Here is a 114,131-nt window from a genome sequence, read left to right as displayed (position 1 = left end):
TGCAATAGCTGGAAGCGGCTCACTGGTTGTCACGAGAGGCCACCAGCAAACACATAGGGGCACTCTTCTCAGCCGTTGCGCTTGGCAAAGCCATCCATAAAGCTCACCAGGGCCTTCACTCCCTCCAGCGGCATGGCGTTGTAGATGCTGGCGCGCATGCCACCGACGATGCGGTGCCCTTTGAGGGCCAGCAAGCCAGCGGCTTCCGATTCGGCCAGGAACTGCTTGTCCAGCTCGGCATTTTTCAGCTGGAACGGGATGTTCATCCGCGAACGGCAGCTGACATCCACCTGATTGCCGTAGAAGCTCGACTGATCGAGATAGTCATACAGGAAGTCTGCCTTCTCCTTGTTGCGCGCTTCCATCGCCTCGAGGCCACCCTGTTCTTTCAGCCACTCGAACACCAGACCGGCCAGATACCAGGCGTAGGTGGGCGGCGTGTTGAACATGGAGTCGTTCTTGGCAGTCAGCTTGTAGTCGAAAATCGAGGGCACATCGGCTCTCGCCTGATCCAGCAGATCATCGCGCACGATGGCAATGGCAAGCCCGGACGGCCCGATATTTTTCTGGGCACCGGCATAGATGATGCCAAAGCGGCTCACCTCGAGAGGACGGGAGAGAATGGTGGAGGAGAGATCCGCCACCAGCGGCACCTCGCCGGTAGCCGGGATGTCAAACATCTCGATGCCGTCAATGGTTTCGTTCGGACAGAAGTGAACATAAGCCGCATCGGCGCGAAACGCCGGGGTCGGCAGCAGGTGAGAGATCCCCTGCTCGTTCTTGGCAACCCCCTGGAAGGTCTGGATATCGCCATACTTTTTGGCTTCATCCACCGCGCTCTGGGACCAGACGCCGGTCAGCAGGAAGTCCGCCTTCTTGTTGGCGCCGCCCAGCAGGTTCATGGGCACGGCGGAGAACTGACCGCGGCCGCCACCATGCATGAAGAGCACCTTGTAGTTGTCCGGCACCGCCAGCAGCTCGCGCAGATCCGCTTCGGCCTTCTCGGCCACCGCCATGTAGGGCTTGCCGCGATGGGAAAGCTCCATGACCGAGGCTCCCAGCCCCTGAAAATTACAAAATTCGCGCTGGGCGCGCTCCATGACTTCAACCGGCAGCATGGCGGGGCCGGCGCAGAAGTTGTAAATCTGTTTGCTCATGACGCTTTCCGTGAGTGGATGAGAGTAATCGATGACTTGTCAGGTTTTACACAAGAGCAGCCAGCGGATCAAAGGCTTTTTGGGAGCTGGCTCAACCTTTTACCGTCACTCTGCGTCCCCCTTACAGTAGAAAAAGCCCTGAACGGGTCAGGGCTTGCAGGGAACATGCACAGAAATGGCGGGCAGAGCGCATAAACGACCACAGCCCAGCCATTTCTGACAAATTTACAGTTTGGCGGTGAGCTCAGGCAGCAGGGTGAAGAGATCCCCCACCAACCCGTAGTCCGCCACCTGAAAGATGGGGGCGTCGCTGTCCTTGTTGATGGCCACGATCACTTTCGACTCCTTCATCCCCGCCAGATGCTGGATGGCGCCCGAAATACCGACCGCGATATAGAGCTCGGGCGCCACCACCTTGCCGGTCTGTCCCACTTGCAGATCGTTGGCGACATATCCCGCATCAACGGCGGCTCGCGATGCCCCCACGGCACCGCCCAGCTTGTCGGCCAGCGCCTCAATCAGGGCAAACTGCGCCTTGGAACCAAGGGCTCGGCCACCGGAGACCACCACCCGAGCGGCGGTCAGTTCGGGCCTGCTTGAGCGCACCGCGCGGCGCTCGACCAGCCGGGTACGACCAGCGAATTCGGGCACGGCCAAGTGCTCGATGGGAGCCTGCCCGCCTGTCGACGCCTTGGCAAACGCGGTGGCACGCACCGTCATCACTTTGACGGGTGCCGAGCTTGCCACTCTGGCAATGGCATTGCCCGCATAGATGGGGCGCAGGAAGATGTCGCTGCTCTCGATAGCCGTCACCTCGGAGAGCATCTCCACCCCGAGCCGGGCCGCCACCTGTGGCAGCAACGCCTTGCCCATGGCACTCGCCGCCATCAGGCAGTGGCTGTAACCTTCGCACCAGCTGGCCAGCAGCTTGTCCACCCCATCCAGCAGCCCGTCAGCCAAGCGGGGATGTTCGGCAAGCAACACCTTGTCGACGCCGCCGAGAGCTGCCGCCTGTTCACCCGCCTCGGTCAGTCCCTGCCCGAGCAACAGCAGGTCAACCTGACCGCCGATGGAGACGGCAGCGGTCACCAGTTGTGCCACGTTGTCGGCCAGATGGCCCTGATGATGTTCGGCAATGATCAGCACGCTCATGGCAGCACCTTCGCTTCGTGTTTGAGTTTGTCCACCAGCTCGTCCACCGAGCCCACCTTGATCCCTGCGCTGCGGGCTGGCGGCGCCATCACCCCGAGCAAACGGGTCTGGTTGGCCACCTCAACGGCGAGTGTCGAAAACGGAGCGCTATCAAGCGGCTTGCGCTTGGCCTTCATGATGTTGGGTAGCGAGGCAAAACGCGGTTCATTCAAACGCAGATCGGTGCTCACCACAGCAGGCAACGGCATGCCCAGGGTCTCTAGGCCACCGTCAATTTCGCGAGTCACCAGCAATTCTCCCGCTTCCACCTTGAGGGCGGACGCGCAGGTCGCCAGCGGCCAATCATTGAGGGCAGCCAGCATCTGGGCCACCTGATTGTTGTCTGAATCGATGGACTGCTTGCCGAGCAGCACCAGATCCGGCTGCTCCTGCTCGCACACCTTGTGCAAGGCGCGGGCGACAGTCAGCGGGGCGAGCGTCTGATCGGTGACATAATGCAGCGCCCGATCCGCCCCCAGCGCCAGCCCATGGCGCAGTTGCTCGGCGGCAGCGTCAGGGCCAAAGGTCACCACCACCAGCTCGCTGGCAACCCCGGCTTCCCGCAGCCTGACCCCCTCCTCCACCGCAATTTCACAAAAGGGGTTGATCCCCATCTTCACATTGGCGAGCTCCACGTCGGAGCCGTCTCCCTTCACCCGGATCTTGACGTTGTAGTCGACTACCCGTTTGATTGCGACCAGCAGCTTCATGGGGTCATGCCTCGTCTCTTTGGATTGAATTCATTAGTGTGCCTCTGCGTTTGTTGCAGTACGCCCTTCCCTGATTTTTTGCTTTTTCTTGCTCAGTTTTGCTTACAACTGCTTTACGTTTACGTAAACTACCAGCATTACCCTAGGCCAACCAGAGCGCAGAGGCAAGATGGAACGGGAAGCAATGGAATTTGATGTCGTCATCGTCGGCGGCGGTCCGGCGGGGCTCAGTGCAGCCATCGCCCTGAAACAGCAGGATGCCACTCTCTCTGTCTGTCTGCTGGAGAAGGGGGCGGAAATTGGCGCCCATCTGCTCTCCGGCGCCCTGTTTGATCCCGTCGCCTTGCAAGAGCTGCTGCCGGATTGCTGGCAGCAAGCACCGCTCGGCGTGCAGGTCAGCGACGATCAGGTTCATCTGCTGCAAAGCGAGCAACGCTCCCTGCAACTCCCCGCCTGGGCGGTGCCACCCCGGATGCACAATCAGGGTTGCCATGTGGTCAGTCTGGGCAATCTCTGCCGCTGGCTTGGCCAGCAGGCGGAAAAACTGGGAGTCGAAATATACCCGGGATTTACCGCCAGCGAACTTATCATGGAAGCGGGCCGGGTCAAGGGGGTCATCACCGGCGATCTGGGGCTGGATCGGGCGGGCAATCCAAAAGCTGATCATGTGCCCGGCATGGCGCTGCTCGGCCGCTACACCCTCTTTGCCGAGGGGGCCCGCGGTCATCTCGGCAAACAGCTGATCGCCGCATTCAATCTGGCAAGCCCTGCCCAGCCCCAGCACTATGCCATCGGCTTCAAGGAGCTGTGGCAACTGCCTGCTGGCCAAGGCAAAGCGGGACAGGTACTGCACGGCAGTGGCTGGCCCCTCGGCAAGCAGGGGGGCGGCAATAGTCACGGCGGTTTCTATCTCTATCACATGGAGGGGGATCAGGTCGCGGTCGGGCTGATTGTCGATCTCAACTACCAGAATCCCTGGCTCAGCCCGTTCGACGAATTCCAGCGCCTCAAACATCACCCGCTTATCGCTGGCGTGTTGCAAGGAGGTGAGCGCATCAGCTATGGCGCCCGCGCCATCACCAAGGGGGGCTGGCACGCCCTGCCCCGCATGCACTTCCCGGGCGGCCTGCTGATCGGTTGTAATGCGGGCACTCTCGACTTTTCCCGCATCAAGGGGATCCACACCGCCATGAAGTCCGGCATGCTGGCGGCAAAAACCGTCGCGATGGCCCTGCGGGGGGGCGATGAAGGGGGCCGGGATCTGGCCCAGTATGGTGACGAGCTGCACCAGAGCTGGCTGGCCCGCGAACTCAAGGCGGCGCGCAACTTCGGCGCGGCGCTTCACCGCTATGGTCCCTGGTTAGGCGGTGCCTTCAACTGGCTGGAGCAACGGCTGTTTGGCGCAAACTCGCCCTTCAAGCTGCTCGATAAGGCTCACGATTACCGTCAGCTGCGCGTTGCCAGCCGCTGCGAGCCCATCCATTATCCCAAACCCGATGGCAAGCTGAGCTTTGACAAGCTCTCGTCTGTGTATCTGGCCAACACCAGTCACGACGAGGATCAGCCTTGCCACCTCAAGCTGCAGGACGAGCGCATTCCGGTCGAGGTCAATCTGCCCACCTGGGCCGAACCCGCCCAACGCTACTGTCCGGCCGGGGTGTTTGAGGTACTGGAAATGGAAGGCGCGGCCAAACTGCAGATCAACTCCGCCAACTGCATCCACTGCAAGACCTGTGACATTAAAGATCCCAGTCAAAATATCGTCTGGACACCGCCACAGGGAGGCTCCGGGCCCAATTATCCCAATATGTGATGAAGCGGGGCAGCGGCAACAAGCAGCCCCAGCTAGCCCTCCTCCAGCCAAAGGCTGGGTTCTACCCCGCATAGCCGCTCAGGTGATCCGACCTCGCTGTTTTTTTGAACAAACAAGCTGAATCCCTGATGAATAGCCCCTGACAAGCGCGGCCCGCCCCTGTATAGTTCGCCGCATTCAGGTTTTCCATCGGCCCGATCTGCTTATCCACGGGATCGCCTTCTGCAGCGATCTAAGGCCGCATGACCTGTGCAACCATCCCTGATTACCCATGACTTTTTAAGGGGGGACAGATGATCACCGCCTACATTCTCAACAACAAGGTGCTGGACATAGTCACGCTCGGGCCTGACGACATAGTACCTGACAACACGGTCTGGCTGGATGCCTACAAGCCGGACACGGCAGAGCGAGAATGGTTGACGGGCCTGTTCCTGGAAGAGGTCCCCGACAAGGAAGAGCTCGACGACATCGAAGCATCCGCCCGTTTTTACTGGGATACCGATGGTCTGCACATTCACTCCCTGTTTCCCCAGCGGATCGGTCGTGACACCAAGGGTGTCCACGTCTCCTTCACCCTGCGCAACAACCTGCTGATCAGCATTCGCGAAGATGACATCGGGCTGGTGCGCCTGCTGCGCCACTATATGCGCCAGGATCGGCTGGAGGTGGAGGATGCCCTCGACATCCTGCTGGAGGTGCAGAACCTCAAGGTGGAGTACCTCTCCGACCTTATCGAAGATGGTTACAAGACCTTGGAAAACACCGCCGATCAGATCTTCGAGCCGGATCAGATCAACCCCATGCTAAAAGAGTTGATGGCACAGGAAGAGGCCAACGGCCAGATCCGTCTCTCTCTGCACGATACCCGCCGCGCCCTGCGTTTCCTCAAACGCAGCCTGCGCCAACGCATGAGCCTTGAGCAGAACAAGTGGATCGACGAGATGCTGCACGACGTGGAGTCTCTCTTGCCCCACACCCAGTTCCTGTTCGACAAGATCAACTTCCAGCTGGAGGCCTCCATGGGAGTGACCAATCTGGAGCAGAACAAGGTGATCAAGATCTTCTCGGTAGCCGCCGTGATCTTCCTGCCGCCGACCCTGATCGCCAGTATCTACGGCATGAACTTCGGCCGCATGCCGGAGCTCGCCTGGGAGTATGGTTATCCCATGTCACTGGTGCTGATGGTGATGTCATCGCTCGGCACCGGCCTATTCTTCAAACGCAAAGGCTGGCTGTAACGCCGCCGACGCGCGCTGCGATATCTGAAGAAACGGATTGGGGGGCATGGCCCCCCGATTAATTTGCGCCACCCCCAACGCCTTGCAAAGGGCGCTTCGTCGCCCCATATCCCCTTCATCACTCAATTCAAGTGGATAACGGGCAACCATGACCCTCTACCCCGAACACCGATATGACGATCACGGCCAGTTGCGCCCGCCTCTCTGGTTCTGGCCCATCGCCCTGTTGCTGACCCGCTCGGTCTGGCTCTTTCTGATGGCGGGAGTGACCCGCGAGAGCGGCAGCGAGATCCTTACCCTCTTTTATCCGGACAAGATCACCCTCTACATCAGCCTGCTGACCGACGTCCCCGCCATGCTGGCGTTGCTCGCCTGCGGGGGCACCTATCAGCAGACCCAGAGTATTCGCGCCAGACTCCGGCGCCACAGCCCGCTGCTGCTGCTCTGCTCTGCCGTCAGCGGTCTGCTGATGCAACTGCACAGCCTCAATCTGCAGAAATGGTCATTCAGCTGGCCCACCGCACTGGTGCTGGTCGCCAGCCTCTGGGCGCTCTGGTATCTGCTGCGCAGTCGCCAGCTACGGGAATATGCCGCAGATCAGCCCCACTGACGGGGCTGACACCTATTGGCGAGTGACCCGGATCTGCAGGGTCTGGCGCTCGCTCTGGCTGCCTCGCCCCCCCTGTAGCTGGGTGCCGAGGCTACTCCCCTGATCCGCTGAGCTGGTCGAGAGCTCTCCCACCGTCAGCCACTGGCCCGGGGCCCCGCTCACCTCGGTGGCACTCTGACCACGATTGATGGTGCCCTGATCCAGCCGCGCCTGTTCGCTGCTCAGCGCAATCTGCACCCGATCCCCAATCAAGGTGGCCGTGGCATAGAGGCCGTTCACCAGCGGCATCATCCCCACCACGGCGCCCCCGTTCCACTGATAGAAGGTGACCGGCTGATAGGAGCCCATCTGCAGCAGCACGGGACGGCCCGACAGCCCGCGCACCTGCCAGCTGTCGTTCTGGCTGCGCTGGTACTGCTGTGCGCTGCCATCGAGCAACCACTGCCGCTTGACCTCGTCGCGACTGATTGAGCCCCCCAGTTGCTGACCGCTGGCGGCCCCCTCCACCCGCCACTCGATAAGCAGGCTTTGCGGTGGCTGGTTGATCTGTGCCAGTGTGGCTTCGGCCTCCTGCAGCTGGGCTGGCGTCCCGCTCAGCACCAGCTGATTACCCATGGCACTCACCCCTAGCTGGGGATAGATCTCCTTGAGGGTCTGCACCGCCGCCTGCGCCTCGAAGACCGGGATCACTTTCACCTCGGCCCACAGCGACGGGCTCCACAGTCCCATCATGCAGCCAAGCCACAGCAGCGCCCTGCGGCCAACCTTGCCCATCCGAACCATTACGCTCTCCTCGTTCTCTGTGCTCTTCTCGCTCTCTGTTCTCTTCTCTCTGCTTAAGGCGTAGACCTACGCCCGCAGCCAACAGCTCAGCCCTATTTCGTTCACCCGTCGATGATGAACCCGGCGGTTGCCAAAAAACAGTCGGGAATGCAGCAACTCCGTGATTTCCCACGGTATGAGGCTCTCATTACACGCCCGTTATCGCGTAAGATAGCGCCATCATAGTTGCCCAAGCGGAATCCATCATGTTGAAACAGCTGTTGTTACTCCCCCTCGCCCTGCTGCTGGGGGCCTGCTCGCTGACCCAATACAACGTCAGCGAGGCCGAAATCAACCAGTACCTCAAAGATCAGGTCTCTTTTGAAAAACAGCTGGGGATCCCCGGTATCATGTCGAGCAAGATCCGTCTGGATGAGATGCAGAGCCGTATCGGCCGCAAACAAGCAGATCGCATCGAGCTGGACGCCGCTGGCGACCTGCAGGTGAGCAGCCCCCTTGGCAGCCAGCAGATGAAGATCCGATTTGCCCTGAGCGCACGCCCGGACTATGTGGCCGATCAGGGTGCCATCTATCTGCGCGACCTTGAGCTGCTCTCGGTCAAGACCGAGCCGGCCGATATCGGGGCCGCCCTCACCCCGCTGCTGCCCACCTTCAATCAGTCGCTCTCCCTGTTCCTGTCGCAGACGCCGGTCTACCGCCTCGACAGCAGCCGCAAGAACGAAGCCAGGATCAAGGAGAAGGTAGAAGCCCTCAAGGTAGAGCCGGGCCGTCTGGTCATCCCGTTCAAGCTGCTCTGATCGCCGTCGCACCGGCACTTTCATCGCAATAAACAGATAACCGTCCTCTTCGACAGCACACATCCGGTTTAACGTGCAGCCGAATGGGGCGGTTTTTTACTTCTCAAGTCCCCTGCAACACAGCATAATGCAGACCATTCTCATTTAGATTCGTTATGAGAAGCGTCAATAATAAAACCAATGGTGAGAAGGGACATGAGAAAAACCGTACTGGTTCAGGCGATTGCCTGCGCACTGATCAGCGGCGCCGCACACGCTGCCGTCAAAGTCGAAGACAAGACATTCAATACCGCCGCCAACATGCTGGCCTATACCGAATTCGAGCTCTCCGGTGAGCCGCTGGCCGAAGCGCTGGGGCTGGATCTGGATGTGCTGGATGCCAACCGTGCCGATGAGCCGACCCCGTTCGACTTCGCTGCCGGCATCGAATCCTACGAATACTCCGAAGAGGCGATGTACGCCCTCAACTACCAATCCGGCATGGGCCCGCATCTGGTGAACGGGCCGCAAAACCTGGCCCGTGGCGGCACCATGGCATCTCTGGGGCAACGGGTGTTGGCCATGGCCGATGCCGTTGGCTTCCCGGCTGATGAAGTGCCGCAGGGCATGTATCCCCTCTCCCTGCCCTACGCCTCCGCCAATCCGGAGTTTGCCCAGGCCGTCAACGCCACCCCGGTCAATGGCGACCAGATCACCATCAAGACCGCCAAAGGGACCGAGAAAACCGTCAAGACCCAGGTCCCCGCCTACTTCCGTGACTACAGCACCCTGCGCTGGAGTGGCAGTGACAACCTGCTGGTGCCCGCAGCCGTGGGCGGTATCCTGCTCAAAGAGGTGATGTGGTCGCAAGACTTCCTCGGCGGCATGCACGTGGCCGAGACCGATGAAGAGGTAGAAGCCGCCTCCGCCACCATGGATCAGGATGGCAAGCACAAGCTGGGCGTCTCTGCCGCCGATGGCTTCAACGGCATGATGCTGACCGAGCAATCCATCGACAAGCTGGCCATCATGCAGAACCAGCTCGGCTTCGATGGCAAGCAACTGGGCGCCAAAATCACCCCGCAGTACGATCCGGCCAAGGGCGTGATTTACTTCCCCCATCAGGTGAAAGTGACCGAAACCAGCAACAACGATGCCGGTGCCATCGGCAAGCTGGAGGTGGTGGATGGTTCCGCCCAGCTGCGCGATGCCTGGATGATGCTGTGGCCGCTCTCCGAGTTCTATGCCTTCAGCGATCAGCGCAGCGCCAACACCAACCAGAACCCGGCCTTCCACGCCGTGTTTGACGGTGCGCCGTTTGCCGCCGCACCGGCTGCCAACCAGGCCAATGACCTGGGCAAGGCCGTCGCGGGCAGCGATGCCTTCTCGCTGGCGATCAATCTCTCCAACCTCACCTTCAAGAACCTGGCAGCCCTGCACTTTGATGCCAAGGCTGGCACCCTGGTCGACAGCTGGCAGGCAGGCAAACAGGGCAAGCACGTCACCACCTTTGACGCCGCTTACGCACTGGTCGCCCTGCAGATCTTCCAGCGCGCTCAGGACGCGCTGCCGGTCGGTTACGCCGCCGGTGACAATGGCGAGCTGAACCTCAAGACCAAGCAGGGTCAGCAAGCGCTTGAGCTTATCCGCAAGCAGGCCGATTTCATCCTTGCCAACCTCAAGGGCAAAAATGGTCTGGTGCATGACGGCATCACGCTGGGTGGCAAGCTCGATGCCGGCCACTCCATCGATGCACAGTTCGCCGCCATCCGTGGTCTGACCGCTGCGTTCCTCGCTACCTCCGATGCCAAGTACCGCACTGCCGCCCGCGAGCTGTTTATCGCTGCCGACAAGGCCTACTTCAATGCCAAAGCGGGCACCTGGCTGGCGGGTAAACAGGGTGAATACACCCCCTGGACCCAGGCCGCCATCTCCGGCGCCCTGCGCTCTGCCATGCTGAACCTGCGCAACGAAGGGGCCGAGAAGGCGCCCGAGCTGGAGCTAGCCAAGCTGACCGGTCAGTACGTCAGCTGGTTCCGTGGCACCGTCAACGGTGGCATGCAGATGGCTGAGTGGATCGGTGACTCCGGCGAAAACATCATCGAAGGTGCCGGCAGCGATACCGACGAAGATGGCGTACCGCAAGTGACCGCCGCCGGTGGCAAGCACGGCACCGCCATGGTGATGGCCGCCAAAGCAGTGGTTAGCGAATAATCCTCGCCATTCACCAGCATGAAAAAGGGAGCCAAGTTGGCTCCCTTTGCATTACAGCGTCTGACACAGTTTCAAGGGCCTTCCTCAAGCCAGCTTGTCCAGCATCTCCTTGGTCACCAGCACAATCCCCTGCTCGGAGCGGTAGAAGCGGCGGCTATCCTCATCGGCATTCTCGCCCACCACCAGCCCATCGGGTAGCACACACCCTTTATCCACCACCACCCGGCGCAGACGGCAACCGGCACCAATCTCTACCCCGGGGAAGATGATGGCCTGATCCAAGGTGCAGAAGGAGTGCACCCGCACATTGGTAAAGAGCACCGAGTTGAGCACAAATGACCCACTGACGATGGTACCGCCCGAGAACATGGAGTTGATGGTCATGCCGTGCTGACCATTGCGGTCCTGCACAAACTTGGCCGGTGGCGTCAGGGTCTGGCTGGTCCAGATGGGCCAGTTCTGATCGTAGATATCGAGCTCGGGCAGCACGGAGGCGAGATCCATGTTCGCTTCCCAGAAGGAGTCCAGCGTTCCCACGTCACGCCAGTAGGGCTTTTGCCCCTCGCGCGCCCCGACACAGGACATGTTGAAGGGGTGAGCAAATGCCATCCCCTCCTCCACGATGCGGGGGATCACATCCATCCCGAAGTCGTGTTTGGAGTCCTGATTGTGAATATCCTCCTCCAGCAGTTGATAGAGGTACTCCGCCTCGAAGATATAGATCCCCATGGAGGCCAGCGAGCGATCTTCGCAACCTGGCATGGCGGGCGGATTGGCCGGTTTTTCGACGAAGGCGCGGATCTTGCGCTGCTCGTCGATATCCATGATCCCGAAGGCGGATGCCTCAGCCCGCGGCACCTCGATACAAGCCACAGTCACCTTGGCGCCAAGGCGCACATGGTCGAGCAGCATGGCAGCGTAATCCATCTTGTAGATGTGATCCCCCGCCAGCACCACCAGGTATTTGGGGCCGTAGTCACGGATGATATCGACGTTCTGATAGATGGCATCGGCGGTGCCGCGATACCAGTGCACCTCGTCCACCCGTTGCTGGGCAGGGAGCAGGTCGATGAATTCGTTCATCTGGTAACGCAGGAAGGACCAGCCCGATTGCAGGTGACGCAGCAGACTGTGAGACTTGTATTGGGTGACTACACCAACGCGGCGGATCCCCGAGTTGATACAGTTGGAGAGCACAAAATCAATGATCCGGAATTTGCCACCGAAATGGACGGCAGGCTTGGCGCGGTTGTCAGTCAACTGCTTCAGGCGACTACCACGTCCACCCGCCAGCACCAGTGCCATACTCTGGTTCAATAATTGTCGTGCTTTGGCACTATTTTCGGGCTCTAACAACATGATTTACCTCTGCCTTGTTTGATCTATTTTCAACTCATCTTCGCCTGTTTCGGCACCTGTGAAAGTGGTTTCACTCACATTTAACCGATCTCAATTGACCCTTTTCACCGAGTTGCGAGGAATAGCATGCTTTGCTCCGCCAGCTTGGTTAAAATTCCCCCACAAAGCAGCCACTTCAAGGATGACAAGATGGTTCACAAGCTCGGACGTACCCTCTTTCTGATCGCCACCATAGTGACCATACCCCTGCTGCTCCTGCAAGCAGTTTGGTTGGCCCTTCAGAGCACACCGCTCACTTTGGCCATTATTCTGACCACCACACTGCTTGGCATGATCCTGCTGTTGATGCTGGCCATCCGCACCATGGATGGCATGCTCCAGCATCAGGAGCTCACCTGGGTCAAGGCGATCAGAGGGCGGGATCCCTTACAACTCGATGAGCCCGCCTCCCAGGAGGTGCTGCAACAGCTGCTGGAACAGTTCGAAAGTGCCGAGCAGAGCGCTCATCGCCAGCTGACCGAGCTCAGCAATCTGGCCACCACCGACGAGCTGACCCAGCTACTCAACCGCCACGCGTTTCGCCGCGACATGACCGAGTTGCTGCAGAGGGATCAGGACACCCAGACCGCGACCCTGGTGCTGATCCGTGCCACCGAGCTTGGCAAGATCAACGCCCAGCGCGGCTTCCAATCTGGTGATGCCTACATCAAGGACATGGCAGCCCTTATCAAGCGGGTGGTAAGCCGCTTCCCGGGCAATCAGGTCTACCGCATTTCGGGGGCCGATTTCGCCGTGCTGGTGCAACCGGTGGCCAATATTCCTCCCCATCTGCTGGGGCAGGATTTGAAGGTGGCCTTCGATCACTATCAGGATCAGCACGAGCTGGAAAGCACCGGTTACTCGGGTCTGACCAAGCTCAGCAGCGGCCAGAAAATTGAAGCCGTGCTGGCCAGAGCGGATCTGGCGCTGGCTCGCGCCCAGACCGAAACCATCAACGGCTGGGCCATCCAGCAGGATGACAGCGCCTCCGAGCTACAGGGGCAACACCACTGGCGCGACGTGCTGACCGAAGTGCTGGCGCAGGAGCGCCTCAGCTTTACCTACCAGCCGATCCAGCCCCTGCACCGTAGCATGCTGGCTTACAACGAGATCTACACCCGCTTCAGCGGCAATGACGGCACCGCCCTGCCCACCGACACCCTGTTTGCCATGGCCCAGCGGCTGGATATGGTGATGCGGCTGGAGCAGCTGGTCATTACCCACATCATGCGCCAGTATCGGGCCTTTGGTGCCAACCAGAGTCGCTGGGGAATCAACCTCTCCCCCAACCTGCTGCAAAACAGCGCCTTCCTGATCTGGCTTGACCGCCAGCTGCTCAAAGATCCCAATACCAGCGCCAATCTGGTGTTCGAACTGGATGAAGAGCATCTGGAACGCAACCTGACAGGCGCCAAGCGGGTGTTTGAACTGCTGCGTCGCAACGGCAGTCGCTCGGCCATCGCCAATTTCGGCAAGGGGATCGGCTCCTTTACCCTGTTTCGCGAGCTCAAGCCCGACTACATCAAGCTGGACCCTGCCCTGATCACCGGACTGGAGCAGGATCAGACCAACCAGCAGTTCGTGCGGATGATCGTCGATGTATCGCATCGGATGGGGTGTCAGGTGATTGCAGAGGGGGTAGAACAGCTTGGTCAGAAACAGCTGCTGCAGGGGATGTACGTCGATGGCTTGCAGGGCTATCTGATCGCCCGGCCGCAACCGCTGCGACCGGATATCAGCCAGCTGGGGCTCTTTACTGAGGATGCTTCAGCTTTAAAAGGGTTAGAATGATGTCATTGAGCTGGCGATAGCGCTCCAGCTCTTTCTGATCGTAACGGGTCGCCAGCGTGGTGGGGTTGTGGCGGTTCTTGAGGTAACGGTTGATTTGCAGGCGATTGAACCCCGCCACCTGATAGACCTGGCCAAGCAGGGTATTGAGCTCATCGTGCTCCAGACCGGCTCTGGCCAGATAGTCCCCATCGGCGGGACTCTCGGTCTGGTGACTCCACTTGCCAATGCGACCACTCTCCTGCAGATAGCTGAGCCACTGTTCGATATAGAGAGGTTTACACCCCGCCAACAGGTTGAAAAAGCCCACCGCGTCGCAACGACAACCGCTCAGAAGCACGACCGCCAGCTGATCATCATCGCACTGGAAGGTCACAGGTCCGGCTTGCGCCCAATCCAGCGCCTGCACCCGAATGCTGGCCTTCTCACCCGCAGCTCCCGTTACGTCGAATACAAACATGGCGCTCCTCCCTTGGCAAAAGGTTGATGATGGACCATCCCCCTGACAGGTGCAAAGGCAAATCGGCTTTTAACTCATCAATCGGGCCATTCGACCATAAAAAAGACCGGCACCCTCACGGATGCCGGTCTTTGTCCCGATGGCCTGTGCGTTCAGGCCATCAATGGAGGCGCTTTCAGGCGTCCAGTTCAACCAGTGCCTTGGCCAGCTCGATGGGTTCGAGCTCCTGGCCTTCCAGGTCGGCGTTCCAGTTCGGGCCGACCAGTACATCGTCTTCATCCAGATCGTTGATCCAGATATCGAGAAACTCTTCCAGATCGATCACTTCCGGCTCGTAATCGGCCCACTCGTCAACACAGTGCAGACGGGCGTCCTCTTCGGCAGACCAGAGCGGCATCACGTCGGCATCTTCAAATTCGGCGGAGCGGCAGACGACCCAGTCTTCCCCATAGCGCAGACCCCACACCTGACCGGACTCGCGGACTTGTTCGATAAACAGTTGGAAATTGGCGTCAAGGTTGTCGTTAAGCATGCTCATGGGGTTCTCTCTTTCTTTCGGGTGCTGCGGCATTGTCGGGCGACAATACGATGGCCAAATGGTGTCGTAAAAGTGACATGGACTCAAGCATATTGGGGTTATTCCGGGAAAAAAGCCGGGATAACTCATATTTGCCTGCAAAAACGCCTCCCGATGGAGGCGTCTTGCAGATTCAGGAGATCAACGCTCCCAGTAAACCTCTTCCAGACTGTCCTCTTTCTCCGGCAAACCGCGGGAGAGACGGGGACTGCTCTGGGCCAACACCTCGTAGCTGACGCGGTTGGCGTATTTGCACACCTGGGCCAGTGAGGAGTAGGTCAGGAACTCGGAGATGTGCTTGGCGGAGTTGGGCACATTCATCCGGTGATAGGAGTTGGCCACCATGTCGTGCAGCACGGCGGAAAGGGCGCCATCCCCTGCCCCGTTGGTGTTCTTGATCTTCTCCGGGCCACCCATATACGGGGAGATGTGGAGTAGATACGGGCCGGTTTGCGGCACTTGACCCGGGCCATCGGGCGGCTGAACTCATACATGTTGAACTCGGGGATAACGCCGGGCAACAGGGTATGGGTGGTCTCGCGCTTGTAGTCCTCATCGGTATAACTCGCCATGTAAAGGCCGATGGGGCCAGCAGTACAGAGCACCATGTCGGCCCAGTCGAGCGCCTTGTCGGCAGCACCGAGCGGATCTGCGATGCCGGTCAGGGCTTCACCTTCGTCTTCGTTCATCGCCAGCACAGTCACGTTCTCGGCAATGAAGTCGCGCCACCACTGGGGGTTTTCGTCGATGACGAAACGGGTCCCCAGGGTCAGCACCACGGGAATACCGGCCTCACGGGCATAACGCACCGCGGTCATGGCCGCCTCTTTCATCGGATCACCATCGTCACCGCGTACCAGATAGGCGGTGATCACCAGGGCAGACGCCCCTTTGATCACATCCTCCGGAATATGCTGCACATCCAGCTGGTTCATCTTGCCGGCGTTGATGCCGAAGCTGCGCTCGCCGCACTCGGTAATGAAGGTGAAGCAACGGCCGATGGGGCCATCCACCGGCTGCAGATAGTCCAGATTGACGCGGGAAGAGGTGTTGCACAGATAACGGTAGGCGTAGCAGCCGATGCGAATATCCTGACTCATCACACCCAGCAGGATGGAGTGGGAATCGGCCAGTACCGAGTAGTTGTGTACCGTGTTGCCAATGGTGCCACCGGCAAACTCGCTCACTACCATGTTGTTGGCCTTGAGCTCGTCATAAATCCGTTCGGCTACATCGTCATTGATAACGACGGAGTGCCCCTTGCTCAGACCATAGCGGGTCAGAAAGTCTTCATCCACATGGGCTTCGATATCAACCAGGGTCTGATCAATCCCGACGACGTAGGCTTTACCCAGCTCGGTTAACAGGGGATTTTGCGGAACCAGGGGATCGCGTCTGTCGACAGGGAAGTAGTGTTTGGACTTGCGCTGACCGGGAAATTTCATGGCAATGTTCTGTGCTCTGGGGGAAAGAGGGGCGGGATTTTAACACAATCCGCCGCCCCGAAAAGTCGCCCTGTTTAAATAATGGAGTCAGTATAGACAAGGCTTGCAAGGAAAAACGTTTGCCTTTTCACCATAAAAAAACCACCCCGTCCGGGGTGGTTCCCTAGCATAAAAAAGCGCCTGTTTTCAGGCGGCTGCCATGCCCTGCAACAGTGCCAGTACCGAAAAGAGGCCGAGGGCGAGCCAGAACAGCAAGGTGCCCAGAAAACGGGGCACATTGGGGGCTTTGGGGATCTGGATGCCGATGGCATGCAGGATGCGGCCGACCAACAGCATTGCGCCACCGGCATGCAGCCAGAGCGCACCGGCACCGGATAGCTCGCACAGCGCCATCAGCAGCAGGGTCAGCGGCACATACTCGGCAAAATTGCCGTGGGCCCGGATCGCCGCCAGCAGCTCGGGGGCCTCCCCCTGCCCTATCATCACCCCGAACTGGGCGCGGCGTTTGACCACCCAGAAGGAGAGCCCCAGAAACAGCAGCCCCAGCAGGCCTGCGTAGATCAGCGTGATATGTACCATGACTCGACTCCTTGTTTGACTGACTGCCGGTCACTCATGCCAATTCGCGGCAGATGAGAGAGACCATCATCCTGATGTGGGCCTGATCGCTGTTGAGGGCCGGAATATATTCAAACCGCTCGCCACCGGCCTCCATGAAGATCTCCCGATTCTGTACCTGAATTTCCTCAAGGGTTTCGAGGCAATCGGCCGCAAAGGCAGGACAAATTACATCGAGCCGCTTGATGCCCGCAGCAGGCATACCGGCGATGGTCACGTCTGTGTAGGGCTTGAGCCACTCCTCCTTGCCAAAGCGAGACTGGAAACTGGCCGTCCACTGCCCGGACTCCAGCCCGAGCGCCTCGGCCAGCAAGCTGGCGGTATGGCGACACTGGTGACCATAGGGGTCCCCTTCGTTCTCATAGCGCTCGGGAATACCGTGGAACGACATCAGCAGGTGATCACCCTGGCCCTGCTGCTCCCAGTGACGGCGCACGCTCATGGCCAGCGCCTGAATGTATTCGGGGTGGGCGTGATAATCACGAATGAGCCGTACCACCGGCAGATTGCGTTCTCTCTTCATCGCCTTGCCCCAGGCATCGAAGACCGAGGCGGTGGTACTGACCGAATATTGCGGATAGAGCGGCAACAGGATCACCCGGGTGACCCCTTTGGCCTTGAGCGCCTGCCAGCCATCATTCACTGACGGGGAACCATAGGTCATCGCCAGCTCCACCGGCACATCGACCCCCTCCCGCTTGAGCTCCTGCTCCAGCGCAGCACGCTGCTGCTTGCTTATCACCATCAGCGGCGAGCCCTGCTCGGTCCACACCTGCTGATAGAGCTTGGCCACTTTGGGCGAGCGCGTCGGCAAGATGATGAAGTGGAGCAGCGGGCACCAGAGGTAACGGGGCAGGTCCACCACACGGGGATCGTGCAGGAACTGGCTGAGGAACGCTTTGACGGCAGCGGTGGTCGGTGCGGCTGGGGTACCCAGATTGACCAGCAATATTCCGGTTTTCGTGGTCACGTTGGCTTCCTGTCTATCTGTCATTATGCAAAAAGGGCCCGACAGGGCCCTTCTCTTTATTTATCTGATGGCACGGGAAACTGTGCCGGCAGCAAAGATCAGCCCAGAATGGTGGCAAGCTGCTTGCTGACCAGATCAACCGGCTGGGTGCCGTCGATCTTGACATAACGGGTGTGGCCCGCTTCCGCCTCTTTGCCGTAGAAACCGATCAGCGGCGCGGTCTGCTGATGATATACATCCAGACGCTTGCGTACTGTGGTCTCTTCGTCGTCGGCGCGGATCACCAGATCTTCACCGGTCACGTCATCCTTGCCTTCCACTTTCGGCGGGTTGAACACAACATGGTAGGTACGGCCGGAGCCGGAGTGAACGCGACGGCCGCTCATGCGCTTGACGATCTCTTCGTCCGGCACATCGAACTCCAGCACGAAATCAACCACGACACCGGCGTCCTTCATGGCTTGCGCCTGGGGAATGGTGCGCGGGAAACCGTCCAACAGGAAGCCTTTGGCGCAGTCCGGCTGAGCGATGCGCTCTTTGACCAGACCGATGATGATGTCGTCAGAGACCAGCTGACCTGCGTCCATCACAGCTTTGGCTTTCAGACCGAGCTCGGTGCCCGCTTTGATCGCCGCACGCAGCATGTCGCCGGTGGAGATCTGGGGAATACCGTATTTTTCCATGATGAACTGAGCCTGGGTACCTTTGCCGGCGCCCGGAGCCCCCAACAGAACAATGCGCATACACGCTCCTATTGATTGGTTATTCAAATCTTGCGAAGGCAAAAAAGTACACGGTTTCGCCCGTTTCTACAAGGGTGAGCCACTTGAATGAGCACTTTATCACCACAATAACCGGCTGATCGAACAGGATTTCATCGCAAGGGGAAGACGCAAAAATAGCCAAGGATTCAGCATAGAGCGCCAAATGCAGGAAGGAGGTACGGCAGAAAAAAAGATCCCGGCTCAGGGCCGGGAATTGTGCTCAAAAGTAACTACTTGTCGCTCGTAGTAGGAACAGGGCAATAGTAGTTTGCCCCCTGTGCGTCAACAACTGTCAGATGTAACAGGCAGGCCGCTATGGAACCGGAACTGCGGATCCGGCGAGCAGATTAGCTCGGCTTCCAGCTTGCCAAAGAAGGCCACCCGCTCGCTGATATCCTCCCCTGCGTACTGTTCGGCCAGGCTCAGGTAATCCTGATAGTGACGCGCCTCGGAACGCAGCAAAGAGACATAGAAGCGGCTCAGCTCCTCGTCCAGATGGGGCGCCAGCTTGGCAAACCGCTCGCAGGAGCGGGCCTCGATATAGGCGCCGATGATCATCTTGTCGACTATGGTGGCCGGCTCATGGGTGCGCACATGCTGCATCAATTGGCGGGCATAGCGGGAGGCCGTCACCGGCCGTATTCGATGCCGCGGGCCTGCATGATCTCCAGCACCTGTTCGAAGTGATGCAGCTCCTCCTGAATGAGTCTCACCATGGGAAACAGCAGCGGATTGCGTTCCAGCTCGGCAAAGACGGTGCGATCAGACTCCCCCATGCTGCGTTTGCCCAGGATCTCGGCCTTCTCCGGAATGGCATCCAGCTCGCGATAAAACTCCAGCTTGGGCAACAGATGGCGCTTGCCCTTGGGCAGGCAGTAGCGGCGCACCAGACTGTGGGCAGTGAGTGCGGCCTTGGTCTCGCAGTTGGCGTGATCGATGAGCAGGGTCGGTAAACGGGCCGGATCCCGCGCCATCTCTACCCACTCATCCGGGGTCTCGCACTGCAAAAACTGGCGCACTGGGGCTAGCAGATCATCCATCTGAACTCTCGTCTCTTAAAAGCGTATCGGTCATATATGTTGCCGCCTATGCTAGCGGATCCCGCTGGCCATGCCCATATCCGGCAAGATAAGCGGATATTTTTCAAACAGATATCTCCTCCCCCTTCTGCCGGTGTGAGGCAAAAACGACAATGGGGGCCACTGGCCCCCATCTCGCTATCCCATCCGGCAAAACCGCAAACGTTTAACTGCCTTCGTTAAAAATTTCCAGATTGCTGGTGCCTTCCTGCCATTCACGCACCGCTTTGGTGTCATCGTTGCGCAGGGCGTTGAGGTGATCCAGGTAGGACTGGTCCACGTCGGAGGTGACGTAGTGACCATTGAAGACCGAGGTCTCGAAGTGACGCAGATCCGGGTTGATCTCCCGCACGGCGGCTTCCAGATCTTCCAGATCCTGGAAAATCAGACCGTCAGCGCCAATCAGCTTGCACACCTCTTCCACTTCACGGCCGTGGGCGATCAGCTCGTTGGCGGTGGGCATGTCGATGCCATAGACGTTGGGGAAGCGAATTTCCGGCGCCGCCGAGGCGAAGTAGACCTTGGCTGCCCCCGCTTCACGGGCCATTTGGATGATCTGCTCGGACGTGGTACCACGCACGATGGAATCGTCCACCAGCAACACCTTCTTGCCCTTGAATTCGGAACTGATGGCGTTGAGCTTGCGACGCACCGACTTCTTGCGCTGGGTCTGGCCCGGCATGATGAAGGTACGACCGATGTAGCGGTTCTTCACGAAGCCCTGACGGTATGGCAGGTCGAGGGTGTGAGCAATCTCCAGCGCCACGTCACAGGAGGTCTCGGGGATGGGAATGACCACATCGACGTCGAGATCTTCCCACTCGCGGGCAATCTTCTGACCCAGCTTGCGACCCATGTTGAGGCGGGCGGCGTAGACCGAGACCTTGTCGATGCACGAATCGGGACGAGCGAAGTAGACATATTCGAAGATGCAGGAGCTCATCTGCGGGTTCTCCGCACACTGCTCGGAGAAGAGCTGGCCCTGCTCGGTGATGTAGATGGCTTCACCCGGCGCAATATCCCGCACCGTCTCGAAACCGATGGCGTCGAGCGCCACGCTCTCGGAGGCGAGCATGTACTCCACCTGGCCCTGCTCGTCCTGACGACGACCGAGGATCAGCGGGCGAATGCCGTTGGGATCGCGAAAACCGATGAGACCATGACCAATCACCAGCGAGACCACCGCATAAGCGCCGCGGATCTGCTGATGGGTTCTGCGCACCGCGGCGAAGATATCTTCGGGGCGCAGGGCCATCTTGTCACAACGATCCAACTCGTGGGCCAGCACGTTCAGCAGCACTTCCGAGTCGGAGGTGGTGTTGATGTGACGGCGGGCGACCTTGAACTGCTGCTCCTTGAGCTCCTTGGCGTTGGTGAGGTTGCCGTTATGGGCCAGCACCATGCCGTAGGGCGAGTTCACATAAAAAGGTTGGGCTTCAGCGGCACTTGAGCTACCTGCGGTGGGATATCTGACATGACCTATGCCGATGTTCCCTTGCAAACGCTGCATGTGGCGCACTTCAAACACGTCCTTCACCAGGCCATTGGCCTTGCGTTGCCGGAAGTTTCCACTATCAATGGTCACGATCCCGGCGGCATCCTGTCCCCTGTGCTGCAACACCGTCAAGGCGTCGTAGAGGGCCTGATTGACGGGGGTGGTGCCAACTATACCGACAATACCACACATGTCTTTGCTACCTCGAAGTCACTATACCTGTTTAAGAAAACTGGATGAGTTCAACATGAACCCGAAAAACCACTGGATCACCGGCTTGAACTCCGGCACCAGCTTGGACGCCACCCACCAGTCGCTCTGGGAGAGGTTGGTGAAGGTATCCATGAAAAAAAGCAGGGCACTGACGATCAGCACCCCGCGAATTGCACCGAAGCAGACCCCCAGCACCCGATCGGTACCGGAGAGACCCGTCTTGTCCACCAACAGGCCCACCACATAGTTGACCACGCTGCCGAGGATCAGGGTTGCCACAAACAGCGCCGCGATGGCCAGACCGTTGCGAACCAGCGCGTCGGAGAAGGAGGTGAAATAGACGGCGAGATCGGGATAGAAATGGCTGGCAATAAAGAAGGCGACGAACCAGGTGACAAGAGACATGGCCTCCTTGACGAAGCCGCGCACCAGGCTGATGAGAGCAGAGAAACCGACGATGCCGATGATGGCGTAATCAATCCAGACCATAGAAAAAGATGTCCTGCGAAATTGCGGCGCAGTCTAACAAAAACGATTGCGCATTGCTTGATAAAAATGTGTTAACTGTTCAAAGCGACGCCGAAAAGCCGCATTTTTTCAGCACTAAAACGGTTGATCGGCGCCAGAATGCACAACGCCATGGCAATGCCATGGCGTTGTGGTCTGCGGTGTGAGCTTACCCGATGTGGGTCAGGCCACCCATGTAGGATTGCAGCGCAGCCGGGATGGCGATGCGGCCATCTTCCTGCTGGTAGTTCTCCATCACGGCAACCAGGGTACGACCCACCGCCAGACCGGAGCCGTTCAGGGTGTGCAGCAGCTGCGGCTTGCCGTCGATACGCACCCGAGCCTGCATGCGGCGCGCCTGGAAGTCGGTGCAGTTGGAGACAGAGGAGATCTCGCGGTAAGTGTTCTGGGCCGGCAGCCACACTTCCAGATCGTAGGTCTTGGAAGCGCAGAAGCCCATGTCACCGGTAGAGAGCGCCATCACGCGATACGGCAGCTCCAGCAGTTGCAGCACCTTCTCGGCGTGACCCACCATCTCTTCCAGTGCATCCCAGGATTTCTCCGGGTGAACCAGCTGAACCATTTCAACCTTGTCGAACTGGTGCATACGGATGAGGCCACGGGTATCACGACCGTAGGAACCGGCTTCAGAGCGGAAGCAGGGGCTGTGAGCGGTCATCTTGATTGGCAGCTCTTGGGCGTCAAAGATCTCGTCACGGGCCATATTGGTGAGCGGCACTTCGGAGGTCGGGATCAGGGAGAACTTGCGCACCTTGCCCTCTTCTTCCCCTTCACCTTCGATACCGGTATTGAACAGGTCCTGGGCAAATTTCGGCAACTGACCGGTGCCATAGAGGCTGTCCGGGTTCACCAGATAGGGTACATAGCACTCGGTGTAACCGTGCTGCTGGGTGTGCAGATCCAGCATGAACTGAGCCAGGGCACGGTGCAGACGGGCAATCTGACCCTTCATCACTACGAAACGGGTACCGGATAGTTTGACGCCGTTCTTGAAGTCAACGCCCTTGGCCGCTTCGCCCAGATCGATGTGATCGCGTACCGGGAAGCTGAACTCGCGCGGGGTACCCCAGCGGCGCACTTCCACGTTGTCGTTCTCGTCACGGCCCACCGGCGTGGTCTCGCTCGGCAGGTTGGGGATGGCGTCGGCAATGGCTTTCAGCTGGGCCAGCAGGGCATCCAGCTCGACCTTGCTGGTTTCCAGCTCGTCGTTGATCTTGGTCACTTCGGCCTTGAGCGGGGCAACATCTTCACCACGACGGGCAGCTTCACCGATGGATTTGGAGCGGGCGTTGCGCTCGGCCTGCAGCTCCTGGGTACGGGACTGCAGATCCTTGCGTTTCTCTTCCAGAGCGTTGACAGCCGCTACGTCCAGAACGTAGCCACGTGTCGCCAGACGAGCGGCAGCCTCTTCGATATCGCTGCGCAGATATTTGGGATCCAGCATGGTTTACCTACTTTTTTAAAATGGGATCTGGGCCTGAGTCGTCATGACGGGCTGGGAAACAGATCCGGAAGTTAACATCGGTTGGCGCACCCCAATCGTCTTCAGAATCGGGCCTTAACTATCAGGCCTTCGAGATCAAGAAGATGGCGCAAGGCCAAGACAAGCGGGGTCAGACGGGCAGTGTAGCAGACCGCCCCCCCGCCCGAACAGGGACTATTTGTGTCGTTTTTACCGACTTTGGCACGCAAGCCGTCCTGCATATTCAAACGCCTGACCAATTTTCAGCCACGCGGGGTAACAAAGGGGCTATTTGCCCCGTTGCTGCGGACTTTGCCTGTCCAGTTCATGGAGGTAATCGAGCTTCTGACCAATCTGCTTTTCAAGGCCGCGATCGGTGGGCTGGTAGTACTGCTTGCCGGCAAGCTCGGGCGGGAAATACTGCTCGCCCGCAGCATAGGCGCCCGGCTCGTCATGGGCATAGCGATACTCGGCGCCATAGCCCAGATCGCTCATCAGTTTGGTCGGCGCATTGCGCAGGTGCACCGGCACCTCGAAGTCAGGGAGGTTTTTGGCATCATGGAGCGCTGCCTTCCAGGCGGTATAGACCGCATTGCTTTTCGGGGCACAGGCGAGATAGACGATCGCCTGGGCGATGGCCCGCTCCCCTTCCGCCGGCCCGATCCGATGGAAACAATCCCAGGCCGACAGGGCGACCTGCATGGCGCGGGGATCGGCATTGCCCACATCTTCCGAGGCAATCGCCAGCAAGCGGCGGGCTATATAGAGGGGATCGCAACCGGCGCTTACCATACGGGCATACCAGTAGAGCGCCGCATCCGGCGCCGAGCCGCGAATGGATTTGTGCACCGCCGAGATGAGGTCGTAGAAGTGATCGCCCCCCTTGTCGAAGCGGGCCACGTGCTCCCCCACCACGGCAGCGAGCAGGGCACTGTCGATCACCCGCGCCCCTGTGCTGTCGGTTTCGGCCATGTCGGCCAACAGCTCCAGATAGTTGAGGGATTTACGCCCGTCTCCATCCACCGCCTTGGCCAACGCCTCTTTGACGCCCGGGGCAAAGGTGAGTGCCGGATCATTGAGACCACGGGGATCAGTCATCGCCTGATCGAGCATGGCGAGAATATCGCTCTCCTCCAGTCGCTTGAGCAGATAGACTCGGGCCCTGGAGAGCAGTGCGTTGTTGAGTTCGAACGAGGGGTTTTCAGTGGTGGCACCGATAAAGGTGATGGTGCCATCCTCGATGTGAGGCAGGAACACATCCTGCTGACTCTTGTTGAAGCGGTGCACCTCATCCACAAACAGGATGGTGCGCACTCCGCGCCAGCTGTTCTCCTTCGCCTTGTCGATGGCGGCGCGGATCTCCTTGATACCGGAGGTGACCGCAGAGAGTCGCTCCACTTCCGCCTGACAGTAGTGAGCCATCAACTCCGCCAGCGTGGTCTTGCCGGTACCGGGCGGCCCCCACAGGATCATCGAGTGGCAGTGACCCGCCAGAATCGCTTTGCGCAGGGGCTTGTCAGCCCCCAGGATATGTTGCTGACCGATATACTGGTCGAGGTTTTGCGGCCGCATCCGGGCCGCCAGCGGACGAAAGTCCGATGAAAAATCCAGCGACAAGTTACTCATCTGTATTGACCACCCAGCGTCACGCCACTCGCCTTTGACTGGCGTAGTGGCGAGCAATCCAACGACCGCTTGCTCATTAGCGCTGGTCGTCCAGCTCGACCCCCTTCGGGATCTTGAAAACAAATTCGTTGCCCTTGAGCACCGGCTTGCGGTTGAAGCTGCTCAGGGTGAATTCACTCCACTGCCCTTGCGCCTCTTTCACATCGAAACGACTGATGTTGTCTTGTCTGTCGAAGGTGACACGGAAGGAGGCGATCAGCTCATCCTTGTTACGGCTGGTGACGGTGTAGACATCACCCTGCTGGGTCACGTCATAGTTCTTCCAGAACTTGTCGTCATTGCCGGCGATCAGAATAAAGGGGGTGTTGAGCACCGCATCTTTCAGCTTGAGGGCGGTCACCTGCTCGACGAAGGGATCATAGACCCAGACATCCTGACCATCGGCCACGATCAGGCTCTCGTCCGGCGAGGTGGTGTGCCAGTTGAAACGGTTTGGCCGCTGCACCAGCAGGTCGCCGCTGGCCTTTTGCAGCTCCTTGCCCTTGCTGTCATAGACGGTCTGGGCAAATTTGGCGGAGAAGAGGCTCACCCCCGCCAGCTTCTGTTTGAGATCGCTGGCCGCATCGGCCCACACCTGGCTGCTGGCCATCAGCAGCACGGTACCTATCAACAGTTGTTTTTTCATCACGCTCTTCATAAAGACGCTCTCGATAAAAGGCCACGCCCGCGGAGGGCATGGCCAGGGATAGTATGAAACGGTGAGGCTTAGTCCCGCACCGGCGGCGGTGCCAGCACGTCGCGCTGACCATTGCCACCCGGTGAGCTGACGATACCCTGATTCTCCATCTGCTCAATGAGACGGGCTGCCCGGTTGTAACCAATCTTGAACTTGCGCTGGACGCTGGAGGTCGAGCCACGGCGGGACTCCACCACGAAAGCGACCGCTTCGTCGAACAAGGGGTCGAGCTCTTCATCGCCACCACCGCCATATTCGCCGCTGCCACCTTCGCCACCCGACTCACCGGAGAGGATCTCCTCGATGTAGTTCGGCTCGCCGCGCAGTTTCCAGTCCGCCACCACCTTGTGCACTTCGTGGTCATCGACAAAGGCACCGTGTACCCGGGTCGGGTTGGAGGTACCGGCCGGCATGTAGAGCATGTCGCCCATACCGAGCAGAGATTCGGCGCCGCCCTGATCAATGATGGTGCGCGAGTCGATCTTGCTCGACACCTGGAATGAGATCCGGGTCGGGATGTTGGCCTTGATAAGACCGGTAATGACATCCACCGACGGACGCTGGGTCGCCAGAATAAGGTGAATACCGGCGGCCCGCGCCTTCTGGGCGATACGGGCGATCAGCTCTTCCACCTTCTTGCCAACGATCATCATCATGTCGGCAAATTCATCCACCACCACCACGATGTGGGGCAGTTTCTCCAGCTCTGGCGGCATCTGATCCATGGAGTCACCCGGGCGCCACAACGGATCCAGCAGGGGTTCCCCCTCCTCGATGGCGGCCAGTACCTTGTCGTTGTAGCCCTTGAGGTTGCGCACCCCGACTGCCGACATCAGCTTGTAACGGCGTTCCATCTCGCCCACACACCAGCGCAGGGCGTTGGCGGCATCCTTCATGTCGGTCACCACCTCGGTCAGCAGGTGCGGGATCCCTTCGTAGACCGAGAGTTCCAGCATCTTGGGGTCGATCATGATAAAGCGCAGATCATCGGGGGAGGACTTGTAGAGCATCGAGATGATCATGGTGTTGACCCCCACCGACTTACCGGAACCTGTGGTACCGGCCACCAGCAGGTGCGGCATCTTGGCCAGGTTCACCACCACCGGCTCGCCGGCGATGTCCTGACCCAGGCCCATGGTGAGCGGGTTGCGGCTATCGCGGAAAGCATCGCAGTCGAGGGTTTCACGCAGGTAAACGGTCTGGCGCACCCGGTTGGGCAGCTCGATACCGACATAGGTTTTCCCCGGGATCACTTCCACCACCCGCACGCTGCTGGCAGAGAGGGAACGGGCCAGATCACGCGAGAGGTTGGTGATCTTGCTCGCCTTCATGCCCGGAGCCAGATCCAGTTCAAAACGGGTAATGACCGGACCCGGATAGACACCGACCACCTTGGCCTGCACGTTGTAGTCGGCAAGTTTGGCCTCCACCAGACGGCCCATGCGATCCAGCTCATCCTTGCTCATCATCTGAGTCTTGGCTGGCGGTCTGTCGAGCAGTTCGATACTCGGCAACGGCGGCATTGTTGACTGCGGACGACGCTTGGGCTTGGTCGGTGCGACGGCTACCGGCGCGGCGACCTCGTCGTCCCCTTCGGCCCAGGGCAGATCCAGATCGTCCTCATCATCGTCATCGGCCACAGCCAGTACCGGCTGGCGGCGACCATTGGCGGCCGCCACCGCACGTTTAGGATTGGCAGCCGGAGCCGGCTCATCATCTTCATCATCAAACTGGGGATCGAACTCGAAGGTATCGTCGTCGAGTTCCGGCAGCCACTCTTCGGCGGCAGCCTTCTGATTCTTGGCCTTGGGCTTGCGCGTCCAGCTGGTGTGTGGCTCATCTTCCTCATCATCAAACGCGATGGCCCCTACCCCGCCTTCCAGCAAGGGATCCGGCCCCTCGTTGCGGGGTTGACGCCAGCCACCGGTCAGCCAGCGGCCGAGGGTGGTCGGAAAGTGGTAAACAGCGCTGACCGAACCGGTGCAGGCCGCGCCGATCTGCTCGACGATGGTGAGCCAGGACCAGCCGGTAAACAGGGTGATGCCGGTTGCCACGAAGCAGAGCAGCATCAGGTTGGCCCCGACGCCGCCAAACAGCGGCACCACTGCAGAAGCGATCACATCCCCCACCAGACCACCGGCGGAGAAGTTTTGCATATCGTTGAAGTTCATGCTGGCAATGGCCGACATGCCGAGCACAGTCAGGATAAAGCCGATGATCCGCACCCCCAGGGTGAGGTAATCCACATCGAGCAGACGGCTCGGGCGCCAGAACAGACTCCAGCCCAGCAGTACCACCAGCGGCGGCACCAGATAGGAGAAAGCACCAAAGGTAAACATGGTGATATCGGCGAGCCAGGCACCGGCACTACCGGCGAGGTTCTTCACCTCCCCTTGCCAGGAGGTCTGGGACCAGCCGGGATCAGCGGGATGATAGGACAACAGGGCAAGCAGAAGATAAGCAGCCATCAGGGTGATGGCGATCAAGACGGCTTCGAAGATCCGTTGTGTACCTGATAAAGGAGTAAACAGCTTTTTATCGGCCAAACTCCGGCTCCTTTCTGAAAACATGTAATGCAGGAAATAAGGGGGCCTAGTATCCCCGAAAAGCCCATCGATTGTCAGCCAGAGCCTGATGGGACGGGGCCATATTTGCAATTATCTTTACAAGAAGAAACGAGCGGACCGGCCGCTCGTTTCTGACTGTCATGGTGTCTCATATGGAAAAGACACCACGGCATAACCTGCTTTATCGGGTGCTGATCACCAGACGACTGCTCTGCTTGACCTCTTCCATCACCACGTAGGTGCGGGTGTCATTGACACCGGGCAGACGCAACAGGGTTTCCCCCAACAGACGGCGGTAAGCCGACATGTCGCTGACTCGGGTCTTGAGCAGATAGTCGAAGTCACCGGAAACCAGATGACACTCCTGGATCTCTTCGAGCACCTGAACAGCCTTGTTGAACTGTTCAAACACATCAGGCGCCCCGCGATTGAGGGTTATCTCTACAAACACCAGCAGAGATGCGTCCAGATAATGAGGGTTCAGAATAGCGGCATATCCTTCGATATAACCTTGTCGCTCGAGGCGACGAACCCGTTCCAGACACGGTGTAGGACTCAGGCCAACTCGCTTGGACAACTCAACATTCGAAATCCTGCCATCCTTTTGCAGTTCATTAAGAATGTTGCGGTCAATCCTGTCCAAATCCTTTAGCCGACTCTTAGCTTCCATCATTTTATTCCATCCTTTGGCTATTTTTTGGTAAGAATCACCAGTCATTTTATAATTATGGTCACAAATCCTGTCAATACCTGAATATACTAGGCGCAAATGTTGGTTAACATTTTGGCAACATGAAACACCAATCTATAGACGAGGGATAGCATGATTATCGGTGTACCTAAAGAGATAAAAAACCATGAATACCGCGTAGGCATGGTTCCGGCCAGTGTACGTGAACTGACAGCACGAAACCATACTGTTTTCGTCCAAAGCGGTGCCGGAAACGGCATTGGCTTCAGCGATGCAGATTATATCGCTGTTGGAGCCGAAATTTTGGCCTCTGCAGCAGAGGTTTTCGCCAAAGCCGAGATGATCGTCAAGGTCAAGGAACCTCAGCCTGTCGAATGTGCCATGCTGCGTCCGGGTCAGACCCTGTTCACCTATCTGCATCTGGCGCCAGACTTGCCCCAGACCGAAGCCCTGCTTAAAAGCGGCGCCATCTGTATCGCCTATGAAACCGTCACCGACGGCCGTGGCGGCCTGCCCCTGCTGGCCCCCATGTCGGAAGTGGCCGGACGCATGTCTATTCAGGCGGGTGCCCAAGCGCTGGAAAAATCGCGCGGTGGTAGCGGTGTGCTGCTCGGCGGCGTACCCGGTGTCGAACCGGCCAAGGTGGTGATCATCGGCGGCGGCGTGGTCGGCTCCAATGCAGCCCGCATGGCCATTGGCCTGCGCGCGGATGTCACCATCCTCGACAACAACATCGATACCTTGCGTCGTCTTGATAACGAGTTCCAGGGAGCAGCCAAGGTGGTTTACTCCAACAGCGAGACGCTGGAGCGACATCTGCTGGCGGCCGATCTGGTCATCGGCGGCGTACTGGTGCCGGGTGCCACTGCGCCAAAACTTGTCCGCCGTGACCACATTGCGCGCATGAAGCCGGGTTCTGCCATCGTCGATGTGGCCATCGATCAGGGCGGCTGTGTGGAAACCTCCCACGCCACCACCCATCAGGATCCGACCTATATCGTCGATGAGGTGGTGCACTACTGTGTCGCCAACATGCCGGGGGCGGTGGCCCGCACCTCGACCGTGGCGCTCAACAATGCCACCCTCCCCTTTATCATCAAGCTGGCCCAGCAAGGATATCGTCAGGCACTGCTGAACGATCCCAACCTGCTGCACGGGCTCAACGTGATGGAGGGCAAGCTCACCTGCAAGGAAGTGGCCGTGGCACATGGCCTTGCCTACACGGATCCCCTGACCCTGCTGAACTGATCTGCGCTGGCCTGCGCCAGTTGGAGATGAGTGAAAATCCGCCCGCGATGGGCGGTTTTTTTATTCCTTTATTTTGCATGTCACCCCTTGTGAACACGATTAGTGCAATCGACTCACCAGCCTTTGACCCCGGATCACGAATTACCTACAATCGCGCAAACTCATCACATCCCGGAAATGACATCATGAGCCAAGTCACGCACAGCAAATTGCTGATCTTAGGGTCAGGCCCGGCCGGTTACACCGCGGCCGTCTACGCCGCCCGCGCCAACCTCAATCCCCTGCTCATCACCGGCATGCAGCAAGGGGGTCAGCTGACCACCACCACCGAAGTGGAAAACTGGCCAGGTGATCCGGAAGGGCTGACCGGCCCTGCCCTGATGGAGCGCATGAAAGAGCATGCAGAGAAGTTCGATACCCGCATCCTGTTTGATCACATCAACAGTGTCGAACTGACTCAGCGCCCGTTCCGTCTCAAGGGCGACAACGGCGAGTACACCTGCGATGCCCTGATCATCGCGACCGGCGCCTCCGCCAAGTATCTGGGTCTGCCCTCCGAAGAGGCCTTCAAGGGTCGCGGCGTCTCCGCCTGTGCCACCTGTGACGGTTTCTTCTACCGCAATCAGGAAGTGGCGGTGATCGGCGGCGGCAACACCGCTGTTGAAGAAGCCTTGTATCTGGCCAACATCGCCAAGAAGGTGCACCTGATCCACCGCCGCGACGAATTCCGTGCCGAGAAGATCCTGATCAAGCGTCTGCACGACAAGGTCGCGAGCGGCAATATCGTGCTGCACACCCACCAGACTCTGGACGAAGTGCTGGGGGATCAGATGGGGGTCACCGGTGTGCGCCTGCGCAACACTCAGGACAACAGCACCAGCGAGCTGCCGCTGATGGGCGTCTTCATCGCCATCGGCCACCAGCCCAATACCCAGATCTTCGATGGCCAGCTGGAGATGCAAAACGGCTATCTGAAGGTACGTGGCGGCCTCGACGGTTTTGCCACCCAGACCAGCATTGAAGGTGTCTTCGCTGCCGGCGATGTGGCCGACCACAACTACCGTCAGGCGATCACCTCTGCTGGTACCGGCTGCATGGCAGCCCTCGATGCCGAACGCTACCTCGACGCGCAATAAACAAGCGCAGTGTCTAGTCCTGAAATAGGTTTACACATTTTCAACTAGCATTTCTCTACTCAGAACCCCCTATGGACCGCATCGGGGGTTCTGTATTTCAACGCATGATGCGGCCGCTCCGCGTTGTAAATATCCACTGCTTCACGCACCATTTCCCGCGCTTGCGTCAAATCCTGCGGGCTTTGCAACAACAACTCTCCTTTCAAAATCCCGTTCACCCGCTCCGCCAACGCATTCTGGTAACAGTCATACCCATCCGTCATCGAGCATTTCACCCCGTACCGTTCATGTAATGACTGATACAGCACAGAGCAATACTGCACGCCGCGGTCCGAGTGATGGATGAGTTCACCGCCGCCACGCCGTTGCTTCAGTGCTTTCTTAAACGCCATCGCCACCGATTCGGCGTGCATCCCTTCGTGCACGTGATGGCCCACTATCTTGCGTGAGTACGCATCCGTCACCAGGCTCAGGTACAGCGGTCCGCTCCTGGCTGGCAGATAGGTGATATCAGCAACCCAGACCTGCTCCGGAGCCACCGGTGTGACCTGCTCTGGCCCCGCCTTGAGCAAGTTGGGATGACGGTAGAAACGGTGAAAACTGTGGGTGGTCTTGTGATACGCCCGTCTGGGCTGCACCAGCAAGCGGTGCTCGGCCAATATCCGAAACAGCCTGTCCCGCCCGACCTTGAGCCCGCCATCATCCTGACCCTGCAGCAGATAATGTAGCTTGCGGGTGCCGACCCGAGGTTGTCGCAGTCGAACCTGACGCACGAAGCGCACCACCTGCAATCCTTGTGCATGGCGCTCGTCGGCGACCCGATTGCGCTTGTAGTAAGCCTGCCGGCTTATCCCTAGAAACAGGCAAGCCCTGACAATGGTCAGCCTCTCGACTTGCCGCTGCGAGAGGACTTGCCGGGTCGCTTTTTTACGATGGAGACGCCGTAGTCATTCTTCAGCACATCGACGACGGCCTCAAAGAACTGGGCTTTCTGGCTCATCAGCGCCAGCTGTTGCTCGAGTTCCTTGATGCGCTGTTCGGGCGTCTGGTTGTCGGGGTCAGGCATGGTGATGCTCCTGCCGGCACGAACAGAAGCCCCCTGGCTCCAATCTTGCCGACCATGTTTACGCAACCATACCAGAACGGTGGAGCGGCCCTGAATGCCATAACGCACCTGAGCCTGTTTGTAGGTGAGCTCGCCTTTTTCAATCTGCTCGACCAGCGCCAGTTTAAAAGTCAGCGAGTAATCGCGCTGTGTCCGTTTCACACCTTGTCCCATTGGGTTCTCCATTTATTGGGGGGAAAGGTGTAAACCATATTCAGGATGGGACACAGATGTGATATAAGGCATACCAGTCGGTATGCCTTTTTTATTTAAAGGAGTCTAATGAAACAGAAGATATTGATTGTCGAAGATAGCCTGACCATCCGCCGTATGCTGACTCAGGCCATTGCCCAGCAGACAGGCCTCGAGATTGACGCCTTTGATACCCTCGAAGGTGCCCGTCACTGCCGGGGCGAGGAGTATGTGGTCGCGCTGGTGGACCTGACCTTGCCGGATGCGCCCCGTGGCGAAGCGGTCAACGAGCTGCTGGCTCGAGGTTTGCCGGTGGTGATCCTCACTGCCGACATCAGCGAGGATAAACGTGCCGCCTGGCTGGAAACCGGCGTGCTGGACTATGTGATGAAGGATTCGCGCCACTCGCTGCAATATGCCGTCAGTCTGGTGCACCGCCTCTATCTCAACCAGTCGATCGAAGTGCTGGTAGTCGACGACTCACGCACCTCCCGTCACCGCACCATGGCCCAGTTGCGCAAGCAGTTGTTGCAGGTGCATGAGGCCAGTCATGCCCGTGAAGCGATGGCGATGCTGGAGCAACACCCGGACATCCGGCTGGCACTGGTCGACTACTATATGCCGGATATCGATGGCATCAGTCTGGTGCGGATGCTGAGAGAGCGATACAGCAAGCAGCAGCTCGCGATTATCGGGATCTCGGTCTCGGACAAGCGCGGTCTCTCTGCTCGCTACCTCAAGCAGGGCGCCAACGACTTTCTCAACCAGCCGTTCGAGCCGGAAGAACTGCAGTGTCGGGTCAGCCACAATCTGGAAGCGCTCGAGCAGTTCAACAGCATTCAGGAGTCAGCCAATCGTGATTACCTGACCGGTCTCTACAACCGGCGCTACTGGTTAAACGAAGGGCAAAAATGGTTTGAAGAGCATCAGCGCCTGCAGACGCCTCTTGCACTCTGTGTGCTCGATGTGGATCACTTCAAGCAGGTCAACGATCACTGGGGCCATGCCATCGGCGATCAACTGCTCTGCCATCTGACCCGGCTACTGACCCAGTTCTTCCCCGATGCCATGATCGCCCGCTTTGGCGGAGAGGAGTTTGCCATGATGGTGCCTCACTGTACCGTCCCCGTGTTGATCAAGCGTCTTGAAGGGCTGCGTCAGCAGCTGCGCCAGCAACCTTTGTCACCGGAAACCCCGCTCTTTGTTCGCGCCAGTTACGGCGTGATCAGCGTCGGGCGGATATCCATGGACGAGGCGCTGAGCGTAGCGGATCGGCTGCTCTATCAGGCAAAGAACACCGGTCGCGACAAGATAGTCTCTCAAGAGATAACTATCTGAATCCTCAGGGCATCAGTCCCGTGTATTACCGCCCGACAGACTTTCCGACAGGAGAGTCTGCGGGTTCCTTTCCTGCCACAGTCTCCCCATCACCATGACTATCGAAAGTCAGTAAGTCTTGTCGACCCGCACCCCATCATCGAAGTAGAGAATGCGCACCTTGTCTCCATTGGCAAAGACCATGGCGGGATCATAATCCTGGATCACGTTGATAAGGGCATTTTGCTCGTTGCGGATCAGCAGCTCCACCAACTTGTTTTCCACCACGGTTCCCCCGGACTGGTATTGTTGCGCAGCTGCAGCTCCCGCCAGCGCCCCGACGGCGGTGGCGATCTCACGACCATGACCGCCGCCAAACTGGTTGCCCAGCAGACCGCCCAACACGGCACCACCCAGCGTCTTCCAGCCAGAGTGCTCGGACTCCAGGATCTGGCGCTGGGTAATATTGCGCACCGTTTCGACCTGACCAAACACCACCTGATTGACGGGCCGCGCGGTATTGCGCTGGTAGACCTCCGCCCCGGCAGGCGCCGTGACAAAGCAGAGCAAGCTGGATACTATCAGGATAATGGCCTTCATCTATAAACCTCGTTGCCTTATGTCTCGCTATCTTACCCAACTGGATGATGAGCTTTGCTGGTTTCCCGACCCCAGCCATGCGCTGGAAGAGCCCAACGGCTTGCTGGCGATCGGCGGGGATCTCTCCCCTGCCAGATTGCTGGCAGCTTATCACAAGGGGATCTTCCCGTGGAATGAACCCCACCAGCCGACCCTGTGGTGGTCACCGGATCCCCGCGGAGTGATCCGCCCAGACCAACTCCATGTGGGACGGACACTGCAGAAGATTATCCGCCGTACCCCATTCGATATTTCCGTCAATCGCGCCTTTAATGAAGTCATTACCGCCTGCGCCGCCCCTCGTCGCACTGCCGATGGCACCTGGATCAGCCAACCCATGATCGAGGCCTACCAGCAGTTGCATCGGCTGGGTCATGCCCACTCTATCGAGATCTGGCAGGAGGGAGAGCTGCAAGCGGGACTGTATGGCCTCTCTATCGGCCGACTGTTTTGCGGTGAATCCATGTTCAGCCGGATTGATAACGGCGCCAAACTTGCCATGGTGGCACTCTGTCGCCACTTCGCCCGCCATCACGGCGCCCTCATCGATTGCCAGATGCAAAACCCGTTTCTGGCGACCCTGGGTATCGAGGAGTGGCCACGGGCCCGTTTTCTGGCTGAGCTGGCGCGCCTTGGCCATCAACCACTGTTGGCTTCCTGCTGGCAAGAGGGGGAGATCAGCTTATGACTGAAGAAGTGATCCTCAAAGTAGGGCTGACTCCCAAGCATCCCTGCAGTTATCTGGACCATGAACAGGAGCAGTTGCTGGTGCTGATGGAACACAATCTGCTCAACGCCAACGGTTACGAGCGATTGTTGACTGCCGGTTTTCGCCGCAGTGGCAACGACATCTATCGTCCCCACTGCCCGGCGTGCCATGCCTGCCAATCCCTTCGAATTCACAGCGAGCGCTTTCGTCCCAGCCGTGGCCAGAAGCGGATCCGCCAGCTCAACAAAGATATCGAGATCGTCCTGAGCTACGACGACAAGCCCGAGTATTACCTGCTCTACGAACGTTATATCCGCGAACGCCACCACGATGGCAGCATGTATCCCCCCAACCGCAGCCAGTATCGTGGGTTTCTCCATTGTGACTGGACCCGCCGCTCTACCTGGAGATGCGCAAAGAGGGCCGCCTTATCGGTGTAGCCACCACAGACCTGCTGCCCCACTCCTTGAGCGCCATGTACACCTTCTTCGATCCTGACTATGCCGATCGCTCCCTGGGCACCTTTGCAATCCTCTGCCAGCTCGATCTGGCCAGGCGAACAGGGCGAAGCTGGCTCTATCTTGGCTATCTGGTAGAGGCGTGCCGCAAGATGAATTACAAGCGCAATTATCTCCCTCACGAGCTGTTAATTCAGGGGGAATGGAAAAATATCGACACCAAGCCCGAGTAAACTTTACACATAGCCTTAAATCCGGCATGATCCAGCGGTTTTTTGTTGTGGCTTATCAAGAGGATTCAATGGCTAAAGAAGACAGTATTGAGATGCAGGGCACTATTCTCGAAACCCTGCCCAATACCATGTTCCGTGTGGAACTGGAGAATGGTCACGTGGTTATCGCTCATATTTCAGGCAAGATGCGCAAAAACTACATTCGTATCCTGACTGGAGACAAAGTAACGGTAGCACTGACTCCCTACGATCTCTCCAAGGGACGTATTGTTTTCCGCTCTCGCTAAGCCAGGAATTCAGCAAAAAACCCCAACCTTTCGGTTGGGGTTTTTTGTCGTTTTCTGATCACTGACGCTTAGTGGGAAACAGCTTCAACATTGACCTGAAAATCAAAGCTGAGGCTGTCATTTACCAACTCAACCTTCACAATTCCCCCGTCAACCAGTGAGCCGAACAGGATCTCATTGGCCAGGGGTTTCTTGAGGTGCTCTTGGATAACCCGACCCATCGGTCTGGCCCCCATGGCTCTGTCATATCCCTTCTCTGCCAACCAGTGGCGGGCACGCTCGGACACCTCGAGAGAGACTCCCTTCGCATCCAGTTGAACCTGCAATTCGACAATGAACTTGTCGACCACCTGATGGATCACCGTCATATCGAGATGGTTGAACCAGATGGTGTGATCAAGCCGGTTACGAAACTCCGGACTGAAGGTCTTGTTGATCACCGCCATGGCATCGTGGCTCAAATCCTGTTGCTGGAAGCCAATCGATTTGCGTTGGGTCTCCTGCACACCGGCGTTGGTAGTCATCACCAAAATGACGTTACGGAAATCCGCCTTGCGCCCGTTGTTATCGGTCAAGGTGCCGTTGTCCATCACCTGCAACAGCAGATTGAATACGTCCGGGTGAGCTTTCTCAATTTCGTCGAGCAACACAACGGAATGAGGATGCTTGATCACCGCATCGGTCAGCAACCCTCCCTGTTCAAAACCGACATAACCGGGAGGCGCGCCAATCAAGCGAGATACGGTATGGCGTTCCATGTACTCGGACATATCAAAGCGCAGCATCTCGACACCCAGCGCCTTGCCCAACTGCTGGGTCACCTCTGTTTTACCAACACCGGTAGGACCGGCAAACAGGAAGCAACCAACCGGGCGACGCTCATTGCCAAGTCCTGAACGAGAGAGGCGAATCGCATCGGTCAGTACCTCGATGGCTTTATCTTGACCAAAGACCACCATCTTCAGATTGCGCTCCAGGTTCTTCAGTACCTCTTTATCCGAGGAAGAAACTGATTTCTCCGGAATGCGGGCGATCTTGGCCACTATGGACTCAATTTCCTGCACATTGATCACTTTCTTGCGCTTGCTCGCGGGCAATAACCGTTGACCGGCGCCCGCCTCGTCTATCACATCGATCGCTTTGTCGGGTAGGTGACGATCATTGATGTACTTGGCAGAGAGCTCGGCAGCTGCACGGATCGCCTTGGCGGTATAGCGTACGCCGTGGTGGGCTTCGTAGCGACTCTTGAGTCCCATCAGGATGCGAGTGGTGTCATCGATAGTCGGCTCGACAATATCGATCTTCTGGAAGCGACGGGCCAACGCACGGTCTTTCTCGAAGATCTGGGCATACTCCTGATAAGTGGTGGATCCCACACAGCGGAGCAAACCATTGGAGAGCAGCGGCTTGATCAGGTTGGCTGCATCCAGCTGACCACCGGATGCCGCACCGGCACCGATGATGGTATGGATCTCGTCGATAAAGAGGATGGCCCCTTCCTGACGCTCAATTTGCTTGAGCAGTACCTTGAGGCGCTTCTCGAAATCCCCACGGTATTTGGTGCCCGCCAGCAGAGAACCCATATCCAGCGAATAGATGGTACTGCCCGCAATCACCTCGGGGACATCCCCCTTGACGATGCGATAGGCCAAGCCTTCTGCAATAGCGGTTTTGCCTACACCCGCTTCACCCACCAGCAGCGGGTTGTTCTTGCGACGACGGCAGAGCACCTGAATGGTACGATTGAGCTCCTGATCACGGCCAATCAGCGGATCGATGCGCCCTTCCAGCACCAGCTGGTTCAGGTTGGTGGCAAAGCTTTCGATCTGGGCGGCCGAAACATCATCATCAGACTCGGGATTGTTATTGCTACCGAGATCCGGCTTGTTATCCTTGCGCACCCCGTGGGAGAGGAAATTGACGACGTCGAGACGGCTGATCTCGGCTTTTTTCAGGAAATAGGCAGCTTGTGACTCCTGCTCACTGAAGATAGCGACCAGCACGTTGGCGCCGCTGACTTCGGTATTGCCGGAGGATTGCACATGGAAGACGGCACGCTGCAACACGCGCTGGAAGCCCAGTGTCGGCTGGGTTTCACGATCTTCATCGTCGCGCGGTATGAGCGGAGTAGTTTGGGTGATGAATGCGCGGATCTCCTTGCGCATCTGCTCGACATCGGCACCACAGGAGCTCAGCGCCTCATGGGCTGAACTGTTATCCAGAAGGGCTAACAACAGGTGCTCGACGGTCATGAATTCGTGGCGCTCGTCACGGGCCAGTTTGAAAGCCTCGTTCAGCGTCTTTTCTAGATCTTTATTCAACATAGGCACCTCCCCTAGTACAGCTACAATGTGGTGTCACACTCGCCATCACGTCATCAGATTCAAGCCTTTTCCATAGTACAGAGCAGTGGATGTTCGTTGTTACGTGCATAGGTGTTGACCTGGACAACCTTGGTTTCGGCGATCTCTGCGGTAAACATGCCGCAGACACCCTTACCACTATAATGCACACTCAGCATGACCTGAGTCGCCTTGTCCAAATCCATACCAAAGAACTTTTGCAGCACCTCCACCACAAACTCCATGGGCGTGTAGTCATCGTTGTTCAACACAACCTTATACATGGGTGGCGGCTGCAGCTTTGTTTTCTCTGCTTCTGCAATCTCTTCATTAGCAAAGAGTTCTTTCTGCTTGCTCATAATCGCGCTTTGGTACCTCTAGATTACTACCGTCTAACACAAGGTTGTCAATAGACTTGTTAACCAGATCACATCAGCTGTTAACAACTTCTTGACTCGCTCAAAAGTTAGACTAGATTGGTTACTTGCTAATCTGTGCCCGTCTGCTATGGGCCCATGTCCCTAGTTATAAAGGGCTGGCGCAGGTTACTCAACGACTTCTGGGTAATCAATAAAAGGATGTAGAAGTATGGCAACCGGCACAGTTAAGTGGTTTAACAACGCAAAAGGATTTGGGTTTATCTGTCCGGAAGGCGGCGGTGAGGATATCTTCGCTCACTACTCCACGATTCAAATGGAGGGCTACAAGACCCTGAAAGCGGGTCAGGCTGTCAATTTTGAACTGCAACAGGGGCCGAAAGGAAATCACGCCTCTGTGATTGTGCCAAACGAAGCACAAAATATGTAAATAACACCCGTTGGATAAATAAAAAACCGGTTCCTCTCTGAGCAACCGGTTTTTTATTGTCAGATTTCTGGCGAATCCTGCCTCCTCACGGGATCACAGGGTTATCACCAGCCATGATCAGTCGTGATATTCACTGCAGGCGATCAGGGTATTTTCCATCAGGCTGGCGACCGTCATCGGGCCCACACCACCGGGTACCGGAGTAATGAAGGAGGCATGGCTGCGCGCCGTCTCAAACTCTACATCCCCGACCAGCGAGCCATCAGCCAGGCGGTTGATGCCCACATCGATCACCAGTGCCCCCGGTTTGATCCACTCCCCAGGGATGAAGTTGGGCTTGCCGACCGCAACAACCAGCAGATCGGCACGGCGTACCTGCTCTTCCAGATCCCGGGTAAAACGGTGACAGGTCGTGGTCGTGCAGCCCGCCAGCAACAATTCGAGGGTCATGGGACGCCCGACGATGTTGGAAGCACCGACCACAACGGCGTGCAAACCATGGGTTTTGACACCGGTGGTCTCGATCAGCGTCATGATCCCTTTCGGAGTGCAGGGGCGCAGCGCCGGAATACGTTGGGCCAGACGGCCGACGTTATACGGGTGAAATCCATCTACATCCTTGTCAGGCTGGATCCGCTCCAGCACCTGAGTGGTATCAAAGTGATCCGGCAACGGCAGCTGAACCAGAATGCCATCTACGTGGCTATCCGCATTCAGCTGATCAATCAGCGCCAGCAGCTCTTCCTGACTGGCAGTGGCACTCAGGTCATAGGAGCGGGAGAGAAAACCCACCTCCTCGCACGCCCGGCGTTTGCTGCCGACATAGACCTGAGAGGCGGGATCCGCCCCCACCAGAATGACTGCCAGCCCTGGAGCCCGTTTCCCTGCCGCCAACCGCTGTTGGACTTGCGCCGCGACCTGGCTGCGAATCGTTTGCGCAACCTGTTTTCCATCTATGATTTTGGCAGACATCGTTCTCCACTCACCATGTGTTCAACTGCCGCGCATTGTCGCATTTTTTTAGCCGGGATGTTAGCGGCAGACGCACGCCAGACCTGTAGCGGGCAATAAGTAGGCACTTGAATTTACTGGGGGAAAAAGTCGTTGACGCTGGCCCTTACGCTTGGCTATGATGCCCGCCCGTTGCCCAGTACGACTCATGTCGATATGCTGGTCAGGGATTTTCGGTGATTAGCGCAGTCCGGTAGCGCATCTGGTTTGGGACCAGAGGGTCAAAGGTTCGAATCCTTTATCACCGACCATGTTCATCGATTCGTCCTTAAGACGTGTTGATACAAAGCGCCCTTAGCTCAGTTGGATAGAGCAACGGCCTTCTAAGCCGTGGGTCGCAGGTTCGAATCCTGCAGGGCGCGCCATTGATGTTCCCCAATCCTTCTGGATTGGCGAGCGTTGATGAAAATTTCAGTGGTGGCTGTAGCTCAGTTGGTAGAGTCCCGGATTGTGATTCCGGTTGTCGTGGGTTCGAGCCCCATCAGCCACCCCATTATTCTGTCGATAATCGCCGCAAGGTGATGTCCATCGACTTGGTGCAGTGACCTTCTGGTCTGCTCCGCGAAAAACCGGCCAAGGCCGGTTTTTTGTTTTGCACTCGACAGCGCCATGCCTTGTCGGCAAGGCATCCTCCAGCTCGATAAACGCGGCTCTGCCCATTTGTCACGATTCGCGCTCCCCGTCGATACACAGCCACACTCCCCCGCACATCAGTCTGCTCGGTTCTTTTTCTGTATTTCCCAAGCGCCATTGATATGCTGATCGCTCTTCCTCTCTCCTGCTTTCCGTTGGAGCTTTTCTATGCAACGCATTCTTTTTGTCGAAGATGATCCCGAGATTGGCCAGCTCATCAGCAGTTGGCTCGGTCGCCACGATATGGACGTGACCCTCGAGCCCAGAGGGGACATGGCACTGGCCCGGGTCGAGGCCGAACAGCCCGATCTGGTGCTGCTCGATATCATGTTGCCGGGGCAAGATGGCATGTCCCTCTGTCGGGATCTGCGGCCGCGCTTCGACGGCCCCATCGTAATGCTCACCTCGCTGGACAGCGACATGAACCAGATCCTGAGTCTGGAGCTGGGCGCCAACGACTACATTCTCAAAACGACGCCACCGCCGGTGCTGCTGGCCCGGTTGCGGGTGCAGTTTCGCCAGCACCAGCAAGCATCAACCCAACCGGCAGCCACCAGCAGCGTTCCACAGCAACTGCAATTTGGTCGGCTGCGGGTGGATGGCCCGGGGCGAGATGTGCGGCTCAATGGCGAGAGCGTTGCCCTCTCGACCGCTGACTTTGATCTGCTGTGGGAGCTCGCCTGTCACGCGGGCCAAATCTTGAGTCGGGAAGCCCTCTTTCGCAGCTTGCGCGGCCGGGAGTACGACGGCCAGGATCGCAGCATGGATGTGGCCATCTCCCGCCTGCGCCGAAAACTGGGTGATAACCCTGACAACCCGACCCGGATCAAGACGGTGCGCCAGAAAGGCTACCTCTTCGTCCCCCACGCCTGGGAATAACCCTCTTTCGGGAGCACCGCCATGCGCCGCCTCTTTATCCAGTTCTATCTGTTACTGATCGGCTGCTTCACCCTCGCCATCCTGCTGGTTGGTGTGGTCTATCAGGTGACCGCCGAACGGGCGAGTGATCGCTATCTCGAACGCATGATGCAGGGCTCTCTTGGCCTGTTGACCGGCGAGTTGGCAAGAACCCCGCCAGAGCGCTGGCCCGATCGGCTGGCCGAGCAGAGCAGTCAGTTTACCCTCCCCCTCAAGATCGGCGAGCTGGTGCGCCAGCCCCTGACCAGCGAGGATCAAGCCTTTCTGGCCGCCGGCAACATTGTCATCGTCGAGGAGGATGACACCTTCCTGCAGCGCATCCCCGATACCGATCGGGTGCTGATTGTCGGCCCTGTACCCTACCTCTCCTACCTGCACGAGCTGCACTGGGTCGATGTGGGGCTGCTGCTGGTGATCGGCCTCTCTCTCGGCCTGCCCATCCTTCTGTGGTTGCGTCCCCACTGGCGCGGCTTGCAACAGTTGGAGCAAACCGCACGTCGCGTAGGTGATGGGGATCTCTCCTGCCGAACCAATCTGCCACCGGGCAGCAGTCTGGCCCGGGTGGGACGCACCTTCGATCAAATGGCGACCCAATTGCAGGCCATGATTGCCAGCCGCAAGCAGCTGACCGATGCCATCGCCCACGAGTTGCGCACCCCGCTGGTCCGGTTGCGCTATCGGCTTGCCATGCTCGATCCTGCCCCTGCCGAGCAGGAGCAGCAGGCGCTGGAGCGAGATCTGGGAGCGCTGGACGCTCTGATCGAAGAGATGCTCACCTACGCCAAGCTGGATAGACCCGAGTTGCCGTTGCAACAGGACGAGCTTGAGCTCAGCCACTGGGCACAAGCGCATCTCGGCGACTGGCAAGCGCTGGCCCCCAAAAAGAAGCTCACCCTCGATCTGCCGCCACGTCACATGCCCTGGTGCGGCGATCAGCGTCTGCTGACGCGCGCGGTAGAGAACCTGATCGGCAATGCCCTGCGCTACGCCGAGAGCGAGGTTACCCTCTCCATCTCGCGGCTGCAGGAGAACTATCTGCTGGAGGTTAGCGATGATGGGCCGGGGATCGATCCCGCGCTGGCGCCCCAGATCTTCGAGCCGTTCGTACGCCTTGATCAGAGCCGGGATCGTCGCACCGGCGGCACCGGGTTGGGGCTGGCCATCGTGCGCAGCATTGCCCGTCATCACGGGGGGGATGTGGCGCTGCTTGCCAGTGACCACGGCGCCCGCTTCTGCCTCACCCTGCCTGTACATTTGGATACAAACCGTCACCAACCGCTCACTGAAGGGCCGCTGCAACCGTCATAGGATGACTGTCATGGAGAACGCTCCATAACATCAACCCGAATAAGGAAATTGAACATGAAAAAGATCATTCCCCTGACCTTGGCTGCCGTCTTCGCCCTCACTTCCGGTTTCACCATGGCGGCCACTCCGACCAAGACAGCCACGCCGCAGGCGACCCAGACCAAGGTGGTGAAAAAACACCATAAAACCACCCACGCCAAGACCCCTGCCGTCAAAGTCGCACCGAAAACCAAGTGATCCAACCGGTCACTGGATAACACAGAGGGAGGCTGACGCCTCCCTTTCCATCTCTTCCCGAAATTTTCCTGACGAGCGCCTCCCTCGTCCAACCGGATCCACGACCCGGCTCCCCCTTTGCGGGAAACGGTCAATGACCACAGGAACATGGCATGTGGCGTCATCTGCTTAAATGGCTCGGCCCCTTGTGTAGCTTGCTGCTGCTCGGCACCGCACTGACCGTGCTGTATCACCTGACTCAGGCATGGCACTGGCACGATATTCGTGTGGCCATCTGGTCCCAACCCCTGCCGCGACTGGCGGGCGCCCTGTTGCTGACCCTGCTCAGTTATGGTTGCCTCTGCAGCTATGACATGCTGGCGCTCCATGCGCTGGGCAAGCGCCTTCCCTGGCAACAGGTCAGCATCACCTCCTTTATCGCCTACACCTTCTCCAACACCCTGGGATTTGCCCTGCTGACCGGCACCTCGGTACGCTATCGGCTCTACTCAGCCCTCGGTCTGGCGACCGGTGAGGTAGCCCGCGTGGTGCTGTTCTGCTCCATCACCTTTTTCCTCGGCCTGCTGGCGTGGGGAGGTGGCGCCCTACTGACCTGCGATGTATCACAGTTGCTGCCTGACTGGCCGCAATGGGCAGATACCCTGCTCAGGCTGGCGGGCGTCATGGCTCTGCTGTTGGTGGCCTGCTACCTCTGCTGGCCCACACACCGTCTCTCCTGGCGCGAACACAGCCTGATCCTGCCCGGCTTCAAGGTTCGTCTGTTGCAGCTGTTGGTCGCGCTGGCCGACTGGATGGCCGCCGCCGCCGTGCTGTTTGTGCTGTTGCCTGCAGATAGCGTCCCCTACCCTGTGCTGCTCAGTGCCTTCGTGCTGGCCAGCTTCCTCGGGGTACTGGCCCACGTGCCGGGCGGGATTGGGGTGTTCGAAGCGAGCATGAGCCTGTTGTTAGCTAACTACCTGCCAACCGACAAGCTGCTCGCCTCGCTGCTGCTCTATCGCTGCATCTATTACCTGCTTCCCTTTCTCTGTGCCCTGCTGCTCTTTGCGAGTCAGGAGATGCTGCAACAAAAAGCACGCTGGCAACGGCTACAGGGGCTGATGAGCGTGGTGCGCGAATTTCTACCAGCCCTCATCAGCATGGGAACCTTCGCCGCCGGCAGCCTGCTGCTCTGCTCGGGGATGATCCCGACCATGCGCAGCCACATCGAAGTGTGGCTGCAGGTGTTACCGCTCCATCTGCTGGAGCTCTCCCACGTGCTCGGCAGCGTGAGTGGTATCCTCCTGATCCTGCTGGCGCGCAGCCTCTATCGCCGTCACGACGCCGCGTTTCGCATCACCCAGCTGCTGCTGGCTCTGGGTATCGCCTTCTCCCTGCTCAAGGGCGGTGACTGGGAGTCTGCCCTGCTGCTCGGCAGCATCCTGCTCATCATGACCCCCTGCCGCTCCCTCTTCTATCGCAAGGGGTCGCTGCTCTATCCCCAGTACACCCCGGGCTGGCTCATCTCGGTCGGCGCCGTGCTGCTGGGGGCGCTGTGGCTGCTGCTCTTCTCCTACCGTCAGGTGGAGTATGACCACGCCCTCTGGTTCCACTTCTCGCCCCACGGCGGGGCTGCCCGCGGCCTGCGCGCCATGGGGAGCGTGGTGGCCGTGCTGGCCGTGGCCGGGGTTGCCCAGCTGCTTGCGCCGCTGCGCGTAGTCGGTGAAAAGCCGGACAAAGAGACGCTGGCGCGCGCCCACGAGCTGGTGGTACGCGAAGGGGGGATCCACGGCTATCTGGCCCAGTTGCAGGACAAGTCCCTGCTGTTCCACTCCGCCGGCGACGCCTTCCTGATGTATGGCATCGAGGGCAACAGCTGGATTGTGATGGGGGATCCGGTCGGTCGCCCCGAGCAGATCGAAGAGCTGCTCTGGCAATTTCGCGAGCGGTGCGACGAGCACGACGCCAATCCGGTCTTTTATCAGGTCTCGGCCCGCTATCTTCCACTCTATCTGGAGCTGGGGCTGATCCCCTTCAAGCTTGGTGAAGAGGCGATGGTCGATCTGGCCACCTTCGATCTGGCGGGCAGCCGGCTGCGCAACCTGCGCCAGAGCCACGCCAAGGGCAAACGGGAAGGGTTGACCTTCGAGGTGGTCGAGGCAAGTGCCGTGGCCCCCCTGCTGCCCAGATTGCAGACCGTCTCCGATACCTGGCTGCAGAGCAAGATGGGCAAGGAGAAGGGCTTCTCGGTCGGCCGCTTCGAGCCTGACTACCTGACCTTGAGCCCGGCTGCGCTGGTGTGGCACGAGGGGCAGATCGTCGGCTTTGCCAACCTCTGGGTGAGCGAAAACAAGGAGACGCTCTCCATCGATCTGATGCGCTACAGCCTAGATACCGGCACAGCTCCCATCATGGATTTTCTCTTTGTCGAGCTGCTGTTGTGGGGCAAGGCGCAAGGGTACGCCAGCTTCAATCTGGGGATGGCCCCCATGTCCGGCTTCAACGATCACCCGCTCGGCAGCTACTGGGCCCGCCTTGGCAATACCTTGTTCGTCCGTGGCAGCCGCTTTTACAACTTCCAGGGGCTCAGACGCTACAAGGAGAAATTTTCGCCCCGCTGGGAACCCCGCTACCTGCTCTGCAGCAGCAAGCTGGTACTGCCCAGAACCCTGACTCACCTGATCACCCTGATTAGCCGCGGCCCGCTGGGGCTGATCAAGAAATAGGAGCATGGCCAATGAGAGCCCTGATATTGCTGTTACTCAGTCTCGTACTGCCCGTTTCGTCTTTTGCGGCGCACGCCGCCCCGGTCAAGGATGACCTGAGCCTGATTGAGCTGCCGGTCAAGCAGCCATCCGACGCCCCCATGGTGATCTTTCTCAGCGGCGATGGCGGCTGGGCAGCCCTCGACAAGGGGTTGAGCGCCCAGTTTCAGCTGCACGGCATACCGGTCGTGGGCTGGAGCTCCCTCACCTACTACTGGAAGAAGAAAACCCCGGAGCAGGTGACCGCCGATCTGGAGCGGATCCTCGACGATTATCAAGCCCGCTGGCAGCGCCCCCGCTGGCTGCTGGTCGGTTTCTCGTTTGGTGCAGAGATTGCCCCCTTCGTCATCAACCGGTTGCCGGAGCACTATCGTCAGGGACTGGTCGGGGCCGTGATGCTCTCCCCCTCTACCAGCTCGGATTTCGAGATCCACGTCAGCGACATGCTGACCCACAAGGCCCGCAGCTACCCGACCGAACCGCAGGTGAAGACCATCCGTGACCTGCCGATGCTCTGCCTGCAAGGAGCCGATGACGATGACGGCGACCGCCTCTGCCCCCGTCTCAACCAGCCCAACGTCACCACCGTCACTCTGCCGGGAGGACACCATTTTGACGATAACTACCCCCAGCTCTATCAGGCCATCACCAAGCTTCTGAACCTGCCCCCGGATCCGCTGACTGTGGAGCATTAATCGGTATCACCACGGAATGCCTTTCAAGTACCGATCAGGGCAAATCAGCGAGCAATGAAAAGGGCCTCTCTTGCGAGAGGCCCTTGTACTGAATTGGGCGGAAACTTTAAAAAGGATCGACCAATAGGTTGGCCGTGGCGTCAAAGTCACCGAGGCTTTTCACTACGATTGCCCAAGCGGTTCAGCCAGATGCTGGGCAATCAACAATGAGGATTTGCAGTCCTATGCTGACAACTGCTCGGGATTGCGCCATAAAACAAAAGCCCTGATGTTTCCATCAGGGCTTTGCAAGTTGGCGGTGAGGGAGGGATTCGAACCCTCACTTTTGTATATCACAGCACAAATATAACCTTTACATTCAATGACTTACGATACCAACATCGTTCATAAAAGCAGCGCGATTGACTCAAGCTATTGCCATGAGATTTTTACATCTTTTATAAAGAGAAATTCTGAAATGTCAAGCACATGCACATGATTTCTGACTATCGGAATCATGTTATCGTTTCCTCTGAATGGCGAATCGATTCACGTCCTCGCGAACTCCTGCTTTGCGGTAACGTTTGGTTAAGGGGCGGGCTTTAGCCCGTCCCAGTGAGCGCAGCGAACGGTTTGAACCAATTGTTACATACGCTGATCTGGTGATTTGTACCAGCCATCAATGGTGGCTTGAATCTGAGCCTTGATATGGGATTCAGTTGGTGGTGCGGTATCTCTAAAAGGAGTTAGGTTCAATGCAGCTCCATCCTCTAGGGCAATTGAGCTCATTTTATGCAACCTCTCCTCGCATGGGTCGCTTATGTGCGTCCAGCGTTCACGGTACAGCTCGCTAACTTTATAGTCGATTGTTATTGAGCAGCTATGGGCAAAGATTTTCCTCTGTTTTTCCCAAAAGTCAGAGTTCTTAAGTTCCGCCACTTCACGTGATGACCAACCCTCTTTTTTCTCTCTAGCCTTGAAGTGATAGTCAACGCACCCATCAACCATTGAATCGCCTAGTGCAAGCGCGCGACTAAACTCAGCTTGCCAGGATTCAAAATTAGGTTCTGGACACTGCAACATCGGAGCGCTGCTTTGGATGCCTTTTCTATATTCTTCTATAAGCCGTAGCTGGACATTTCTATATATTTTACTTGAGGCTGAATTTGCTTGAGTTGTTAGTTCTTCAAGTTTTTTATCTACAAATGTAATGGGCTGAACGAATGTATCATGTAGTTTTTCTGCTACTGCTTGCTGTGCGTCACGCCCAAAAATATTAAATGTGTCGCGACTTTTATTAATAAGAAAGATTGACTCTATAGGTATAGGGGTTTTTCCTAGCAAGGTGAGTCGCTGCTGCTCATAAAGTTGATTCTCAGCCTCACGCAACGCCTTGGCAGTGTCTGCAAGTTGCTCTCTAGAGGTTTGCTCTTTATTTGCCAAGATCTCTAGTGCTTTCTCTGCTTGTTCCTTTTCGTATTTAATGCTGTTTAATCTGTCTTCTAGTCCTTTGCTCTCTGTAGCCAGCTTTGATAAGTTAATTTTGCTCTCTTCAATATCTCGAGCATAGCTGTCCAGTTTTTCTTGCCAACTCGACCTTTCAATTTCCAAGCGTGCTAAATCTTCAGTGAGCTTCTCTTTTTGAAATACGGGCAATACAGTATAAAAATACCCCCATATGACAATCGCTAGCATAGCTACTTGTGAACAATTAGCTGCTATGGTGCTATATTTTGTAGCGCATGATGGGGGAGGTTCCTTTGTTTTTGTGGATTTCTGGAGGACATTAATAAGACGGTCTTCAAGGTCGTCTTTTGAGGTTGTTGCTTTCCCTTTCCGAATTCTTCTTTTAAACGTCATTGTTTTTCTCATAATCAGTTCTGAGACGCGGCTTTGCACGGCAGCCTATGTAACGATTAAGCTAAGGGGCCGGTTTTAGCCGGTCCGAGCGAACGAAGTGAGCGATTTGAGCGCATTGTTAAATGCCGGAAACGATAAGCTTTATGTCATGCCCATTAAATTTGTGTCCGTGCCAGAAATCTATAGCAACAGATACGGACTTGCTGCCATAGCTCTCGCAGTTCGGTTTTCCGGCGAGCAAAGCATTTTTTGTGGATTCGGTGATATTCATGTTTAAGCTTTTTTGAATCAGCGTTTCGGCGAGTGCTAAGAGTATTTCTATTGAAGAGTGGGATCTGCTTGAATCGTTAATGTTGAGTTTGATTTTTAAGATTTTTGCTATGCCTTCTATTCCCTCAACATAATAAGCAATGTTGTCAGGAATAATTTCGCTTCCAAGCTCCACCATTGGGGATGAAGCATGCCATTCATTGTCGAATCGCTTGTTGTAATGTCCGGTTGCAAGGCCTTCGTTAGAGAGGAAATCTTTTGCGATGTATGGTGACCACCCTTCTTCAAAGGGTACTTCATTTACGCTATTTTCGAGTTTTGTCACCTTGCGGATATGCTTAAATGAGTGGATTAGCTGTTTATGCGAAGTAATTTTCTCTCTAGATATGTGGTTCAGCCAGCGCTCAAGCAGAGCTAAGCGGAAATTAAAAAATATAATTGCATATATCTTCGCGGTAAGCCTGAGTTTATTTTCTTTTATCGCGAAAATTAGCCTAACGAACGCTTGCTCGTATGCCGAGTAAACCATCATCATAAAAATAAAAGGAAGATAAAATAGGGTTAGCAGCGGCGGTACGATAAAATCATATACAGTACTTTCTTGGCTAAATTCGTTAAAGTTAGTTATAAGCATGTAGACGGTATATGCAATCACCGTTATGCCAAAAAATATCATTAGCCCATCAAAAAGTTTCTTTACTTGATTGTATTTTTCGTCTGTCTCTGCAATGGCAGATATTCGACCTGTAAGTGCCAATGTAGGAACTAATAGTAGTTCGACCCACAATGGGAAAGCATAGACACTAACGAAAAACTGGATGATTGCGAGAATTTTTAGGTTATCAATGACTGAGTGTTTGAAAAAGCTTTTATCTTTTTTGATTGACTCCAGCTTAAAGAATGACATGAAGCCAACAGCTACAGCCCAAAATATGGTGTTTTTTATTTGTCCGCTGTTCCATAGGTCAGCCTCAAACATCAAATAGACGACCACTCCCATGTAGATGGTCATCAGTATCAGGACTAAAATCATTTTCCCGGAAAGTAAGCTTCTAAAAGATTTCCTAACATCCCTCATCTTTCTGGACGAGAAAATATAAATAGCGATAGCTACCCCCCATAACGCAATAGCTATCTCTCTATTGTTTAAGAAATCCACCGAGCCTCCTCAAGGTATTTAACACCGCATTCAGCGGCTTATCCGCTGCAATGCTTTGTTAGCAACTGATGACCAAAGAGCGCCCAGTAATTCGGACGACCACTCATAAATGTACGAATCATCATCAAGTGCTCTAAGCACCATTTCTGTAATACTGGTGTAGTTTTCCGAGTACCGTTGCTTACATAAATTTGTGAAGTCGAAAAGGTTTTGAATTTCAACTAACTCTCCGCCTTTGAAGTAATCTTCGAACTCACCCTCCATTACTGAAACACATGATGGTGGAGAAAAAATATCGTCCTCCGATAACAACTTAAATTCCAAAAGATACTTTTTTGCTTTTTCGAAGAATTCGGCATCATTGATGGCAGCGCCAAGATGGAGCAAGTAGATTGCGGAGTTCAAACCAACCCAACAAACACCAACTTTATCGAGTATTTCGTCAAGCACATTAATAAATTCTAAACACAAACCTTCATCAATAGAAGATGCTACAATACAAAATGTTATTAACTGTGGCGCACACCCCAAAATGAATTCGTCGTAATCCCTAGATAGTCCAAATGCAGGAGTAATCATTGGCATATATGTGTTTTCTCTTTGCCATTTGAGTAAAAGAGAAGACCAATGCTTAGACTCGCTAATATTTTTACTTAAGCCACATAACAGACTAGTAATAATAGGGATTGCCCATTGACTTCCAAGATATGATTCGAAAACTGTATTCGCAAAGTCCGCTTCAGAATCTTTTGACACCAACTCAACCAATTGGGGTAACATTGCAATATCATTTCGGCTAATTCTAACGAATGAAGATATTGTATTTTTCTTTGATAGTTCCAATGATGCTGCATGCATAAGAAGCTTGGCATGATCTACTCTATGCAACCATAGATCTGTTATTAGCAATTGATACAATGAAATATAATCAACATCATTTCTAACCCTGGCGTGTTGACTGAGAGCATCTTTAATGAGGTCGTTAGCTGAATCAGTACCAACAAGATAAATTCTATAGTTGTTTTTACCGTACTGAGACTCTAGATTTCTTGGGCGACTAGAATTACCACCACCTTGAGCAACAACATGAAAGAAAAATAGTGGCTTTTCAAATGACCTATTCTCTTGGGCATACACTTTCAAGGGGTTGTTAGTCATTCCATTGGTAGCTTTACTTTCAACCTCGAATATAAAAAGTGGAAAACGGTTTCCTTTTTGTGAAAACCAAGCGACATCAACAGCCGGAGATTCACCATATGTGGGCTCATCTACAGGGAATTCTTTCTCTACATGATAGCCAAGAACCGAACCTAATTGCGCTATTCCTTGAATTAGCTGCTTTCCTGCCGGAAGTTTATGATCTGCCATCTAGAGACTAAGTTCCTATTGGGTTGTAACGCCCGCAACACCGGAAAAATTGGAGCGCAGCGGAAATTTTATCCATGTGATTGCGTTTGTTATGCATTTTCATCACTCGGAAGTTTTACTTCCAACTGTGCATTAATGTCGGACACTTTACACTGCATTGTAATATCACTAATGTCACCAATGTTTAATATCAGAGGATCATTTCCTGCAACACCTGTATCAAAAAAAAATCTATATTCTTTTTGATGTTTGTATTCATCTCGCTTTCTAAAAATAGATTCCACTTCTGAGAAAGAGCCATTGAAGCTGGTAGGGTCATAATACTCAACCAACCCAGCATTAATCCCATAATTGTTGGAACTTACTGCTGCTTTAACTCGCTCAATAAATTTAGTTACATTGGTTACTATGACGGCGTACTCGCCAAGATTCTCACATTCTTCAGGGATAGAGATTTGCTTCTTGAAGTCTTCTATCGTTTCTTCAGAAATTTCTTCAAACTCACCACTATGAGCTGCATAAATACAAAAAACATTTAGGTGATCGTGCCAGTTCATCTGAGTCATTACTGGACCAGCAAGATCGGTAATGACTCTGCCATTGATTTCTAGCCGTATTTGATCTGGTTGATGCCAGTCAACAACACCTTCATGTTTATCACCTCGATTGGCTGATTCGTCTTCTTCATATTTTCTAAAAAAAGAAAGCCGATTCGAGAACAATTTTCCTTTTATGAAATCTTCAGCATATTCTTTCTTATCAAATACTTTCACGAAGAAAAATATAGTTCTACTCACCGTAACTCCTTATGATGCATAACGCCAGCGTCACAGGACTAGCGTCAGCGAGTTCCTGTGAACGCAATTGTTAGGCATTACATAAAAATACAGCATCAAGTTCACACTCCTTTCTTTTCATTTCATCCTTAAATTCTTCAGTAGGAGGCATACGTCTTTCTAATCTTGATTTCACCTTATCTTCTGAAAGTGCTCTTTTTATAATTTTATTGCATTCAACATTATCTATAACTTCACTTGCATCACGTACAGGTATCGTTACCATTTTTTTCTGAGAGTCATGAAACAATGCCGTTTTTATTGGATATATTTCATTTAACCCTGCCAACCGTTTATCAAAAGTAACAAAAAATGGAATGAAAAACTTTCCTCTAGAGGTGTCTGATGCCCATGTTTCCATCAGACGAAAAAAGAACATGTCCCAGCTAATGTTTCTTAAGGCTTCTGAAGAACTTCCTGCAAGCCTTATTGATTTTCTCAGGTTCGCAAGAATTGGCACCGCCCCATTGTTCTTAAAGTACAAATACGCAAAGATAGCTTCTCTTAAAGCTATTCCCGCCATCTCTTCATCTAATATTTTAATTATCTTTGTAAACTTTTCTTTGAGATTGCCATTATCACAGTGCTCAATGTGAACAATAGATAGCAATATATAATAAAAGCGCTGCCGTCTCAGTAATTGCTCCTCAAGAGCCTTAGATTCCACAGAGCCAAAATAGAAATTGTTTAGCCTCTCATCTGCAATGTTCAGTGCTTCAGACTGGCCAATTCTAATGTCTATATCATCAATACATTCAACTTTATCTTTTTTTGGTACGGCAGTTGAAAACCGTAGGAAATTTGAAAATGTTCGTCTTATATCGTCCCATCGGTCTTCGACATGTGCAGCGTTCTCAAATAAGTATGGTAAAGCGTCCGTATTTAAATTGTGACCGCGAATATGTTGAAGAGATGATAGAAATGCTCCACGATTATTACCTAAAGGCTTACCTTGAAAAAAAAGATCTATAGTTCCTACGTAGTTTGAGTCCAAAAGTAGCGAATAATCTAAAGGGACCTCAATTTTCGAAGAATCTAAGTGAGCACTAAGAATTTCATTACTAAAAACAAATATATTGGAGCTATCGTAGTATTCCTGAAGAAAAACCCTTGATTTATCCTCAAAGGTTTTCTTTTTTAAATGAAGAGGTAATAGCTTCGATTCGTAACCTTCAACATTTGTTAGAAGTCTAACACCATGCAATGAAGCTCTATGATATTCCCATTGTGAAAACATTCGGAATAGATCTTTCTCTGATATTATTTCTTTGATCAACTTAAATGTCGACTGATCAATAAACCTAGTCATTTCTATCCCTTTACCTAACGCCCTAATCAGCCGACGCGTCAGCGATCGGCTGAATTTGATTGTTAGCTGTTTCTGCCTCATCTGAGGTTGTCTTAATAGCATCACGATGAAAACCTTGGGCGGATACTGCAAAAACCGCGAGCCCACTGACAAAGATGTATATATCTATTCCGGAAATCATCTGCTTGGCTTCTGGCCAAAATATTCCAGCAACCAGAAATAAACCACACACAATGCCACTAGCTTGAAATACAGCATTTATCATTACGGCATGATTGAATTCATTCTTGGTTTTCCAACAACGCCAGCTATAAACCGCAATAAAAATTAGACCTAAAATTGCCGAAGGAATTAGCATCACTTTATCCACGACGCTGCCCCCCTTTAGGTGTGTTATTAGATGGAGGTTTTGACCCTCGCTTACTGTCATTCACAGATTCACCCAGAACAGCTCCGGCAATTCCCCCGATAATAGCGCCGACTGGACCTCCTATTGATGCACCAAGAATGGCTCCACCAACTGCCGCTCCGGTTGTTCGAGTATTTTCCTCTTCAGACCTTTTGTTTTTGTCAGTCATAAGTATTCCTATGATATACAGCTAACGCCCTGTTAAGGTGTGAGCAACGCAATACCGAAGTCGCCGCATACCACCTTAATCACTTAAAACAACGCATAGTGAAAATGCCACGCTTTGCGAATCCCTCTTGAATAGTTTGTTAGCCATTTAACTTGATGAAATACTTGTCACTGCTCAACGATTCGAAACAGTATTTCATTGATAGCTTTTCCCAAAATGAAAAACCGTCGATTATTTCAACAAACACTTTAGTAATGCCATCCTGTGTCAACTTTTTCTCGACGTGCGCGAATAGTGCCATTCCAACATTTTTCTGCCGGCAAGACTTACAAACATAAATTTTGTATATCTCAGGACTTTCATCACATCCAACAAGCGTTAGTACACCGACTGGTATATCGCCATTTAAAGCAACGTAATACTTCAGAGGTGACATCACAGACCAGATATCTGTAATGTTAGTTTCTTGATCTAAATTCAACTCACACTGAATTTGCTTGAGGAGTACATTTTTTGAATCTATTTCGACTACAGAAGTGCCTTCTATTTCAATTATATTCACTTAAACTTCCTTCTTAATGGCTAACGCTTGCAGCATGCGCGCCTACGGAATGGAGCCGAAGGCGAAATGTAGTAGGCGTCGCCGTGCCTGCACTTGTTAGAACTGTTGAATAACACTTTTTGCCCAATCTCTGACTGTGCTTTCGTACTGCTCTTTCGTTGGGCAGCCCATAGACTGACGAGATGTGTGTTTGACATAGGCGACGTTTCCCGAAAAGTTCAAAAATTCAACGCAAATGCGCACAGCAAGGTGTGCCAGTTCACCGCATGCTACGACATGGGAGAGCCCATCAATTTCAGAGAACAACCGCTGAATGTTCTGTTTCGACGTAACTTCAATACAATTTGGCACCGACCTTTTTGTACTTTTCTTATATTCGACTTGTGGCCATGCATTTGTGATCAGGTAATCGTACCGATTTCGAGAAGTAAAAAGGTCGCCTCGCATTTGTACGAGGTGACACAATCCGTCCTCCAGCACCCTTCCCGTCTGGCCAGCACAAGGCCGTCCTTCACTCTCCTCAAAGCGGCCGGGGCAGATAAATACGAAGCCAACTTGGCCGGAATCTTTGGGCCGTTGGATATGGCAGTGAGTACCTTGCTCAGTCATACGCTCGATCATAGTTCTAACAGTGATTAGATGGAAAGCGGTGCTAATCCGTTAACAGAGCCTTCCGTATAACTCCGCTCTGCCCTGATAGTAACCACACAAAAATAAAATTAAATCAAAACAAAACATTACCAATCTGTCTCTGATACTTGAGCGTATTCGCTTGACCTCCTCTTTTTGCTCTATCATTACTACTGTATATAAAAACAGAATAGGGGTCAGCCATGGAAGACGCCAGCAAGCCCCGCCTGCGTGAACAGGTCAGGACAGTGATGCGTTTACATCACTACAGCATCCGCACTGAAAAGCCCTACTTGTACTGGATCCTCAATTTCATACGCTTTCATCAACTGCGACACACGCAGGAACTCGATTCTGCTGAGGTCAATGCTTTTCTCACCCGGCTTGCCGCCGAACGAAATGTGTTGCCGATTGACAACCAAAAAATTAGTACAGCCACCATGTTGAGTAACGAATAGCCACTCGCTTACCTATCTCATCAGGCAAGGCTACCGCCCCTGAGTTACAGCCCTCAGCTCGCTGCTGTTAACCAACCTGGTGTCACGAATCGCTCCCATGACGCTTCCCTGAGAGATGGATTGTCGTTTGGCTATCTTAAGGGAGTAGTTCGAGACATGGAAAGAGGAAATGGATAAAAATATGAGCAGGCTCAATGAATTAGTGAGCGACTGCTTTGTTAAACTGGTAGTTTGGTTAGCAGAGGATACGGATATGTCCCTCACCCAGCCCCTTTGCTACAGGGTGAATCACCCCGACTTCTTTAGACACTTCGAAGCCGTTCAGGACTGATCCCGCGTCAGTAACTTGGCCGACGGGTCTCTCCTAACGGGTTCAAAGTGGATAGCTCACACTCTGAGATGAATTCTGATTGTGCCGTGCCCACCGGCCCTGCCTCCCTTGCTACGCCACGTCTTGACCTGCGTAGCTAAACTCTGGATCGTATATTCACATAGAACGCAGTTCTATGTGGAATTTATGAAAGTAAAGACGGCTTCCGATGAGACGCATTTTTACAAATGGCGATAAGGAGGATAACGCACTGAAAAAGAGGCAGCATGAAGTTCAATTCCAGCCAGTAAAATAAAAAACGTTTTTTGTTTTCATGAAAAAATTCCTTTTGGATTTGAAAACAAACGGGGGGGCTAGGCTTTTTAAAATTAATGTTTGATGCTTTCATACCTACTTATTTTCGAGATGTCAATCGATGAGGATAAGAGTAGATTTATCCTCATCGAGCCGGGGGATTGTTAAGGGGGTGCAATATATCACATGCAATACTTATATATATGTAGTTCATTGCACCATTGCATCCAATTAATTGGAGGATGTGGATGAATCTGCTAAATGTGCGATAGCAATGCCATCTGTTAATACATATTCAGTCCGTTCAGATGTCGCCCCCCTTGTCACCCAACCATTATCGACACATTTTTTTATGTAATTTTTTGCCTGCCGTTCTTTTACAGAGAAATACTGGCAAAACCTCTTGGTCAATGTGGTGGCAGAAATCGCCTCCTGGCCTTCCAGTGCCTCCAGCAGCCCATCCATCAGCTTGTCGCGCTCCTCCCCGATGGCACTGACTAATGTCAGCCCAATACGATTAAGGAGTATTTCGTCAGGTGTTTCAACCGCCCTCGCACTGAACGTCAGGCTGTAGCGAGCGCCCTGACCCTCTCGCGTCCCCAGTGAGATGACACCATCGGCCTCACCATGAATCGAAGAAGCTCCCCGCATGCTCATTACGCCAGCGTTAACCCCGCCTGCATTAGGCGAAGCCTTTCTTGCGTGATGAACGATGATGTGTGCAGCTGAGCCGCTGATTTTTCGAATGGCTCGCATCACCTGACCCATTTCGCCATTGTTGTTTTCCTCTGCATTATGCATCCGAGCGAGGACATCCCAGATGATCAAATCCGGTTGAATGTCGTTGACAATATCTATTATTGCCTGTGATGCCATAGGATCTAATACATCACTCGATTTATAATCGCCGCACCGCAAGAATGTTTTAATGTTTTTTGCATCTCCCAAGTTGGTCTGTGCCGACATGGTGTAGTACCGCTGCCAAAACAATCTGTCATTGACCTCAAAATCCATATACAATACGAGCGCTGGCCTTTTAATTTCCCAATTTAAAAATACACTACCGCTGGCTACAGCCAAGCCCAACTGCGTTGCAAGCAACGATTTACCCGTTTTGGGCGAGCCATTAATAATCCACTGTTCGCCTTTTTCAATCAGATTATCCACCACCCAATTAGGGCGTTGCTGGCTGGAAATTAATCCAGCAGCAGGACTGAAATTATAATGTTTTTCATTATTCATAAACATACCTATATTATTGTGGTGACTTAGTACTATGTTGATATGTCTCATCGTTTACATATATGCATAAGCTAATCATGCGTATATGTATAATTAACTACCCCGTGTTGTTGCAGATACAGTGTTTTTATGTCTGATATTGCGCTATCAGTATGAAGGGCATGGATAATCAGGTATAAAAATGCCACCAACAATGGTGGCATTGGTCGTCTGTCCTCGATCAGCAAATGAGCCCGAGCGCCCGAAGGCGTTGGAGCGCCCGATCCTGTGCATCGTTCGAATAATCGGCTTCCAGAGTGATCCGAGCAAGGCGCTCAACCAGCCGCCTGCCACTTTCATCGAGCCTCACAGACACATCGAGCAATGACACTGTGTATTGAGTGTTACATGCCGATGCCAACGCAGCAGCCAGCACCCTGCTAGATCCGGTGCGCGGGTGTTCTGAAATGATTGCCAAAATTTCGTTTAGAATTTTCATCTATTTCCTCTATGTTGTTAAACAATATGGTGCCTTTTCGGCTGTCATAAATTCTGCTGGTTAGATACTGGTTGTGATGTAAACGCCCTCGATTGATCAGCACCAAGCGATGTTATGGCTGCGTTTTGTGTAATAACAAATAATCATCTAAACATTTTTTATGTCTGGTATTTCGCCATCAATATGGATGACCGTCACCGATATATAGGCATCAAGGTAGTTCCTCCTCGTGCCTCGTCAGACTCCACCTTGACCCCTATATTCGGCTCCTTTGTCATGCCATATTAATCGCTTCATACCCTCCATAAAAATGGGTTCTCCACCCCACTCCGGTCGCTGCGCAACCTACGGGGGTTCCGGGTTCGCTACTCTCACCACACCCACATTCTTACGTTCGTAAGAATGTTTTACCCCGCGTTCTTACACTGTGTTGGCTCTGCGTTCTTACGGTTGCGACGAAGGCGTTCTTACGGTTGCGCCCCAGGGGGATTTGCCATGCTGTGATAGCAGCAAGGCAGTCCCCCTGTAGCCGCTCCCTTATCGGGATAAGTCGTCATCGGCATCGCGATGCCGATTGATGAATGCCGCCATGCCTCTCGGCGTTGTTGGGGCAGTTGAATCTGCGCTCGGCGAAGGCTCAGCCACTTTTGTGGGTGTAGCTTCCTGGCGATAAGTTTTGTTATCCACAGAAAGCTCGGCGTGCGTTGTCCTGATATGGCTCAGGTCAGCATCCGCTGGGCAAGTGGGTAACACGTTACCATTAGCGGATTTACGATTGCCGTATTTGTCCACAGAAGACGTTGCCTGATGACCCATGATGTAGGCAATGCGCTGCCGGTCGAGCCCAGACGCTTTGAGCTCAGAGCCCATCTGATGGCGCCAGCTGTAAAAGGTCGGCAGCGATTTTCGCGCCGGCCAGAGGTTTTTGCCCGCCGCACGCAGCTTGTCCTGCAATGAGCCAATTTTTGCTTTCTTTGCCTCGGTCACCATGAGTTGCAATTTCTCTGGCGACAGCGTGTCAAACTGTAAGACCCTATCTGCACCACGTTTGCCATCATGACTTTTTTTGGCTCCGATAACGGTGAGCCGATTACCCTGCGCAGTTATGGTGGCTAGTTCAGCAGGTCTTATCCCCGCGCGCATAAACAACAATATGGCCGCCAACATAGCGCTGTCATTACGCGCCTTAAAATACTGAATCAGTGCAACGAGATCATCATTATCGACCTTTTTAACTCTTTTTTGTTTTGCCTTAACCGGTATATCTGGCCTACTCAGGGCTTGAATTCGCTCGGCCGCGTCGGGAAAATTCAACAATTGTTGATGATATACCAGTGCACAGCGCAGTTTTCGCCAATAGCCAGGACTGCATTCTGAAGCGCGAGCCAACAATTCATCCGCAATGTTTTTTGCTGTGATATTGAGGCCCTTTTTCTTTAGGGTTTCATAATGATTTTTTGCCAGTCTTTCATATTCCTTTTCCGTTGCCTGTGTAGCCATTCGGTCATCTCCCAGAGCGCTTGAATAACGCCTTCTTTAGATAGTGGGCAGGATTTCCCCACCCACGACGTGGATCCCTTTATTAAAGGTGCGATTTAGTTTTAAATTAATGCTGAATGCGTGATGTAGACAGTGATTTACTGCGCCACAGAAATTCGCTGCATTAAAACACTCATCAATCTCTGCATGACAGCAGGAGTTGCCAGTAATGCGTCGACATCGAATTCGCTTTCTGTGTTTTTATCTTCAGTTTTTGGATTACAGCTCGGCACAGTAACTTGAGCCTGCTGACCAGCCATACAGGCATTAAATACCGTGTCAGCCCTACCCCTATAATCAGGGGCGTCCTCCATCAACCACTTGCCATAATGGCGTACCACCATTTCCGTACCGGTGTGCCCCATCTGACGGGCTATCCACTCGATGCTGATCCCCGCCGAGAGCAGTTGGCTTGCATAGGTGTGCCGAAATTGAGATGGCCCCCGATAACGCACCCCAGCAGCCTGACAGAACGGCCTGAAAAACCGCTCACGGAACTCATCAACCGAGGCATAACTGCGCCTTTTGGCGCTGTAGTAAGCCAGCAGGGTGCGTTGTTCACTCATCTGAGTGCGATTGTCCGACCTCGTGACCGTAATCTTCTTAGCCTTACGATGCTCCGCTAGCCTCATCAAGGTTTTGAGAGATCCAACAGCCTGTTCTGACAGCTCTATCGTGCGAATAGATCCCCTGGTTTTGGGCGTTTTGTACTGCCCATCAACCAACGCAAGGTCAACCAATAAGGTCTTCTTGTCGAGATTGACCGCCTCCGCACTGACCGCCATTAACTCACTGATGCGCAGACCCGTAGAGATACCGAGTTGGATGAGTGACACCTCCAGCAAATGGGTGCTTTTCAGGGCGAGAAATGCCTTAATTTCGTATTGATAAAATGGATCAGGTTCGTCCACCTCAAATTTACATTTTTTAATGCCATCCATTGGACTGGTATGAATAACACCATCGCTGACAGCTCGTGCAAAGACTTGTCTCAATATATCCAAATATTGGTTAATGGTATTTCCTTTATATTTTTTGTTGCAAAATTTCACTACGAGTAGTTCAATGTCACTCGCACGATATGACGTCAGCGGTTTATCACCAATCCATTTTATCAACTGTTCTGCTTTACGCTTCGAAATGTCATAGGTTGTCTGCGCATACTGGTATTTTTTGATTTCCAGGTGCTGACGAATGGCTGCCGCCAGTGAATGCTCATCAACAATGACTGAACGCACAGTGTTGTGTTTAGTTTTTTGTTTTTGAACGGTCCTTTTATTGGTTTGTTTGTTCATAATTACCCTCATTACAGTTATAAATACTCCTTCAATTACAAAAACAGCAATAGCAAAACGTGATGCTCACGCATCGATACCGAGAGGGTAATAGTGCACCTAAAAACAGCGATATAAATTACTCTGTGACGCTATAAACAGATAAGTTTCACCTCAAAATCCTGTTAATTTGTCAAATGCCAAGTATACATTAGCGATAGCTGATGTCATTTAATCGATATAATCAAATGTTCCCGTCAGATTTTTACTCAACATTGCATCAAGCAAATACCATGTGTTATTCACTTCACCCGAATTTGGGTAATAACAACCCGTTCAGCGTATCGAAGATAGCTGTGATATTGGTGGTATTTTTTAAATCTGAAGGGGTGATAACCCTTGTTTGAACGAGATAAACGTGTCGGTGTGTTCTACGCCATATTCATTTCGTTTCGATCCTTCGTGTTTACTGTCGTTGTTATGTCCTTGTTAGCAGCTTTATCAGCATACTACAACGATTGAGGCCCACCTGTCAATGTGAATAATTCACAAAGAAAAAGAAATGTCAACATGTTTTTATTAGGTTTTTTAAATATTTTCCAGTGCGCTTAAAATCATTATAAATCATGAGGATAGGGCGCTACTCGTCCCATTAAACCGCCGAGAAATGCTCTCATATTGGTTTTTTCATGGGGGGTAGACAGCCCTGTTACCCAAAAAATATGCGTCATCTTTACGGTGATTTTCCCCCTGACAGCAGGTGGTGGGGTATCAGGTCGGTAGGAAGGGATTGGATTTTCTCATTCAGCAGCCTAATGTTCACACGTTTGCCATAGCGGCCAAACGTCAGGCCGTTTTTACTGTGTCCCGCAAGTTCGGCTACAACATGCTCAGCGACATCCGCCTGCTGTAACTCATCGATGAAGGTATGCCGCAGCCCGTAAAGCGTGGGACGGCCCTGACCTACGATGCCAGCCTCATTGAGGTGGCGTTGGAAGCGACAGGTGATGTTATGCGCCCAGTCGTCGTCTTTGCCTGATGGTTGGTCATCGAACAAAAATACCTTCCCTTGGCTGCGACGACTCTCCACATAGTCCAGGAATTGATGTCCGATCAACGCACTGTGCAGTGGCACGGTACGGTACGCATTGGCAGTTTTGAGCTGCTGATCCGCTTCTCCCGCATCGACTACCAAACACCAAATCCCCTCGACCTGTTTGATATTTTGCGTTTTGAGCTGGCAAGCCTCGGAGGGTCGCAGCCCGGCATACAGGCACAGCAAGGGTACCCACCAGTCTTGGATCCTCAATTTTTTGCCTTTCTGAGATTGTTTGCTGCGCAGGCTGGCAAACAGCTGAGCCAGTTGAGGGCGATACCAACGCACTCGCTCCTCATCCGCCCGTTTGTTCGGCTTTTTACCTGCCGTCAGCCCATCGAATGGGTTACGACTGCAATAGTCCAGTGCCACGCACCAACGGAAGAACTGTTTCAGGGCAGCCAGATAATCGGTCTTAGTTTTGAAACTGATGTCGCTCTTGCGAAGCAAGATGTTGCGATACTCCTGTGCCAGCGCGGGCGTCACCTCATCGACTTTAACCCCTTTGGCCCAGGTGACGAAGGCGTTGATCCGAAGTTGGAGCTGGCCCATCGTCTTGTGCTGGATCCCCTCACTGGCTTTAGTCTCGATGAATCTCGCCAGTGCATGGCTGAGCGTGATCCCACTGCTAGGGCAAGCTGAGGCATTAACAGAAGGTTCACGAGGTGTGGAAGGTGTTTGAGGAGGGATGAACCCCGCAGCTTTGAACGCGTCTAGATCGGCGCGGATCCAGCGATAGAAACTGCGAGGGGAAGTATCAGCAGGGGTAGCCGCGATAAGTGCGCGAGTACGAGCTGCCACAGCCAGGTTTCGGTCTACTGCGAGCTGACGATCTTTGGTGCAAAGGGAAGTACGGATAGCGAAGGGCAAGCCACGGTCACGTAATGACTTAGGCAGCGGGAGACGAGTGTAGTAGGTGCCGGAGGCATTTTTACTCAGATACATGATTGTTCCACCCAGTTGATCCAGGAAAAAAATCACGTAAGTCTAGAAATGAAAAAACCCGTTGAAATTCAACGGGTTATATTTGGCGGTGAGGGAGGGATTCGAACCCTCGATACGTTGCCGTATACACACTTTCCAGGCGTGCTCCTTCAGCCACTCGGACACCTCACCAAATTTTGGTCTGTGGTTTAACGTGTTCAGCCAACACGGTGTTCGCTACGCTGTTGCGCTGGAACGGGGCGTAATTTAGGGGAAAGCCCCGCCCGCGTCAACGGCTTTTTTCACCTGGCGAACCGTTCGAACACTTAATGCACAGATTCCGGTGCGACCTGGATTTCCGGCAGATTGAGGAAGCCAGAACGTTCGCATTCGGCAACCAGTTCGTGGGTGGCAGCGATGGTGCTTTGCACGAACAGCAGGAACTGCTCGACGCTGAGTCCGGCCTTGGTAAAGACGGTGTGGCCGACCACCAGCCGCGGCAGGTTGTCATCGATGATATCGAGGAACACCTTGAGGGAGGGGTACTGCATATTGAGTCGGCCCAGTTCGGCAACCAGCGGCAGCATTGCGGAGGGGCGCACTTCCAGCTCGGAGGAGAACAGCAGGCCTTCCTCTTCCACGAAGATCCGGCTTTCCTGAATACCATCGACCGACTGCAAAGAGACAATGTGGATACCGTGACACTGGTCGCAGACATAGTGCTCGATACGAGCCTGTTGCAACCAACGCATTATCATTTCGGAGCTGGGGATATTCATCATTTCCACGACAAGATTGGGATCAAGGGGCGCAGTCTAAACCAATTTGCTATCAACAAAAAGCACGCCAACCCGATAACCCTGCGCCTCGCTTCTTTTTGGCAAGCGCTATGCATATACTCAGCCAAATCCACGATGACGCTTGCCCCACAGGGGGCCCCATGACTATCCAAGAAAAGTATCGCCTTCATCTGAAATCACTCTCGGATGAGCTGCTCACCCTGCAAAAACCCATCCGCATTCTGGATGCCATCAAATGGCCACGCCATCTGCAGGATCGCTTTCTGGCAAGCGGTGGCAGGGAGCTGCCCGCTATCGACAGGCACTTCTATGATGCCCTCCCCCTCGGCTTCGATCCGCGCAACAAGTATCTGGAGCTCAAGGAGCTGCGGGACCGGATCCGCAGAAAACTGGGGCCACAGGACGATCTTGGCCGGATCCTGCAAGAGACGGTCGATCAGTACATGGTGGTGATCGAGATGCTGCGCCAGCGCGGCCAACCCGATTTTCAGCGTTACAGCCAGCTGCTTTATGGCTCTGCCAGCGATCACCTGCGTGGGGATCGCAAGACTCTCAAGGAGCTGGGCTCCCGCCTGTGCGATATATTCTCCCTGCCCGGCGCCCGCCATCTGGTGCGCCCCTACCCCAAGGAGTTCGAAGGAGAAGCCGCGGTCGCCAAACTGCAGGGCAAGCTGTCGAGCTACTTCAGTGACGGCACTGTGCAGGTGAAGCTGAGCGATGGCATCGTCTCCGATGCCGCTGCCGGTGGCGACTACATCAAGCTCAACTCCCACGCCCGTTTCTCCGAGCTGGACTTGCAGGTGCTGGAGGTACACGAGGGGTGGGTCCATGTCGGCACCACCCTCAACGGTCGCCAGCAGCCCTATGCCACCTGGCTGAGCGCCGGTTCACCGCGGATCACCGCCTGTCAGGAGGGGCTGGCTGTCCTGATAGAGACCCTCACCTTCAGCTCCTTTCCGGATCGGGCCAAGCGCATCTCCGATCGGGTGATGGCCATCGACATGGCCGAGCGCGGCGCCGATTTTATCGAGGTGTTTCAGCATTTCGTGCAGCAGGGCACCAGCGAGCACGACGCCTACAAGATCACCCAGCGGGTCTTTCGTGGCGGCATGGTGGGCGGCGGTGCCTGCTTTACCAAGGATCTCTCCTACGTGCGTGGCTATGTGGAGACGGTCAACTTCATCCGCAGCGCCGTACTGGAAGGGGTGCCCGAAATCCTGCCGATGCTGTTTGTCGGCAAGGTGACACTGGATGACATTCCGGTGCTCTATCAGCACTATCTGGAGGGGCTGATTGCCGCTCCCCGCTATTTGCCGCCGATGTTTCGCGATCTCACCGGCCTCTATGTCTGGTTCGGTTTTGCCTCCGGCATGTCGCTGGTCGATATCGGCCGGGTACAGCACCATTTTCGCCAGCTATTTCAACGCCTGCCGGTGGCCGACCCCATCATTGCGCCGGTGGATATCGAGATAGACTGAACCACAGCGATACAAGTTGGGGAAAATAAAAAGGGCGCCAGATTGGCGCCCTTCTCGACGATTCAATTATCGCAGCCGACTTACTTGTAGGCCCGACCTTCGAGATAGTGTTTGCGACAGAGTGACACATAGCGATCGTTGCCGCCGATCTCCACCTGCTCGCCATCACGCATCACCTGCCCCGCTTCGTTGACCCGGGAGTTCATGTGAGCCTTGTTGCCACACCAGCAGATGCTCTTCAGCTCTTCAAACTTGTCGGCCAGACAGAGCAGATGGTAGGAACCGGGGAACAGCTCGCCGCGAAAATCGGTCTTGAGACCATAGGCCATCACCGGAATATCCTGCTCATCGACGATGCGAGCCAGCTGGTAGACCTGCTCACGGGTCAGGAACTGGGCCTCGTCCACGATGAAGACATCGATATGTTTCTTCGCATGGCGCGCTTTCACCATTTCAAACAGATCACAGCTGTCGCTGAACACGTCCACCTTCAGCTCAAGGCCAACCCGGGCACTGATCACCCCGACCCCAAAACGGTCATCAATGGCTGGCGTCATCGCCAGAGGATGCATGCCCCGCTCCAGATAGTTGAAGTGCGCCTGAATGAGCTGGGTAGATTTGCCTGAATTCATGGTGGCAAATTTGTAGTGCAGTGAAGCCATGATACTGTTCCGAAACTGAATTTATGGGGCGCATGCTAACCAAAGCCCCTGACAAAACCAAGGGGCCCGCGGGCCCCTTGCTCTATAAATGTTACGCGGTGGCCAGCACTGGCCGCGCTTTGGCCTTTTTCAGGTGATAACCGGTAAAGAGCACGAACCAGAGTGCGCTGACACTGAAACCGGCCAGGCTGGAGTGCATCAAGCCCATCGCCAGGTAACCGATGGCCGCACCGAAGGCGATGGCCAGTGCATAGGGCAGCTGGGTCATCACGTGATCGATGTGATGGCAACCGGCACCGGTAGCAGAGAGGATGCTGGTGCTGGAGATGGGTGAGCTGTGATCCCCGAACACCGAGCCAGCCAGTACCGCTGCCAGCATCGGCAGCATCAGGCTGATGTCGCTGGCGGCGGCCATGTCACCGGCCAGCGGCAGCATGATGCCGAAGGTACCCCAGCTGGTGCCGGTGGCAAACGCCATGGCACAGGAGAGGATAAAGACCACGGCAGGCAGCACTTCGATCGGCAGGTTGCCGTTAGCCAGCGAAGCCAGGTACTTGCCGGTCTCAACGTCGCGCACCACGGCACCGATAGTCCAGGCGAACAGCAGGATGTTGATGGCCGGCAGCATGGCCATGACGCCTTGCGGCGCGGCCTTGATCCAGTTCTTGGCACCCAGCTTCAGGCGCATCGCCAGACCGATGGAGACCACCAGACTGCACAGGGCACCGTAAACCAGCGAGGAACCGACGTTGGTGTTTTCGAACGAACCGAGCACGCTGAACGGCAGCCCTTTCTCGCTCAGCACCGCAGCACCGGAATCGATCATGAAATAGATGGTGGCGGCGGTCAGGGTCAGGATCGGCAGAACCATGTCAATCATGCCGCCGTTGCTCTCCTCCGGGCTTTCCATATCCAGACCGATGGGGCGGCCCTTGGACTCATCCCACAGCTTGCCTTCCAAGGCCCACGCTTCGTGTTGACGCATCGGGCCGATGTCGAGTTGGAATGCAATCACCACCAGCACCATGATCAGGGTGAAGACGGCGTAGAGGTTCATCGGGATCATCTCGACAAATGCCGCGATGGGGCTCTGCTCGGTCAGACCGTGGGCCGCCATGATGCCGCCAACCAGGGCGATGATATAAGCCCCCCAGGAGGAGATGGGCATCAGCACGCAGACCGGCGCCGCGGTGGAGTCCAGCAGATAGGCCAATTTGGCACGGGAGATCTGGAAGCGGTCGGTCACCGGACGGCAGATGGCACCCACCGACAGGCTGTGGAAGAAGTCATCGATAAAGAAGGCAAACACCATCATGCCGGTCAGCGCTTTGGCGCCCTTGCGGGTCTTGGCACGACGCTCGGCCCACTCGGCAAAGGCACGGGTCGCCCCGGAGACGCTCATCAGGCTGATGAGGCCACCCAGCAGCAGCATAAACAGGATCATGTTGACGTTGTCACGATTGAGCGCGCCATCGACCCAGAAGATCTTGAGCACGGTATTCAACATGTAATGCAGGGATTCGAGGGGTGAAAACTGATTGAGCAGCAAACTGCCGGTGACGATGCCCACACCAAGGGACAGCAGCACGCGGCGGGTCATGATCGCCAGCGCGACAGCCAACAGGGGGGGAAGAACGGACCAACCGGAGTCGGCGAAATGACTAATGTCCATGATCTCTTTGCACCTAAAGATTACAGGTGGAGATCTACCGAGAGGATCTAAAGAAACAAAACCTATGGGGAGGTCATACTCCTCAGCCCCTTCAGGTAGCGCTCCATAGTGGATGACTATGGCAGTCCTGCACCTATTAGATGCAGAACCAGCAGCCCGGTATGATGGCCTGGCCACTTCGGCGCTGACTCCTTTCCTTGTGCATCACAGGCATCACCCTCCGCACAAATACTCATAGGCAGCGCGCCTCTACTTAAAGGTATTCGCCGCACATTTTATCGAGATGGCAGCTTATAGCAAGTTTTTTGATTAAATAGTCACGATAAACATATCAAGGTCGTAAAATGGTAGTCAAATGATGCAACAACGCCTGTTTTGACGCTATTTTCACCTACTGCGGTTTCATTGGCATCCAATCACCAAGCCTATTGCTGGCCATATTAAATATCTGTATTGATGTTCCCCACGGATATAATATTTAACCCAGCTTGACTTATTTAAATCACCAAGCAAGAATCAGCTGGAACATAATATTTTTCTCTGACTCGACGTGGTAACTCCTATGAATGAATTTTTAAAGGTACTGCTTAATATCCGCAGTCTGCGTGCGACCTGCCGCGAGCTTTCTCTGGAACAACTGGAAGAGGCACTGGAAAAACTCTCTACTATCGTTGCTGAACGTCAGCAGGATGAAGCTGCCGAGCGTCAGGCCCGTGAAGAGCATCTGCGGAAAATTAACGAATATAGCGAAATGCTGAAAGCCGCCGGTATTGACCCGGCAGAATTGGTAAGCGCTGTCGCTACCAACCCCGGCAAATCAGAAAAAGCAAAGCGGGCGCCACGTCCTGCCAAATATCGCTATCAGGATAATGGCGTAGAGAAAACCTGGACCGGCCAGGGCCGTATGCCTTCGGCTATTGCCAGCGCAGTGGCAGCAGGCAAATCACTGGAAGACTTTGCTATCTGATCTCAATCTCGTTGCTAATAAAAAACCTCGCCAAGGCGAGGTTTTTTATTGCCGCTTAAATGTGACATATCAGATAGCCGATTGCGGGCGATCTGCTGCCTTGACCCACAGCACTTCACGATCCCCTGCTACGCAGATGAGATAGCGGGCAACGGTAAAGAACCAGTCACTCATCCGGTTCAGATAGGGCAGCACCTCGGGATTGACCCGCTCTTCCCGGCTCAATGTCAGCAGCAAGCGCTCGCAATGACGCACCAGAGTACGCACCACATGCGCTTGCGCCGCGGCACGGGAACCACCGGGCAATATAAATTGGCGCAGCGGTAGCAATGGCTCACTATAACGATCTATCTGCTGTTCAAGGCGAGTGGTCCAAGCGGCATTAACCTGCCAAATCGATTCATTCTGGGCGTCACTGGAGAATGCCAACTCCCCCCCAGATCAAACAACTCCTGTTGCAACAGCTGTAAATCAGCCAATAAACCGATCTCTTGCGACGGCACGTCACAAATCAGCAAGCCAATATGGGAGTTGAGCTCATCGATATAACCGTAGGTCTCGACCCGCAAATGATCCTTTGGCAACTGGATACCATCGGCCAGCCGGGTCATGCCCTTGTCGCCCTGCCTCGTATATATTCTCATACCGACATCCTGTTAATAATGGGAATAATCATGGATTCGAGTCCATTGAGTTTGATTTCGTAAGCCAACGCCAGCGTCTGGCCCAATTTACCCGCCGGAAAACCGCTGCGCGCCATCCACACCAGATAGGGCTCGGGAATATCGATGATACGCCGCCCCTGATATTTACCGTAAGGCATCTTGTTGGTCAGGGTCAGCAGCACCTGTTCGTCGGATAGCCAATCCATATTAATCGATATCCAGATATTTATGAGTCTGGATTGAGAGTCGCCAGTTACGCGCGATACAGGTATCCATCGCCAATTGGGTGGCCCTTGGCTTCTGGCTAATCGGCTGTAAGGCAATAACCACATCAGGGCGCAGGGTCGCGGTAGCGAGCAGCGCATCCAGCTCTTCAATATGGTGCTCGGTCGCCACCGGATGCTTGATCTCGTTGGCCCGCTCCAGCGCCGAGACCAGCACAGGCAGCCCCCCTTTCATACCAATTTTGGGGGAGACGGTTACCCAGGTCTGCTCATGGGTCTTGATCTCGCTGGTGCCACTGGTTTCAATCTGCACCTGATAACCCGCCGCCAGCAGGGCTGACGAGAGTTCGTGCAGATCGTAGAGGCAGGGCTCGCCACCGGTGATCACCACATGGCGCGCCTGATAACCCAGGTCGGTAAAGCTCTTGATAATCTGCGCGGTGCTGAGTTGGCTCCAGCAATCGGATTCGTTGGAGAGATCCAGCACCGCCGCCTTGCCCACTTCACGAGCCGGATCAACAACCCAGGTATGACGGGTATCGCACCAGGGGCAGCCCACCGGGCAACCCTGCAGGCGAACAAAGATGGCGGGCAGGCCGGTAAAGATACCCTCCCCCTGGATGGTCTGGAAAATCTCGTTGATTGGGTAGTGCATCTCGATCACGGCTTGTTGCAAAAGTCGCGGATTATACCCCAAGCCACGGCAAGACGCAGGCTCACTCTGCGCTTTTCTCACCCAGCCCGGTTTTCTCAAACAGTCTGGCCATGATGCCCGCCTTGTCGGCCAGATAGTTGTTCAGGCCGCGACTGCGCAGTTCACACGCAGGACACGTGCCGCAACCGTCACCGGCAATGCCGTTGTAGCAGGTCAGGGTCTGCTGGCGCACCGTGTCGAGGTGACCATAGTGATCCGCCAGAGCCCAGGTCTCGGCCTTGTCGAGCCACATCAAGGGAGTTTCAAAACGGATACCGCGATCCAGCCCGAGCGACACCGCCTGATTGAGGGCCTTGACGAACTCGTCACGGCAATCGGGATAGCCGGAGAAGTCCGTCTCGCACACACCGGTGATCACCGCTTCGGCACCCACCTGATAGGCATAGATGGAGGCCAGGGTCAGGAACAGGATATTGCGGCCCGGCACGAAGGTGTTGGGCAGCCCGTTATCCTGCAGCTCGCAGCTGACCGGGATGTCGTCACGGGTCAGGGCAGAGACCGCCAGCTCATTGAGCAGCGTCACATCCATCACCTTGTGGGCGGCAATCCCCAGTGCACTGCCCAGACGGCGCGCGGTGTCGATCTCTTCCCGATGGCGCTGGCCATAGTCAAAGGTGATGGCGTGCACTTCATCATACCGGGCCAATGCCTGCACCAGACAAGTAGTGCTGTCCTGACCACCGCTGAAAACCACGACTGCTTTTTTCATCTTGATAACTCCTTGAATTGTCACGCGCGGCGGCCTTCGGCAAAGTCCTGCCACTGGGTATTCAACCGATTGAACAGGGTCAGCAAGGGCACATAGTGCTCCGGCCTCCCCTCCCACCGGGACAAGAGGTGATAGCCCGCCTCTATGGTAGAGAGGGCATCGGGAAAGGGTTTCTTTCGAATGGCATATTGACCGGCAATGGCACCAATGCCGATGCGGGGCAAACGGGCCAGTGTCGGGTTGCTCTGCAACATGCGATAGGCTTTGCGCCAGGTGCCGTCAAGCAAGATAAAGGCGACGGATGCGGAGCTAGAGGATTCACTCTCCCACTGTTGGCGAAGATCGGTCAGCGAAATGGCATCCTCATCCGGCCAGAGCAAATAATAACGACGGGATTGGTCAGCCAGCAGCATATTGAGCCACTCATCGCGGGAAAAGTCCTCCCCCACATGGATCTCGCACTGTTGCAAAGAGGCCGTCAGCAGTGCCGCGGTCCCCTTGGGATGTGCCACCTCGTTGGGGTGCTGCAAGATGTAGAGGGGCGTGTGATTGTCAACCGGCACAATATAATCGCACAGGCAGGCTTTGAGGGCTCGGGTGCAACGTGTACAGTATCGACTGTTCTTGTCGTTGGACTGTTTCATGTTGTCAGACAAATCTGGATTGCTCTGGGTTATCACGCTCTCTCTCACCAGCTTGCTACTCTTCTTTACCGTTCCCAATCTTCAGCTCTCCTTCGATCGGCCCTTGATCGCCGGGGGCGAAGGGTGGCGGATCATAACAGGCAATCTGGCTCATACCAATCTGTGGCACCTGCTGCTCAATCTGGGCGGCCTCGCCATCCTCTATAGCCTGTTTCGCGACTATCTGGGTGGGGCTCGCCTGCCGCTGCTGATGTTGCTGCTCTGGTTGGCAGTGGGCTTGGGGATCTGGTGGTGGTGCCCGCAGACCCAATGGTACATGGGGCTATCAGGCTCGCTGCATGGCCTGTTTGTCTGGGGGGCAATGCAGGATATCCGCCACGGACGCCGCACGTCGGGCTGGCTGCTGCTAGCGGGGATGGGGCTCAAGCTGGTGATGGACTTCTACAACGCAGGAGAGAGCCCGATCGCTACCCTGATCAATGCCAGGATACACATCGGCTCTCATCTTATCGGGGCCGGTGCAGGCCTGTTGCTCGGCCTGCACCGTATATCACTGGGTGAGCCTGTTACGCGCCAGCCAACTCGGCATTGATGCTGGCCAGCATGGCGGCCGGATCGGCAGCCTGCGTAATGGGGCGACCGATAACCAGATAATCGGACCCCGCCTCGACCGCCGCTTTCGGTGTCATCACCCGGCGCTGATCCCCGGCCGCTGAACCGGTCGGGCGAATACCCGGGGTCACCAGCTTGAACTCATCACCCAGCAAGGCTTTCAACTCATGGGCCTCGTTGGCAGAGCAGACCACCCCATCCAGACCGGATGCTTTGGTCAAGGTAGCCAGCCGGATCACCTGCTCGGCCGGGCTCACATCCAACCCGAGGGGGATCATGTCGGACTGCTCCATGCTGGTCAACACGGTCACGCCGATAAGCAGGGGGGCCTTGTCGCCATAAGGCAGTAGCGCATCTTTGGCGGCACGCATCATCCGCTCACCACCACTGGCATGCACGTTGACCATCCAGACACCGAGCTCGGCACTGGCTGCCACGGCTTTGGCAACGGTATTGGGAATATCGTGAAACTTCAGATCCAGAAAGACATCGAATCCCTTGGCCACCAGCTGGCGTACAAACTGCGGGCCAAACAGGGTAAACATCTCCTTGCCTACCTTGAGACGGCACTGGGCCGGAGAGATACGTTCAACGAACGCTAAGGCATCTGCCTCGTGCTGATAATCCAGCGCTACCAGTACTTTGGGATCTTGCATCTCACATCCTATTGCTTGTTATTCACCGTCCAGACCACGGATCGGCTTGATGGAACCCCACTGGCGACAAGACGGGCACTGCCAGAACAGCGAGTGAGTGGCAAAGCCGCACTGCCGACACTTGTGGGTTGACTTGATTTTGATCTGCTCGCCGACCAGTTGTTGCAGCAGTTCGAGGCTCTCCTTGGCAGGCCCCTCTTCCGCACTGGCCAGCTGAAAACCCACCAGCTGGTAAAAACCTTTCATCGAGGGATGACGACGCAGCTGACGCAGCACCAGTGAACGGGCCTGGCTCAGGCCATCACGCTCTTCAACCAGCTTGGCAAGGGCCAGGGTCACGCTGACACCGGCGTGATCTTCCACTGCCTTCTCAAGCAGCGGGATCAACGCAGGCGTGCGCCCCAACTGCTGATAGCACTCGAGCAATTTGGGCATCGCCTCGGAGGCAAAGTCGATATCCTGCTCGAACACCCGCAGCAGCTCCTTGCTGGCCTGCTCATACTCCCCTTCCGCCATGGCAAGCTCAGCGAGGCGCAAACTGGCCCGGGCACATGCCGGATTGATACTGAGCGCCCGTTTGAGCTTGGCCAGCCCCTCCCCTTTATTGCCCTCACGCAGCGCGATCTCGGCTTGTTCGCAATAGAAATGGGAGATGGGGTCGGCCAGCTTCTTGCCCTGGAATTTTTGCAGACGCACCGCCACATCGATGGCCTTATCCCAATCCCGCAACTGCTGATGGATGATCAACAGCTGTGCCAGCGCCGTCTCTTCAAAATCGCTGTCGTCACACAGCTCATTCCAGAGCGCTTCCGCCCGGTCCAGCAGACCAGCAGCCAAAAAGTCGCGCGCAAGCTCCTGCAGGGCAAGCTGTCGCTGCTCCCGGGTCAGTTGGCGGGTTACCAGGTTCTGGTGGATCTTGATGGCACGATCGACCTCCCCACGCTGGCGAAACAGGTTGCCGAGGGAGAGGTGTGTTTCGATGGTTTCACTGTCCACCTCAAGCAGCTGGATAAAGAGATCCACCGCCTTGTCGGATTCATCGGACAGCAAATAGTTGAGGCCCGCCACATACTGGCGGGAAAACTGGTTACTCTGTTTTTGGGTGTCCTGGCGAACACTCCTGCGACCCATGTACCAGCCATAACCGGCGGCGATGGGTAACAGCAGGAAAAGCAGTTCAAGCATTGAGGAACATTATTCCTTACCCGGTGACCGGGCCAGCTCCAACTCGCGGGATTGACGACGCATGGTGCGGTTGAGGGTGCGGTTTTGCATTTTCAGGCGCAGGAACAGCAGGCCGAATACCAGCCAGCCCAGCAAAAAACCGCCAGCGAAGAAGAAGCCCAACAGCATGGCAAGTGAAAACTCACCCTGAGCGATCAAGTAATTGAACTGAACCAGCTGGCCATTTTGTGAGCCCAGCGCCAGGGTCAGAACAAACACCAGCACCAGCGGAATGAGGGCCAAAATACGCTTCATAAGAGCTCCCTGTCAGTATCTAATGAGAGGCTGATTATCCTTAAAATCGCAGGCAGACTCTAGAGTGAATGGGAAAAGAGTTTAAGAAACAAGACGATTGGCACAGGAATCGGTGCCAAAAAGAAAAAAGGCATACCCGAGGTATGCCCATTTCTGCATTATTCAATGATGTTGACGCGCTCGCGCAACTCTTTGCCAGGTTTGAAGTGCGGGACATATTTCCCGGTCAGTTCAACCTTGTCCCCAGTCTTGGGGTTGCGGCCCACACGGGGCGCACGATAGTGCAGTGAAAAACTGCCAAATCCGCGGATTTCAATCCGGTCGCCGTTTTGCAAGGTCGACGCCATCTGCTCAAGGATCTCCTTGATGGCGGCTTCGACATCCTTGGCCGGCATATGCATGCGGCTGGCTGCCAGTTGTTCGATGAGATCTGATTTGGTCATAACGTTAAATCTCCTTCCCCGATCACATGCAATATTCATTTTGCCAGGATAAAAAAGGGCGGCGCAATGCCGCCCTTTTCTTGCATCAAGGATTACTCACCCTTGGCGGCTTTGAACGCTTCCATCATAGCATTGCTGAACACAACTTCTTCTTGCTGGTTCAGGTTATCGATAGCAACACGCTCATCAGCCTCGTCCTTAGCACGGACAGACAGGCTTACGGTGCGGTTCTTACGATCAACGCCCATGAATTTAGCTTCAACTTCGTCACCAACAGACAGCACCAGAGTGGCGTCTTCTACACGGTCACGAGCAGCGTCGGAGGCACGCAGGTAGCCTTCTACGCCGTCAGCCAGTTCGATTACGGCACCCTTGGCATCAACCTCGGTAACCTTACCCTTCACAATAGCACCTTTCTTGTTGTCAGACAGGTACTTGTTGAACGGGTCTTCTTCGATCTGCTTGACACCCAGGGAGATGCGCTCACGCTCCGGGTCCACTTGCAGAACAACGGCTTCGATCTCGTCGCCTTTCTTGAATTCACGCACGGCTTCTTCGCCCTGGTTGTTCCAGGAGATGTCAGACAGGTGAACCAGGCCGTCGATGCCGCCATCCAGACCGATGAAGATACCGAAGTCAGTGATGGACTTGATCTTGCCGGAAACACGGTCGCCTTTGGCGTGAGTTTCGGCAAACAGCTGCCACGGGTTGGATTTGCACTGCTTCAGACCCAGGGAGATACGACGACGCTCTTCGTCGATGTCCAGAACCATCACGTCAACCACGTCGCCAACGTTAACAACTTTGGACGGGTGGATGTTCTTGTTGGTCCAATCCATCTCGGATACGTGTACCAGGCCTTCAACGCCTTCTTCGATTTCAACGAAGCAGCCGTAGTCGGTCAGGTTGGTCACGCGGCCAGACAGACGGGTGGTCTCCGGGTAACGCTTAGCGATAGCAACCCAGGGATCTTCGCCCAGCTGCTTCAGACCCAGGGATACACGGGTACGCTCGCGGTCGAACTTCAGAACCTTGACAGCGATCTCGTCGCCAACGTTGACGATTTCGGAAGGATGCTTAACGCGCTTCCACGCCATGTCGGTGATGTGCAGCAGGCCGTCAACACCGCCCAGATCTACGAATGCACCGTAATCGGTCAGGTTCTTGACGATACCCTTAACTTCTTGACCTTCTTGCAGGTTAGCCAGCAGGCTTTCGCGCTCGGAGGTGTTCTCGGTCTCGATCACGGCACGACGGGAAACAACAACGTTGTTGCGCTTCTGGTCCAGCTTGATGACTTTGAACTCGAGTTCTTTGTTTTCCAGGTGAGCGGTGTCACGGATCGGACGCACGTCAACCAGAGAACCCGGCAGGAAGGCACGGATGCCGTTCAGTTCAACGGTGAAACCACCCTTGACCTTGCCGTTGATGATACCGATAACGGTAGCTTGCTCTTCGTAAGCCTTCTCAAGCTGCAGCCAGGCTTCGTGGCGCTTGGCTTTTTCGCGGGACAGCTTGGTTTCGCCGAAACCATCTTCGATAGAGTCCAGAGCCACGTCAACGGTGTCGCCGACGTTGATTTCCAGCTCGCCCATGGCGTTCTTGAATTCTTCAGCCGGGATAGCGGACTCGGATTTCAGACCGGCGTCAACCAGTACGAAACCGTTCTCGATAGCAACGACAGTACCCTTGACGATGGAACCTTGACGGGTTTCAACGGCGTTCAGGGACTCTTCAAAGAGTTGAGCAAAAGATTCGATCATTGTTTATGTCACAAATGAAACATCCACTTGCAATCCGGCACAAGCGGGGCTGTTTTAAATAATCTGCGCCATCCTTGGTGCAGACGACCGGATGTCAGCTTGCGCTGGCATCACCAAGTTGTTGCTCTGCATAGGCGAGTACTGTTGCCAGCACTTCATCTATGGTCATGGCGGTAGAGTCTACCACCAGAGCATCTTCTGCCGGTTTCAGGGGTGCAGTAGCGCGATTTCTGTCGCGATCGTCACGTTCCCGAATCTCGGTTAAAAGACGCTCAAAGTTAACATCAAAGCCCTTATCTTGCAACTGCTTATAGCGACGCTGGGCCCGTTCTTCGGCACTGGCGTCGAGGAAAATCTTCACCTCGGCCTCGGGGAAAACAACTGTACCCATGTCACGACCATCGGCAATCAGACCCGGGGCCTGACGAAATGCCCGCTGACGGCGCAGCAAGGCTTCGCGCACCCGGGGGAAGGCGGCGATTTTACTGGCAGCATTACCCACTTCTTCGGTGCGGATGGTGCGGGAGACATCTTCCCCTTCCAGGATCACCTTGACCAGATCGCCCTCAACCTGAAATTGCACATCCAGATTGGCAGCCAGCGGCACCAGTGAGGCTTCACTGTCCAGCTCTACATCGTGATGCAGGGCGGCCAGGGACAACACCCGATAGATGGCGCCCGAGTCCAGCAAGTGCCAACCCAGCTTCTCAGCAAGCAGCTGACACAAGGTGCCTTTACCTGCACCACTGGGGCCATCAATTGTCATTACGGGGGCCATCTGAGGCATAACTTCTCTCCTGCACTGTGTTGCTCCCATCCCGAAGGGGTGGGTTAATGGGCGCCGATTATACCCGAATGTGGTGAGCCTGGCAGTCATCAATCCGCACAAAGGGCCAAAACCCCGACGGACGGCTGTGCTTGTATCTCATTTGGAGATTTCATTAAGCAATGCAGGGACTTGTTCTTATGGTCGTTCCTGACAAGGCGCGCTAAACTGGCCCCCTTTTTTGAGCCGTTAGTAGTAAGGAGCAACCTATGAGCAGCGTTACCCTCGTGGCCAAATCCAAATTGCCAACCCCCTGGGGCACCTTCACGCTGGTAGGTTTTCAGGAAACCGGCACAGGCAAAGATCACGCCGCACTGGTGATGGGCGACATTACAGGTGACGAGCCCGTGCTGGGCCGGATCCACTCAGAGTGCCTGACCGGCGACGCCCTGTTCAGCCTGCGTTGTGACTGCGGTTTCCAGTTGCAGGCGGCCATGGAGAATATCGCCAAAGCCGGTCGTGGCGTGTTGCTGTATGTGCGTCAAGAGGGCCGTGGCATCGGCTTGCTCAACAAGATCCGCGCCTATCACCTGCAGGATCAGGGGGCCGATACCGTGGAAGCCAACGTGGCCCTTGGTTTCGCCGCCGATATGCGCGACTACACCATCTGCGCCGATATGCTCAAGCAGCTTGAGGTCAAGTCTCTCAAACTGATGACCAACAACCCCCGCAAGATGAAAGCGATGGAATCCTTCGGTATTCCGGTGGCCGAACGGGTACCTTTGCAGGAAGGGCGTAATCCCCACAACGAGTTCTATCTGTCGACCAAGGCCAACAAGCTGGATCACATGCTCAAAAAATGAGCCTGCATTGACGAATACCAGATAGTCAAACGCCTCCCGAACGGAGGCGTTTTTCTTGGAACGACCCAGGCTATCGCTGTGGTACGGTCAGATTGGCCAGCAGAGCTTCAAGCTCTTCACCAGTGCGGGCAGCACAGTATTGATCGACCCGCTCGCGGGTCAATTGCGGCGCGAGACGTTCAATCAGATCGTAGAGATAGCCGCATAAAAATGCCCCTCTGCGCAACCCGATAGCGGCCACACAGCCTGGTAGCCAGGGCGCCGTTTTGAGCACCAGATCGCCATCGCGCTGGGGCTCCCAGGCAAAAGTTGCCATCACCCCGATGCCCATCCCTTGTCTGACATAGGTCTTGAGCACATCGCTGTCGCTCGCACAGCAGGCGATCCGGCTCTCGGCATGAGCGCAATCAGTGCCATGAGCGGCAGAGAGCGCCCTTCCGTCAGTCACCAGCGCAAACTCCACCAGCTCGGCCGAGGTCAGCGATGTTGCTTTGGCCAACGGATGATTCTTGGGTAGCACCAAGCCCCGTTGCCACTGAAAAGAGGGGAGCATGAGCAGATCGCTCCCCTCCTCCGGTTCATCCGCCAGCAGCAGATCGGCCGCGCCATCATGCACGGCTGCGCGGCACTGCGCCGCACTCCCCTGCATCACAGTTACGGCAACTTTGGGAAAGCGGGCCATGAACCCCTTGAGGATGGCGGGCAGAATATAACGGGCTTGCAGATGAGTAGCCGCAATGGTGAGGGTTCCCTGCTCCGGATGCACATGCTGCCTGGCCATCACTTTGATGGTGGCGACCTTGTCCAACACCTCGGCGGCCACTTTGATCACATCCCGACCGATGGGGGTGATCTGGGTCAGGTGTTTGCCGCTGCGCTCGAAGATCTGGATCCCCAGCTCATCCTCCAGCATCCGCACCTGTTTGCTGATCCCAGGCTGGGAGGTAAAGAGGCTCTCGGCGGTGGCCGACAGATTCAGCCTGTGGTTCGCCACCTCGACGATATAGCGCAATTGCTGCAATTTCATGGTGTAGCCCTCAAGCGAACCCACCGTTAATAGTAACAAACTTTCAGCAATGGCCCGCCGCCATCAGGCCGGGCGCTCCTTGAGTAGAAAATCACGCAAGGCACGGTTGGCCATAGATAGCGGATCGCCACGCCGCCACGCCACACAGAGGTCGAGGTAGATGGGCGGGTCGAAGGGCACGCCACTCAGATCCGGCTCCTCTTCCAGCACCATCCGCAAGAAGGTGGTCACCGCAAAACCTTGCCGCACCACCGCCTTGAGCAGAGGGATAAGATTGCTCTCGAAGGCGATATCGGGTTCAACGCCCAGGCTCTGGGCTAGCGCCTCCATATGCTCCCGGTGGTAAAAACCACGGCGAAACAGCGCCAGCTCGTGAGCAAAGAACTGCGAGAGGGTGACGGCCGGTTCGCCGCGCAAGGGGTGATCGTCCCCCACCACCATCAACATCTCTTCGCTCAGCAGATGTGCCCCCTCGATGGCGGGGGGAAGATCACTGGTGATGAGAATGGCCAGATCGAGGGAGCCATCCACCATCCGGCTGAGCAGCTCACGGGTGCCGGCCTCTTCGACCCGGATCTTGAGGCCGGGATAGCGATGCTTGAAGGCCATCAGTCGAGGGGGAAAATAGTAGGAGCCCATCATATAGGGGATCCCGATCCGCACCTCCCCCCGCTCTAGCCCCTTGAGCTCGGCCATCTCGGCCTCGGCCTGATGCATCTGCAACAACAAGCGCTCGGCATGGCGACAGAGCACCTCTCCCTCCGGGGTGAGCCGTACCGCCCGGTCCTGTCGATCAAACAGCCGCAATTCGAGCTGCTGCTCCAGCTTGGCGATGGCCATGCTGATGGCCGGCTGTGCCACATGCAGACTGTTGGCTGCCTTGGTAAATGAGCCGGCATCCCTGACCGCCAGCAGATAGGTGAGCTGTTTCAGATCCATGTATCAATTCATCTTATGAGATGGATAACTTAAATATATTATATTTATAACCGCAAGGACTCTACCCTGACCAAAAGTAGTCAGGACAATACGCAATGATTGAAGTTGGAAGTCGCGAGTGGATACGTGCAACCCTGGCCCTCAGCCTGGGCTCTTTTCTGGTGTTTCTGAACCTCTACCAGACCCATCCCCTGTTACCCCTGATCGCCGAGGTCTTCTCGGTCAACTCCCTCTCGGCCAGCTGGACCCTGGCAGGATGCACTGCAGGCCTCGCCGCCTCCCTGCTGATCTGCGCCAGACTGGCGGATCGCCATGGCCGTCGGCAAGTCATGCTGGGTACCCTCACCCTGGCGATCCTGCTCTCACTGTTAATCCCGCTGGTTGAGCAGTTTGGCACCCTGCTGCTGCTACGCATCCTGCAGGGCGCGCTGCTGGCAGGGCTGCCCGCGACCGCGATTGCCTATATGGGGGAAGAGTTCAGCAAACGGGCGCTGCTCTCGGCGGTGGGGGTCTATATTGCCGCCAACTCCCTCGGTGGCATTGCCGGTCGGGTGGTCGGCGGTCTGTTGGCGGGCTGGTTTGGCGACTGGCAGCATACCTTTCTGGGGATTGGTGTGATCAGCCTGTCACTGCTGCCGCTGGTCTTCTGGCTGCTGCCCCATCAGACCCGCTTTGTGGCGAGCGCCCCCGTTCGCGGCCAATTTGCTCGCGCCTTGCAGCAACACCTGACCAATCCCTTGCTGGTAGGGGCTTACCTTATCGGGGGACTCAACTTTATGGTGTTTTTGAACCAGTTCAGCTACCTCACTTTCCTGCTGGCCAAGCCCCCCTTCTCCCTGCCCACCCAGTGGCTCGGCATGCTGTTTCTCACCTATCTCTCGGGGACGGTGGCCTCCTCTCTGAGCGGTCGCTTTGCCAATCGCTGGGGGGCACAACGCATGCTGCTGGTCGGGATCGCGCTGATGGCCCTCGGGAGTCTGTGGCTGCTGCAGGGCAGTCTGCTCGGGATCCTGAGTGGCTTGCTGATCTCCAGCTTCGGCTTTTTCCTGGCACACGCCTGCGCCAGCGCCTGGGTCGGTCATCATGTCGAACACAACCGCGCCCTCGCCTCCTCCCTCTATCTGGTGGCCTACTATCTGGGAGCGAGTCTGGGGGGACTTTACCTGCACCCCTTCTGGGAGCAAGGCGAGCTGGGCGGTCTGGTCATGGGAATTGAACTGGTCCTCATCCTGACGGCAGGCTTGAGCCTCTGGCTCGGCCGTCTCAAGCAGCGAAGCCAATCGCCACTGCCCGCCCAGCAGCCCCACCGACACCGGTAACAGGCTCAGCGCAAACAGGGTCACCCACGAGCAGATAGCGCTCTCGCAACCAAGCACCGCCAGATAACAAAAGGGGTCACACCGGTGACCCCTTTTGCTGCGTTATTCAAGAGCCTGTCAGGCTAGCACCGCATTGAGCGCAGGATCACTCCTGATCGAAATAATCCGCAGCCACCGCGACCACAGCGTCGGTCGCCACCTCTTCGGCGATCACCTCAGCCAGCGGGCGCAGGTGAAACTTGATCTGGCCGGAAGGCAACATCAGGCCAATATCGGGGTTGCGGGTATCCTGCATGTTGCCGGTTTTGAATGGCAGCTCGGGATAGCGCGCTACCAGATCTTGCAGTGAAGTAACCACCAGCTCGATATGTTCCAGCCCCGCCTGATGGACGCGACCCGGTTTCGGTGCAGCCAGCTCGATACAGGGTACCTGTACCTCACCAGCCAACAGAGGCTGATGCAACTGATAAGTGGCGATGGGGCGCCCGCCAATCATACCCTCCACCAGCAAGGAGCCCGCCTCAGCCAGCACAGCACATAGCGCGCGGTACTCCTGCAGGGTAGCCGCCCGATAACAGAGGTGATCGACCGTTGGCCGGGAAATTGTGACGCCAGTGGCGGCCAGTTCTGCCAACAGCTGAGAAACAAATGGGGCCATTGGCCCCAGTGTGGAATCGAGTGGGTGGGACATGCTTACCATTTCTTCTTGGGTTGAAACAGGACATCGAGCTCGTCGGCTTCCTTGTCCTTGATGTTTTGCAGATCCTGGGCGCTATTTTGCTGCTGCAGCTCTTCAAGCTCCTTGAGCCCCTGACGCATATCTTCTTCACGGGCCAGCAGATAGGGATCCTTGTCGCCCACGCTCGCCATGGCAGAGAGTCCCTTGGTATAGAGCTGGCGGCAAGTACCATATTGGCCCTGAATGCGGGCATCCATCGCCCGCTTGACCAGATTGGAGATGTTGATCTTGAGCTGCATCAGCTCAAGGCGGCGCTCTTCTTGGGCAAACCCCTGAGGGTCAATCTTGCCCTTGTTGTGCTCTACCCGCAGCACGGCCCGCATCTTCTTGACCAACTGCAGCATCTGGATCGCCTGACGATCGGACTCCGGGGTCTTGAACTGACCCTCATCCTGAACACTGTAGTTCTCCTGCACATTCTTGATCTGGGTCTGCACATCGACGATGCGCTGCTTGATCTGATTGTTCGGCATCACCTGGGCGATGGCGCGATAGGCATCGAGGATCCGGTGCTGCAACAGCAACACCATGTTCTTGGAGAAAGGCACAAGATTGACGTTCAGCAACACCTCTTCGGTCTCGTCAGCCACCGTCTTGTGTCTGGCAACGGCGTGACGCTTGTCCGCCTCAGCCTTCTGCTTATATTGCTGCACCACGTTATAGGCGATAACCAAAAACAGGAGTGCGCCGATAGACAGCAATACCAAAGTTAAAATCATAGGATGTCCAAACCCCTGTTCCTATCCAATTGCGTGATCCTACAACAGCTTACCCACTTAAGGTAGCCTGCAGATCCCCCCTTGCCCACGATTTGTCACCAAGCTGTGCCCCCGGTCTCAGGGAGAGATTGCAGGATCAGGGGATGATGACCATGACGGTCACCTCCCCATAGTATCGCCCATCAGCGCCATTACTTGAGGTTAAAGCCCCGCGATTGCAGGAATCCCAGCATAAAAGGGCGGGACTCCTTGCCCAGAATGGCGCGGATCTGGCCGCTCCAGGTCTGCTGTTTGTTGTTGCTGCTACGGGCCTGATAGTAGTCCGCGATCTGCTGATCGTACCGGGCCAGCAGGTCGCGATCCAGCTCGTGCTGGTAGCGCTCCTGATGCACCACCAATCCCCTGGGCAGACGGGGTTTCTGTTCCGGCTGCTGGGCAGGATGACCAAGGCAGAGGCCAAACAGCGGGATCACCTGATGGGGCAGGCCGAGCAGTTCGCTCACCTCGGCCGGATGGTTGCGAATGCCGCCGATATAGACCCCGCCCAGCCCCAGCGACTGCGCCGCCAGCAAGGCGTTTTGCGCCATCAGAGCGCCGTCGATGGCTCCGATCAGCAACTGCTCCGCATAGCCGGTCTGGGCCTCGGGCACGATCTGGGTGTGGCGGTGGTAATCGGCGCAGAACACCAGAAACTCGGCCGCCTGCACCACATAGGGTTGATTGCCCGCCAGCATGGCCAACTGCTGACGCGCCTCGGGCTCGCAGACTCGCACAATACTGGTCACCTGCAAAAAGCTCGAGGTTGAGGCGGACTGGGCGGCGGCGAGAATGGCATCCAGCTGCTGCGGGGCGATCGGCTCGGCAGTGAACTGACGAATGGAGCGATGGGAAAGGATAAGATCGATGGTCTGATTCATGGCACCTCCAAAATGAGGTAACACCATAGCGAAAAAAACGAGGGAGCCCAAGGCTCCCTCGCACACCCAGCTTAAGGGGCCGGATAGACGTAAGGGGCTTGCAACCCGAGCGGGAAGCCGAGCGCCCAGTAGAGCAGCAGGAAAATCGTCCAGCTCACCAAGAAGGCAAGCGAGTACGGCAGCATCATGGAGACCAGAGTACCGATCCCGGTGCTCTTCACATACTGCTGGCAATAGACCACCACCAGCGGGAAGAATACCATCAGCGGGGTGATGATATTGGAAGCAGAATCCCCTACCCGATAGGCCGCCTGGGTCAGCTCGGGGGAGATCCCCACCGCCATCAACATGGGTACCAGGATCGGGCTGATCAGCGCCCACTTGGCGGAGGCCGAGCCGACTACCAGATTGACGCTGGCGGTGAGCAGGATCATCCCGACGATAGTCACCTCACCGGGCAGCGCCAGCGCATGGAGCACTTCGGCACCGGAGAGGGCCAGCAGGGTGCCCAGATTGGAGTCACCAAACGCCTTGATAAAGAGCGCGCAGAAGAAGGCCATCACCATGTAGGAGCCCATCTTGTTCATGGTGGCCGACATGGCATCGATCACATCCTTGCCACTCTTGAAGCTGCCTGCGACAAAGCCGTAGACAATCCCGGGCAGGATAAAGAGCAAGAAGATGAGCGGCACAATGGACTTCATCACCGGCGCGGCGAAGGTGGTCAGGGAGCCATCGGCAGCACGCAGCGGTGAATCGCTCGGGGAGAGCGCCAGCGCCAGCAGCACGATAGCCGCCAGCATGGCAAACCCAGCCCAGTTGAAGGCCCGGCTCTCTTGCGCGCTGTAGCGCCCCATCTCGTCGGCACTCTCCAGATCCTCGTTGAGCGCCACGTGCTTGAGGCGCGGCTCCACCACCTTTTCGGTGATGAACCAGCCGACGCAGATGATCAGCAACGAAGAGGCACCGGTAAAGATGATGTTGCACAGGGTGTTGACCATGTAGTCAGGATCGAGCAACTGAGCGGCGGACTGGGTAAAACCCTGCAGCAGCGCATCCCCGCCGGAGGGCAGGAAGTTGGCGGCAAAACCGCCGGAAACGCCGGCAAAGGCAGCGGCGATCCCCGCCAGCGGATGGCGTCCGGCAGCGTGGAAGATGATGCCACCGATGGGGATCACCAGCACATAACCCGCATCTGCGGCGGTGTGGCTGACGATCGCCACCAGGATCAGCATGGGAGTGAGAAAACGGGCAGGCGTCACTTTGAGCAACTTTTTCAGACCGGTATTGATAAAACCGGACTGCTCGGCCACCCCGACCCCGAGCATGGCCACAAGCACGATCCCGAGCGGGGCAAAGCCGGTAAAGGTGGTCACCATGGTGGAGAGAAACTCGGCCAGACCGGCACCGGTCAGCAGGTTGTTGACCACTACCGCCTCCCCGGTACGGGGGTTGACCAGATCAAACTGGAATTGTGACAACACCCAGGAGCCGACCCAGACGATCAGCAAGGCATAGAGGAACAGCATGGCGGGGTCGGGTAATTTGTTCCCGGCTTTCTCGACGCCATTGAGGAAACGGTTCAGCCAACCTTTGGGAGGGCTGGCCGGACGGTCATTGACAGCAGCATGACTCATTATTGCGATACTCCTTTCCCTAGAAACGAGGGCGCATGCTAGCAACTCCAGCCAATCCGTCTCATGACCGATCGCAAAAGAATGATTAATTTTGATTAAATATTGCGGAATAAAATCCCAAGTTGTGGCCTAACGCACACTTGTTACTCTGCCATTACGGCATCTAGCAGTGGATAACGCCCGACCTGGCACTCCACCACGAAACCGCTCGCCTCGACTTGCGCCACAGTCAGCGGCTTGCTGAACAGATATCCCTGGAACACATGGCACCCCTGGGTCTGCAGTGCGGCCAGTTCGTGAGGCTCCTCCACCCCTTCCGCCATGATCCCCAACCCCAGATTGGTGGCCATGGCCGCAGTCGCCCGGATCACCGGCAAGTTGAGACCGACCACGAAGGAGCGATCCAGCTTGATGTTGTTGATCGGCAACCGGTTGAGATAGGCCAGCGAGGAGTAGCCGGTACCGAAATCATCGATGGCAATCTTGATCCCCTGCTCGCTCAAATCGTCGAGAATGCCGAGGCACTCCTTCATATCGAGCATCAGCACGGTTTCGGTCAGCTCCAGCGTCAACAGGGAGGCATCCACCCCGTGCAGCTCCAGCTGCTGGCGAACTTGCCCGGGCAGCGCCGACGAGAGCTGGAAACCGGAGAGGTTGACGGAGACCGGCACCCGCTGATGGAAGCGCTTCTGCCAGCTGGCTACCTGTGCCAGCGCGGTAGAGAGCACCCAGCTGCCGAGCTCGCGGATCAGCCCCATCTCTTCGGCCAGCGGGATAAATTCCACCGGCGACACATGGCCGAGCACCGGGTTGTACCAGCGCAGCAGCGCCTCGTAACCGATCAGACGCCGTTTGGCGGCATCGACCTGCGGCTGGTAACAGAGGCTCAGCTCCTGGCGGCCGATGGCCTTGGCCAGAAACTGTTTGAGATTGAGCTTGCGCTGCAGGGTCTGCTGCATGCTGGGGGTGAAACGCTGCCAGCGCAGCCGCCCCATCTGCTTGGCCTGATACATGGCCATGTCGGCACGGGTGATGAGGTTGTCCCCGTCATCCGCATCATCGGGATAGATGGCGATACCGATACTGCCGCCGATGGTCACCTCCGGCAGCCCGCTCAGTTGCAGCGGCTTGGTCATCTGGGAGAGCATCTGATCGGCCACCTCTTGCGCCCGATCCCCCTGAGTGCCCAGCGGCACCAGTGCTGTGAATTCATCGCCACCGAGGCGAGCCAGCTCCACATCCCGCGGGCAAATCTGTTTGAGGCGACCGGCGACCCGCTCCAGCAGGCGATCTCCCGCCTTGTGGCCGTAGTTGTCGTTGACCAGCTTGAAGTTGTCCAGATCCATGAACACCAGCGCGAAACGCTCCCCCAGCCCGCAATAGGCCTCGAGGGATTTCATTAAGCCATACCGATTGAGCAGGCCGGTCAGGGAGTCGTGCCAGGCGAGGTGGCGATGCTCCAGCTCTTCGAGTTTGCGATCGGTAATATCCCGCATGGTGAGCAGAATGCGGGCCCCCTGCTGGATATAGCGGAACTGATACTGGAACCAGCGCATCCCCTTGAGGGTACGGCACTCCCCCTCGGTCACCACTTCATCGAGACGGGAGAGCTTCTGGTAGAAGCTGTCATCATTGCCGGAGAAAACCTGGGAGAGCTTGGCGATCTGGTGGCCGAAACACATTTCGAAGTGATAGTTGCCACTCTCGAACACACCGTGGCTATCGAAGAGGCAGGCAAGGGTATCGCCGGTTGCCAGCGAGGACTCCTGATAGAGGGTATCGGAGTCGAGCACCGCTTCGGTCATCATCATCAGCCGGCCAGCCAGTTGAATACCGGAGAGGCGTAGATAGATCTGCTTCTTGACCCCCTTTGGGGAGAGGGTCCACCACTCGTTGTAACTGCGCCCCTGCTGAAAATCACCCAGATAGCGCTGTAGCAGCAGATCGATGGCGGTTGCCATATCGGCAGAGAAGTCGCGGGAACAGAGTTCGTCGAGAGACGTCGCCTCCCACACGGAGAGCGCGGCGCTGTTTGCCCAGAAAATATGGTGATGCTCGATGTCATAAACCCAGATCGGGGTATGCAGAACATCCATCGTCTTCAGTAACCGTTCGTCAAGCGTATTCATCTGGTCAAGGTCATTCATGCTGGATGGTCACTGGTTAACCGGAAAACAGATCTGGCAAACCGCTAGCTGCAGAATGCAAGGTGCAAATACCTCTCGGCCATTATCCCTTTTCACATAGCCAAGAGCGGACAAAACTATTTCAGATATCAACAACAGGGCAGCCTGTACGGCAATACCACAAAGGACTCAGCCAAGGACCCTGTTAATCCAGGCAAATCATATAGTCGATTTTTAACTTTTTTCCCCAGTAAAAACAAGCACTAAGAGCTATCCACTCGAGACCTTGAAAGAGCAATTGCATATTTGCTGCGACAAATTTGTTATTAACATTCAAATCAATGGCGGAAATAGTCATCACTCTCTGTCACAAAGCTTCCATTAATTAACCAAGCGGATGGATAAACAGCCAAAAAAACGCCAAAACGGACAAAAATAGTTCACTAAGGCGGAATTGATATACCCCAAATTCATTTTTCAACAGGCAATGAGCAAAATCCGAATATATGATCTGCATCACATTGGCTGGGGATGGCAAACCACCCCGGCTGAGTACGCAGAGCAACCCAGATTCCTTCCATCAGATTGCAATATCGGCCTTCGCCTGCGGTTATAGCGGAACAAATCAGGGAATATGGCAAACATCACTGCCGCAGTACCATTTGGCATCGTGCCGGAATAATCACCAGCTCGGGGAAACTGAGATGACGGGCGGGTGGAGAACTGGTATCAACAGAAATCGAATCCAGATCAATTAAACGCTGAATTACCCTTGCCAACCCGGAACGCTCTTTTTATGGTTGCCCCCTTGTTACACCCAGAACAGCGTTTATGAAGCACATCGAAGAGTTCTACCTGTTCGTCAAGGTGGTGCAAGAGGGAGGATTCTCCCACGCTGCAGCCGCACTGGGCATGCCAACAGGCACCATCAGTCGACGCATTTCCCAGCTGGAAGAGCAACTGGGTTGCTCCCTGCTACATCGCTCTACCCGCAAGCTCCGCCTGACCGATGATGGCCTCAGATACTACGAACGTCTCTGCACGCCACTCGCGCAAATCGAGCAGGCTACCAGCGAGATCCAGGGTCAAGAGGCCGACATCACCGGGCTTATCCGGATAGCTGCACCGATCGCACTCTCCAACACCATCCTCATCGATATGCTGGCCGAATTCGGGCTGCACTATCCCGAGGTACAGTTCGATATCACCCAGACTAATGATCACCAGCACCTGTTTGACAATGATCGGGATCTGGTGTTCTTCAACGGTGAGCTGCCCCAGTCGCTGCCCAATGCGATCTGTCTCGGCCATATCGAGTACGGCCTGTTTGCCTCACCACTCTATTTGACCAAGAAGGGCACCCCCTCCCATCCCAACCAGCTGGAAGAGCACGATCTCATCTACTGCTGGCCTCACCAGCACTGGCAGCTGACCGACAAGGATGGCCAGAGCGTCTGCATCAAACGCAGCGCCAAACTGACCGTCAACCAGACCCAGGCCGCGGTACGCGCAGCCCGACGTCATCTGGGGATCGTCAACGCCCCGCTGCACTATCTGAGCAGCTTCCTCCATGACGAGCAGCTGGTACCGGTACTGACCGACTGGCAGACCGGCAATCGCCCCTTCTACATGTTGTGTTGCCAGCACCAGTTCGCCCCGTTGCGTGTTAAGATGTTCGCTGAATTTGTTGAGAAATACTCCGCACGCTATCGTAACCGGCAATGGGATAACCAATTTTCACAGGGTGACAACCTCCCACATTGCATCTGACTGTTAGCGGGCCACACTTATAGCAATCCTTGCCAACAGAGCCTGCCTAACGCCATGAATGTATTGATATGTGATGACTCCGGGTTCGCCCGCAAACAGCTGGCACGAGCGCTACCGGCTGACTGGAAAGTCGATTTGCACTATGCGGCGAATGGCCTTGAAGGGATCGAACAGGTGCTGATGGGCCATGGGGATCTCATCTTTCTCGATCTCACTATGCCTGAGATGGACGGTTACGGTGTGCTGGAGACCCTGAAACGGGAAGGACTACGCAGCAAGGTTTTCGTGGTCTCCGGAGATATCCAGCCTGAGGCCTATCAGCGGGTCATGGGGCTGGGGGCGCTCGATTTCATCAAGAAGCCCGCAGCCCCAGATACCCTGCTAGCCCTGCTCAAACAACATGGCTTCTGGAGTGCTTCATCGGGTAATCAGCCGAGTGCAGCCGAGCCCTTGCCAAGCGGCGTGGTAGCCGATGCAGGCGTCAAGATCACCCCCGAAATCCGCGATGTCTATCAGGAGCTGGCCAACGTCTCCATGGGTCAGGCCGCCGACTTGCTGGCTCGTCTGCTCTACGCCTTCGTGGTGCTGCCAATCCCCAACGTCAACGTGCTGGAGGTCTCCGAGCTGCATATGGCGCTCTCGGCGGCTGCGGATTCGGATACCCTCTCCGCCGTCTGTCAGGGGTTTATCGGGGCGGGGATCGCCGGCGAAGCGCTGATCCTGTTCCATGACTCCAGCTTCAAAGATTTGGCCAAGCTGATGAACCATCAGGGGACGCTGGATCGCACCGCCGAACTGGAGCTGCTGATGGATACCGCCAACGTGCTGATCGGCGCCTTCCTGCGCGGCTACGCCAACCAGCTCGATACTCCCTTCAGTCAGGGGCACCCGGTGGTGCTCGGCCAGCACAGACCCATCAACGAGCTGATCAACACTAACAAGAGTCGCTGGCGCCGCACGCTCGCCATCGAGATCAACTACCGGATCCAGGACTACGCGGTGCAGTGTGATCTGCTGCTGCTGTTTACCGAAGATTCCATCGCCACCATGAACAACAAAATCATGCACATGCTCTAGGAGTGACTATGGAAATCCGTGAATTTCATTGGCTGATGAACATAGTCCAGAACTTGGACGTAGGCTTGGTGGTGCTCGACAAGGAGTACAAGGTACAGGTGTGGAACGGCTTTATGGAGAGCCACAGCGGCCGACTGGCCAGTGACGTGCGTGACGGCGTGCTGTTCGAGCTCTTCCCCGATGTGGACAGAGCCTGGTTCGAGCGCAAGGCCAACATGGTCTTCAAGCTCAACAACCGAGCCTTCAGCACCTGGGAGCAGAAGCCCTACCTGCTGCGTTTCTCCAACTATCGCCCCATTACCGGCTCGGCCCCCCACATGTTCCAGAACCTGACGCTGGTGCCACTGGCCGATTTCGGCGGTCAGGTGACCCATATCGCGGTGATGATCTACGACGCCACCGATGAGGCCATGCTGATGGGCGGCCAGCGGCAGGCTTAAGTTTGCTGCAAACAACCAAATAACAGAGGGCGCCGCGGCGCCCTCTGTTATTTCGGTATAAACAGGTCTCGGTATAACCTCTACCTCACCAGCCGTCTCAACGCGCCCCGAGATACTCGGTGAAGGCGTCGATCACCTCTTCAATATCGTCATCGTTGATTTGCAGATGGGTCACCAGCCGCAGCTCGCCGTAACCGGAGAAGAGGATCCCCCGCTCCTTCATAAAAGCGAGTAGAGGGGCCGATTCCCCCTCATGCAGCCGCAGGAACACCATATTGCTCTGCACCAGCGAGAGGTCGAGCTCGATGCCCGGCAGTGCCGCCAACCCTTCGGCCAGCCGTTTGGCACGGCGGTGATCATCGGCCAGACGGGTCACATGCTGCTCGAGGGCAAACAGACCGGCTTGCGCCAGAATCCCCGCCTGACGCATGCCACCTCCCAGCATCTTGCGCAGGCGGCGCGCACGGGCGATGAAATCGTGGCTGCCCACCAGCAGCGAGCCCACCGGTGCCCCCAACCCCTTGGAGAGACAAATCGAGATACTGTCAAACGGTGCAGCGATCACCTCGACCGGGGTCTCGCTGGCCACGGCGGCGTTAAAGAGCCGGGCGCCATCGAGATGAAGCTTCAAGCCGCGATCGGCAACGAATGCCCCCATCTCCTGCAGATAGGAGAGCGGCAGCACCTTGCCGTTGTGGGTGTTCTCAAGGCAGATCAGGCGAGTCTGGACGAAGTGGGCATCATCAGGGGCCAGCGCAGCCTTGATATCATCGAATGCCAGCGTGCCATCGCGCTGCATCGGCAAGGGTTGCAGGGCTACGGAGCCCAGCACGGCACTCCCCTGCGCTTCATAGCGATAGATGTGAGCGGCGTTGCCGAGGATAGCCCCCTCACCGCGCTGACAGTGGCTCATCACCGCCAACAGATTGGACATGGTGCCGGACGGCACAAACAGCGCCGCCTGTTTGCCCAGCAATCTGGCCCCAAAGGCCTCCAGCGCGTTGACGCCCGGATCTTCACCATAGACATCGTCACCGACTTCGGCGTGGAGCATGGCTTGACGCATGGCGTCAGTAGGCTGGGTGACGGTGTCACTTCGTAAATCGATATAGCGCATGAGATCCCTCCTGAAACAGGAGAGTGACGTTAGCCATGCGCCCCTCGCTTGGCAAGGGGCGCATGAGCAGAATGTGAAGCCAATAGACGTCCATAGAACCCGCAGGCGGGATTTACCAGGGCAGCGGCTGACCGTTGAGATCCAGCAGCTGGCCCGATTGAGTCAACGATAACCCCTTGATGAGATTGAGCAGTTTCACAGCCACCTCGGCAGGCTCCTGCAATTGCTCCGCAGGCAACTCGCTCAGAAAGGGGGTGTTCATCGGGGAGTCCATCAAGCCGGGCGCCACCGCCACCACCCCCGCTTGCGGGAAACGCTGCGTCCACTCGAGGGCCAGAGTTTTCACCCCCATGTCGAGGGCCGCCTTGCTCATGCGGTAGCTGTAACGGCCCCCCTCCAGATTGGCGGTGATGGAGCCCGCCAGATCGGAGATGGCACAGAGCCACAGCGGATGGTCATTGCCCATCAACCGACTGAAACGGGCAGCCAGCGCCAGCGTTGGCCAGGCATTGGCAAGCAGGCTGTCGCACAGCCACTTGGGGTGCACCTCTTCGACCCGCCGCTCTGGCATAAAGCTGACATCGTGCAACAGGCCGATGGTGTTGATTACCACAGTGGGAAGCGGATCGGTGTCGTAGAGGGTAAACAGGGCGTCGAACGAGATGGCGTCCACCTCTTGCAGCGGGAAGAAAGCCCCCATCTCGATCCCTTTTGGATAGGTGCGCCCGGCCAGAAGGAAGGACTCCCCCCTTGCCATCAGCTCTCTTGCCAGCGCCGAGCCCAGCGCACCGCTTCCGAGGATCAAGTAGCTCATCGCCCATTCCATGGAGAGTTATCTTGCTTAGAGCGTATCAGAATAATCAACCAGCCGTGACACGACCAAAGGGTAATATGCCCCTCATCACGCTTCCCCCAGATGGCGACCAAACTCCCGCGCCAGCGCCAAGTCGAGAAAACCGTCGGCTTTCTTGTGGGTGCGCAAAAACTGGTAATAGGCGAGCAGGGTGACCAGTGCCTCCTCATCGGGCAGCCCCACCCCGGGTTGCAGCTCGCCCAGCAGTAGTTGCGCCGCTGCCAGCGCCTCCCTGTCTACCACTTCCGCCTGACGGTAGAGATAACCGCAGCCGGTTGCCAGCCACTCCAGCGAGCAGTTGGCCCCCATGGCGATCTGGTTGGCCCGCGTCAGGCCAGGCTCGGCTCCCTTTAAATATTTGCGGATCAGCGCTTCACTGAGCCCCACCTTGCGGGCAAACGCGCTCACGCTCATCTCCCCGATCAGGCTCTGCAAGCGCTCGGCAAATCCTTCCATCCAACTCTCTCCTACTCTGCGATCAGAACCAAAGTTCGAATCATGCCACTGCCCATTATTGCTTTGCCAGCCACATGAGGCCAAGATGCCCGCAGTCATCTATGTTGCACATCGTTTTCGCATCGTGTTTTTCAAGGAGTCAACCATGTCTGTATCCCGTGTCGCCCTGCATCCGCAAGGCCCCACCTTCTCTCGCCTCATCATGGGTTACTGGCGCCTGATGGAGTGGCAGCTCTCTCCGGCCGCTCTGCTCGATCTGATGAAATATCATCTAGATCTGGGGGTCACTACCATCGATCACGCCGATATCTATGGTGGTTACCAGTGCGAAGAGGCCTTTGGTCACGCCCTACGCCTCGAGCCTTCCCTGCGCAGCCGGATGGAGATCGTCACCAAGTGCGGTATCGCCCTCACCGCCAAGCCGGAGCATGCTCTCAACCACTACAACACCGGCAAGGACCATATCATCGCCAGCGCCGAGGCCTCGCTGCGCAAGCTCGGCACCGACCATCTGGACCTGCTGCTGATCCACCGCCCGGATCCCCTGATGAACGCAGATGAAGTGGCCGACGCCTTTATCACCCTGAAACAGGCGGGCAAGATCAAGCACGCCGGGGTATCCAACTTCACCGCCCGTCAGTTCGAGCTACTGCAATCGCGCCTCCCCTTCCCGCTGGTCACCAACCAGCTGGAGATCTCGCCGCTTCATCAGGAAGGGACCCTCGATGGTACCCTGGATCAGTGCCAGCAGCTTGGCATCAAGCCGATGGCCTGGTCATGTCTCGGCGGCGGCCGACTGTTCAGCGATGACGCCTATGCCCCGCTGCGTGCCGAACTGGAGCAGATCCGTCAGGAAGTGGGCGCCCAGACTATCGAGCAGGTGGTCTACGCCTGGGTAATGATGCTGCCAAGCCAGCCGCTGCCATTGATTGGCTCCGGCAAACGGGAGCGGATTGCTGCCGCCGTGGCCACCGAATCCATCGTCCTCAATCGCCAGCAGTGGTTCCGCATCCGCAAGGCGGCGCTCGGTTACGACGTCCCCTGATAACAGCAAAACATTCAGAAACAAAAACGGCATGGGGGAAACCCATGCCGTTTTTTTATTGCCGAGGCACCTTAGCGGTGGCGCTGTTGCGGGCGACCACGGGGAGCATCTGTCTTCGGTTTGGCTTGGTTGACGGTGATGGTACGGCCACCGACTTCTGTGCCATGCAGACCAGCGATGGCCTTTTCGGCATCACCATTGACCGGCATTTCAATAAAACCAAACCCCTTTGACTGGCCGGTATCGCGGTCGATGATGATATCAACCTTGTCGACCTGTCCAAACTGGCTGAACAGGGTTTTCAGTTCGTCGGCCGTCATCCGGTACGACAGATTTCCTACGTAAATCTTCATGCCATCCACTCTCGATTCAAGGTGCCTTCTCTATGCAATTCCCAGCATAACGGTAAGGGCACAACCCCTATGCCGGACCTGCCATGGCTTCATGCCGTGGCCTTCTCCACACTGTCGTCAAGTGATTGATCTCTTGGGTTAACAGTGCAGACAAGATCAATTCGAGTCACTGGCAGTATCTGAGCTTTGCCGGGAATTGTCGAGAAAATAGTCGACTCAGGCCGATTGCAGATCTGACAACCGTTGCGCCAGCATCTGGCGACCGTGCCAGGCCCGTTTAAAGCCGAAGCGATAGACAGACGGGCTCACCAGATGCAGCTCCCCCGCCTTGAGATCCAGCAAGGCCATGGCCGCCGCCAGCTCCTCTTCACTCAGTTGCAGATCGAGGCTGAAGTCGAGCCACTGGCCGTCGTGACCCACTCGCCGCTCCCGTTCGAGCGCCACCAGCTGGCTGCGGGGCAGTGCCAGCGCCTCATCCTTGTTGCCATTGAGCAGATAGATATGCTGTTCATCCCACCCCAGCTCCGCCAGGCGCCAGGGCTGCCAGCTGCGGGGCAGCGACACCATGATCCCGGTGATGCCACCAAAGACCACGCCCACCCAGTTGAGCAGCGCCATGGCGCCCCAGCCATCCCACAAGGAGGCCGCCACCACGCCCCAACTCACCAGCAACAACAGAAAAATGACGCAGCGATAGCGAACCGCTGGCGGCATCAACAGCTGCACCTGGGAACCGGCAAGCAAGGATGTAATACGCATGAAAAGCTCCTGTCATCACGAAATGGCGCCATTGTGAATAGCCATCAGGATGCTGACAAGGGGGTTTTCTTTGTCATCCCCCTATAAAATCAATACCATGACGTAAATGATTCTCAGTGGAACCCGCTTCTTGACCAGCTCGCAACCCTGTGTGCGCTTTTGTGGCGTCGACAAATTCTATGGCGACTTTCAGGCTCTTCATCACATCGAACTCACCATTGAACGGGGAGAGAAGTGGGTCATCTGTGGCCCGTCAGGCTCGGGAAAATCGACCCTGATCCGCACCATCAACGGGCTGGAGGGGATCGATGGCGGCCAGCTATTCCTGTTTGGCGAGCCGGTGACCCCTTCCTACCTGCGTCGCCTGCAAGGTCGGGTCGGCATGGTGTTTCAGCAGTTCAACCTCTTCCCCCATATGACGGTGCTGGAGAACCTGATGGTGGCGCCGGTGCATACCCTGGGGTTGCGCCCTCAGGAGGCCAAAGCCCGGGCGCTCGGGCTGCTCGAGCGGGTGCGCATTCAGGCACAGGCCGACAAGTACCCCCACCAGCTCTCCGGCGGCCAGCAGCAGCGGGTCGCCATCGCCCGCTCCCTCTGCATGCAACCCGAGCTGATGCTGTTTGACGAGCCCACCTCCGCCCTCGACCCCGAGATGATCCGCGAAGTGCTCGATGTGATCCGCGAGCTGGCTGACGAGGGGATGACCCTGATCTGCGTTACCCACGAGATGGGCTTTGCCCGTCAGGTGGCGGATCGGGTGCTCTTTATGGATGAAGGGAAGATTATCGAGTCGGCCCCGCCCGCCCAGCTGTTCAACGCCCCTCGTCACCCGCGTACCCGGGCCTTCCTCGAACAGGTGCTCAGCTATCATGGCTAGGCTCAATCGCCCCCGCCTGCTCGGCTGGTTGTCAGGCACTGTGATACTCTCTGCGCTACTGGGCTGGGCGCTCTATAGCGGCGCTCGCCAGATGGGCTATGAGTGGCAGTGGCCGCGGGTGTTGCCCTTTCTCGGCGAATGGGACGAGGGAACCTTTTATGCCGGCCCCTTGCTAAACGGCCTGCTGGTCACTTTGCAGGTGGCGCTGCTCAGTCTGTTGGGCACGATGGCGGTCGGGGTGTGCGTGGTCAGCCTGCGGCTGCTCCCCTCCCGGCTCGGCCCCTGGCTCGCCATCGCCTATCTGGCGCTGGTGCGCACCACGCCCCAGCTGGTGCAGCTCTATATTCTCTATTTCTTGCTGGGCCCCATGCTGGGATTGGCCCCCCTTGCCTGCGCCGTGTTGAGCCTCTCCCTCTATCAGGGGGCCTTCACCGCCGAAGTGCTGCGTGCAGGTGTACAGGCCATTCCCAAAGGACAGTGGGAGGCAGCCCAGTCGCTTGGCTTGTCACGGGCCATCACCCTGCGCAAGGTGATCCTGCCCCAGCTGGTGCGCATCACCTTGCCGCCGCTGACCAACGAGCTGGTCTCCCTTATCAAACATTCGGCGCTGGTGAGTGTGATCGCCATCTTCGATCTGACCAACGAAGGGCGTACTCTGGTTGCCGATACGTTTCTGACCTTTGAGGTGTGGTTTACCGTAGCTGCCCTCTATTTGCTGTTAACCCTGACGCTGTCAGCCTGTTCGCGGGCGCTGGCCCGTCACCTGAATCCGGATCAACAAGGACGTTAACCATGAATCTGTCATTCAAGACCACCCTGTCGGGCGCTGCCCTGCTACTGACAAGCCTGCTCACTCCGGCACTGGCACAAACTGCTCCCTCCGACACCCAGGCACAGATCGAGCAGAGCGGTACCCTGCGGGTCGGCATGTCCACCTTCGCCCCCTGGGCGATGCACGACAAGCAGGGGGCCCTGATCGGTTTCGAGATTGACGTGGCCCGTCGCCTCGCCACAGATAACGGCTGGCAGGTAGAGTTCGTGCCTACCGCCTGGGATGGCATCATCCCCTCCCTGTTGGCGAAAAAATATGACGTCATCATCGGCGGCCTCACCATCACCCCCGAGCGGGAGAAGAGCGTGCGCTTCACCCAGGCCTACTCCCATTCGGGGGTGCAGCTGGCCGCCTCCAGCACCATGGCCAAAGAGAAGAAAACCGTGGCGGACTTCAACCAGCGCGGGGTGATCCTGGCGGTACGTCGTGGCGCCTCACCGGTACAGGTGGCAAAAGAACACTTCCCCAAGGCCACCCTGCGCCAGTTTGATGACGAGTCACAGGTATTTCAGGAGGTGCTGAACGGCCGCGCCCACGGCGCCCTCTCATCTTCCCCGAAACCCGAGCAAGAGGCGCTGCGCCACCCCGATGCCCTCTTTATGCCGTTTGCCGAGCCGTTGGCACAAGGCGATGAAGGCTTTGCCCTGCGCAAGGGGGATGATGCCCTGGCTGAGCAGTTCAACGAGTGGATCGCCGCCCGTCAGGCCGATGGCTGGCTCAAGGCGCGCCATGACTACTGGTTCAAGTCGCTGGCCTGGGAAGCGCAGGTCGCTAACCCCTGATGCTGATTGCTCTAAAAGAGACCATCCGGCGCATCGTCCGTGGGGCATGTCGGAACATCAACTGGCTGGATGGGGCGATCGCCCTGATCCTGCTGCTGGCTGGCCTCTGGCTGGCCAGCCGCTTGCACATCGGGGTGGCCTATCAGTGGCGCTGGCATGAGGCCTTCGATCTGCTGTTCACCCCTGGCCCTCACGGCGAGTTGCCCTACTTTTTCAGCGGTCTGCTCACCACCTTGCGCATCGCCTTGCTCGGCATGGTGCTGGCGCTGCTGCTCGGCACTGCGCTGGGGGTAGCCGCCTTCAGCCGCCGCCCCTGGCTGGTGATGCCCGCGACCCTGTTTATCCAGCTGATCCGCAATCTGCCGCCGCTGGTCTTTATCTTCATCTTCTACTTCTTTATCGCCAACCAGCTGCTGCCTGCGAGCGGCCTCTCCCGCTGGCTCGGCACCGTATCACTCTCCCCGTGGCAAGAGGCGCTGTTTGGCCCACCTGCCCGCTGGGAAAACCTCATCTCAGGCACCCTCTGCGTTGGCATGATCAGCGCAGCCTTCGTCGCCGAGATCGTCCGTGCCGGGCTTGCCGCCATCCCCCGTGGCCAGTGGGAGGCGGCGCAGAGCCTCGGACTCTCCCCCTGGGTGCGGCTGCGCCATGTGATCCTGCCGCAGGCCATGCTGCTGATGTTGCCCCCCCTCACCGGTCAGCTCATCGCGCTGGTGAAGGATACCGCCATTGTTTCCCTTATCTCGGTGCAGGAGCTCACCTTCGTCGGTACCGAGATGGCCAACTCCAGCGGACTGGTCTACGAGATCTGGCTGCTGGTAGCCGCGGCCTATTTATTTATATGTTTGAGTCTGTTCGTATTGCTGAGCCGACTCGAAGCAAGACAAGGAGCACGCACATGCTGACGTCCCTGTTGCTGGCGACTGTATTGCAAGCGGAAGCCATCGGTGGTTATGCCGCCGGTTGCCTGAAAAACGGCGTATCCCTGCCCCTCGAAGGGCCGGGTTATCAGGTGATCCGCACCAAACGGCTGCGCTACTACGGCCACCCCGACCTTATCCACTACCTGCAAGCGCTGGCCAACCAGACCCGCATGGCCGGGCTGCCGGATCTCTATATCGCCGATCTGGCGATGGCCCGTGGCGGCCCCTTTACCTCCGGCCATCGCAGCCACCAGACTGGCCTTGATGCCGATATCTGGTTTCGCATGGCCAACCGCCCCATCAGCAAATGGGAGCAGGATGCCCCCAAGGAGTGGGCACTGATCGACGAACCCAGCTACAAGATGTTACCGGGTCGCTTTGGCCCCCAGCAGCTAACCCTGCTGCGGCTGGCGGCCAGCAAACCCGAGGTGGCCCGCATCTTCGTCAATCCGGTGATCAAATCCGCGGTCTGCCAACAGGCAGGCAACGAACCCTGGGTCGCCAAGCTGCGCCCCTGGGTGGGCCACTTCAGTCACTTCCACGTGCGGCTGCGCTGCCCGGTGGGCAGCCCCGATTGCGAGCCCCAGGCTCCCATTCCGCCCGGCAATGGCTGTGGGGAAGAGCTGGCATCCTGGCTAAAAGACAAGCCCCAGCTGCCCAAGGTATCCGGCATCAACAAGCGACCTGAGCTACCTGCGCGTTGTGGCAACTGACCCCAAGCTGGTATGGTGGTGCACTCTTGGTCGTACACCATCCATGGCGCACTATCGACTCGAAATACCAAAGGAGAACAACAAGATGGCCACATCACTCTGGCGCAGAACCACGCAGAGCCTGTTGACCCTGACCCTGCTGCTCGGCCTGACCGGCTGCGGCATGAACAACATTCCGACCCTGGATGAGCAGGTTAAAGCAAGCTGGGGGCAGGTGGAGAACCAGTATCAGCGCCGCGCCGACCTCATTCCCAATCTGGTCGCAACCGTCAAGGGCTACGCCAGCCATGAGCAGGAGACCCTAAAGGCGGTCACCGATGCCCGTGCCCGGGTCGGCAGCGTGCAGGTGAGCGATCCTGCCCAGCTCAAGGAGTTTGAAGCGGCGCAGAACCAGCTCTCCAGCGCCCTCTCTCGCCTGATGGTGGTGGTAGAACGCTACCCCGAGCTGAAAGCGGATCAGCAGTTCCTTGCCCTGCAGGCCCAACTGGAAGGAACCGAGAACCGCATCTCGGTGGCTCGCCGCGACTATATCGAGGCGGTGCGCCAGTTCAATACCGAGATCCGCACCTTCCCCTGCGTTATCTGGTCCAAGCTGCTCTACTCGGATCTGGAGGCCAAACCCAGTTTCAGTGCCAAACCCGGTGCCGATGAGGCGCCCAAGGTCAGCTTCCAATGAAGATGATGCTGCGCTGGTTTCTTCCCTGTCTGCTGCTCTGGGCCAGTGCCCTGCAAGCGGCACCGGACTTCCCGGCGCTGAGCGGACGGGTGGTGGATGAAGCCAGTCTGATGTCCCGCAAACAGGCCCATCAACTGACCCAACAGCTGGCCGCTTTTGAAAAGCGCAGCGGTATCCAGCTGGTGGTGGTCTCTGTCGACAGCCTCGATGGGGAGACTATCGAGGAGTACGGCTACCAGCTCGGTCGCCACTGGGGGATCGGCCAGAAAGGCAAAAACAATGGCGTGTTGTTGCTGATCGCCCAGGATGAGCGCAAGGTGCGGATCGAGGTGGGATATGGGCTGGAAGGCGCCCTGCCCGACGCCATCGCCGCCAACATCATCCATGGCCGCATCCTGCCCGCCTTCAAGCGCGGCGATATGGTGGCCGGGATCATGGCGGGCAGCCAGAGCATCATGAAGGCACTCGCCGGGGAATATCAGCCGGTCGAGCAGCCAAAGAGTGACAACGGTGGCGGCCCCTGGCTGTTTATTCTGGTGGTGATTGCAATGATCGTGCTCCACAACCTGCGCGGGGGTGGTGGCGGTGGGCCGGGAGGACGACGTCGGTCGACCTACATGGCTGGTGGATTGGGTGCCGGCTCCTTTGGTGGTCGCTCCGGCGGCGGATTCAGCGGTGGCGGCGGCAGCTTTGGCGGCGGCGGAGCCTCCGGTGGCTGGTAACAGGAGTAAAGAGACAAATCATGATTTCTAAACAGTTCTTCCACACGCTTCAGGCCAAGGTGCGCGAAGCGGAGCTAGAGACTGATGCTGAACTGGTCACCGTGCTGGCCCCGGCCAGCGATGGCTATCGCTACATTCCCACCCTCTGGGCGGCGCTGCTGGCGATGCTCACGCCGCTGCTGGTGTTCCAGCTCGGCTTCTGGCTCGGCTGGTACGAAATCCTGCTGGTGCAGTGGTCGGTCTGGCTGCTGCTGAGCCTGCTGTTCCACTGGACCCCCATCAAGATGCGGCTCATCCCGAAGAAGGTTCGCCAGCACCGGGCGGCCCTGATGGCTCGCCTGCAATTTGTCGAGCAGGGGCTGCACCGCACCCGCGACCGGCTCGGGGTGCTGATCTTCGTCTCGGCCGCCGAGCACTATGTAGAAATACTGGTGGATGACGGCATCGCCCAGCATATCGACAACGGCCAGTGGCAGGAGATCATCGACGACTTCGTGGCGCGAGTGCGCAACAAGGAGATCGAACAAGGTTTTCTGGAGTGCGTTGAGCGCGTTAGCGCCATTCTGACCGATGCCTTCCCGGCCACCCGGGATCAAAACGAGCTGCCGGACAGCCTGATCATCCTCGACAAGCCCTGATCCGGTTTAAAAAACAGGCATTCTGCGCAAGCGTTAGGCATTCGGAAAAGATTATGAAAAATAAGGGGAAAAGAGGTTGACCCACACAGCCCTTTCCCCTAAATTACGCCCCGTTCCAGCGCAACAGCGCAGCGAACGAAAATTTGGTGAGGTGTCCGAGTGGCTGAAGGAGCACGCCTGGAAAGTGTGTATACGGCAACGTATCGAGGGTTCGAATCCCTCCCTCACCGCCAAATTTAAAAAAACCGACCTCAGGGTCGGTTTTTTGCTTTCCGGCAAACGCAAACACCTATGCCGACAAGTGAGCCAGAGCCACGCAGCGGCGGGTCATCCACGCTCTCACCCTCCGGTTTGCAAAGCACTGATGGAACATCACAGCTTTTCGTATTGCCAGCACCCGCCCCCTACCTTGCTTTTGTGATTGCCCCACCCGACAAGCGCTCCTTCCTGTCACAACAGGAGCAACAAGATGATTGCAATGCCATCTTATGGCCGCAACACGCCTTCTTTTATGGACGTTACCCAGCGCCCATTAATTGCTCAGCGATTGGATTTCATTTTGAAAAACTGATACTTAAGTAGCTACACTAGCCATTATCAACATGCAGGGACGTGTAAAAGATGAGCTTGATTGGCTTGGTACTGGCGTTGATCGCCATCATTGGCGGCAACATGATCGAGGGTGGTCATCCCAGTGCACTGCTCGATCTGCCCGCATTTCTTATCGTGATAGGTGGCACCATAGGTGCTGCGCTGACCCAGTTCCCTTTCTCCGTCGTCGGCAGCACCATGAGGCGTTTCAAATGGCTGCTCTCTCCCCTCAAACTCGACCTGCTGGAACAGGCCCAGTTACTGGAGACCCTGGCAGGCAACGCGCGCCGCAGCGGTATGCTGGCGCTGGAAGGGATGATCGAGGAGATCAAGGATCCCTTCCTGAAGAAAGGGGTGCAGATGATGGTCGATGGCTACGAGAAGGCCAAAATCCACGAGGTGCTGGAGAACGAGATCGAATTTGAACAGGAAGATCTCGAACAGACGGTCAAATTCTATGAAGCCATGGGCGGCTACTGCCCGACCATGGGGATCGTCGGGGCGGTATTTGGCCTGATCCACGCCATGGGTCTGCTGGATGCCCCCGACAAGCTGGGCGGCGCCATCGCGGTGGCCTTTATCGCCACCATCTACGGGGTATCCGCCGCCAACCTGATCTTCTTGCCGTTCGGCAACCGCTACAAAGGGTTTGCCCACCAGATCCGCCACTACAAGGAGATGACCCTGACCGGCATTCTCTGCATCGTGGATGGCGAGTCGCAGGCACGCCTGCAAGTTACCCTCGAACCTTATCTGGGAGGTCACGGTGGCCAAAAAGAAAAAGGCTGAAGCACCGGAGAACCATGAACGCTGGCTGGTCTCCTATGCCGACTTCATGACCCTGCTGTTCGCCCTGTTTGTGGTGCTCTACTCCTTTGCTATGGCCAAGCAGTCCGAAACCCGGGTGCTTATCCAGGGCTTTATCGAGTCGCTGGGTAAAATCGGCCTCATCTCCCCGCCTGCCGGATCACCTTTGATGCAGGGGGGCACAGGGATTCTCGAGCCAGAATCAAAAACTACGCCGAGCAGCCCGAAAGAGGAGACTGTGCTGGAGAAAGATGCCCCCATGGCGGCATCGGACCCCTTCAACGAGACCATAGGTGCCTCGGAAAAACCGAGCGCCACCGAAGCCTGGCCCCACAAGACCAAGGAGCAGGAGTGGGTGCAGGTGACCAAGCAGAAGCTGGAGCAGCAGCTAAAGGCCCAGATTGAATCGAAGGATCTGGAGGTCGAGCAGCTTGGCAGCCAGCTGGTGATCCGCATCGGCGAGAAGGCGCTGTTTCCCGCCGATTCGGCGTTCCTGCAGCCCCAGTTCATCCCGCTGGTCAACAAGATCGCCGGCATTTTGGCCAATATCCCGGGGCAGGTAGTGGTCACCGGTCATACCGACAACTCCCAGGCGCCGGTGGAGCTCTATCGCAACAACTGGGAGCTCTCGGTGCTGCGGGCCTCTTCCATCGTGCAGACCATGCTGACCAACCCCCAGCTGGATGCCAGACGAGTCATCGCTCAGGGTGTTGCCGACACCCAACCCCGCTTTGCCAATGACACCCCCGAACATCGCCAGGCGAACCGCCGGGTCGATATCACCCTCTCTCAAGGCAAGGCAGCAGAAGAGTCACTGCAACTGCTCAAGCCCTGATCCCCCCGCTCCCGCTTCGCGCGGGAGCCTCTTTTTTAAAAACAAATAACTCAATAATATCAATACCATAAGATCTTAATGATAATGATTGCCATTTATTGTCAAGTGGTCAGGCCTCTGCAATAATGCCGCCCCTCAGGCTTAAATAAAAACAATTATCATTATGAACAAACTGCTTCAGGCATGGCCGGCACTCCTTTGTGCCTCCGCTGGCGCGGCCGATCTCCCCCTGTGGAGAAGGCTCGCAGCGACGACACCATCATTGTCACCGGGCAACGGGTACAACAGAAACTCTCCGATGTTTCCGGCTCCATCACCGTCATCACCCAGGAAGAGCTGGACCGTCAGGTCGCCAGCGAGCTGACTCATGTGTTTCGCAAGATCCCCGGTGTCTCGGTCACCGGCTCTGCCGGGCGACCGCAAAACATCAGCGTGCGCGGCATCGGGGGCAACCGTATCCTGCTGATCAAGGATGGGGTGCGCGTCAGCGACGGCTTTGGCGCCGACAACATCAATGACAAGGTGGGTCGCTTCAACTTCGACCTTGATGACATCAAGCAGATTGAGGTGGCCAAGGGGGCCGGCTCCTCCCTGCATGGCTCCGATGCCATCGGCGGCACCGTGGTGATGAATACCAAGCAGCCGGAAGATTATCTGCAACAGCAAGATAGCTATCTGGCGGCCAAAACCCTCTACGGTGGCGACAGCAACAAGAAGAAGCTCAGCATGACCAGCGCGGTGCGGGCACTGGAGAGCGAACATTTGTTGCGCCTCTCCGGCTGGCGCGGCAACGAAACCGCCAACTTTGAAGAGAACCGCATTCCGGCGGATCTGGATGGCATGAGCGCCTCCACCAGCAGCCGCCTCCCCCTCAATGCCCATCACGCTCTGCGGCTGGAGCTGGACTACTACGAGGATCACGCCAAACGCCAGATGGGGCCCAAAGCGGTGCCCCAACCCGATGGCAGCTGGGACGTGGTCGGTTTTCAGGAAGATGGCGATCAGCGCACCCAGGGCGGCAAGTTCAGCTGGGAAGCCAGCGATCTGGGCATGGTCGATACCCTCAACTGGAGCCTGTTTGGCAACCAGTCACGCAACGAAGCCAACCAGCGCCAGCTGCTGCGCAACGATGCCCTGAGCGGCTATCCCAGATATCGCAGCCAGCGCACCCTCTCCACATTCGAGGAGCTGCGCCTTGGCAGTGAGCTGGAGCTGCAGAGCAAGCTGAGCACCGGCTCGCTGGATCACACCTTCAGCTACGGTGTGGAGCTGGAGCAGGCCAACCACGAGCGGCCGGTCAGCAATCTGACCCTGGAAGATGGCATCACCACCCAGGGACAGAAAGCCCCCTTCAGCAAGGCCGAGACCCGCCGCGATGGCATCTGGCTGAGCGATGTGATCGATCTGGGCAACTGGCAGTTTACCCCGACCCTGCGCTTTGACCGCCAGCGCCTGCGCGCACCGGACAGCAATCTGGCCGAGAACCACAGCGACCACATCTCCCCCAGTGTGGCGGCCAGTTACCGCTTCAACGAAACATGGCGCAGCTGGCTCAGCTATGCCAACGGCTTCCGCGCCCCCGCTTACGATCAGGTTTACGGCAACATTCCTCACTACTTTGCCATGCCGCCGTTCGAGATCATTGCCAACCCCAACCTCAAGGAGGAGACCAGCCACAGTCTGGAGTGGGGAGTGAATGGCCAAAGCGACAACTGGAGCGTCAAACCGGCCGTTTTCTACAACCGCTACTACAACTTCATCGACTGGCGCCAGACCGGTTTTCGCCTCGATGACGGTGTCTTCCTGCGCCAATATCGCAACGTTGCCAAAGCAGAAACCTGGGGCGCCGAGCTGGCCGCCAGCCTCTGGCTGAGCGACGAGTGGGAGCTTTCGACTAATCTGGCCTGGATGGATGGCAAGGATCACCGCGGTGAGCCGCTGCGCACCCAGACACCGCTGGAAGGCAACACCACCCTGCGCTGGCAACAGCTCGACTGGGGGGTTGAGCTCAGTGGCAACTATGCCGCCGCCATGACCAAGGTGCCCCAATGCGCCAATGCGCAGACTGGCTACAACGGTGCCTGCCAGAGCAGCGCAGGCTGGTTCAGTCTGGATCTCACCGGCGACTGGCAGATCACCGAGGCGCTCAAGGTCAATGCCACCATCGGCAACCTGCTCGATACCCGCTATGTCCGCTATCAGGATGTGGCCGGACTCCCGGCTGGCAGCGACACCTCCCTCTACAGCCAGAGCGGCCGCTACCTGTCAGCCAGCCTCAGCTACCGTTTCGTGGGGATGTGATGAAACATCATGCAATCATGGCGGCCCTGTTGGCCGTCCCGTTGGCGTGGGCGCAAGAGGCCCTGCCACCGCCGATCCCGTCCCAATCGCACCTGATTTCAGGCAATCCCGTACGCCAGGATCCCTACTTCTGGTTGCGGGACGAGAGCCGTAGCAACCCGGCCATTCTCGCCCTGCTCAAGCAGCAAAATCGCTGGAGCGAGCAGCAGCTCGCCGCGCAGCAGCCGCTGGAAGCAACCTTGCGCGCCGAGTTTGCCCGTCATCCGGCGGGGGAATCTGTGCCAGAGAACTGGCTTGTCCGCGGCGATCAGGCATGGCTGCTGCGCCCGGATGGCTCACTCTGGCAACGCCACGGGGGCAAGGTGCAGCAGCGGCTTCCCGCCAGAGCGGGTGAGGCCTATTACGAAGCGGGCGGCTGGGCACTGAGCCCGGATAACCTCACACTGGCCATCGCCGAAGACAGGCGCGGCGATCTCGACTATCAGGTCACCCTGCTCGATCTCCAGAGCGGCAAGGCGCTGGCCAGTTTGGCACAGCGCAGCGCTGATCTCGCCTGGTCACAAGATGGTCGCACCCTTTACACCATCGCCAACGAGCGCTACACCCTGCGTCCCTGGCAGCTGCGCAGCTGGCAGAATGGCCAGGAGCAGACTCTCTATGAGGAGCAGGATCCCGCCTGGCTGCTCAGCCTCTATCGCACCACGGATGGCCAACATCTGGTGTTGCAGGGCAACAACCACGATAGCTCGGAGCAGTACCTGCTCGACTCGGGCAAGCCGCAGCAGGTCAAACCCCGCCAGCGCGGGGTGGAATACTATCTGGACAGCCAATCCGGCTGGGTGATCAAGAGCAACCGGGAGGGGGCATTTGCCCTCTATTCAGCCAGCACGCCGCTCGGTGAGTGGCAGCGCCTGTGGCCCACCAAAGAGGAGGATCTCGGCGATCCCGACAAGTGGCGACTGTTTGATCGCCATCTGGTGGTGCAGTTTCGCCAGCAGGGGGAGGATTGGCTCGCCCTGCTCGACCGCAACGGCCATGAACGCCAGCGCCTGCCGCTGGCCAGTGGCGCCGGTACCGGCTGGCTGCAAGGAGAACATGACCCGGCCAGCGACCGCATTTTGGTGCGCAGTCAGGGCTTGAGCCAGCCCCCCGGCCAGCGCTGGCTGGATTTGATCAGCGGCCAGTGGATCAACGACCAGCACACCGCAGGCAATAAAGCATTGCCCTATCAGAGCGAGCGGCGCTGGATCACCTCTGCCGATGGCACCCGGGTGCCTGTCTCGCTGGTGTGGCGCAAAGATCTGGCCCCCCGTGCCGTGCTGCTCTATGGCTATGGCGCCTATGGCACGCCGATGCGCCCCTACTACCAGAAAGAGCTGTTAAGCCTGCTGGATCGCGGCTTTGTCTACGCCATCGCCCATGTGCGCGGCGGCGGCATGCTGGGGCAGCAGTGGACCCGCGACGGACGGGGCATCAACAAGCAGAACGGCATCAGCGATTTTATCGCAGCCAGCAACGCCCTGCGCCACTGGTCGCCCGACTCTGCTCCCCTGCCTCTGTTTGCCATGGGGGGCAGCGCGGGGGGCACGCTGGTTGCTGCGGCCCTCAACCAGCAACCGACACTCTTTAGCGGCGCCGTGTTGCAGGTTCCCTTCGTCGATATGCTCGGCACCATGAGCGATCCTGCCCTCCCCTTGACCCGTCAGGAGTATCAGGAGTGGGGCAATCCGGCCAAGCCCGCAGAGTATCAGGCGATGCGCCGCATCAGCCCCTACGACAACCTGCACCGCGCCCCCTACCCGCCCCTGCTGGTCACTACCGCCCTGCACGACAGCCAGGTGCCCTACTGGGAGCCGGTCAAGTGGCTGGCCCGCCTGCGGGAGCACAGCACGGGCTCCGGCCCCTACCTGCTGCTGACCGAACTGGAGGGAGGCCACCGCGCCGGTGGTGGCGATCGGGCTCGTGAATTTGCCTTCTTGTTGCATCTGGCGGGGATCAATCAATGACCCTGCCGCTGATTGGGAGTACCACTATGAAACCCCTGTTGCCCGCCCTCTTGCTGGGGCTGGCTGGCTTTTCCACTCAGGCCGCCGAACTGCGTTTTGTCGAACAGGACGCCCCGGCCGATACCCGCCTCTGGCTCGAACAGCAGCTCGGCGTCACCCTGAGTGATGCCCCGGCCTATCAGCGCCAAGGCAAGCTGGGCCACTATCTGCATTATCGCCAGCAGCTCAATGGCGCACCGATCGCCGGCCTGATGGCCGCCGTCAGTCTCGATGAGCAGGGTCGCCCGTGGCGCCTTTATCACAATACCCGGCTGATGCAGGCACAGGCGGCTCCATGTGATGAGGCAAACCGCGCCGGGGTGGATGCCTATACCGCCACGCTGGATGGTACGGTGTGGAAATTCGCTGGCAGTGACGAAGCCCAGCCCTGGTACTGGCAGGATGGCGACACACTGACTGCGGCCTGGCGCCTGCTGGCGGTGGAAAGCCAGCCGGGCAACAGCAAAAGCAGCCACTGGCAACTGTTTGTCACCTGCGATGGCAGCGCCCTGCTGGGGCGCACGCTGCAAGAGGCCAACACCCGTGCCGAAGCGGTCCCGCAGGCAGGGGAAGCGGCTACGGTGCAGGCCCGCATCTTTGCCCTCGACCCACGCACCCAGCTGCAAGATGGCAACCTGCTGTGGCGCCACGATCTGGTGCTGGACAACCGGGCCTATCGCACCGTGCCGCTCACGGTACAAAAGGTGGATGACACCTACCAGCTAAATGGCCCTCGCGCGCGGGTCGTGGATGGCACGGCGCCGGAAACTGCCCCCTTTAGCAGCCCTGATGCCGATGGCTTCCAGCTGGATCACCAGCAGCCCGCCTTCCTCGATATCAATGGCTACTACCATCTGGATCTGGCCCAGCGCCATGTGGAATCCCTTGGCTACCCGACGCTGATGGGCGGCCCCCTGGCTATCGATACCGATGCCGGGGAGCAGGACAACTCTCTCTATGACCCCTTCCTGCGCCGGTTGGAAATTGGCCGGATCGGGGTGCCCGATGCGGAAGATCCCATGGTGATCTGGCACGAGTTTGGCCATGCGGTGCAGCACCATATCCTGCCCGACATGGGAGAAGAAGGGGACTGGGGCGCCATCGGCGAGGGCTTTAGCGACTATCTGGCCGCCAGCTGGCGCCAGCGCAGTCCCGAAGCCCGCCAGTTCGAGCCTTTCATGGTCTTCAACTGGGATGCCAGGATCAGCGGCCGGACGCCCCGTCAGCTCGATGATCTGCGGGCGCGCTATCATCCGGGCTTCCTCTATCCGGCTCACCTCACCATCAACGGCAGCAACGGCGACCAGCTGTGGGGCACCCCGCTCTTCACCGCGCTGCGCCAGACCGTTGAACAATATGGCGAGGTAGCCCGTGACGAGTTCGATACCCTGCTGATTGAATCCCACTTCGGCCTCGGCCCGCAGGTGCGGATGCCCCAGCTGGCGCGGGTCACCGTGGATACCGCCAACCGCCTCTATCCGGATCGCAGCTATGGCAAGCTGCTGGAGCAGGCCTTCCGCCACCACGCCTTGCTGCCCACGCCCATCGCGGCCCGCCTTGCCGATGACAGCTACATTCTGCCCGGGGAGAAAAAGAGCCTCGCCATCGAATTGACCAACCAGAGCGGCCGGCCCCTGACCGTGGCCGACGCCAGCCAGCTCCCGACCAAGGGGCTCATGGGTGACGGTCACTGGCAGGGAGAGCTCAACGCCGATGGCAGCGCCCGCTGGACCCTGCCGCTGGAAGCAGCGAGCAACCTGACCTGTGGCGAGGCAGTCACCTTGCCGCTGCAGTTCCAGCTCACCCTGCCCAGCCCCACCGAGCGCCAGACCCGCCTTGACCTGCAACTGCCGATCGGTGAACCGCTCTGGCTGCGGGCCATCGGCCAGGGTGGCCAGATCAAGGATGCGGTGAGCGATGAACGGCACGGCCTGTCCCGCTTCACTCTCACCCTGCCCGAGAGCAAGGCCCGCATCGACAGCGGATTCGTGGTCGCCCTCGATCTGGAGCATAGCAAACTGGAGCAGCTGGAGGTCTGGCTCACCTCCCCTTACGGCACCCGGATCAGCCTGTGGAACAAGGGCTACGCCAGCCATACCCGGCTTAAGGGGGAGTTTCCCCGTGAACTGGTACCGTTCGAATCGCTGGGCAAGCTGCACGGCGAACCGCTCGCTGGCCGCTGGCTGCTGGAGATCAACGACACCAGCGCCGGTGACACCGGTCAGTTGCGCAACTGGCGGGTAGCCCAGCAAGTCGGCGCCCGCTGTGACAAGGATGAAGCCCTGCCCAACACCGGCATCATTCCCCTTGAGCAGGATGAAGGGGGTGGCGGCACGGCTTCCCCCCTGCTGCTGTTGCTGGCCCTCTGGCCCCGCCTCTGGCGCCGGAGCACCCCGCGCCGTTGAATCCTGTACCACGGGGGTTACCGCCCCCGTGAACCTGTGACCGAATCAAGGAATGTGAAGTGAAACCATCCGTACTGGTTATTGCAACCCTCTCAGCCCTGCTCAGCGCCTGTGGCGGCGGGGAAGATAACGCACCACTGGCGATCCCGGACTACCGGGTCGATGTCGCCCTGCCAACCGCCGGTACCCTGTGCGCCGATCTGGATCAGAACTGGCAATGTGATCCTGCCGACCCTGCCGTCAGCGGCGAAGGAGTTGTGGCCCTGGTCAGCCGTTCGGCCAACATCGTCAACTCGCCCCTGCTGTTCGTACCGAGGAGCGGAGGACTGCTGCTGGCACATCCGGCCGCCAAAGGGGATCCACAACGGCTACAACCGACCCTGCTCAGCACCCTGTGGCAGAGCCGCATTGCCGAAGGGGTGGCCGCCGATCGCGCACTGACGCAGCTGCTGGCCGATCTCGCGCCGCTGCAACCGGGCAGCGACCGCGCGGCCCTCGCAGGTCTCGGCCAGTTTGATCAGGCGCTACAACAGGTGGCGATCAGCTTGCAGCAACAGGCCCGCACACGCCTTGCCACCACCAAGGAGACCCAGTTGCTCACCACCAGCTATCGCGCCATCAGCCTGATGCTGGCGCAATTGGCTCAGGAGTGGCAGCGCAACGGCCAGTTTGCTGAAGAGAGCCAAAGCGAGCTGCTGACCCTGCTGGTGCAGCAGCAGCCACGCAACCTGCTGACCGTCACCGGCGTCACCACCTTCAGCGATGGCAACGATCCGCTGCTGGAACAGGAGCCCGACGACTATCCGGGACAAGATGCCAGCTGGAATCGCACTCGTCCCCAGCTTGCCTATCGCAAGCTCGATGATCGCGGTCAGGTGCTCCCCGACAACGCGCCGAGCTGGCAGTGCGTCAAGGATCTCAATACCGGTCTGGTGTGGGAGGTCAAATCGGATGATCCCTTGAGTCCGGACTGGAAAAGCAGACCCTTTGCCTATGAGGATGAGCAGTTCAAGGCGACCGCAGGCGAGCAGCAAGCGGCCTACCAGCATATTCATAACAGGATCGAACAGCTCACCGCCGAAGGAGATCTGGCGGCCCTCGCCCGGGCACAGGCGCTGACCACCATGCTGACCACCCGCGCGTATCAACAGTGGCTCAATGGCGAGCAGCGCTGCGGCATCAGCCAGTGGCGGCTGCCCACCATGGGTGAGCTGATGTCACTGATGCACTACGGTAGCCTGGCCAAGGACCCGCTGGGTCAGCGCATCATCGTGGACACCCGTTACTTCCCGGATATCGCCCCCTCGGAAGATGACACCTACGATGGCTACTACTGGAGCGCCACCAGCAACACCGCCCAGCGCTTCTCCGGTGGCCCCATCAGCAAACGCACAGTCCTGCTCTTGGGAGAAGATGCGGGCACCACCTATCCCGCGCTGGTGCAGCAAGATACCTATATCGAGCTGATGCAGGTACGACTGGTCGCCACTCCCCAATAATCCGAGGAATATCATGAGCCTTTATCGCTTTTCGTTCGCCATGCTGGCACTGATGGCCCCCCTGGCCCACGGTGCTGCCATCTGTGATGACACCATGGATCGCACCGCCCCCTCTGCCCGTTTTCTTGACCATGGCAACGGCACTGTCACGGATCAACACACCGGCCTCACCTGGATGCGCTGCAAACTGGGACAGACATGGAGTGGCAGCAGTTGCCTGGGGGAACCGACCGTTTACTACTGGCAGCAGGGGCTGCAAGTGGCGGAGCGGATCCGCAGTGACAGCAGCCATGCTCTCTATCACTTCGGCGGTATCAGCCAGTGGCGCCTGCCCGACATCAAGGAGCTGGCGACCCTGGTCGAGCATGCCTGCTACAAGCCCTCTCTCAATGAAGCCATTTTCCCGCGCGCCATGGCGGGGGGCGGTAAAGAGGTCAATGAGGGCTATGTCTATCTGATGAGCAGCACGGTAACCTCCGCCAATGGTCAGCGGGCGTATCTGGATATCACCTCGGGAGATATCGGTCTTCGCTCCATTGGCGCCTACCCGGATCAGGTCTTGCTGGTCGCCAATAAACCCTGACCGCCCCACGCTCGAAACCGGAACGCGATGACAGGAGAGGCTTGAAAGCCTCTCTTTTTATTGTTCTTGCCCCCCTAGCTCACCCGCCATCACGCTCTTCTCCCGCCAGTGCCCCCTGCCCGCGATACCGACCTGATCCGGCTTCGCACGCGGCATTTACCCCTTTCAGGTGATGACGAGGAGCAGCTCTCTGCGCTTTCCAGGCCTTTCCCACCCGCCATAACCAGCAAAAAAGTGCGCTTCTTAACAAAATTTAATTACCGGTTAACCGATTAATAATTAACCCGTAAAAATGACATGTAAATCAGTGCGAAAGTGTCATAATGCGTAACATTATTGTTAAGTCGCTTGATTAATTTGGTTAGGAAAAACCTCTATGTTTGCTGATATTTCTGCTCAACATTGGGCTTTTGCCATTTATGTCATCGGTGCCATCACCATCTGTCTGGTGATGATAGGCCTCGCCGCCCTGCTGGGAGGTCGTGCCTACGGCCGCACCAAGAACAAGCCATTTGAATCTGGTGTCGACTCGGTCGGCAGTGCCCGCCTGCGTTTTTCCGCCAAGTTCTATCTGGTCGCCATGTTCTTCGTCATCTTCGACGTCGAGGCGCTCTACCTGTTTGCCTGGTCTGTCTCCGTGCGGGAGAGTGGCTGGGTCGGCTTTATTGAAGCCACCATTTTCATCGGACTGCTGCTTATCGGCCTGATCTACCTCTGGCGCATCGGCGCACTGGACTGGTCACCGCGCAAACCGCAGTTGAACAACAAAAACAGTGATTGAACCACAGACCCTTTCCTTGAGGTTGCACCATGAAGTACACCCTGACCCGGATTGACCCGGATGCACCCGTTGAGCGCTACCCCCAGGAGCAGCGCCAGACCGTCGATGACCCACTGGCGCAAGAAGCGACGCGCGGCATCATGATGGGCCGTCTCGAGGAGGTGCTGCAAGACACAGTCAACTGGGGCCGCAAAAACTCCCTCTGGCCTTACAACTTCGGCATCTCCTGCTGCTACGTGGAGATGTGTACCGCCTTCACCTCCCCCCACGATGTGGCCCGCTTCGGCGCCGAAGTTATCCGCGCTTCGCCCCGTCAGGCCGATTTCATGGTGATTGCAGGGACCCCCTTCATCAAGATGGCGCCAGTCATCCAGCGCCTGTATGAACAGTTGCTCGAACCCAAGTGGGTGATCTCCATGGGCGCCTGTGCCAACTCCGGCGGCATGTATGACATCTATTCCGTGGTGCAGGGGGTGGACAAGTTCCTGCCGGTCGACGTCTACATTCCGGGTTGCCCGCCCCGTCCCGAAGCCTTTTTGCAAGCCCTGATGCTGCTGCAGGACTCCATCGGCAAAGAGCGCCGCCCCCTCTCCTG

Annotated in this window: 105 protein-coding genes, 5 tRNA genes, 5 pseudogenes and 1 riboswitch (1 of these 116 cut by a window edge); of the genes and pseudogenes, 50 read left to right on the top strand and 65 right to left on the bottom strand. The window is 56.7% G+C overall.

Going from position 1 to position 114,131, the window contains the following annotated elements:
- Positions 1-68 precede the first annotated feature (68 nt).
- The 3 genes from serC to ACTG2U_RS01260 form a co-directional block, all read right to left on the bottom strand.
- A complete protein-coding gene (gene serC, locus ACTG2U_RS01270) occupies positions 69-1,157 on the bottom strand; it encodes a 3-phosphoserine/phosphohydroxythreonine transaminase (RefSeq protein ID WP_439973905.1) in 1,089 nt (362 codons plus the stop codon).
- A gap of 225 nt (positions 1,158-1,382) precedes the next feature.
- Positions 1,383-2,309: an electron transfer flavoprotein subunit alpha/FixB family protein gene (locus ACTG2U_RS01265; RefSeq protein WP_429025541.1), complete on the bottom strand. Its 927-nt coding sequence runs from the start codon at positions 2,307-2,309 to the stop codon at positions 1,383-1,385.
- Positions 2,306-3,058, bottom strand: coding sequence for an electron transfer flavoprotein subunit beta/FixA family protein (locus ACTG2U_RS01260; protein WP_439973904.1), 753 nt, complete (start codon positions 3,056-3,058; stop codon positions 2,306-2,308). The genes ACTG2U_RS01265 and ACTG2U_RS01260 overlap by 4 nt, the downstream gene beginning before the upstream one ends.
- Positions 3,059-3,227: 169 nt before the next feature.
- Here ACTG2U_RS01260 and ACTG2U_RS01255 point away from each other — a divergent pair, with 169 nt between their 5' ends.
- The 3 genes from ACTG2U_RS01255 (at position 3,228) to ACTG2U_RS01245 (ending at position 6,722) form a co-directional block, all read left to right on the top strand.
- Positions 3,228-4,871: an electron transfer flavoprotein-ubiquinone oxidoreductase gene (locus ACTG2U_RS01255; protein WP_439973903.1), complete on the top strand. Its 1,644-nt coding sequence runs from the start codon at positions 3,228-3,230 to the stop codon at positions 4,869-4,871.
- Between the two features lie 293 nt (positions 4,872-5,164).
- Positions 5,165-6,112, top strand: coding sequence for a magnesium/cobalt transporter CorA (corA, locus tag ACTG2U_RS01250; protein ID WP_005337059.1), 948 nt, complete (start codon positions 5,165-5,167; stop codon positions 6,110-6,112).
- Positions 6,113-6,260: 148 nt separating this feature from the next.
- The gene (locus tag ACTG2U_RS01245; protein ID WP_042023947.1) at positions 6,261-6,722 is read left to right on the top strand and encodes a DUF2919 domain-containing protein; all 462 of its coding nucleotides are present in this window, start codon (positions 6,261-6,263) and stop codon (positions 6,720-6,722) included.
- Positions 6,723-6,734: 12 nt separating this feature from the next.
- Here the strand turns inward: ACTG2U_RS01245 and ACTG2U_RS01240 are convergent, their stop codons facing one another.
- The gene (locus ACTG2U_RS01240; RefSeq protein ID WP_421310635.1) at positions 6,735-7,454 is read right to left on the bottom strand and encodes a hypothetical protein; all 720 of its coding nucleotides are present in this window, start codon (positions 7,452-7,454) and stop codon (positions 6,735-6,737) included.
- A gap of 296 nt (positions 7,455-7,750) precedes the next feature.
- Between ACTG2U_RS01240 and ACTG2U_RS01235 the strand changes: the two genes are divergently transcribed.
- Positions 7,751-8,302 carry a lipoprotein gene (locus ACTG2U_RS01235; protein WP_042055713.1) on the top strand — a complete coding sequence of 184 codons (552 nt, stop codon included), beginning with the start codon at positions 7,751-7,753 and terminating at the stop codon, positions 8,300-8,302.
- A gap of 195 nt (positions 8,303-8,497) precedes the next feature.
- On the top strand, positions 8,498-10,495 hold the full coding sequence (locus ACTG2U_RS01230; RefSeq protein WP_439973902.1) for a hypothetical protein: 1,998 nt from the start codon (positions 8,498-8,500) through the stop codon (positions 10,493-10,495).
- A gap of 84 nt (positions 10,496-10,579) precedes the next feature.
- Here the strand turns inward: ACTG2U_RS01230 and glgC are convergent, their stop codons facing one another.
- Positions 10,580-11,854, bottom strand: a complete 1,275-nt coding sequence (gene glgC, locus ACTG2U_RS01225) for a glucose-1-phosphate adenylyltransferase (RefSeq protein WP_064338134.1) — start codon at positions 11,852-11,854, stop codon at positions 10,580-10,582.
- 189 nt (positions 11,855-12,043) lie between these two features.
- Here glgC and ACTG2U_RS01220 point away from each other — a divergent pair, with 189 nt between their 5' ends.
- A complete protein-coding gene (locus ACTG2U_RS01220; protein WP_439973901.1) occupies positions 12,044-13,684 on the top strand; it encodes an EAL domain-containing protein in 1,641 nt (546 codons plus the stop codon).
- Here ACTG2U_RS01220 and ACTG2U_RS01215 read toward each other — a convergent pair.
- The 9 genes and pseudogenes from ACTG2U_RS01215 to ACTG2U_RS01175 all read right to left on the bottom strand — a co-directional run bounded on the left by ACTG2U_RS01215 (position 13,647) and on the right by ACTG2U_RS01175 (position 21,791).
- Positions 13,647-14,141, bottom strand: a complete 495-nt coding sequence (locus ACTG2U_RS01215) for a hypothetical protein (protein ID WP_042055706.1) — start codon at positions 14,139-14,141, stop codon at positions 13,647-13,649. The genes ACTG2U_RS01220 and ACTG2U_RS01215 overlap by 38 nt on opposite strands.
- A 175-nt stretch (positions 14,142-14,316) precedes the next feature.
- Positions 14,317-14,679 carry a DUF2750 domain-containing protein gene (locus ACTG2U_RS01210; RefSeq protein WP_005337077.1) on the bottom strand — a complete coding sequence of 121 codons (363 nt, stop codon included), beginning with the start codon at positions 14,677-14,679 and terminating at the stop codon, positions 14,317-14,319.
- Between the two features lie 180 nt (positions 14,680-14,859).
- A pseudogene (locus tag ACTG2U_RS01205) lies at positions 14,860-16,163 on the bottom strand (inosine/guanosine kinase).
- A gap of 186 nt (positions 16,164-16,349) precedes the next feature.
- Positions 16,350-16,742: an MAPEG family protein gene (locus tag ACTG2U_RS01200; protein WP_005359993.1), complete on the bottom strand. Its 393-nt coding sequence runs from the start codon at positions 16,740-16,742 to the stop codon at positions 16,350-16,352.
- Positions 16,743-16,776: 34 nt separating this feature from the next.
- Positions 16,777-17,751, bottom strand: a complete 975-nt coding sequence (gene hemH, locus ACTG2U_RS01195) for a ferrochelatase (RefSeq protein ID WP_240533573.1) — start codon at positions 17,749-17,751, stop codon at positions 16,777-16,779.
- A 98-nt stretch (positions 17,752-17,849) separates the two neighbouring features.
- On the bottom strand, positions 17,850-18,494 hold the full coding sequence (adk, locus tag ACTG2U_RS01190; protein ID WP_439973900.1) for an adenylate kinase: 645 nt from the start codon (positions 18,492-18,494) through the stop codon (positions 17,850-17,852).
- Positions 18,495-18,797: 303 nt separating this feature from the next.
- Positions 18,798-19,555: pseudogene (miaE, locus tag ACTG2U_RS01185) on the bottom strand (tRNA isopentenyl-2-thiomethyl-A-37 hydroxylase MiaE).
- A 205-nt stretch (positions 19,556-19,760) separates the two neighbouring features.
- Positions 19,761-21,281 carry an amidophosphoribosyltransferase gene (purF, locus tag ACTG2U_RS01180; RefSeq protein WP_005351229.1) on the bottom strand — a complete coding sequence of 507 codons (1,521 nt, stop codon included), beginning with the start codon at positions 21,279-21,281 and terminating at the stop codon, positions 19,761-19,763.
- A gap of 21 nt (positions 21,282-21,302) precedes the next feature.
- Positions 21,303-21,791, bottom strand: coding sequence for a CvpA family protein (locus ACTG2U_RS01175; protein ID WP_128815423.1), 489 nt, complete (start codon positions 21,789-21,791; stop codon positions 21,303-21,305).
- Between the two features lie 8 nt (positions 21,792-21,799).
- Here ACTG2U_RS01175 and ACTG2U_RS01170 point away from each other — a divergent pair, with 8 nt between their 5' ends.
- Positions 21,800-21,976: a hypothetical protein gene (locus ACTG2U_RS01170; protein ID WP_155396129.1), complete on the top strand. Its 177-nt coding sequence runs from the start codon at positions 21,800-21,802 to the stop codon at positions 21,974-21,976.
- Between the two features lie 2 nt (positions 21,977-21,978).
- Here ACTG2U_RS01170 and serS read toward each other — a convergent pair whose 3' ends face one another.
- From serS to lrp, 5 genes are all read right to left on the bottom strand, one after another.
- Positions 21,979-23,274, bottom strand: coding sequence for a serine--tRNA ligase (serS, locus tag ACTG2U_RS01165; RefSeq protein ID WP_005337087.1), 1,296 nt, complete (start codon positions 23,272-23,274; stop codon positions 21,979-21,981).
- Positions 23,275-23,580: 306 nt separating this feature from the next.
- Positions 23,581-24,918: a replication-associated recombination protein A gene (locus ACTG2U_RS01160; protein ID WP_021230553.1), complete on the bottom strand. Its 1,338-nt coding sequence runs from the start codon at positions 24,916-24,918 to the stop codon at positions 23,581-23,583.
- Positions 24,919-24,994: 76 nt separating this feature from the next.
- On the bottom strand, positions 24,995-25,603 hold the full coding sequence (gene lolA / locus ACTG2U_RS01155) for an outer membrane lipoprotein chaperone LolA (protein ID WP_236396459.1): 609 nt from the start codon (positions 25,601-25,603) through the stop codon (positions 24,995-24,997).
- Positions 25,604-25,683: 80 nt separating this feature from the next.
- The gene (locus ACTG2U_RS01150; RefSeq protein ID WP_307772296.1) at positions 25,684-28,200 is read right to left on the bottom strand and encodes a DNA translocase FtsK; all 2,517 of its coding nucleotides are present in this window, start codon (positions 28,198-28,200) and stop codon (positions 25,684-25,686) included.
- 202 nt (positions 28,201-28,402) lie between these two features.
- Positions 28,403-28,894: a leucine-responsive transcriptional regulator Lrp gene (lrp, locus tag ACTG2U_RS01145; protein ID WP_005300047.1), complete on the bottom strand. Its 492-nt coding sequence runs from the start codon at positions 28,892-28,894 to the stop codon at positions 28,403-28,405.
- A 150-nt stretch (positions 28,895-29,044) separates the two neighbouring features.
- Here lrp and ald point away from each other — a divergent pair, with 150 nt between their 5' ends.
- Both ald and trxB read left to right on the top strand, forming a co-directional pair.
- Positions 29,045-30,160 (top strand): alanine dehydrogenase, encoded by a 1,116-nt coding sequence (gene ald / locus ACTG2U_RS01140; protein ID WP_257687476.1) that lies wholly within the window; start codon positions 29,045-29,047, stop codon positions 30,158-30,160.
- A gap of 185 nt (positions 30,161-30,345) precedes the next feature.
- Complete coding sequence (gene trxB / locus ACTG2U_RS01135; protein WP_019445530.1) at positions 30,346-31,296, top strand: thioredoxin-disulfide reductase; 951 nt, start codon at positions 30,346-30,348, stop codon at positions 31,294-31,296.
- 59 nt (positions 31,297-31,355) lie between these two features.
- On the opposite strand, the gene ACTG2U_RS01130 is transcribed toward trxB, so the two are convergent.
- Positions 31,356-32,575, bottom strand: a protein-coding gene (locus ACTG2U_RS01130) for an IS3-like element ISAs31 family transposase (protein ID WP_439973848.1) whose coding sequence is annotated in 2 segments (ribosomal slippage) — positions 31,356-32,227 and positions 32,227-32,575 — 1,221 coding nt in all. Because the reading frame shifts where the segments join, the coding sequence is not laid out codon by codon here.
- Between the two features lie 108 nt (positions 32,576-32,683).
- Here ACTG2U_RS01130 and ACTG2U_RS01125 point away from each other — a divergent pair.
- A complete protein-coding gene (locus ACTG2U_RS01125; protein ID WP_257687477.1) occupies positions 32,684-33,931 on the top strand; it encodes a diguanylate cyclase in 1,248 nt (415 codons plus the stop codon).
- A gap of 108 nt (positions 33,932-34,039) precedes the next feature.
- On the opposite strand, the gene ACTG2U_RS01120 is transcribed toward ACTG2U_RS01125, so the two are convergent.
- The gene (locus tag ACTG2U_RS01120; protein WP_005337104.1) at positions 34,040-34,510 is read right to left on the bottom strand and encodes a glycine zipper 2TM domain-containing protein; all 471 of its coding nucleotides are present in this window, start codon (positions 34,508-34,510) and stop codon (positions 34,040-34,042) included.
- Positions 34,511-34,529: 19 nt separating this feature from the next.
- On the opposite strand from ACTG2U_RS01120, the gene aat reads away from it, so the two are divergent.
- From aat to infA, 3 genes and pseudogenes are all read left to right on the top strand, one after another.
- Positions 34,530-35,237, top strand: a complete 708-nt coding sequence (gene aat / locus ACTG2U_RS01115; protein ID WP_042080501.1) for a leucyl/phenylalanyl-tRNA--protein transferase — start codon at positions 34,530-34,532, stop codon at positions 35,235-35,237.
- Positions 35,234-35,949: pseudogene (locus ACTG2U_RS01110) on the top strand (arginyltransferase). The gene aat and the pseudogene ACTG2U_RS01110 overlap by 4 nt, the downstream one beginning before the upstream one ends.
- Before the next feature lie 68 nt (positions 35,950-36,017).
- The gene (infA, locus tag ACTG2U_RS01105; protein ID WP_005300033.1) at positions 36,018-36,236 is read left to right on the top strand and encodes a translation initiation factor IF-1; all 219 of its coding nucleotides are present in this window, start codon (positions 36,018-36,020) and stop codon (positions 36,234-36,236) included.
- A 68-nt stretch (positions 36,237-36,304) separates the two neighbouring features.
- Here the strand turns inward: infA and clpA are convergent, their stop codons facing one another.
- Both clpA and clpS read right to left on the bottom strand, forming a co-directional pair.
- The gene (clpA, locus tag ACTG2U_RS01100; RefSeq protein ID WP_100653551.1) at positions 36,305-38,560 is read right to left on the bottom strand and encodes an ATP-dependent Clp protease ATP-binding subunit ClpA; all 2,256 of its coding nucleotides are present in this window, start codon (positions 38,558-38,560) and stop codon (positions 36,305-36,307) included.
- A 59-nt stretch (positions 38,561-38,619) separates the two neighbouring features.
- Positions 38,620-38,937, bottom strand: a complete 318-nt coding sequence (gene clpS / locus ACTG2U_RS01095; protein ID WP_005337111.1) for an ATP-dependent Clp protease adapter ClpS — start codon at positions 38,935-38,937, stop codon at positions 38,620-38,622.
- 229 nt (positions 38,938-39,166) lie between these two features.
- On the opposite strand from clpS, the gene cspD reads away from it, so the two are divergent.
- On the top strand, positions 39,167-39,385 hold the full coding sequence (gene cspD / locus ACTG2U_RS01090; protein ID WP_005300025.1) for a cold shock-like protein CspD: 219 nt from the start codon (positions 39,167-39,169) through the stop codon (positions 39,383-39,385).
- 117 nt (positions 39,386-39,502) lie between these two features.
- Here cspD and folD read toward each other — a convergent pair whose 3' ends face one another.
- A complete protein-coding gene (gene folD / locus ACTG2U_RS01085; protein WP_005337113.1) occupies positions 39,503-40,357 on the bottom strand; it encodes a bifunctional methylenetetrahydrofolate dehydrogenase/methenyltetrahydrofolate cyclohydrolase FolD in 855 nt (284 codons plus the stop codon).
- Between the two features lie 213 nt (positions 40,358-40,570).
- On the opposite strand from folD, the gene ACTG2U_RS01080 reads away from it, so the two are divergent.
- The 8 genes from ACTG2U_RS01080 (at position 40,571) to ACTG2U_RS01045 (ending at position 46,928) form a co-directional block, all read left to right on the top strand.
- Positions 40,571-40,647, top strand: a tRNA-Pro gene (locus tag ACTG2U_RS01080).
- Between the two features lie 37 nt (positions 40,648-40,684).
- Positions 40,685-40,761 (top strand) — tRNA-Arg (locus ACTG2U_RS01075).
- Between the two features lie 52 nt (positions 40,762-40,813).
- Positions 40,814-40,889, top strand: a tRNA-His gene (locus ACTG2U_RS01070).
- A gap of 308 nt (positions 40,890-41,197) precedes the next feature.
- The gene (gene rstA, locus ACTG2U_RS01065; RefSeq protein ID WP_160880946.1) at positions 41,198-41,908 is read left to right on the top strand and encodes a two-component system response regulator RstA; all 711 of its coding nucleotides are present in this window, start codon (positions 41,198-41,200) and stop codon (positions 41,906-41,908) included.
- A gap of 21 nt (positions 41,909-41,929) precedes the next feature.
- Positions 41,930-43,255, top strand: coding sequence for a two-component system sensor histidine kinase RstB (gene rstB, locus ACTG2U_RS01060; protein ID WP_439973899.1), 1,326 nt, complete (start codon positions 41,930-41,932; stop codon positions 43,253-43,255).
- A gap of 54 nt (positions 43,256-43,309) precedes the next feature.
- A complete protein-coding gene (locus ACTG2U_RS01055; RefSeq protein WP_076494658.1) occupies positions 43,310-43,492 on the top strand; it encodes a hypothetical protein in 183 nt (60 codons plus the stop codon).
- A gap of 152 nt (positions 43,493-43,644) precedes the next feature.
- Positions 43,645-46,194 carry a bifunctional lysylphosphatidylglycerol flippase/synthetase MprF gene (mprF, locus tag ACTG2U_RS01050; protein ID WP_439973898.1) on the top strand — a complete coding sequence of 850 codons (2,550 nt, stop codon included), beginning with the start codon at positions 43,645-43,647 and terminating at the stop codon, positions 46,192-46,194.
- A gap of 11 nt (positions 46,195-46,205) precedes the next feature.
- Positions 46,206-46,928 (top strand): AcvB/VirJ family lysyl-phosphatidylglycerol hydrolase, encoded by a 723-nt coding sequence (locus ACTG2U_RS01045; RefSeq protein WP_335812692.1) that lies wholly within the window; start codon positions 46,206-46,208, stop codon positions 46,926-46,928.
- Between the two features lie 293 nt (positions 46,929-47,221).
- Here ACTG2U_RS01045 and ACTG2U_RS01040 read toward each other — a convergent pair.
- The 9 genes and pseudogenes from ACTG2U_RS01040 to ACTG2U_RS01000 all read right to left on the bottom strand — a co-directional run bounded on the left by ACTG2U_RS01040 (position 47,222) and on the right by ACTG2U_RS01000 (position 55,458).
- Positions 47,222-47,313, bottom strand: a pseudogene (locus tag ACTG2U_RS01040).
- Between the two features lie 239 nt (positions 47,314-47,552).
- Positions 47,553-48,767 carry a hypothetical protein gene (locus ACTG2U_RS01035; RefSeq protein WP_439973897.1) on the bottom strand — a complete coding sequence of 405 codons (1,215 nt, stop codon included), beginning with the start codon at positions 48,765-48,767 and terminating at the stop codon, positions 47,553-47,555.
- A gap of 118 nt (positions 48,768-48,885) precedes the next feature.
- The gene (locus ACTG2U_RS01030; protein ID WP_439973896.1) at positions 48,886-50,196 is read right to left on the bottom strand and encodes a hypothetical protein; all 1,311 of its coding nucleotides are present in this window, start codon (positions 50,194-50,196) and stop codon (positions 48,886-48,888) included.
- A 30-nt stretch (positions 50,197-50,226) separates the two neighbouring features.
- Positions 50,227-51,564 carry a hypothetical protein gene (locus ACTG2U_RS01025; RefSeq protein ID WP_439973895.1) on the bottom strand — a complete coding sequence of 446 codons (1,338 nt, stop codon included), beginning with the start codon at positions 51,562-51,564 and terminating at the stop codon, positions 50,227-50,229.
- 89 nt (positions 51,565-51,653) lie between these two features.
- Positions 51,654-52,361: a hypothetical protein gene (locus ACTG2U_RS01020; RefSeq protein WP_439973894.1), complete on the bottom strand. Its 708-nt coding sequence runs from the start codon at positions 52,359-52,361 to the stop codon at positions 51,654-51,656.
- A 70-nt stretch (positions 52,362-52,431) separates the two neighbouring features.
- A complete protein-coding gene (locus tag ACTG2U_RS01015; protein ID WP_439973893.1) occupies positions 52,432-53,637 on the bottom strand; it encodes a hypothetical protein in 1,206 nt (401 codons plus the stop codon).
- 94 nt (positions 53,638-53,731) lie between these two features.
- A complete protein-coding gene (locus ACTG2U_RS01010; RefSeq protein ID WP_439973892.1) occupies positions 53,732-54,079 on the bottom strand; it encodes a hypothetical protein in 348 nt (115 codons plus the stop codon).
- A gap of 347 nt (positions 54,080-54,426) precedes the next feature.
- Complete coding sequence (locus tag ACTG2U_RS01005) at positions 54,427-54,849, bottom strand: GNAT family N-acetyltransferase (RefSeq protein ID WP_439973891.1); 423 nt, start codon at positions 54,847-54,849, stop codon at positions 54,427-54,429.
- Between the two features lie 96 nt (positions 54,850-54,945).
- Positions 54,946-55,458 carry a hypothetical protein gene (locus ACTG2U_RS01000; RefSeq protein WP_439973890.1) on the bottom strand — a complete coding sequence of 171 codons (513 nt, stop codon included), beginning with the start codon at positions 55,456-55,458 and terminating at the stop codon, positions 54,946-54,948.
- Positions 55,459-55,682: 224 nt separating this feature from the next.
- On the opposite strand from ACTG2U_RS01000, the gene ACTG2U_RS00995 reads away from it, so the two are divergent.
- Positions 55,683-55,937 carry a phage integrase N-terminal SAM-like domain-containing protein gene (locus ACTG2U_RS00995; RefSeq protein WP_439973889.1) on the top strand — a complete coding sequence of 85 codons (255 nt, stop codon included), beginning with the start codon at positions 55,683-55,685 and terminating at the stop codon, positions 55,935-55,937.
- A gap of 856 nt (positions 55,938-56,793) precedes the next feature.
- Here the strand turns inward: ACTG2U_RS00995 and ACTG2U_RS00990 are convergent.
- From ACTG2U_RS00990 to ACTG2U_RS00960, 7 genes are all read right to left on the bottom strand, one after another.
- A complete protein-coding gene (locus ACTG2U_RS00990; RefSeq protein WP_439973888.1) occupies positions 56,794-57,804 on the bottom strand; it encodes an AAA family ATPase in 1,011 nt (336 codons plus the stop codon).
- Between the two features lie 220 nt (positions 57,805-58,024).
- Positions 58,025-58,282, bottom strand: coding sequence for a hypothetical protein (locus ACTG2U_RS00985; protein WP_016351021.1), 258 nt, complete (start codon positions 58,280-58,282; stop codon positions 58,025-58,027).
- A 537-nt stretch (positions 58,283-58,819) separates the two neighbouring features.
- Positions 58,820-59,782 (bottom strand): site-specific integrase, encoded by a 963-nt coding sequence (locus ACTG2U_RS00980; protein ID WP_439973887.1) that lies wholly within the window; start codon positions 59,780-59,782, stop codon positions 58,820-58,822.
- A gap of 137 nt (positions 59,783-59,919) precedes the next feature.
- Positions 59,920-61,116, bottom strand: a complete 1,197-nt coding sequence (locus ACTG2U_RS00975) for a tyrosine-type recombinase/integrase (protein WP_051773550.1) — start codon at positions 61,114-61,116, stop codon at positions 59,920-59,922.
- Positions 61,117-61,828: 712 nt separating this feature from the next.
- A complete protein-coding gene (locus tag ACTG2U_RS00970) occupies positions 61,829-63,136 on the bottom strand; it encodes a site-specific integrase (protein ID WP_240040055.1) in 1,308 nt (435 codons plus the stop codon).
- An 83-nt stretch (positions 63,137-63,219) separates the two neighbouring features.
- Positions 63,220-63,307, bottom strand: a tRNA-Ser gene (locus ACTG2U_RS00965).
- Between the two features lie 134 nt (positions 63,308-63,441).
- Entirely contained in the window at positions 63,442-63,897 is a 456-nt protein-coding gene (locus ACTG2U_RS00960) for a YbjN domain-containing protein (protein ID WP_005337119.1), read from the bottom strand.
- Between the two features lie 158 nt (positions 63,898-64,055).
- Here ACTG2U_RS00960 and ACTG2U_RS00955 point away from each other — a divergent pair, with 158 nt between their 5' ends.
- Positions 64,056-65,393, top strand: coding sequence for a flavohemoglobin expression-modulating QEGLA motif protein (locus tag ACTG2U_RS00955; protein ID WP_158110736.1), 1,338 nt, complete (start codon positions 64,056-64,058; stop codon positions 65,391-65,393).
- Between the two features lie 80 nt (positions 65,394-65,473).
- On the opposite strand, the gene ACTG2U_RS00950 is transcribed toward ACTG2U_RS00955, so the two are convergent.
- Together ACTG2U_RS00950 and ACTG2U_RS00945 are read right to left on the bottom strand one after the other, a co-directional pair.
- Positions 65,474-66,055: a thymidine kinase gene (locus ACTG2U_RS00950; protein WP_005351181.1), complete on the bottom strand. Its 582-nt coding sequence runs from the start codon at positions 66,053-66,055 to the stop codon at positions 65,474-65,476.
- A gap of 91 nt (positions 66,056-66,146) precedes the next feature.
- Complete coding sequence (locus tag ACTG2U_RS00945; protein WP_005359896.1) at positions 66,147-67,727, bottom strand: Na+/H+ antiporter NhaC family protein; 1,581 nt, start codon at positions 67,725-67,727, stop codon at positions 66,147-66,149.
- 88 nt (positions 67,728-67,815) lie between these two features.
- Positions 67,816-67,987: riboswitch (Lysine riboswitch) on the bottom strand.
- A 302-nt stretch (positions 67,988-68,289) separates the two neighbouring features.
- On the opposite strand from ACTG2U_RS00945, the gene ACTG2U_RS00940 reads away from it, so the two are divergent.
- Complete coding sequence (locus tag ACTG2U_RS00940) at positions 68,290-68,694, top strand: H-NS family histone-like protein (protein ID WP_005359895.1); 405 nt, start codon at positions 68,290-68,292, stop codon at positions 68,692-68,694.
- A 69-nt stretch (positions 68,695-68,763) separates the two neighbouring features.
- On the opposite strand, the pseudogene ACTG2U_RS00935 reads toward ACTG2U_RS00940, so the two are convergent.
- The 5 genes and pseudogenes from ACTG2U_RS00935 to ACTG2U_RS00915 all read right to left on the bottom strand — a co-directional run bounded on the left by ACTG2U_RS00935 (position 68,764) and on the right by ACTG2U_RS00915 (position 71,651).
- Positions 68,764-69,338 (bottom strand): annotated as a pseudogene (locus ACTG2U_RS00935) (cob(I)yrinic acid a,c-diamide adenosyltransferase).
- Complete coding sequence (locus ACTG2U_RS00930) at positions 69,335-69,565, bottom strand: DUF3820 family protein (protein ID WP_005337126.1); 231 nt, start codon at positions 69,563-69,565, stop codon at positions 69,335-69,337. The pseudogene ACTG2U_RS00935 and the gene ACTG2U_RS00930 overlap by 4 nt, the downstream one beginning before the upstream one ends.
- Position 69,566: 1 nt before the next feature.
- A complete protein-coding gene (queE, locus tag ACTG2U_RS00925; RefSeq protein ID WP_181269422.1) occupies positions 69,567-70,238 on the bottom strand; it encodes a 7-carboxy-7-deazaguanine synthase QueE in 672 nt (223 codons plus the stop codon).
- Between the two features lie 61 nt (positions 70,239-70,299).
- Positions 70,300-71,007 carry a 7-cyano-7-deazaguanine synthase QueC gene (queC, locus tag ACTG2U_RS00920; protein ID WP_005359893.1) on the bottom strand — a complete coding sequence of 236 codons (708 nt, stop codon included), beginning with the start codon at positions 71,005-71,007 and terminating at the stop codon, positions 70,300-70,302.
- 20 nt (positions 71,008-71,027) lie between these two features.
- A complete protein-coding gene (locus tag ACTG2U_RS00915) occupies positions 71,028-71,651 on the bottom strand; it encodes a tRNA-uridine aminocarboxypropyltransferase (RefSeq protein ID WP_429012626.1) in 624 nt (207 codons plus the stop codon).
- Here ACTG2U_RS00915 and rrtA point away from each other — a divergent pair.
- A complete protein-coding gene (gene rrtA, locus ACTG2U_RS00910) occupies positions 71,650-72,243 on the top strand; it encodes a rhombosortase (RefSeq protein WP_111901347.1) in 594 nt (197 codons plus the stop codon). The two genes, ACTG2U_RS00915 and rrtA, sit on opposite strands and share 2 nt — an antisense overlap.
- Here the strand turns inward: rrtA and pyrF are convergent.
- The 6 genes from pyrF to cmk all read right to left on the bottom strand — a co-directional run bounded on the left by pyrF (position 72,218) and on the right by cmk (position 77,391).
- Entirely contained in the window at positions 72,218-72,919 is a 702-nt protein-coding gene (gene pyrF / locus ACTG2U_RS00905; protein WP_111901346.1) for an orotidine-5'-phosphate decarboxylase, read from the bottom strand. The two genes, rrtA and pyrF, sit on opposite strands and share 26 nt — an antisense overlap.
- Positions 72,920-72,937: 18 nt before the next feature.
- A complete protein-coding gene (gene lapB, locus ACTG2U_RS00900; protein WP_005351163.1) occupies positions 72,938-74,104 on the bottom strand; it encodes a lipopolysaccharide assembly protein LapB in 1,167 nt (388 codons plus the stop codon).
- Between the two features lie 9 nt (positions 74,105-74,113).
- Entirely contained in the window at positions 74,114-74,398 is a 285-nt protein-coding gene (locus ACTG2U_RS00895; protein ID WP_005337143.1) for a LapA family protein, read from the bottom strand.
- A gap of 158 nt (positions 74,399-74,556) precedes the next feature.
- Positions 74,557-74,841: an integration host factor subunit beta gene (ihfB, locus tag ACTG2U_RS00890; RefSeq protein ID WP_005299934.1), complete on the bottom strand. Its 285-nt coding sequence runs from the start codon at positions 74,839-74,841 to the stop codon at positions 74,557-74,559.
- A 92-nt stretch (positions 74,842-74,933) separates the two neighbouring features.
- A complete protein-coding gene (gene rpsA, locus ACTG2U_RS00885; protein WP_439973886.1) occupies positions 74,934-76,604 on the bottom strand; it encodes a 30S ribosomal protein S1 in 1,671 nt (556 codons plus the stop codon).
- 94 nt (positions 76,605-76,698) lie between these two features.
- Positions 76,699-77,391, bottom strand: a complete 693-nt coding sequence (cmk, locus tag ACTG2U_RS00880) for a (d)CMP kinase (RefSeq protein WP_019444698.1) — start codon at positions 77,389-77,391, stop codon at positions 76,699-76,701.
- A 248-nt stretch (positions 77,392-77,639) separates the two neighbouring features.
- Here cmk and ribA point away from each other — a divergent pair, with 248 nt between their 5' ends.
- Positions 77,640-78,233 carry a GTP cyclohydrolase II gene (gene ribA, locus ACTG2U_RS00875; RefSeq protein ID WP_005351157.1) on the top strand — a complete coding sequence of 198 codons (594 nt, stop codon included), beginning with the start codon at positions 77,640-77,642 and terminating at the stop codon, positions 78,231-78,233.
- Between the two features lie 70 nt (positions 78,234-78,303).
- Here ribA and ACTG2U_RS00870 read toward each other — a convergent pair whose 3' ends face one another.
- Entirely contained in the window at positions 78,304-79,260 is a 957-nt protein-coding gene (locus ACTG2U_RS00870) for a LysR substrate-binding domain-containing protein (protein WP_439973885.1), read from the bottom strand.
- 63 nt (positions 79,261-79,323) lie between these two features.
- Positions 79,324-80,199 (bottom strand): LysR family transcriptional regulator, encoded by an 876-nt coding sequence (locus ACTG2U_RS00865; protein ID WP_429012620.1) that lies wholly within the window; start codon positions 80,197-80,199, stop codon positions 79,324-79,326.
- A gap of 95 nt (positions 80,200-80,294) precedes the next feature.
- Between ACTG2U_RS00865 and ACTG2U_RS00860 the strand changes: the two genes are divergently transcribed.
- Complete coding sequence (locus tag ACTG2U_RS00860; protein ID WP_439973884.1) at positions 80,295-81,518, top strand: MFS transporter; 1,224 nt, start codon at positions 80,295-80,297, stop codon at positions 81,516-81,518.
- 145 nt (positions 81,519-81,663) lie between these two features.
- Here the strand turns inward: ACTG2U_RS00860 and ACTG2U_RS00855 are convergent, their stop codons facing one another.
- The 5 genes from ACTG2U_RS00855 to ACTG2U_RS00835 form a co-directional block, all read right to left on the bottom strand.
- Positions 81,664-82,218, bottom strand: coding sequence for a VOC family protein (locus ACTG2U_RS00855; protein WP_439973883.1), 555 nt, complete (start codon positions 82,216-82,218; stop codon positions 81,664-81,666).
- The gene (locus tag ACTG2U_RS00850) at positions 82,212-82,976 is read right to left on the bottom strand and encodes a hypothetical protein (RefSeq protein WP_005337161.1); all 765 of its coding nucleotides are present in this window, start codon (positions 82,974-82,976) and stop codon (positions 82,212-82,214) included. The genes ACTG2U_RS00855 and ACTG2U_RS00850 overlap by 7 nt, the downstream gene beginning before the upstream one ends.
- A gap of 191 nt (positions 82,977-83,167) precedes the next feature.
- Entirely contained in the window at positions 83,168-83,893 is a 726-nt protein-coding gene (gene nfsA / locus ACTG2U_RS00845) for an oxygen-insensitive NADPH nitroreductase (protein WP_005351148.1), read from the bottom strand.
- Positions 83,894-83,964: 71 nt separating this feature from the next.
- Complete coding sequence (locus ACTG2U_RS00840) at positions 83,965-85,530, bottom strand: AbgT family transporter (RefSeq protein WP_005351146.1); 1,566 nt, start codon at positions 85,528-85,530, stop codon at positions 83,965-83,967.
- A gap of 143 nt (positions 85,531-85,673) precedes the next feature.
- On the bottom strand, positions 85,674-87,626 hold the full coding sequence (locus ACTG2U_RS00835; protein ID WP_158113472.1) for a putative bifunctional diguanylate cyclase/phosphodiesterase: 1,953 nt from the start codon (positions 87,624-87,626) through the stop codon (positions 85,674-85,676).
- Positions 87,627-88,487: 861 nt separating this feature from the next.
- Between ACTG2U_RS00835 and ACTG2U_RS00830 the strand changes: the two genes are divergently transcribed.
- Genes ACTG2U_RS00830 through ACTG2U_RS00820 form a run of 3 tightly spaced genes read left to right on the top strand, consistent with a single transcriptional unit; the run spans position 88,488 to position 90,943 of the window.
- Positions 88,488-89,426, top strand: coding sequence for a LysR family transcriptional regulator (locus tag ACTG2U_RS00830; protein ID WP_439973882.1), 939 nt, complete (start codon positions 88,488-88,490; stop codon positions 89,424-89,426).
- A gap of 54 nt (positions 89,427-89,480) precedes the next feature.
- Positions 89,481-90,503: a response regulator gene (locus ACTG2U_RS00825; RefSeq protein ID WP_439973881.1), complete on the top strand. Its 1,023-nt coding sequence runs from the start codon at positions 89,481-89,483 to the stop codon at positions 90,501-90,503.
- An 8-nt stretch (positions 90,504-90,511) separates the two neighbouring features.
- Entirely contained in the window at positions 90,512-90,943 is a 432-nt protein-coding gene (locus ACTG2U_RS00820) for a PAS domain-containing protein (protein ID WP_180993760.1), read from the top strand.
- Positions 90,944-91,040: 97 nt separating this feature from the next.
- On the opposite strand, the gene ltaE is transcribed toward ACTG2U_RS00820, so the two are convergent.
- From ltaE to ACTG2U_RS00805, 3 genes are all read right to left on the bottom strand, one after another.
- A complete protein-coding gene (ltaE, locus tag ACTG2U_RS00815) occupies positions 91,041-92,060 on the bottom strand; it encodes a low-specificity L-threonine aldolase (protein ID WP_201953145.1) in 1,020 nt (339 codons plus the stop codon).
- A gap of 112 nt (positions 92,061-92,172) precedes the next feature.
- Positions 92,173-92,874: a hypothetical protein gene (locus ACTG2U_RS00810; RefSeq protein WP_064336640.1), complete on the bottom strand. Its 702-nt coding sequence runs from the start codon at positions 92,872-92,874 to the stop codon at positions 92,173-92,175.
- An 87-nt stretch (positions 92,875-92,961) separates the two neighbouring features.
- On the bottom strand, positions 92,962-93,369 hold the full coding sequence (locus ACTG2U_RS00805) for a helix-turn-helix domain-containing protein (protein WP_257687487.1): 408 nt from the start codon (positions 93,367-93,369) through the stop codon (positions 92,962-92,964).
- Positions 93,370-93,514: 145 nt separating this feature from the next.
- Here ACTG2U_RS00805 and ACTG2U_RS00800 point away from each other — a divergent pair, with 145 nt between their 5' ends.
- Complete coding sequence (locus tag ACTG2U_RS00800; RefSeq protein ID WP_026034846.1) at positions 93,515-94,414, top strand: aldo/keto reductase; 900 nt, start codon at positions 93,515-93,517, stop codon at positions 94,412-94,414.
- Between the two features lie 71 nt (positions 94,415-94,485).
- Here the strand turns inward: ACTG2U_RS00800 and ACTG2U_RS00795 are convergent, their stop codons facing one another.
- Both ACTG2U_RS00795 and ACTG2U_RS00790 read right to left on the bottom strand, forming a co-directional pair.
- Positions 94,486-94,767 (bottom strand): RNA recognition motif domain-containing protein, encoded by a 282-nt coding sequence (locus ACTG2U_RS00795; protein ID WP_005337180.1) that lies wholly within the window; start codon positions 94,765-94,767, stop codon positions 94,486-94,488.
- A 216-nt stretch (positions 94,768-94,983) separates the two neighbouring features.
- Complete coding sequence (locus ACTG2U_RS00790) at positions 94,984-95,526, bottom strand: hypothetical protein (RefSeq protein WP_088869409.1); 543 nt, start codon at positions 95,524-95,526, stop codon at positions 94,984-94,986.
- 106 nt (positions 95,527-95,632) lie between these two features.
- On the opposite strand from ACTG2U_RS00790, the gene ACTG2U_RS00785 reads away from it, so the two are divergent.
- From ACTG2U_RS00785 to ACTG2U_RS00700, 18 genes are all read left to right on the top strand, one after another.
- Positions 95,633-96,403 carry an amino acid ABC transporter ATP-binding protein gene (locus ACTG2U_RS00785; RefSeq protein ID WP_335865401.1) on the top strand — a complete coding sequence of 257 codons (771 nt, stop codon included), beginning with the start codon at positions 95,633-95,635 and terminating at the stop codon, positions 96,401-96,403.
- Positions 96,396-97,193 (top strand): amino acid ABC transporter permease, encoded by a 798-nt coding sequence (locus tag ACTG2U_RS00780; RefSeq protein WP_439973880.1) that lies wholly within the window; start codon positions 96,396-96,398, stop codon positions 97,191-97,193. Before ACTG2U_RS00785 ends, ACTG2U_RS00780 begins: the two co-directional genes overlap by 8 nt.
- Positions 97,194-97,195: 2 nt before the next feature.
- The gene (locus ACTG2U_RS00775; protein WP_439973879.1) at positions 97,196-98,017 is read left to right on the top strand and encodes a transporter substrate-binding domain-containing protein; all 822 of its coding nucleotides are present in this window, start codon (positions 97,196-97,198) and stop codon (positions 98,015-98,017) included.
- On the top strand, positions 98,017-98,922 hold the full coding sequence (locus tag ACTG2U_RS00770; RefSeq protein ID WP_069555751.1) for an amino acid ABC transporter permease: 906 nt from the start codon (positions 98,017-98,019) through the stop codon (positions 98,920-98,922). The genes ACTG2U_RS00775 and ACTG2U_RS00770 overlap by 1 nt, the downstream gene beginning before the upstream one ends.
- Positions 98,916-99,653 (top strand): penicillin-insensitive murein endopeptidase, encoded by a 738-nt coding sequence (gene mepA, locus ACTG2U_RS00765; protein WP_005359850.1) that lies wholly within the window; start codon positions 98,916-98,918, stop codon positions 99,651-99,653. Before ACTG2U_RS00770 ends, mepA begins: the two co-directional genes overlap by 7 nt.
- 85 nt (positions 99,654-99,738) lie before the next feature.
- Complete coding sequence (locus ACTG2U_RS00760) at positions 99,739-100,329, top strand: LemA family protein (RefSeq protein WP_439973878.1); 591 nt, start codon at positions 99,739-99,741, stop codon at positions 100,327-100,329.
- On the top strand, positions 100,326-101,051 hold the full coding sequence (locus ACTG2U_RS00755; RefSeq protein WP_309507126.1) for a TPM domain-containing protein: 726 nt from the start codon (positions 100,326-100,328) through the stop codon (positions 101,049-101,051). The genes ACTG2U_RS00760 and ACTG2U_RS00755 overlap by 4 nt, the downstream gene beginning before the upstream one ends.
- Before the next feature lie 20 nt (positions 101,052-101,071).
- Entirely contained in the window at positions 101,072-101,689 is a 618-nt protein-coding gene (locus tag ACTG2U_RS00750; protein ID WP_005337196.1) for a TPM domain-containing protein, read from the top strand.
- Positions 101,690-101,834: 145 nt separating this feature from the next.
- Positions 101,835-101,922: transfer RNA gene (locus ACTG2U_RS00745), tRNA-Ser, on the top strand.
- A gap of 388 nt (positions 101,923-102,310) precedes the next feature.
- Positions 102,311-103,069 carry a flagellar motor protein gene (locus tag ACTG2U_RS00740; protein ID WP_103251547.1) on the top strand — a complete coding sequence of 253 codons (759 nt, stop codon included), beginning with the start codon at positions 102,311-102,313 and terminating at the stop codon, positions 103,067-103,069.
- Positions 103,047-103,922: a flagellar motor protein MotB gene (locus ACTG2U_RS00735; protein WP_101529948.1), complete on the top strand. Its 876-nt coding sequence runs from the start codon at positions 103,047-103,049 to the stop codon at positions 103,920-103,922. The genes ACTG2U_RS00740 and ACTG2U_RS00735 overlap by 23 nt, the downstream gene beginning before the upstream one ends.
- A gap of 183 nt (positions 103,923-104,105) precedes the next feature.
- Positions 104,106-106,223 (top strand): TonB-dependent hemoglobin/transferrin/lactoferrin family receptor, encoded by a 2,118-nt coding sequence (locus ACTG2U_RS00730; RefSeq protein ID WP_439973877.1) that lies wholly within the window; start codon positions 104,106-104,108, stop codon positions 106,221-106,223.
- A complete protein-coding gene (locus tag ACTG2U_RS00725) occupies positions 106,223-108,229 on the top strand; it encodes a prolyl oligopeptidase family serine peptidase (protein WP_439973876.1) in 2,007 nt (668 codons plus the stop codon). The genes ACTG2U_RS00730 and ACTG2U_RS00725 overlap by 1 nt, the downstream gene beginning before the upstream one ends.
- A complete protein-coding gene (locus ACTG2U_RS00720; protein WP_439973875.1) occupies positions 108,226-110,673 on the top strand; it encodes a proprotein convertase P-domain-containing protein in 2,448 nt (815 codons plus the stop codon). The genes ACTG2U_RS00725 and ACTG2U_RS00720 overlap by 4 nt, the downstream gene beginning before the upstream one ends.
- A 59-nt stretch (positions 110,674-110,732) precedes the next feature.
- Entirely contained in the window at positions 110,733-112,172 is a 1,440-nt protein-coding gene (locus tag ACTG2U_RS00715; protein WP_439973874.1) for a DUF1566 domain-containing protein, read from the top strand.
- Positions 112,173-112,185: 13 nt separating this feature from the next.
- Positions 112,186-112,755, top strand: a complete 570-nt coding sequence (locus tag ACTG2U_RS00710) for a DUF1566 domain-containing protein (protein WP_127006467.1) — start codon at positions 112,186-112,188, stop codon at positions 112,753-112,755.
- Positions 112,756-113,131: 376 nt separating this feature from the next.
- Positions 113,132-113,536, top strand: coding sequence for an NADH-quinone oxidoreductase subunit A (locus ACTG2U_RS00705; protein ID WP_005344919.1), 405 nt, complete (start codon positions 113,132-113,134; stop codon positions 113,534-113,536).
- Positions 113,537-113,565: 29 nt separating this feature from the next.
- A protein-coding gene (locus ACTG2U_RS00700) for a NuoB/complex I 20 kDa subunit family protein (RefSeq protein ID WP_005344917.1) crosses the window boundary here: on the top strand, positions 113,566-114,131 show its 5' portion. 109 nt of this gene lie beyond the right edge of the window; only the first 566 of its 675 coding nucleotides appear in the window; the start codon lies at positions 113,566-113,568; the stop codon falls past the right edge of the window.

The sequence above is a fragment of the Aeromonas sp. 95A genome, assembly GCF_051919235.1.
In the GTDB taxonomy this organism is placed as follows: domain Bacteria; phylum Pseudomonadota; class Gammaproteobacteria; order Enterobacterales; family Aeromonadaceae; genus Aeromonas; species Aeromonas veronii.
This window is presented reverse-complemented; position numbering and strand designations above follow the sequence as displayed.

Bases quoted from the DNA above. Each gene is read 5' to 3' on its own strand.
- serC (WP_439973905.1), bottom strand. From the start codon at position 1,157: ATGAGCAAACAGATTTACAACTTCTGCGCCGGCCCCGCCATGCTGCCG.
- ACTG2U_RS01265 (WP_429025541.1), bottom strand. From the start codon at position 2,309: ATGAGCGTGCTGATCATTGCCGAACATCATCAGGGCCATCTGGCCGAC.
- ACTG2U_RS01260 (WP_439973904.1), bottom strand. From the start codon at position 3,058: ATGAAGCTGCTGGTCGCAATCAAACGGGTAGTCGACTACAACGTCAAG.
- ACTG2U_RS01255 (WP_439973903.1), top strand. From the start codon at position 3,228: ATGGAACGGGAAGCAATGGAATTTGATGTCGTCATCGTCGGCGGCGGT.
- corA (WP_005337059.1), top strand. From the start codon at position 5,165: ATGATCACCGCCTACATTCTCAACAACAAGGTGCTGGACATAGTCACG.
- ACTG2U_RS01245 (WP_042023947.1), top strand. From the start codon at position 6,261: ATGACCCTCTACCCCGAACACCGATATGACGATCACGGCCAGTTGCGC.
- ACTG2U_RS01240 (WP_421310635.1), bottom strand. From the start codon at position 7,454: ATGATGGGACTGTGGAGCCCGTCGCTGTGGGCCGAGGTGAAAGTGATC.
- ACTG2U_RS01235 (WP_042055713.1), top strand. From the start codon at position 7,751: ATGTTGAAACAGCTGTTGTTACTCCCCCTCGCCCTGCTGCTGGGGGCC.
- ACTG2U_RS01230 (WP_439973902.1), top strand. From the start codon at position 8,498: ATGAGAAAAACCGTACTGGTTCAGGCGATTGCCTGCGCACTGATCAGC.
- glgC (WP_064338134.1), bottom strand. From the start codon at position 11,854: ATGTTGTTAGAGCCCGAAAATAGTGCCAAAGCACGACAATTATTGAAC.
- ACTG2U_RS01220 (WP_439973901.1), top strand. From the start codon at position 12,044: ATGGTTCACAAGCTCGGACGTACCCTCTTTCTGATCGCCACCATAGTG.
- ACTG2U_RS01215 (WP_042055706.1), bottom strand. From the start codon at position 14,141: ATGTTTGTATTCGACGTAACGGGAGCTGCGGGTGAGAAGGCCAGCATT.
- ACTG2U_RS01210 (WP_005337077.1), bottom strand. From the start codon at position 14,679: ATGAGCATGCTTAACGACAACCTTGACGCCAATTTCCAACTGTTTATC.
- ACTG2U_RS01200 (WP_005359993.1), bottom strand. From the start codon at position 16,742: ATGGTACATATCACGCTGATCTACGCAGGCCTGCTGGGGCTGCTGTTT.
- adk (WP_439973900.1), bottom strand. From the start codon at position 18,494: ATGCGCATTGTTCTGTTGGGGGCTCCGGGCGCCGGCAAAGGTACCCAG.
- purF (WP_005351229.1), bottom strand. From the start codon at position 21,281: ATGTGTGGTATTGTCGGTATAGTTGGCACCACCCCCGTCAATCAGGCC.
- ACTG2U_RS01175 (WP_128815423.1), bottom strand. From the start codon at position 21,791: ATGGTCTGGATTGATTACGCCATCATCGGCATCGTCGGTTTCTCTGCT.
- ACTG2U_RS01170 (WP_155396129.1), top strand. From the start codon at position 21,800: ATGTCCTGCGAAATTGCGGCGCAGTCTAACAAAAACGATTGCGCATTG.
- serS (WP_005337087.1), bottom strand. From the start codon at position 23,274: ATGCTGGATCCCAAATATCTGCGCAGCGATATCGAAGAGGCTGCCGCT.
- ACTG2U_RS01160 (WP_021230553.1), bottom strand. From the start codon at position 24,918: ATGAGTAACTTGTCGCTGGATTTTTCATCGGACTTTCGTCCGCTGGCG.
- lolA (WP_236396459.1), bottom strand. From the start codon at position 25,603: ATGAAAAAACAACTGTTGATAGGTACCGTGCTGCTGATGGCCAGCAGC.
- lrp (WP_005300047.1), bottom strand. From the start codon at position 28,894: ATGATGGAAGCTAAGAGTCGGCTAAAGGATTTGGACAGGATTGACCGC.
- ald (WP_257687476.1), top strand. From the start codon at position 29,045: ATGATTATCGGTGTACCTAAAGAGATAAAAAACCATGAATACCGCGTA.
- trxB (WP_019445530.1), top strand. From the start codon at position 30,346: ATGAGCCAAGTCACGCACAGCAAATTGCTGATCTTAGGGTCAGGCCCG.
- ACTG2U_RS01125 (WP_257687477.1), top strand. From the start codon at position 32,684: ATGAAACAGAAGATATTGATTGTCGAAGATAGCCTGACCATCCGCCGT.
- ACTG2U_RS01120 (WP_005337104.1), bottom strand. From the start codon at position 34,510: ATGAAGGCCATTATCCTGATAGTATCCAGCTTGCTCTGCTTTGTCACG.
- aat (WP_042080501.1), top strand. From the start codon at position 34,530: ATGTCTCGCTATCTTACCCAACTGGATGATGAGCTTTGCTGGTTTCCC.
- infA (WP_005300033.1), top strand. From the start codon at position 36,018: ATGGCTAAAGAAGACAGTATTGAGATGCAGGGCACTATTCTCGAAACC.
- clpA (WP_100653551.1), bottom strand. From the start codon at position 38,560: ATGTTGAATAAAGATCTAGAAAAGACGCTGAACGAGGCTTTCAAACTG.
- clpS (WP_005337111.1), bottom strand. From the start codon at position 38,937: ATGAGCAAGCAGAAAGAACTCTTTGCTAATGAAGAGATTGCAGAAGCA.
- cspD (WP_005300025.1), top strand. From the start codon at position 39,167: ATGGCAACCGGCACAGTTAAGTGGTTTAACAACGCAAAAGGATTTGGG.
- folD (WP_005337113.1), bottom strand. From the start codon at position 40,357: ATGTCTGCCAAAATCATAGATGGAAAACAGGTTGCGCAAACGATTCGC.
- rstA (WP_160880946.1), top strand. From the start codon at position 41,198: ATGCAACGCATTCTTTTTGTCGAAGATGATCCCGAGATTGGCCAGCTC.
- rstB (WP_439973899.1), top strand. From the start codon at position 41,930: ATGCGCCGCCTCTTTATCCAGTTCTATCTGTTACTGATCGGCTGCTTC.
- ACTG2U_RS01055 (WP_076494658.1), top strand. From the start codon at position 43,310: ATGAAAAAGATCATTCCCCTGACCTTGGCTGCCGTCTTCGCCCTCACT.
- mprF (WP_439973898.1), top strand. From the start codon at position 43,645: ATGTGGCGTCATCTGCTTAAATGGCTCGGCCCCTTGTGTAGCTTGCTG.
- ACTG2U_RS01045 (WP_335812692.1), top strand. From the start codon at position 46,206: ATGAGAGCCCTGATATTGCTGTTACTCAGTCTCGTACTGCCCGTTTCG.
- ACTG2U_RS01035 (WP_439973897.1), bottom strand. From the start codon at position 48,767: ATGACGTTTAAAAGAAGAATTCGGAAAGGGAAAGCAACAACCTCAAAA.
- ACTG2U_RS01025 (WP_439973895.1), bottom strand. From the start codon at position 51,564: ATGGCAGATCATAAACTTCCGGCAGGAAAGCAGCTAATTCAAGGAATA.
- ACTG2U_RS01015 (WP_439973893.1), bottom strand. From the start codon at position 53,637: ATGTTTTCACAATGGGAATATCATAGAGCTTCATTGCATGGTGTTAGA.
- ACTG2U_RS01000 (WP_439973890.1), bottom strand. From the start codon at position 55,458: ATGACTGAGCAAGGTACTCACTGCCATATCCAACGGCCCAAAGATTCC.
- ACTG2U_RS00995 (WP_439973889.1), top strand. From the start codon at position 55,683: ATGGAAGACGCCAGCAAGCCCCGCCTGCGTGAACAGGTCAGGACAGTG.
- ACTG2U_RS00990 (WP_439973888.1), bottom strand. From the start codon at position 57,804: ATGAATAATGAAAAACATTATAATTTCAGTCCTGCTGCTGGATTAATT.
- ACTG2U_RS00985 (WP_016351021.1), bottom strand. From the start codon at position 58,282: ATGAAAATTCTAAACGAAATTTTGGCAATCATTTCAGAACACCCGCGC.
- ACTG2U_RS00980 (WP_439973887.1), bottom strand. From the start codon at position 59,782: ATGGCTACACAGGCAACGGAAAAGGAATATGAAAGACTGGCAAAAAAT.
- ACTG2U_RS00975 (WP_051773550.1), bottom strand. From the start codon at position 61,116: ATGAACAAACAAACCAATAAAAGGACCGTTCAAAAACAAAAAACTAAA.
- ACTG2U_RS00970 (WP_240040055.1), bottom strand. From the start codon at position 63,136: ATGTATCTGAGTAAAAATGCCTCCGGCACCTACTACACTCGTCTCCCG.
- ACTG2U_RS00960 (WP_005337119.1), bottom strand. From the start codon at position 63,897: ATGATGAATATCCCCAGCTCCGAAATGATAATGCGTTGGTTGCAACAG.
- ACTG2U_RS00955 (WP_158110736.1), top strand. From the start codon at position 64,056: ATGACTATCCAAGAAAAGTATCGCCTTCATCTGAAATCACTCTCGGAT.
- ACTG2U_RS00950 (WP_005351181.1), bottom strand. From the start codon at position 66,055: ATGGCTTCACTGCACTACAAATTTGCCACCATGAATTCAGGCAAATCT.
- ACTG2U_RS00945 (WP_005359896.1), bottom strand. From the start codon at position 67,727: ATGGACATTAGTCATTTCGCCGACTCCGGTTGGTCCGTTCTTCCCCCC.
- ACTG2U_RS00940 (WP_005359895.1), top strand. From the start codon at position 68,290: ATGAATGAATTTTTAAAGGTACTGCTTAATATCCGCAGTCTGCGTGCG.
- ACTG2U_RS00930 (WP_005337126.1), bottom strand. From the start codon at position 69,565: ATGGATTGGCTATCCGACGAACAGGTGCTGCTGACCCTGACCAACAAG.
- queE (WP_181269422.1), bottom strand. From the start codon at position 70,238: ATGCACTACCCAATCAACGAGATTTTCCAGACCATCCAGGGGGAGGGT.
- queC (WP_005359893.1), bottom strand. From the start codon at position 71,007: ATGAAAAAAGCAGTCGTGGTTTTCAGCGGTGGTCAGGACAGCACTACT.
- rrtA (WP_111901347.1), top strand. From the start codon at position 71,650: ATGTTGTCAGACAAATCTGGATTGCTCTGGGTTATCACGCTCTCTCTC.
- ACTG2U_RS00915 (WP_429012626.1), bottom strand. From the start codon at position 71,651: ATGAAACAGTCCAACGACAAGAACAGTCGATACTGTACACGTTGCACC.
- pyrF (WP_111901346.1), bottom strand. From the start codon at position 72,919: ATGCAAGATCCCAAAGTACTGGTAGCGCTGGATTATCAGCACGAGGCA.
- lapB (WP_005351163.1), bottom strand. From the start codon at position 74,104: ATGCTTGAACTGCTTTTCCTGCTGTTACCCATCGCCGCCGGTTATGGC.
- ACTG2U_RS00895 (WP_005337143.1), bottom strand. From the start codon at position 74,398: ATGAAGCGTATTTTGGCCCTCATTCCGCTGGTGCTGGTGTTTGTTCTG.
- ihfB (WP_005299934.1), bottom strand. From the start codon at position 74,841: ATGACCAAATCAGATCTCATCGAACAACTGGCAGCCAGCCGCATGCAT.
- rpsA (WP_439973886.1), bottom strand. From the start codon at position 76,604: ATGATCGAATCTTTTGCTCAACTCTTTGAAGAGTCCCTGAACGCCGTT.
- cmk (WP_019444698.1), bottom strand. From the start codon at position 77,391: ATGCCTCAGATGGCCCCCGTAATGACAATTGATGGCCCCAGTGGTGCA.
- ribA (WP_005351157.1), top strand. From the start codon at position 77,640: ATGAGCAGCGTTACCCTCGTGGCCAAATCCAAATTGCCAACCCCCTGG.
- ACTG2U_RS00870 (WP_439973885.1), bottom strand. From the start codon at position 79,260: ATGAAATTGCAGCAATTGCGCTATATCGTCGAGGTGGCGAACCACAGG.
- ACTG2U_RS00865 (WP_429012620.1), bottom strand. From the start codon at position 80,199: ATGGATCTGAAACAGCTCACCTATCTGCTGGCGGTCAGGGATGCCGGC.
- ACTG2U_RS00860 (WP_439973884.1), top strand. From the start codon at position 80,295: ATGATTGAAGTTGGAAGTCGCGAGTGGATACGTGCAACCCTGGCCCTC.
- ACTG2U_RS00855 (WP_439973883.1), bottom strand. From the start codon at position 82,218: ATGGTAAGCATGTCCCACCCACTCGATTCCACACTGGGGCCAATGGCC.
- ACTG2U_RS00850 (WP_005337161.1), bottom strand. From the start codon at position 82,976: ATGATTTTAACTTTGGTATTGCTGTCTATCGGCGCACTCCTGTTTTTG.
- nfsA (WP_005351148.1), bottom strand. From the start codon at position 83,893: ATGAATCAGACCATCGATCTTATCCTTTCCCATCGCTCCATTCGTCAG.
- ACTG2U_RS00840 (WP_005351146.1), bottom strand. From the start codon at position 85,530: ATGAGTCATGCTGCTGTCAATGACCGTCCGGCCAGCCCTCCCAAAGGT.
- ACTG2U_RS00835 (WP_158113472.1), bottom strand. From the start codon at position 87,626: ATGGATGTTCTGCATACCCCGATCTGGGTTTATGACATCGAGCATCAC.
- ACTG2U_RS00830 (WP_439973882.1), top strand. From the start codon at position 88,488: ATGAAGCACATCGAAGAGTTCTACCTGTTCGTCAAGGTGGTGCAAGAG.
- ACTG2U_RS00825 (WP_439973881.1), top strand. From the start codon at position 89,481: ATGAATGTATTGATATGTGATGACTCCGGGTTCGCCCGCAAACAGCTG.
- ACTG2U_RS00820 (WP_180993760.1), top strand. From the start codon at position 90,512: ATGGAAATCCGTGAATTTCATTGGCTGATGAACATAGTCCAGAACTTG.
- ltaE (WP_201953145.1), bottom strand. From the start codon at position 92,060: ATGCGCTATATCGATTTACGAAGTGACACCGTCACCCAGCCTACTGAC.
- ACTG2U_RS00810 (WP_064336640.1), bottom strand. From the start codon at position 92,874: ATGAGCTACTTGATCCTCGGAAGCGGTGCGCTGGGCTCGGCGCTGGCA.
- ACTG2U_RS00805 (WP_257687487.1), bottom strand. From the start codon at position 93,369: ATGGAAGGATTTGCCGAGCGCTTGCAGAGCCTGATCGGGGAGATGAGC.
- ACTG2U_RS00800 (WP_026034846.1), top strand. From the start codon at position 93,515: ATGTCTGTATCCCGTGTCGCCCTGCATCCGCAAGGCCCCACCTTCTCT.
- ACTG2U_RS00795 (WP_005337180.1), bottom strand. From the start codon at position 94,767: ATGAAGATTTACGTAGGAAATCTGTCGTACCGGATGACGGCCGACGAA.
- ACTG2U_RS00790 (WP_088869409.1), bottom strand. From the start codon at position 95,526: ATGCGTATTACATCCTTGCTTGCCGGTTCCCAGGTGCAGCTGTTGATG.
- ACTG2U_RS00785 (WP_335865401.1), top strand. From the start codon at position 95,633: ATGATTCTCAGTGGAACCCGCTTCTTGACCAGCTCGCAACCCTGTGTG.
- ACTG2U_RS00780 (WP_439973880.1), top strand. From the start codon at position 96,396: ATGGCTAGGCTCAATCGCCCCCGCCTGCTCGGCTGGTTGTCAGGCACT.
- ACTG2U_RS00775 (WP_439973879.1), top strand. From the start codon at position 97,196: ATGAATCTGTCATTCAAGACCACCCTGTCGGGCGCTGCCCTGCTACTG.
- ACTG2U_RS00770 (WP_069555751.1), top strand. From the start codon at position 98,017: ATGCTGATTGCTCTAAAAGAGACCATCCGGCGCATCGTCCGTGGGGCA.
- mepA (WP_005359850.1), top strand. From the start codon at position 98,916: ATGCTGACGTCCCTGTTGCTGGCGACTGTATTGCAAGCGGAAGCCATC.
- ACTG2U_RS00760 (WP_439973878.1), top strand. From the start codon at position 99,739: ATGGCCACATCACTCTGGCGCAGAACCACGCAGAGCCTGTTGACCCTG.
- ACTG2U_RS00755 (WP_309507126.1), top strand. From the start codon at position 100,326: ATGAAGATGATGCTGCGCTGGTTTCTTCCCTGTCTGCTGCTCTGGGCC.
- ACTG2U_RS00750 (WP_005337196.1), top strand. From the start codon at position 101,072: ATGATTTCTAAACAGTTCTTCCACACGCTTCAGGCCAAGGTGCGCGAA.
- ACTG2U_RS00740 (WP_103251547.1), top strand. From the start codon at position 102,311: ATGAGCTTGATTGGCTTGGTACTGGCGTTGATCGCCATCATTGGCGGC.
- ACTG2U_RS00730 (WP_439973877.1), top strand. From the start codon at position 104,106: ATGGCCGGCACTCCTTTGTGCCTCCGCTGGCGCGGCCGATCTCCCCCT.
- ACTG2U_RS00725 (WP_439973876.1), top strand. From the start codon at position 106,223: ATGAAACATCATGCAATCATGGCGGCCCTGTTGGCCGTCCCGTTGGCG.
- ACTG2U_RS00720 (WP_439973875.1), top strand. From the start codon at position 108,226: ATGACCCTGCCGCTGATTGGGAGTACCACTATGAAACCCCTGTTGCCC.
- ACTG2U_RS00710 (WP_127006467.1), top strand. From the start codon at position 112,186: ATGAGCCTTTATCGCTTTTCGTTCGCCATGCTGGCACTGATGGCCCCC.
- ACTG2U_RS00705 (WP_005344919.1), top strand. From the start codon at position 113,132: ATGTTTGCTGATATTTCTGCTCAACATTGGGCTTTTGCCATTTATGTC.